At 64.8% G+C, this 108,795-nt stretch carries 126 protein-coding genes, 1 tRNA gene and 1 pseudogene (2 of these 128 running past the window's edge); 88 read left to right on the forward strand and 40 right to left on the reverse strand.

What is annotated here, in order from left to right:
* The 6 genes from EO156_RS10155 to EO156_RS10180 form a co-directional block, all read left to right on the forward strand.
* On the forward strand, positions 1–352 hold the 3' end of the coding sequence (locus tag EO156_RS10155) for a Wzz/FepE/Etk N-terminal domain-containing protein (protein ID WP_016851414.1). 500 nt of this gene lie to the left of the window's left edge; only the last 352 of its 852 coding nucleotides appear in the window; its start codon lies beyond the left edge, outside the window; the stop codon is at positions 350–352.
* Positions 353–635: 283 nt separating this feature from the next.
* The gene (locus tag EO156_RS10160; protein ID WP_003481783.1) at positions 636–1,478 is read left to right on the forward strand and encodes a class I SAM-dependent methyltransferase; all 843 of its coding nucleotides are present in this window, start codon (positions 636–638) and stop codon (positions 1,476–1,478) included.
* A 12-nt stretch (positions 1,479–1,490) separates the two neighbouring features.
* Positions 1,491–2,666: an amidohydrolase family protein gene (locus tag EO156_RS10165; protein WP_016851415.1), complete on the forward strand. Its 1,176-nt coding sequence runs from the start codon at positions 1,491–1,493 to the stop codon at positions 2,664–2,666.
* Positions 2,667–3,117: 451 nt separating this feature from the next.
* Positions 3,118–3,816: a class I SAM-dependent methyltransferase gene (locus tag EO156_RS10170; protein ID WP_005924265.1), complete on the forward strand. Its 699-nt coding sequence runs from the start codon at positions 3,118–3,120 to the stop codon at positions 3,814–3,816.
* A 124-nt stretch (positions 3,817–3,940) separates the two neighbouring features.
* Positions 3,941–5,071 carry a glycosyltransferase family 4 protein gene (locus EO156_RS10175; protein ID WP_005919599.1) on the forward strand — a complete coding sequence of 377 codons (1,131 nt, stop codon included), beginning with the start codon at positions 3,941–3,943 and terminating at the stop codon, positions 5,069–5,071.
* Positions 5,068–6,189, forward strand: coding sequence for a glycosyltransferase family 4 protein (locus tag EO156_RS10180; RefSeq protein ID WP_003481789.1), 1,122 nt, complete (start codon positions 5,068–5,070; stop codon positions 6,187–6,189). The genes EO156_RS10175 and EO156_RS10180 overlap by 4 nt, the downstream gene beginning before the upstream one ends.
* An 80-nt stretch (positions 6,190–6,269) precedes the next feature.
* Here EO156_RS10180 and EO156_RS10185 read toward each other — a convergent pair whose 3' ends face one another.
* Together EO156_RS10185 and EO156_RS10190 are read right to left on the reverse strand one after the other, a co-directional pair.
* Complete coding sequence (locus EO156_RS10185; RefSeq protein ID WP_026007312.1) at positions 6,270–7,496, reverse strand: nucleotidyltransferase family protein; 1,227 nt, start codon at positions 7,494–7,496, stop codon at positions 6,270–6,272.
* Between the two features lie 55 nt (positions 7,497–7,551).
* Positions 7,552–9,105: a radical SAM protein gene (locus EO156_RS10190; RefSeq protein ID WP_016851562.1), complete on the reverse strand. Its 1,554-nt coding sequence runs from the start codon at positions 9,103–9,105 to the stop codon at positions 7,552–7,554.
* A 131-nt stretch (positions 9,106–9,236) separates the two neighbouring features.
* On the opposite strand from EO156_RS10190, the gene EO156_RS10195 reads away from it, so the two are divergent.
* Complete coding sequence (locus tag EO156_RS10195) at positions 9,237–10,295, forward strand: Hpr(Ser) kinase/phosphatase (protein WP_016851561.1); 1,059 nt, start codon at positions 9,237–9,239, stop codon at positions 10,293–10,295.
* A 93-nt stretch (positions 10,296–10,388) separates the two neighbouring features.
* On the forward strand, positions 10,389–12,110 hold the full coding sequence (locus tag EO156_RS10200) for an ABC transporter ATP-binding protein (protein WP_016851560.1): 1,722 nt from the start codon (positions 10,389–10,391) through the stop codon (positions 12,108–12,110).
* A 213-nt stretch (positions 12,111–12,323) separates the two neighbouring features.
* On the opposite strand, the gene EO156_RS10205 is transcribed toward EO156_RS10200, so the two are convergent.
* Complete coding sequence (locus EO156_RS10205) at positions 12,324–13,748, reverse strand: MFS transporter (protein ID WP_029828722.1); 1,425 nt, start codon at positions 13,746–13,748, stop codon at positions 12,324–12,326.
* 346 nt (positions 13,749–14,094) lie between these two features.
* Here EO156_RS10205 and EO156_RS10210 point away from each other — a divergent pair, with 346 nt between their 5' ends.
* Positions 14,095–15,096 carry an LLM class flavin-dependent oxidoreductase gene (locus EO156_RS10210; RefSeq protein ID WP_033482669.1) on the forward strand — a complete coding sequence of 334 codons (1,002 nt, stop codon included), beginning with the start codon at positions 14,095–14,097 and terminating at the stop codon, positions 15,094–15,096.
* Positions 15,097–15,156: 60 nt separating this feature from the next.
* Entirely contained in the window at positions 15,157–15,657 is a 501-nt protein-coding gene (locus tag EO156_RS10215; protein ID WP_016851089.1) for a pyridoxamine 5'-phosphate oxidase family protein, read from the forward strand.
* Positions 15,658–15,691: 34 nt separating this feature from the next.
* Here the strand turns inward: EO156_RS10215 and EO156_RS10220 are convergent, their stop codons facing one another.
* On the reverse strand, positions 15,692–16,360 hold the full coding sequence (locus EO156_RS10220) for an exopolysaccharide biosynthesis protein (protein ID WP_003481805.1): 669 nt from the start codon (positions 16,358–16,360) through the stop codon (positions 15,692–15,694).
* A complete protein-coding gene (locus EO156_RS10225) occupies positions 16,344–17,684 on the reverse strand; it encodes a hemolysin family protein (protein WP_003481807.1) in 1,341 nt (446 codons plus the stop codon). The genes EO156_RS10220 and EO156_RS10225 overlap by 17 nt, the downstream gene beginning before the upstream one ends.
* 272 nt (positions 17,685–17,956) lie before the next feature.
* Here EO156_RS10225 and EO156_RS10235 point away from each other — a divergent pair, with 272 nt between their 5' ends.
* The 3 genes from EO156_RS10235 (at position 17,957) to EO156_RS10245 (ending at position 20,589) form a co-directional block, all read left to right on the forward strand.
* Positions 17,957–18,583: a DUF47 family protein gene (locus tag EO156_RS10235; RefSeq protein WP_003481809.1), complete on the forward strand. Its 627-nt coding sequence runs from the start codon at positions 17,957–17,959 to the stop codon at positions 18,581–18,583.
* Positions 18,584–18,592: 9 nt separating this feature from the next.
* Positions 18,593–19,720: an inorganic phosphate transporter gene (locus EO156_RS10240; protein WP_005919584.1), complete on the forward strand. Its 1,128-nt coding sequence runs from the start codon at positions 18,593–18,595 to the stop codon at positions 19,718–19,720.
* Positions 19,721–19,827: 107 nt separating this feature from the next.
* Positions 19,828–20,589 (forward strand): ElyC/SanA/YdcF family protein, encoded by a 762-nt coding sequence (locus tag EO156_RS10245; protein ID WP_003481813.1) that lies wholly within the window; start codon positions 19,828–19,830, stop codon positions 20,587–20,589.
* Positions 20,590–20,648: 59 nt separating this feature from the next.
* On the opposite strand, the pseudogene EO156_RS10250 reads toward EO156_RS10245, so the two are convergent.
* Both EO156_RS10250 and parE read right to left on the reverse strand, forming a co-directional pair.
* A pseudogene (locus tag EO156_RS10250) lies at positions 20,649–22,156 on the reverse strand (S10 family peptidase).
* Positions 22,157–22,604: 448 nt separating this feature from the next.
* Positions 22,605–24,494, reverse strand: a complete 1,890-nt coding sequence (gene parE, locus EO156_RS10255; RefSeq protein WP_016851088.1) for a DNA topoisomerase IV subunit B — start codon at positions 24,492–24,494, stop codon at positions 22,605–22,607.
* 164 nt (positions 24,495–24,658) lie between these two features.
* Here parE and EO156_RS10260 point away from each other — a divergent pair, with 164 nt between their 5' ends.
* The 9 genes from EO156_RS10260 to truD all read left to right on the forward strand — a co-directional run bounded on the left by EO156_RS10260 (position 24,659) and on the right by truD (position 32,722).
* Positions 24,659–24,901: a hypothetical protein gene (locus tag EO156_RS10260; RefSeq protein ID WP_003481819.1), complete on the forward strand. Its 243-nt coding sequence runs from the start codon at positions 24,659–24,661 to the stop codon at positions 24,899–24,901.
* A 309-nt stretch (positions 24,902–25,210) separates the two neighbouring features.
* Entirely contained in the window at positions 25,211–26,875 is a 1,665-nt protein-coding gene (locus tag EO156_RS10265) for a CTP synthase (RefSeq protein WP_016851087.1), read from the forward strand.
* Between the two features lie 351 nt (positions 26,876–27,226).
* A complete protein-coding gene (kdsA, locus tag EO156_RS10270) occupies positions 27,227–28,057 on the forward strand; it encodes a 3-deoxy-8-phosphooctulonate synthase (RefSeq protein WP_003481823.1) in 831 nt (276 codons plus the stop codon).
* 113 nt (positions 28,058–28,170) lie between these two features.
* Positions 28,171–28,413 carry a hypothetical protein gene (locus EO156_RS10275; RefSeq protein ID WP_026007218.1) on the forward strand — a complete coding sequence of 81 codons (243 nt, stop codon included), beginning with the start codon at positions 28,171–28,173 and terminating at the stop codon, positions 28,411–28,413.
* A 124-nt stretch (positions 28,414–28,537) separates the two neighbouring features.
* Positions 28,538–29,830, forward strand: coding sequence for a phosphopyruvate hydratase (gene eno, locus EO156_RS10280; RefSeq protein ID WP_016851085.1), 1,293 nt, complete (start codon positions 28,538–28,540; stop codon positions 29,828–29,830).
* Between the two features lie 3 nt (positions 29,831–29,833).
* On the forward strand, positions 29,834–30,199 hold the full coding sequence (gene ftsB / locus EO156_RS10285) for a cell division protein FtsB (protein WP_016851084.1): 366 nt from the start codon (positions 29,834–29,836) through the stop codon (positions 30,197–30,199).
* A complete protein-coding gene (gene ispD, locus EO156_RS10290; RefSeq protein ID WP_016851083.1) occupies positions 30,196–30,996 on the forward strand; it encodes a 2-C-methyl-D-erythritol 4-phosphate cytidylyltransferase in 801 nt (266 codons plus the stop codon). Before ftsB ends, ispD begins: the two co-directional genes overlap by 4 nt.
* 3 nt (positions 30,997–30,999) lie before the next feature.
* Positions 31,000–31,500 (forward strand): 2-C-methyl-D-erythritol 2,4-cyclodiphosphate synthase, encoded by a 501-nt coding sequence (gene ispF, locus EO156_RS10295; RefSeq protein WP_003481833.1) that lies wholly within the window; start codon positions 31,000–31,002, stop codon positions 31,498–31,500.
* Positions 31,501–31,612: 112 nt separating this feature from the next.
* Positions 31,613–32,722: a tRNA pseudouridine(13) synthase TruD gene (gene truD / locus EO156_RS10300; RefSeq protein WP_016851082.1), complete on the forward strand. Its 1,110-nt coding sequence runs from the start codon at positions 31,613–31,615 to the stop codon at positions 32,720–32,722.
* Positions 32,723–32,973: 251 nt separating this feature from the next.
* Here truD and EO156_RS10305 read toward each other — a convergent pair whose 3' ends face one another.
* A complete protein-coding gene (locus tag EO156_RS10305; RefSeq protein WP_003481836.1) occupies positions 32,974–33,513 on the reverse strand; it encodes a Smr/MutS family protein in 540 nt (179 codons plus the stop codon).
* A 99-nt stretch (positions 33,514–33,612) separates the two neighbouring features.
* Here EO156_RS10305 and surE point away from each other — a divergent pair, with 99 nt between their 5' ends.
* From surE to EO156_RS10325, 4 genes are read left to right on the forward strand one after another with little or no spacing between them, the layout of a single operon-like run.
* A complete protein-coding gene (surE, locus tag EO156_RS10310; RefSeq protein WP_005915011.1) occupies positions 33,613–34,392 on the forward strand; it encodes a 5'/3'-nucleotidase SurE in 780 nt (259 codons plus the stop codon).
* On the forward strand, positions 34,389–35,066 hold the full coding sequence (locus EO156_RS10315; protein WP_016851081.1) for a protein-L-isoaspartate(D-aspartate) O-methyltransferase: 678 nt from the start codon (positions 34,389–34,391) through the stop codon (positions 35,064–35,066). Before surE ends, EO156_RS10315 begins: the two co-directional genes overlap by 4 nt.
* Positions 35,067–35,084: 18 nt before the next feature.
* On the forward strand, positions 35,085–35,699 hold the full coding sequence (locus tag EO156_RS10320; protein ID WP_003481846.1) for a YqaA family protein: 615 nt from the start codon (positions 35,085–35,087) through the stop codon (positions 35,697–35,699).
* Entirely contained in the window at positions 35,696–36,475 is a 780-nt protein-coding gene (locus EO156_RS10325) for a peptidoglycan DD-metalloendopeptidase family protein (protein WP_005924316.1), read from the forward strand. Before EO156_RS10320 ends, EO156_RS10325 begins: the two co-directional genes overlap by 4 nt.
* Positions 36,476–36,650: 175 nt before the next feature.
* Here EO156_RS10325 and EO156_RS10330 read toward each other — a convergent pair whose 3' ends face one another.
* Positions 36,651–37,025, reverse strand: coding sequence for an Mth938-like domain-containing protein (locus tag EO156_RS10330; RefSeq protein ID WP_016851080.1), 375 nt, complete (start codon positions 37,023–37,025; stop codon positions 36,651–36,653).
* A gap of 15 nt (positions 37,026–37,040) precedes the next feature.
* The gene (gene yhbY / locus EO156_RS10335) at positions 37,041–37,346 is read right to left on the reverse strand and encodes a ribosome assembly RNA-binding protein YhbY (protein WP_016851079.1); all 306 of its coding nucleotides are present in this window, start codon (positions 37,344–37,346) and stop codon (positions 37,041–37,043) included.
* A 65-nt stretch (positions 37,347–37,411) separates the two neighbouring features.
* On the opposite strand from yhbY, the gene rlmE reads away from it, so the two are divergent.
* From rlmE to EO156_RS10410, 14 genes are all read left to right on the forward strand, one after another.
* Complete coding sequence (gene rlmE, locus EO156_RS10340; RefSeq protein ID WP_005915021.1) at positions 37,412–38,044, forward strand: 23S rRNA (uridine(2552)-2'-O)-methyltransferase RlmE; 633 nt, start codon at positions 37,412–37,414, stop codon at positions 38,042–38,044.
* Positions 38,045–38,104: 60 nt separating this feature from the next.
* Positions 38,105–40,045 carry an ATP-dependent zinc metalloprotease FtsH gene (ftsH, locus tag EO156_RS10345; RefSeq protein ID WP_016851078.1) on the forward strand — a complete coding sequence of 647 codons (1,941 nt, stop codon included), beginning with the start codon at positions 38,105–38,107 and terminating at the stop codon, positions 40,043–40,045.
* 126 nt (positions 40,046–40,171) lie between these two features.
* Positions 40,172–41,074 carry a dihydropteroate synthase gene (gene folP, locus EO156_RS10350; RefSeq protein WP_011051111.1) on the forward strand — a complete coding sequence of 301 codons (903 nt, stop codon included), beginning with the start codon at positions 40,172–40,174 and terminating at the stop codon, positions 41,072–41,074.
* A complete protein-coding gene (miaA, locus tag EO156_RS10355) occupies positions 41,074–42,057 on the forward strand; it encodes a tRNA (adenosine(37)-N6)-dimethylallyltransferase MiaA (RefSeq protein ID WP_005919559.1) in 984 nt (327 codons plus the stop codon). Before folP ends, miaA begins: the two co-directional genes overlap by 1 nt.
* Positions 42,058–42,134: 77 nt before the next feature.
* Complete coding sequence (gene hfq, locus EO156_RS10360; protein ID WP_005915027.1) at positions 42,135–42,413, forward strand: RNA chaperone Hfq; 279 nt, start codon at positions 42,135–42,137, stop codon at positions 42,411–42,413.
* A gap of 11 nt (positions 42,414–42,424) precedes the next feature.
* Positions 42,425–43,744 (forward strand): ribosome rescue GTPase HflX, encoded by a 1,320-nt coding sequence (hflX, locus tag EO156_RS10365; protein ID WP_016849899.1) that lies wholly within the window; start codon positions 42,425–42,427, stop codon positions 43,742–43,744.
* 429 nt (positions 43,745–44,173) lie between these two features.
* The gene (locus EO156_RS10370) at positions 44,174–44,668 is read left to right on the forward strand and encodes a CinA family protein (RefSeq protein ID WP_016849898.1); all 495 of its coding nucleotides are present in this window, start codon (positions 44,174–44,176) and stop codon (positions 44,666–44,668) included.
* 434 nt (positions 44,669–45,102) lie between these two features.
* The gene (gene ubiB, locus EO156_RS10375; protein ID WP_005915030.1) at positions 45,103–46,779 is read left to right on the forward strand and encodes a 2-polyprenylphenol 6-hydroxylase; all 1,677 of its coding nucleotides are present in this window, start codon (positions 45,103–45,105) and stop codon (positions 46,777–46,779) included.
* An 85-nt stretch (positions 46,780–46,864) separates the two neighbouring features.
* Entirely contained in the window at positions 46,865–47,506 is a 642-nt protein-coding gene (gene lexA, locus EO156_RS10380) for a transcriptional repressor LexA (RefSeq protein WP_005915033.1), read from the forward strand.
* Positions 47,507–47,678: 172 nt separating this feature from the next.
* Positions 47,679–48,713, forward strand: coding sequence for a recombinase RecA (gene recA / locus EO156_RS10385; protein WP_003481871.1), 1,035 nt, complete (start codon positions 47,679–47,681; stop codon positions 48,711–48,713).
* Positions 48,714–49,024: 311 nt separating this feature from the next.
* Positions 49,025–49,513 carry a recombination regulator RecX gene (recX, locus tag EO156_RS10395; protein ID WP_003481873.1) on the forward strand — a complete coding sequence of 163 codons (489 nt, stop codon included), beginning with the start codon at positions 49,025–49,027 and terminating at the stop codon, positions 49,511–49,513.
* Between the two features lie 101 nt (positions 49,514–49,614).
* On the forward strand, positions 49,615–52,263 hold the full coding sequence (alaS, locus tag EO156_RS10400) for an alanine--tRNA ligase (protein WP_016849897.1): 2,649 nt from the start codon (positions 49,615–49,617) through the stop codon (positions 52,261–52,263).
* 139 nt (positions 52,264–52,402) lie between these two features.
* Positions 52,403–52,615 carry a carbon storage regulator CsrA gene (gene csrA / locus EO156_RS10405; RefSeq protein ID WP_003481884.1) on the forward strand — a complete coding sequence of 71 codons (213 nt, stop codon included), beginning with the start codon at positions 52,403–52,405 and terminating at the stop codon, positions 52,613–52,615.
* An 83-nt stretch (positions 52,616–52,698) separates the two neighbouring features.
* Positions 52,699–52,791, forward strand: a tRNA-Ser gene (locus tag EO156_RS10410).
* Between the two features lie 44 nt (positions 52,792–52,835).
* Here EO156_RS10410 and EO156_RS10415 read toward each other — a convergent pair.
* Genes EO156_RS10415 through EO156_RS10500 form a run of 20 tightly spaced genes read right to left on the reverse strand, consistent with a single transcriptional unit; the run spans position 52,836 to position 64,499 of the window.
* Positions 52,836–53,060 (reverse strand): AlpA family phage regulatory protein, encoded by a 225-nt coding sequence (locus EO156_RS10415; protein ID WP_033482667.1) that lies wholly within the window; start codon positions 53,058–53,060, stop codon positions 52,836–52,838.
* On the reverse strand, positions 53,047–53,409 hold the full coding sequence (locus EO156_RS24365) for a hypothetical protein (RefSeq protein ID WP_230577954.1): 363 nt from the start codon (positions 53,407–53,409) through the stop codon (positions 53,047–53,049). Before EO156_RS24365 ends, EO156_RS10415 begins: the two co-directional genes overlap by 14 nt.
* Positions 53,402–53,620, reverse strand: a complete 219-nt coding sequence (locus EO156_RS10425; RefSeq protein ID WP_029828734.1) for a hypothetical protein — start codon at positions 53,618–53,620, stop codon at positions 53,402–53,404. Before EO156_RS10425 ends, EO156_RS24365 begins: the two co-directional genes overlap by 8 nt.
* The gene (locus EO156_RS10430) at positions 53,617–54,060 is read right to left on the reverse strand and encodes a hypothetical protein (RefSeq protein WP_029828735.1); all 444 of its coding nucleotides are present in this window, start codon (positions 54,058–54,060) and stop codon (positions 53,617–53,619) included. Before EO156_RS10430 ends, EO156_RS10425 begins: the two co-directional genes overlap by 4 nt.
* Positions 54,057–54,275: a hypothetical protein gene (locus EO156_RS10435; protein WP_029828737.1), complete on the reverse strand. Its 219-nt coding sequence runs from the start codon at positions 54,273–54,275 to the stop codon at positions 54,057–54,059. The genes EO156_RS10430 and EO156_RS10435 overlap by 4 nt, the downstream gene beginning before the upstream one ends.
* Positions 54,272–55,027 carry a hypothetical protein gene (locus tag EO156_RS10440; protein ID WP_033482666.1) on the reverse strand — a complete coding sequence of 252 codons (756 nt, stop codon included), beginning with the start codon at positions 55,025–55,027 and terminating at the stop codon, positions 54,272–54,274. The genes EO156_RS10435 and EO156_RS10440 overlap by 4 nt, the downstream gene beginning before the upstream one ends.
* A 3-nt stretch (positions 55,028–55,030) precedes the next feature.
* A complete protein-coding gene (locus EO156_RS10445) occupies positions 55,031–55,939 on the reverse strand; it encodes a recombination-associated protein RdgC (RefSeq protein ID WP_029828741.1) in 909 nt (302 codons plus the stop codon).
* 21 nt (positions 55,940–55,960) lie between these two features.
* Positions 55,961–57,313 (reverse strand): RNA-directed DNA polymerase, encoded by a 1,353-nt coding sequence (locus EO156_RS10450; RefSeq protein ID WP_029828742.1) that lies wholly within the window; start codon positions 57,311–57,313, stop codon positions 55,961–55,963.
* Positions 57,310–57,753: a four helix bundle protein gene (locus EO156_RS10455; RefSeq protein WP_029828744.1), complete on the reverse strand. Its 444-nt coding sequence runs from the start codon at positions 57,751–57,753 to the stop codon at positions 57,310–57,312. Before EO156_RS10455 ends, EO156_RS10450 begins: the two co-directional genes overlap by 4 nt.
* A 21-nt stretch (positions 57,754–57,774) precedes the next feature.
* A complete protein-coding gene (locus EO156_RS10460) occupies positions 57,775–58,326 on the reverse strand; it encodes a DUF1566 domain-containing protein (protein ID WP_050595544.1) in 552 nt (183 codons plus the stop codon).
* Positions 58,323–58,607, reverse strand: a complete 285-nt coding sequence (locus tag EO156_RS10465; protein WP_029828750.1) for a hypothetical protein — start codon at positions 58,605–58,607, stop codon at positions 58,323–58,325. The genes EO156_RS10460 and EO156_RS10465 overlap by 4 nt, the downstream gene beginning before the upstream one ends.
* Positions 58,604–61,120, reverse strand: coding sequence for a DNA methyltransferase (locus EO156_RS10470; protein WP_029828752.1), 2,517 nt, complete (start codon positions 61,118–61,120; stop codon positions 58,604–58,606). The genes EO156_RS10465 and EO156_RS10470 overlap by 4 nt, the downstream gene beginning before the upstream one ends.
* Positions 61,117–62,475: a DNA cytosine methyltransferase gene (locus EO156_RS10475; protein WP_050595543.1), complete on the reverse strand. Its 1,359-nt coding sequence runs from the start codon at positions 62,473–62,475 to the stop codon at positions 61,117–61,119. The genes EO156_RS10470 and EO156_RS10475 overlap by 4 nt, the downstream gene beginning before the upstream one ends.
* On the reverse strand, positions 62,472–62,627 hold the full coding sequence (locus EO156_RS23945) for a hypothetical protein (protein ID WP_154666339.1): 156 nt from the start codon (positions 62,625–62,627) through the stop codon (positions 62,472–62,474). The genes EO156_RS10475 and EO156_RS23945 overlap by 4 nt, the downstream gene beginning before the upstream one ends.
* Positions 62,624–62,788 carry a hypothetical protein gene (locus EO156_RS23950; protein ID WP_154666340.1) on the reverse strand — a complete coding sequence of 55 codons (165 nt, stop codon included), beginning with the start codon at positions 62,786–62,788 and terminating at the stop codon, positions 62,624–62,626. The genes EO156_RS23945 and EO156_RS23950 overlap by 4 nt, the downstream gene beginning before the upstream one ends.
* Positions 62,785–63,150 (reverse strand): hypothetical protein, encoded by a 366-nt coding sequence (locus EO156_RS10480; protein ID WP_050595542.1) that lies wholly within the window; start codon positions 63,148–63,150, stop codon positions 62,785–62,787. The genes EO156_RS23950 and EO156_RS10480 overlap by 4 nt, the downstream gene beginning before the upstream one ends.
* Positions 63,147–63,452, reverse strand: a complete 306-nt coding sequence (locus EO156_RS10485; protein ID WP_078585874.1) for a hypothetical protein — start codon at positions 63,450–63,452, stop codon at positions 63,147–63,149. The genes EO156_RS10480 and EO156_RS10485 overlap by 4 nt, the downstream gene beginning before the upstream one ends.
* Complete coding sequence (locus tag EO156_RS10490) at positions 63,449–63,715, reverse strand: hypothetical protein (protein ID WP_029828761.1); 267 nt, start codon at positions 63,713–63,715, stop codon at positions 63,449–63,451. Before EO156_RS10490 ends, EO156_RS10485 begins: the two co-directional genes overlap by 4 nt.
* Entirely contained in the window at positions 63,712–64,206 is a 495-nt protein-coding gene (locus EO156_RS10495) for a hypothetical protein (protein ID WP_029828763.1), read from the reverse strand. The genes EO156_RS10490 and EO156_RS10495 overlap by 4 nt, the downstream gene beginning before the upstream one ends.
* Complete coding sequence (locus tag EO156_RS10500) at positions 64,203–64,499, reverse strand: hypothetical protein (RefSeq protein WP_029828765.1); 297 nt, start codon at positions 64,497–64,499, stop codon at positions 64,203–64,205. The genes EO156_RS10495 and EO156_RS10500 overlap by 4 nt, the downstream gene beginning before the upstream one ends.
* A 172-nt stretch (positions 64,500–64,671) precedes the next feature.
* Between EO156_RS10500 and EO156_RS10505 the strand changes: the two genes are divergently transcribed.
* Positions 64,672–65,274 (forward strand): UDP-N-acetylglucosamine acyltransferase, encoded by a 603-nt coding sequence (locus tag EO156_RS10505; protein ID WP_236097236.1) that lies wholly within the window; start codon positions 64,672–64,674, stop codon positions 65,272–65,274.
* Positions 65,271–65,726, forward strand: coding sequence for a membrane protein (locus tag EO156_RS10510; protein ID WP_029828770.1), 456 nt, complete (start codon positions 65,271–65,273; stop codon positions 65,724–65,726). Before EO156_RS10505 ends, EO156_RS10510 begins: the two co-directional genes overlap by 4 nt.
* A gap of 68 nt (positions 65,727–65,794) precedes the next feature.
* On the opposite strand, the gene EO156_RS23955 is transcribed toward EO156_RS10510, so the two are convergent.
* The 3 genes from EO156_RS23955 to EO156_RS10520 all read right to left on the reverse strand — a co-directional run bounded on the left by EO156_RS23955 (position 65,795) and on the right by EO156_RS10520 (position 67,389).
* Entirely contained in the window at positions 65,795–65,953 is a 159-nt protein-coding gene (locus EO156_RS23955) for a hypothetical protein (protein WP_154666341.1), read from the reverse strand.
* Positions 65,954–66,021: 68 nt separating this feature from the next.
* On the reverse strand, positions 66,022–66,399 hold the full coding sequence (locus tag EO156_RS10515; RefSeq protein WP_029828772.1) for a hypothetical protein: 378 nt from the start codon (positions 66,397–66,399) through the stop codon (positions 66,022–66,024).
* Between the two features lie 240 nt (positions 66,400–66,639).
* Complete coding sequence (locus tag EO156_RS10520; RefSeq protein WP_230577953.1) at positions 66,640–67,389, reverse strand: XRE family transcriptional regulator; 750 nt, start codon at positions 67,387–67,389, stop codon at positions 66,640–66,642.
* 58 nt (positions 67,390–67,447) lie between these two features.
* Here EO156_RS10520 and EO156_RS10525 point away from each other — a divergent pair, with 58 nt between their 5' ends.
* The gene (locus EO156_RS10525) at positions 67,448–67,903 is read left to right on the forward strand and encodes a YdaS family helix-turn-helix protein (protein WP_078585875.1); all 456 of its coding nucleotides are present in this window, start codon (positions 67,448–67,450) and stop codon (positions 67,901–67,903) included.
* Between the two features lie 107 nt (positions 67,904–68,010).
* Here EO156_RS10525 and EO156_RS10530 read toward each other — a convergent pair whose 3' ends face one another.
* Positions 68,011–68,343, reverse strand: a complete 333-nt coding sequence (locus EO156_RS10530; protein WP_029828779.1) for a hypothetical protein — start codon at positions 68,341–68,343, stop codon at positions 68,011–68,013.
* A gap of 175 nt (positions 68,344–68,518) precedes the next feature.
* Here EO156_RS10530 and EO156_RS10535 point away from each other — a divergent pair, with 175 nt between their 5' ends.
* The 16 genes from EO156_RS10535 to EO156_RS10610 are packed head-to-tail and all read left to right on the forward strand — an operon-like array spanning position 68,519 to position 75,355.
* A complete protein-coding gene (locus tag EO156_RS10535; protein ID WP_029828781.1) occupies positions 68,519–68,992 on the forward strand; it encodes a phage regulatory CII family protein in 474 nt (157 codons plus the stop codon).
* A complete protein-coding gene (locus tag EO156_RS10540) occupies positions 68,992–69,279 on the forward strand; it encodes a hypothetical protein (RefSeq protein WP_029828782.1) in 288 nt (95 codons plus the stop codon). Before EO156_RS10535 ends, EO156_RS10540 begins: the two co-directional genes overlap by 1 nt.
* Positions 69,269–69,478: a hypothetical protein gene (locus tag EO156_RS10545; protein ID WP_029828786.1), complete on the forward strand. Its 210-nt coding sequence runs from the start codon at positions 69,269–69,271 to the stop codon at positions 69,476–69,478. Before EO156_RS10540 ends, EO156_RS10545 begins: the two co-directional genes overlap by 11 nt.
* Positions 69,475–70,395 carry a helix-turn-helix domain-containing protein gene (locus EO156_RS10550; RefSeq protein WP_050595541.1) on the forward strand — a complete coding sequence of 307 codons (921 nt, stop codon included), beginning with the start codon at positions 69,475–69,477 and terminating at the stop codon, positions 70,393–70,395. The genes EO156_RS10545 and EO156_RS10550 overlap by 4 nt, the downstream gene beginning before the upstream one ends.
* Positions 70,388–70,894 (forward strand): hypothetical protein, encoded by a 507-nt coding sequence (locus EO156_RS10555; RefSeq protein WP_029828790.1) that lies wholly within the window; start codon positions 70,388–70,390, stop codon positions 70,892–70,894. The genes EO156_RS10550 and EO156_RS10555 overlap by 8 nt, the downstream gene beginning before the upstream one ends.
* Entirely contained in the window at positions 70,891–71,511 is a 621-nt protein-coding gene (locus EO156_RS10560; RefSeq protein WP_029828792.1) for a hypothetical protein, read from the forward strand. Before EO156_RS10555 ends, EO156_RS10560 begins: the two co-directional genes overlap by 4 nt.
* Positions 71,508–71,882 (forward strand): hypothetical protein, encoded by a 375-nt coding sequence (locus EO156_RS10565; RefSeq protein WP_029828794.1) that lies wholly within the window; start codon positions 71,508–71,510, stop codon positions 71,880–71,882. The genes EO156_RS10560 and EO156_RS10565 overlap by 4 nt, the downstream gene beginning before the upstream one ends.
* Positions 71,879–72,592 carry a phage antirepressor KilAC domain-containing protein gene (locus tag EO156_RS10570; protein ID WP_029828796.1) on the forward strand — a complete coding sequence of 238 codons (714 nt, stop codon included), beginning with the start codon at positions 71,879–71,881 and terminating at the stop codon, positions 72,590–72,592. The genes EO156_RS10565 and EO156_RS10570 overlap by 4 nt, the downstream gene beginning before the upstream one ends.
* Before the next feature lie 7 nt (positions 72,593–72,599).
* Entirely contained in the window at positions 72,600–72,821 is a 222-nt protein-coding gene (locus EO156_RS10575; protein ID WP_029828798.1) for a hypothetical protein, read from the forward strand.
* Positions 72,818–73,015, forward strand: a complete 198-nt coding sequence (locus tag EO156_RS10580; RefSeq protein ID WP_029828799.1) for a hypothetical protein — start codon at positions 72,818–72,820, stop codon at positions 73,013–73,015. Before EO156_RS10575 ends, EO156_RS10580 begins: the two co-directional genes overlap by 4 nt.
* The gene (locus tag EO156_RS10585) at positions 73,015–73,194 is read left to right on the forward strand and encodes a hypothetical protein (protein ID WP_029828802.1); all 180 of its coding nucleotides are present in this window, start codon (positions 73,015–73,017) and stop codon (positions 73,192–73,194) included. The genes EO156_RS10580 and EO156_RS10585 overlap by 1 nt, the downstream gene beginning before the upstream one ends.
* A 2-nt stretch (positions 73,195–73,196) precedes the next feature.
* On the forward strand, positions 73,197–73,646 hold the full coding sequence (locus EO156_RS10590; RefSeq protein WP_050595540.1) for a hypothetical protein: 450 nt from the start codon (positions 73,197–73,199) through the stop codon (positions 73,644–73,646).
* Positions 73,643–73,942, forward strand: coding sequence for a hypothetical protein (locus EO156_RS10595; RefSeq protein ID WP_029828805.1), 300 nt, complete (start codon positions 73,643–73,645; stop codon positions 73,940–73,942). Before EO156_RS10590 ends, EO156_RS10595 begins: the two co-directional genes overlap by 4 nt.
* Positions 73,942–74,313, forward strand: coding sequence for a Ref family recombination enhancement nuclease (locus EO156_RS10600; protein WP_029828808.1), 372 nt, complete (start codon positions 73,942–73,944; stop codon positions 74,311–74,313). Before EO156_RS10595 ends, EO156_RS10600 begins: the two co-directional genes overlap by 1 nt.
* The gene (locus EO156_RS10605) at positions 74,310–74,984 is read left to right on the forward strand and encodes a hypothetical protein (protein WP_029828810.1); all 675 of its coding nucleotides are present in this window, start codon (positions 74,310–74,312) and stop codon (positions 74,982–74,984) included. The genes EO156_RS10600 and EO156_RS10605 overlap by 4 nt, the downstream gene beginning before the upstream one ends.
* Complete coding sequence (locus EO156_RS10610) at positions 74,981–75,355, forward strand: hypothetical protein (RefSeq protein WP_029828812.1); 375 nt, start codon at positions 74,981–74,983, stop codon at positions 75,353–75,355. The genes EO156_RS10605 and EO156_RS10610 overlap by 4 nt, the downstream gene beginning before the upstream one ends.
* A 231-nt stretch (positions 75,356–75,586) precedes the next feature.
* Here EO156_RS10610 and EO156_RS10615 read toward each other — a convergent pair whose 3' ends face one another.
* Entirely contained in the window at positions 75,587–76,141 is a 555-nt protein-coding gene (locus tag EO156_RS10615) for a hypothetical protein (protein ID WP_230577952.1), read from the reverse strand.
* Here EO156_RS10615 and EO156_RS10620 point away from each other — a divergent pair.
* From EO156_RS10620 to EO156_RS24570, 4 genes are read left to right on the forward strand one after another with little or no spacing between them, the layout of a single operon-like run.
* On the forward strand, positions 76,140–76,676 hold the full coding sequence (locus EO156_RS10620) for a glycoside hydrolase family 19 protein (protein WP_230577951.1): 537 nt from the start codon (positions 76,140–76,142) through the stop codon (positions 76,674–76,676). The genes EO156_RS10615 and EO156_RS10620 overlap by 2 nt on opposite strands.
* Entirely contained in the window at positions 76,673–77,176 is a 504-nt protein-coding gene (locus EO156_RS10625) for a hypothetical protein (protein ID WP_050595539.1), read from the forward strand. The genes EO156_RS10620 and EO156_RS10625 overlap by 4 nt, the downstream gene beginning before the upstream one ends.
* Positions 77,173–77,451, forward strand: a complete 279-nt coding sequence (locus tag EO156_RS10630) for a hypothetical protein (protein ID WP_029828821.1) — start codon at positions 77,173–77,175, stop codon at positions 77,449–77,451. The genes EO156_RS10625 and EO156_RS10630 overlap by 4 nt, the downstream gene beginning before the upstream one ends.
* Entirely contained in the window at positions 77,444–77,575 is a 132-nt protein-coding gene (locus EO156_RS24570) for a hypothetical protein (protein ID WP_256359390.1), read from the forward strand. Before EO156_RS10630 ends, EO156_RS24570 begins: the two co-directional genes overlap by 8 nt.
* Here the strand turns inward: EO156_RS24570 and EO156_RS23960 are convergent.
* Positions 77,550–78,185 carry a hypothetical protein gene (locus tag EO156_RS23960; RefSeq protein ID WP_154666342.1) on the reverse strand — a complete coding sequence of 212 codons (636 nt, stop codon included), beginning with the start codon at positions 78,183–78,185 and terminating at the stop codon, positions 77,550–77,552. The two genes, EO156_RS24570 and EO156_RS23960, sit on opposite strands and share 26 nt — an antisense overlap.
* Positions 78,186–78,481: 296 nt before the next feature.
* Between EO156_RS23960 and EO156_RS10640 the strand changes: the two genes are divergently transcribed.
* From EO156_RS10640 to EO156_RS10735, 20 genes are all read left to right on the forward strand, one after another.
* Positions 78,482–78,946 carry a DUF1441 family protein gene (locus EO156_RS10640; protein ID WP_230577950.1) on the forward strand — a complete coding sequence of 155 codons (465 nt, stop codon included), beginning with the start codon at positions 78,482–78,484 and terminating at the stop codon, positions 78,944–78,946.
* A gap of 11 nt (positions 78,947–78,957) precedes the next feature.
* The gene (locus tag EO156_RS10645) at positions 78,958–81,045 is read left to right on the forward strand and encodes a terminase gpA endonuclease subunit (protein WP_029828829.1); all 2,088 of its coding nucleotides are present in this window, start codon (positions 78,958–78,960) and stop codon (positions 81,043–81,045) included.
* Between the two features lies 1 nt (position 81,046).
* Entirely contained in the window at positions 81,047–81,262 is a 216-nt protein-coding gene (locus EO156_RS10650) for a hypothetical protein (protein ID WP_029828831.1), read from the forward strand.
* The gene (locus tag EO156_RS10655) at positions 81,255–82,757 is read left to right on the forward strand and encodes a phage portal protein (RefSeq protein WP_033482662.1); all 1,503 of its coding nucleotides are present in this window, start codon (positions 81,255–81,257) and stop codon (positions 82,755–82,757) included. The genes EO156_RS10650 and EO156_RS10655 overlap by 8 nt, the downstream gene beginning before the upstream one ends.
* A complete protein-coding gene (locus EO156_RS10660; protein WP_029828834.1) occupies positions 82,747–84,150 on the forward strand; it encodes a S49 family peptidase in 1,404 nt (467 codons plus the stop codon). Before EO156_RS10655 ends, EO156_RS10660 begins: the two co-directional genes overlap by 11 nt.
* A gap of 2 nt (positions 84,151–84,152) precedes the next feature.
* Positions 84,153–84,824, forward strand: coding sequence for a head decoration protein (locus EO156_RS10665; protein ID WP_033482660.1), 672 nt, complete (start codon positions 84,153–84,155; stop codon positions 84,822–84,824).
* A 71-nt stretch (positions 84,825–84,895) separates the two neighbouring features.
* Positions 84,896–85,900, forward strand: a complete 1,005-nt coding sequence (locus EO156_RS10670; protein ID WP_050595538.1) for a major capsid protein — start codon at positions 84,896–84,898, stop codon at positions 85,898–85,900.
* A 47-nt stretch (positions 85,901–85,947) separates the two neighbouring features.
* Positions 85,948–86,724 carry a hypothetical protein gene (locus EO156_RS10675; protein ID WP_029828838.1) on the forward strand — a complete coding sequence of 259 codons (777 nt, stop codon included), beginning with the start codon at positions 85,948–85,950 and terminating at the stop codon, positions 86,722–86,724.
* A complete protein-coding gene (locus EO156_RS10680) occupies positions 86,721–87,041 on the forward strand; it encodes a hypothetical protein (protein WP_029828840.1) in 321 nt (106 codons plus the stop codon). Before EO156_RS10675 ends, EO156_RS10680 begins: the two co-directional genes overlap by 4 nt.
* Positions 87,034–87,465, forward strand: a complete 432-nt coding sequence (locus tag EO156_RS10685; RefSeq protein ID WP_029828843.1) for a hypothetical protein — start codon at positions 87,034–87,036, stop codon at positions 87,463–87,465. The genes EO156_RS10680 and EO156_RS10685 overlap by 8 nt, the downstream gene beginning before the upstream one ends.
* 39 nt (positions 87,466–87,504) lie before the next feature.
* Positions 87,505–88,248 (forward strand): hypothetical protein, encoded by a 744-nt coding sequence (locus tag EO156_RS10690; protein ID WP_029828844.1) that lies wholly within the window; start codon positions 87,505–87,507, stop codon positions 88,246–88,248.
* Entirely contained in the window at positions 88,245–88,724 is a 480-nt protein-coding gene (locus EO156_RS10695; RefSeq protein WP_029828845.1) for a hypothetical protein, read from the forward strand. Before EO156_RS10690 ends, EO156_RS10695 begins: the two co-directional genes overlap by 4 nt.
* Before the next feature lie 161 nt (positions 88,725–88,885).
* A complete protein-coding gene (locus EO156_RS10700; RefSeq protein ID WP_029828847.1) occupies positions 88,886–91,603 on the forward strand; it encodes a phage tail tape measure protein in 2,718 nt (905 codons plus the stop codon).
* Positions 91,603–91,959, forward strand: a complete 357-nt coding sequence (locus EO156_RS10705; RefSeq protein WP_029828849.1) for a hypothetical protein — start codon at positions 91,603–91,605, stop codon at positions 91,957–91,959. The genes EO156_RS10700 and EO156_RS10705 overlap by 1 nt, the downstream gene beginning before the upstream one ends.
* Entirely contained in the window at positions 91,956–92,423 is a 468-nt protein-coding gene (locus tag EO156_RS10710; RefSeq protein WP_029828851.1) for a DUF1833 family protein, read from the forward strand. Before EO156_RS10705 ends, EO156_RS10710 begins: the two co-directional genes overlap by 4 nt.
* The gene (locus EO156_RS10715) at positions 92,423–92,815 is read left to right on the forward strand and encodes a hypothetical protein (protein WP_029828853.1); all 393 of its coding nucleotides are present in this window, start codon (positions 92,423–92,425) and stop codon (positions 92,813–92,815) included. The genes EO156_RS10710 and EO156_RS10715 overlap by 1 nt, the downstream gene beginning before the upstream one ends.
* Positions 92,815–97,206, forward strand: a complete 4,392-nt coding sequence (locus EO156_RS10720) for a host specificity factor TipJ family phage tail protein (protein WP_241239506.1) — start codon at positions 92,815–92,817, stop codon at positions 97,204–97,206. Before EO156_RS10715 ends, EO156_RS10720 begins: the two co-directional genes overlap by 1 nt.
* Complete coding sequence (locus EO156_RS10725) at positions 97,203–97,514, forward strand: hypothetical protein (RefSeq protein WP_016850928.1); 312 nt, start codon at positions 97,203–97,205, stop codon at positions 97,512–97,514. Before EO156_RS10720 ends, EO156_RS10725 begins: the two co-directional genes overlap by 4 nt.
* Before the next feature lies 1 nt (position 97,515).
* On the forward strand, positions 97,516–98,193 hold the full coding sequence (locus tag EO156_RS10730) for a hypothetical protein (protein WP_016850929.1): 678 nt from the start codon (positions 97,516–97,518) through the stop codon (positions 98,191–98,193).
* A 1-nt stretch (position 98,194) separates the two neighbouring features.
* On the forward strand, positions 98,195–98,845 hold the full coding sequence (locus tag EO156_RS10735; RefSeq protein ID WP_016850930.1) for a hypothetical protein: 651 nt from the start codon (positions 98,195–98,197) through the stop codon (positions 98,843–98,845).
* A 16-nt stretch (positions 98,846–98,861) separates the two neighbouring features.
* Here the strand turns inward: EO156_RS10735 and EO156_RS10740 are convergent, their stop codons facing one another.
* On the reverse strand, positions 98,862–99,308 hold the full coding sequence (locus EO156_RS10740) for a hypothetical protein (protein ID WP_016850931.1): 447 nt from the start codon (positions 99,306–99,308) through the stop codon (positions 98,862–98,864).
* 259 nt (positions 99,309–99,567) lie between these two features.
* Positions 99,568–99,771 carry a hypothetical protein gene (locus tag EO156_RS10745; RefSeq protein WP_026007188.1) on the reverse strand — a complete coding sequence of 68 codons (204 nt, stop codon included), beginning with the start codon at positions 99,769–99,771 and terminating at the stop codon, positions 99,568–99,570.
* 60 nt (positions 99,772–99,831) lie between these two features.
* On the opposite strand from EO156_RS10745, the gene EO156_RS10750 reads away from it, so the two are divergent.
* Both EO156_RS10750 and EO156_RS10755 read left to right on the forward strand, forming a co-directional pair.
* Positions 99,832–100,056 (forward strand): hypothetical protein, encoded by a 225-nt coding sequence (locus EO156_RS10750; protein ID WP_026007189.1) that lies wholly within the window; start codon positions 99,832–99,834, stop codon positions 100,054–100,056.
* Between the two features lie 9 nt (positions 100,057–100,065).
* Positions 100,066–101,001, forward strand: a complete 936-nt coding sequence (locus EO156_RS10755; RefSeq protein WP_033482656.1) for an SOS response-associated peptidase family protein — start codon at positions 100,066–100,068, stop codon at positions 100,999–101,001.
* A 315-nt stretch (positions 101,002–101,316) separates the two neighbouring features.
* On the opposite strand, the gene EO156_RS10765 is transcribed toward EO156_RS10755, so the two are convergent.
* On the reverse strand, positions 101,317–102,495 hold the full coding sequence (locus tag EO156_RS10765; protein WP_029828861.1) for a site-specific integrase: 1,179 nt from the start codon (positions 102,493–102,495) through the stop codon (positions 101,317–101,319).
* Between the two features lie 1,267 nt (positions 102,496–103,762).
* Here EO156_RS10765 and EO156_RS10775 point away from each other — a divergent pair.
* Positions 103,763–105,721 carry a PAS domain-containing protein gene (locus tag EO156_RS10775; RefSeq protein ID WP_016849896.1) on the forward strand — a complete coding sequence of 653 codons (1,959 nt, stop codon included), beginning with the start codon at positions 103,763–103,765 and terminating at the stop codon, positions 105,719–105,721.
* Positions 105,722–106,135: 414 nt separating this feature from the next.
* Here EO156_RS10775 and EO156_RS10780 read toward each other — a convergent pair whose 3' ends face one another.
* Positions 106,136–106,837, reverse strand: a complete 702-nt coding sequence (locus tag EO156_RS10780) for a pirin family protein (RefSeq protein WP_016849895.1) — start codon at positions 106,835–106,837, stop codon at positions 106,136–106,138.
* Positions 106,838–106,971: 134 nt separating this feature from the next.
* Here EO156_RS10780 and EO156_RS10785 point away from each other — a divergent pair, with 134 nt between their 5' ends.
* Positions 106,972–107,916 (forward strand): LysR substrate-binding domain-containing protein, encoded by a 945-nt coding sequence (locus tag EO156_RS10785; RefSeq protein ID WP_003481891.1) that lies wholly within the window; start codon positions 106,972–106,974, stop codon positions 107,914–107,916.
* A 44-nt stretch (positions 107,917–107,960) separates the two neighbouring features.
* Positions 107,961–108,795 carry the 5' portion of a DedA family protein/thiosulfate sulfurtransferase GlpE gene (locus tag EO156_RS10790; protein ID WP_016849894.1) on the forward strand. It continues 158 nt past the right edge of the window, so the window shows 835 of its 993 coding nt (coding positions 1–835); it begins with the start codon at positions 107,961–107,963; its stop codon lies beyond the right edge, outside the window.

Raw genomic sequence — 108,795 nt, forward strand, 5'->3', positions numbered from 1 at the left:
CGCGGCCACCACCAACCGCGAGCAGCTACAGCGGCAGTTGCAGGCCGGGCACGGGGCGTCTTCCGCCACGCCAACGCAGGTACTGGCGGGCGTGTTGCTCACCGACAGCAACACCACCATTCGCGCCTTGAAGAGCGAGCGCGACGACCTCGTTGCCCGCCTCACCGCGCGCTACACCTACCAGACCTCGCTGGCGTGGCCGCTGTACGTGCCTGACCGCCAGGCGTTTCCAAATGCGGTCACCGCCTGGGCGGCCGGCCTGCTGGCCGGGGCGGGACTGGGCGTACTGGTCGCGGTGCTGCGCAATGCGGTGCGTCGTCGCGCGCGGACTCCTGCACACGCTGGTGCATGACGGTTGCCGTGGGCAACGGCGCATGCAGGGGGGATTGAGTTTGCGCAAGCAGCAGGCCCCAGGCGATACGAGAGCGAACGCCGGGCCGTACATCGCATACGGCGTGTTGAGCCAATGCATGCCTGTTGGGCGTGATCGCCTGAGCCAGCTCGGCCAGCAGTCGCCACGCTGCAACCAAACCGGCAACACCGCGCACTCACGGGTCTATCAAGCGATGCCGCACTGGTGGCGTTGCGACCGGAGAGCGTGGTGAAAACAACAGGACGGGTCTGGAAGGCTGTGCATGTCGTCAATCAGTGAGCATGCGGCGCGGGGCGGCACGGTCGCGCCGGAGCAGCTGCTGGAAACGCAACGTGCGTTCGACAGCGTTGCTCCCGACTACGATGGTCCCCGCGGCAACAACGCGCTGATCCAGCGCATGCGCACCACGCTGTGGGACACGGTGGCGAGCGAGTTGCCGATAGGGTCGCGGCTGGTCGATCTGGGCTGCGGTACCGGCCTGGATGCTGGCGAATTCGCGCGCCGCGGATATTCCGTGCTGGCGACCGACTGGTCGCCGGCAATGGTCGAGCGTACTCGCCACCGCGCGGCCACGCACGGTCTGCAAGAACGCCTCACCACCGCGCATGTCGGCATCCAGCAACTCGATCGGCTGGAAGGCAGCTTCGATGGCATGTACTCCAACTTCGGCCCGCTCAATTGCGCGCCGGATCTGCCGGCCGTCGCCGCGCAATGCGCGCGCTTGCTGCGCCCGGACGGCTGCCTGGTGTTTTCGGTGATCGGGCGGATCTGTCCGTGGGAAATCGGCCATTACGCCTTGCGCGGGCGCTTCAGGCGCGCGGCGGTGCGTGCCGCCAAAGGGGCAATTGCGGTGGGCATGAACGGCCACACCATCTGGACCTGGTACCACCTGCCGCGCGAGTTCTACCGCGCATTCGAAGCGCATTTCGTGCTGGACAGCTACCGCGCCTTGAGCCTGTTCCTGCCGCCGCCGTATCTGGTGGAGTTTTGCGAACGCAATCCACGCCTGTCCGAGCGCCTGGGGCGCTGCGACGACCGGTGGGGCGGACTGCCGCTGCTGCGCGACATGGGCGATCACTTTTTGATCGTGATGCGCAAGCGCTGAGTGGAGCGGTCGATGGCCATGGCCGATGTCTGCCTGCAAGGCGCACGCGCGATCACCCCGGCGGGTCCGTCGCGTGCCGCAGTGACGATCCGCGCGGGGCGCTTCGGCGGCACGCTCGGCACCGGCACCGTGCGCCTGGATCTGCAAGGGCATGTACTGGCGCCGGGCCTGATCAATGCGCACGAACATCTGCAGGTCAACTGCGTGCCACCGCTGCCGCAGGCCACGCCGTTCGCCAACAGCTATGCGTGGATCGAGTCATTTCAGGCGCATTTTCAGCACCCGGACGTGGCCGCCGCACTACGCGTGCCCAAGGCGGTACGGCTGCGCCATGGCGGTTTGAAGAACCTGTTGGCCGGCGTCACCTGCGTGGCCCAGCACGACCCATGGCATGCCACGCTGGACGAGGCGAATTTCCCGGTGAGCCTGCTGCGCGACTTCGGCTGGAGCTACGCATTGGGGTGGGCAGGCTATGGCCCGCCCGTACAAGGCAGCTTTGCCGCAACCCTGCCAGCGCATCCGTGGATGATCCATCTGGCCGAAGGCACCGATGCGGTGGCGCGTGCCGAGCTCGACGAACTCGACCGGCTCGGCTGCCTGGCCGCCAACACGGTGTTGATCCACGGCGTAGGCATGGGTGAGCACGATATCGAGCGGGTGATCGCGCGTGGCGCGGCCGTGGTGTGGTGTCCTTCCAGCAATCAGGCGCTGCTGGGCCGCACGCTCGATCCGTGGCGCTTGTGCATGGCCGGCCGGCTGGCGCTGGGCAACGATTCGCGCATCAGCGGCGCGCGCGACCTGCTGGAAGAACTGCAGATCGCCAGCCAGAGCGGGTTGGCACCGGACCAACTGCTTGGCATGGTCACCGGTGACTGCGCGCGTATCCTGCGCATGGCAACGCGTGGGCGTATTGCGCCTGGAGCCACTGCAGATGTGTTGATCGTGCGCGACCTCGGTGGCGAGCCTGCCAGCAGCATCGTCGGTTGCAAGCGCAGCGACTTGCGTGCGGTGATTCGCGATGGCAGGCCGCGCATCGCCGATCTGGATTTTGCGCCGTGGTTCGACGCGGCCGGCATCCGGACCGTGCCGGTGTTGCTGGACGGACGGCCCAAATTGCTCGATGCCACGCTGGCCGATCCGGCGGTGCTGGCGCTCGAACCCGGTCTTAGAGCGTGTTATGTACGTTAAGGTGAGTGCGAAGCGTCCTGTGGCGCGTCGAGACAAGGCGTGCGCTGCGGCCCAGGCTGGCCGCCTGGGCAAGGCGCGCAACACGGTCTCGGCGCGCCACAGGGCTAGAGCGTGTTATGTACGTTAAGGTGAGTGCGAAGCGTCCTGTGGCGCGTCGAGACAAGGCGTGCGCTGCGGCCCAGGCTGGCCGCCTGGGCAAGGCGCGCAACACGGTCTCGGCGCGCCACAGGGCACCTCCCGGAGGGTTGGCCGTCAGCGGCACGGAGCGGGCGCCGCGCGGCTTGCCTTGGCGCCAGCCAAGCCGGCGCCACGCAGCACCCGCTCCGCACCGCCGGCGCCCAACGCATCTCATCTCAACGTGCATAACACGCTCTAAGCGTTTGGCGCCGGAGCAGCCGGCGCAGGCCACCGCGCAGGTGACCCATGCGCTGGCTGCCAACCGAGCGCTTTCGTGAGCGCAGTGCCGGTGCTCGAGCCCGCTGCTGCGTACGCACTGTGGGCGCAGGCGTATCCACCGCACGCGCACAACCCGGTGATGCTGGCCGAAGAGCGCGCCATGCTCGCATTGATGCCGTCCAGTCTGCAGGGCCAACACGTGCTGGACGCCGGCTGCGGCAGCGGCCGCTACATGCTGCACGCACTGCGCCGTGGCGCCCGGCAAGTGACCGGTGTCGACCTGTCGCCGCAGATGCTGCACCGTGCCGGTGCCGAGCTCGCACAGGACTGGCCGGCCGCACGCATCGTTTTGCAACAAGGCAGCCTGGATCAGTTGCCGTTGGCCGATACGGTGGCCGACCTGAGCGTGTGCGGTCTGGTGCTGGGGCACCTGCAACAGCTGTGGCCGGCGCTGGAAGAACTGCATCGCGTCACCCGCGTCGGCGGCATCGTGCTGTGCAGCGACGTCCACCCGATCGGCCACGCATTGGGCTGGCGGCGCGACTTCAAGGCCGATGGGCAGCACTACGCGGTCCGCCACACCCAGCATCTCTATAGCCACTGGCATTCGGCATGCACCGCACTCGGGTTCGCGATCCAAGCCGTGTCCGAGCCGATGCTGGACCCTGCGGATATCCCGGCCGGGGCGCGTTTCGACCAGATGGCGTTGCAGGTGCCGGTTGCGCTGGTGCTACGGCTGAGACGGATCGCGTGAGCAAGATCTTGCACACCGCAGCGGCTGTCTGTGCGTTGGGCGCTGCCGATCAGTGGCACGCTGCGGTCGCAGCGGCACACGGCAGCGACGTTGCGTCGATCGCCATCCAGGGGCTGCCGGCCCTATGAACCTGCACGTCGCACACCTGAATCTGGTTCCCACGCCCGATGGCCTGAACGTGGAGCAGGTATTCGCGCATTGGCCAACGTTGGCAGATATCGCCGAAGCTGTCGCCAGTGCTGGCGTGCAGGTATCGGTGATCCAGGCCTCCGCCTTGAATACCCGACTGCGCCGCCAGGGCGTGGACTATCGCTTCGCCGATCTGCACCAGCGTGGCAGCGCAGTCCGCGCCCGGACGCTTGCCGCCTTGCTGCACGAGATCGATGCCGATGTGCTGCATGTGCATGGTCTGGAATTCGCCGGCGATGCGCGGCGTCTGGCGCGCCTGCTGCCGCAGCTGCCGATCCTGCTGCAGGATCATGCCAACCGGCCGCCACGCTGGTGGGCCAGAAGCCTGTGGCGCGCACGCTACGCTGCGGCAGCCGGCATCGCGTTCACCTCGCTGGAACTGGCGCAGCCGTTCGTGCGCGCGCGCCTGTTTCGCCGCAGCACGCAGCTGTTTGCCATCCCCGAATCCAGCAGCCGCTTTACCCTTGGCGACCGATTGCAGGCGCGCGAGCAGACCCGCGTGCACGGCGACCCCTGTGTGGTGTGGATCGGCCATTTCAGTCCAGCCAAGGACCCGCTCTGTGTACTCGATGCGGTGGCCACCGCTGCGCGTCTGTTGCCCGGTCTGCGGTTATGGTGCGTGTTCGACCAGGCGCCACTGCTGGCGCAGGTGCAGCAGCGCCTGCGCGCCGACCCGCAGCTGGCCAGATGCGTGCACTTGCTCGGCAAGGTCGGGCACGCACACGTGCAGGAGCTGCTGCGTGCGGCGGACGTCTTCGTTTCTGCCAGCCATGCAGAAAGTTGCGGTTATGCCGCACTGGAAGCCTATGCCTGCGGGTGCCTGCCGCTGCTGACGGCCATTCCGTCGTTTCGTGCGCTCAGCGATGACGGCGCAGTGGGCGAGTTATGGCCGGTTGGCGATGCATCGGCACTGTCGGAACTGTTGTTGCGCGTCAGCCGGCAACGTCCCTCGCGTGCACAGGTGCGTGCCCATTTCGAGGCGCGCCTGTCGTTTGCCGCAGTGGGCCGGCGCTGGGCGCAGGCGTATACGCAACTACGCACGACCCCGCCGGAGCGCACCGCATGAAGCTAGCATTGGTGGTGCCGGGTGGTGTGGATCGTAGCGGGGAAGTGCGGGTGATTCCGGTATTCCTGACCTTGATCGAGTGGCTGGCACGCAACCATGACGTGCACGTGTTCGTGCTGCATCAAGAGCCGCAACCAGGCATCTGGCGCCTGCGCGGTGCCACGGTGCATAACATCGGCGCGCGTCGCACGCGGCTGCGCGCCATCGCCGCCATCTGCGATGAGCACAGACGCGCACCGTTCGCTGTGATTCAGGCGATTTTTTCCGGCTATTGCAGTTTGATCGCGGTGATCGCCGCCACGCTGTTGCGCCGTCCCAGCATGGTGCATATCGCCGGCGGCGAGCTGGTCGCCTTGCATCGCATCGATTATGGCGGCCGCCGCAAATGGCGCGGGCGTTTGCGCGAGGCGGTGATCCTGCGGCTTGCCGATCAGGTAACGGCTGCCAGCGCGCCCATTATCGATTCGCTGCAGGCGCTGGGCATCGCTGCGCAACGCGTGCCGCTAGGCGTGGATCTGCGCGCCTGGCCGCCTGCAGCGCCGCGCGCCCGCACCGGGCCGACCGCGCGCCTGCTGCATGTGGCAAGCCTCAATCCGGTCAAGGATCAGACCACCTTGTTGCAGGCAATGGGCGCACTCAAGCGCGCCGGCGTTGCCTTCACCCTGGACATGGTGGGCGTCGACACACTGGGCGGTGCCATGCAGCGCCTGGTGCAGCAGCTCGGCTTGCAGCGACAGGTACGTTTTCTCGGCTTCAAGACCCAGCGCGAGTTGCGGCCGATCATGCTGTCGGCCGATCTGCTGGTGCTGTCCTCGCTGCACGAAGCCGGGCCGCTCGTGCTGCTGGAAGCTGCCGTTGCAGGGGTTCCTACGGTGGGAACTGCGGTCGGGCATCTGGTCGAGTGGGCCCCCGTCTGCGCATTGGCGGTGCCGCCGGGCGACTGGGCCGGAATGGCAGAGGCCATCCGCCAGGTCCTCGGCGACGACGAACTGCGCTTGCGTCTTGCCTGGGCGGCGCAGTGCCGCGCCGTCCGCGAAGATGCTGCACTGACCACGCGCCTGTTCGAGCAGTCGTATCGCCAGTTGTGCGATCAGCGACCAATGCGCCGAGTGCGCTGACGCGCGTGGCAACGCAGCGAGTTGTTCGCAGCGCCCTTGCACTCACCGTTTGAAGGCTGCCGGTGGCGCCTGCGGAACCCTCACGTGCTGGCTCGCGCCGGCTGCAGATAGCCGTCCAGTGCCGCACGCACCACGTACAACATGTCCGTGCGCGGCACCGGTCTGGTCAGGCGCGTCACCAGGCGGCGCGCCTGGGTGTGGCGCACCCACGGCTGATCCTGCAGCCATAACTGTGTCTGCAGCATGTCCGCGCGCTCCTTGCGGCTTTCTGCCGAAGGCACCACACGGCTGTGCAGATACCGCCGCGCTTCGCCCAACGAGCGCGACCATTCGATGCCAGGCAGCGCCGACAGCCACAGGTTCGAGCACGATGCGGCGGTGAGCGTTTGCCGGGCTGCACGCATGCGCAGCAGCGCAGGACAGTCAGCATGCAGGCGCGCCATCACGGCAGGCGGCACCAGTGCGCGGTAATAGCGCTGCAGCAACAGCAGTGGCGGGAACGCCCACCATGGGGGCATGGCGCTGTCTTCCCACAATTGCTCCCAATCGCGCGGGCCCATGCGCGTTGCCAGCAAGGCAAGATCATGCAGATGCATCAGGCGAATGGTGCGGTGGCAGATGCCGCCGGCCGCATGCAGCAGCAAATGACACATCAACGCACCGATCGATGGATAAGGGTTCAAGCCCGGTTGCGGGCGCTCTGGCCGGATTCGTGCAGTGATCTCCACGCTGCTCACTGGCAGACGTTCCTGGATGTGCGTGTGTAGCTCGATATTGATCGGCGCATCGCGGTGTTCGCCCAGCCCGGCCACTGCCTCGCCCTGCTGCGGCTTGAATACCTGATGCTTCCACTGCTCGAAGGAGGCGACATAGCCCAGTTCGCACAACAGCGCCGCCGCTGCAGGTGCGTCGTCGGGTTCCACCAGCAAATCGATATCGGCCATTGGTCGGTCGCCAGGCAGATATACACCCAGCCGATGCAATGCGGTCCCTTTCAATCCCACCAGCGCGACGCCGGCACTGCGCGCAGCGGCATCGATGCGTGTCAGCAGCAGCGCGATACGCCGATGGCGGTCTTCGACATGGTTGCGCTGTTCGCTCAGGAAGGCATTCCATTCGGCGTTCTTCCACAACGAGCGGCGCTGCAACAATGGCGAAACGCCGTGCGCGGCCGCCGCCGCTGCCGCCAGCTGCCACTGCAGCCGGTCCCACTGCGGCAATGCATCGCCCGGCTGGGCCAGTTCCAGAGCCAGCCGTTCGGTCGCCGTCTGCAGGCGGTGCTTGATGGTGCGAAGGGAAGGCTGCATGCGCATGGTCCGGTCAGGCAAGGTGTCGAAGGGACGGTGTGGGAACGAGCGAGCGCTAGCCCACCAGGACGGCGCTCAGTTGCCGTGGCTGACGCGCAGCACTGGGGGGCATCGGCTCGCTGCGGTGCTGGGTTTCACTGGCGATCAAGGCAGACCAGCGTGCTTCCAGTTGGTCCGATGCCTGCGCGAACGCATCGGCTGTCATCGCAGCACGCGCCTGTTGCAGATCGACCTGCGTGTGCAGCAGATCGCGGACGGCGCGATAGAACCCGGAGTCGTACGCGCCACGGAACATCATCGCCAGGTCGTCGCTATCCTGCCAATGCGTCTTGCTGCCCAGCTGAGTCTTCACTTCTTCGTAGAACTTGGTGCCGGGCAGGGGATACGACACACTGACACCGATGATGTCCGGATTGGCCTGCGTCACCAGTGCGCGCGTGGCCAGGATGTCCTCGAGTTCCTCGCCCAGATAGCCCAGCTGGATGAAGAAGCCCACGCGAATGCCCTGCGTTCCCAGGCGCTCACGCGCGGCGATGACCTCGCCGACCTGGGTGCCCTTGGTCATCTTGTCGAGAATGCGCTGGCTGCCGCTTTCCGCACCGATCCAGGCCTCCACGCAACCGGCGCGCGCCAGCGCTGCGGCCATGCGTTCGCTGGCAAGGTCGGCGCGGGTCTGGATGCTGAATGGAACCGCGCCGTCGGCATCGCGCAATTGCTGCGCAAAGGTCTCCACCCAATCGATATGAAAGCCGAAGATGTCGTCGGCCATCCAGATATGGTCGGGCCGATACCTGCGTTTGAGGTGAATCATTTCTGCGGCCACCTCTTCGGCGCCACGACGCTTGTAGTGATTGCCCCAGATCGGCTTGGCGCACCAGTTGCAACGGAACGGGCAACCGCGCGAGGCGGCCATGTTCAAGCTGAAATGGCCATGCCGTTGTTGCCAGAAGCGCCGGTAGCGCGGCATGTCGACCAGGTCCCATGCCGGCAGGCCGCTCAGGCGTGCGTCCGGTGGTTGCGCGCCGGGATGTACGCGCATTGCCGCAGGCTGGCTGGTGGCGATTTGCGCAACCCCTGACAGCCAGTGTTCGGTGGTGACGTCCGGCTTCGCTTCGATGCGCTCGAGCAAGGAGATCAACGGGGCGATGCCTTCGCCGATCAACACCGCATGCGCGCCTGCGGCCAGGAATGCATCCGGATTGTCGGACGCATCCGAGCCGGCCACCAGCACGCGGCAGCCGGCGGCGCGGGCCTGCCCGATCATGCGGCAGGCGGCCTCGCGCATCCGGCTCAGGCACATCTTGGTGAGGAAGTTGAAGTTGTCTTCGTAGAACACCACTAGAGCCGGCTGCGCAGCGCACAGTGCAGCGGTGTAGTCCTCCACATCGTCGGCCAGCATTGCATCGAACAGGCTCACTGCATGCCCACGTTCGCGCAGCAGCGCTGCGACCTGCAGCGTCGCCAACGGTGGATAGGGCTTGCCGCGCTCCCATTGCTTGGGGTCGTAACGCAGGAAATACGAATGACTGACCTGGATCTTTACCATCTGCACAAGGCTCTCGTTCTCTCGCCAGGTGGGCGCAGCAGCGGCGTGCGCAGACACCGGCATTCGGCTCGGCAGTAGGTGCGCATGCAGGCGGCTTTGGTTGCGCCGCGTCGCATGCGGACACGGCTTGGGCGATGCAACCTTTCTGTGGAAAAGCAGCACACATCGACTGATTCAGCGCATCGGATGAAGGCATGCCGCAGTCGGCTGCATGGGTGGAAGACACGCCGCTGAGCGATGGCTCCGCCGCCATCGCAACAGGGGCCGCAGTGGCGGCAGATCCGTTCGGCGAGCATCGCCCGCGGTGCTGGGGCGTGCGCCGGCAGATTCTCGGTGCGCTGTTCCATTTCCAGAGCGATAGCCAAGCACTGCTGGCGCTTGTCGATGCCGCCTACGCTGGGTTGCCCGCGCATCGGTTGCCGGGCGCTCCGGAATTTCATGTCACGCTGGACCTGCTGCCGCGTGCGCCGGGTCGCACCGATGCAGAGCCGCCACCTGTGCGTACGCACGCCAGCGGCGGCCTGCTGTGCGGCATCATGGATGCCTGCAATTACCTGGTGCTCTCTGTGCCGCAGCGCCGCGCGATGCTGGTGGTGTCCGAGGACATGCTTGCCCACGCGTATCACGTGCGGTATGAACTGATCGAATTCGCAGTGTTCCTGCTGGCTGCGCGTGGGCTTGGGCTGGTGCCGTTGCATGGCGCGTGTGTGGGTCGACGCGGACGCAGCGTGTTACTGCTTGGCGCTAGCGGTGCGGGCAAATCGACCGTGGCCTTGCACAGCCTGTTGCATGGCCTGGACTTTGTCGCCGAAGACGGTGTCTTTGTGGCGCCCAATAGCCTGCTCACCACCGGCGTGGCCAATTTCCTGCACCTGCGTGCCGAAACGCTGGGCCTGGTCGACGCGCCCACACGCGCGTGGATCAGCGCATCGCCGGTGATCCGGCGCCGCAGCGGCGTGGAAAAATTCGAGGTCGATCTCCGCCATCGCCGCGCGCATCTCGCACCCAAGCCCATGCAGTTGCGTGCGGTCGTGATGGTGTCCAGGTCGCCGGCCATCGCATCGGCACCGCACCTGGTCGCGGTGCCTGGCGAGCAAATCGCCGCCTGCCTGGCTCGGGATCAACCGTACGCCGCCGGTCAGCCCGGCTGGCAGCGCTTTGTCGAACAGGTGCAGCGCATCGGCATGTTCACCTTGCACCGTGGCACGCATCCGCAGGCCTCGGTGGATGCGCTGCTGCAGCTGTTGCAATGAGGGGTTGTATGCAAGCGTCCTGGAACGCCACCGGCCCGCAGACCCTCGTCGCGCGCTGGCGCCTGCATGTTGCGCACGGATGAGCGGCCGGCGATGACAGCCGGCCAGCGCATGCGCACTGCATTGCACCGGTTCGCGAGCACTCTGGTGCCGACAGACATGCCGACGATTGCACTTTACGTCGGGTTATCGCTGGCTGCCGCGTTGGCCGGCAGCGTGGTGGCGGTGTGCCTGCTGCCGCTGGTGCAACCAGGCCACAGCGTGCAACTGGCGGGCTATCGTCTGGCCTTGCCGGGCGGGCTGGCGATGCAGGCGGGCGTGTTCATCGCAGTGAGCCTGCTGTTTGCCGCGCTGCGCTGGCAGAGCGCACGGCTGGCCGCGCAGCTGACCAGCCGCTATGCCATCGGTCTGCGCGGACGCGTGCATGCGGCGTTGATCGATGCGCCATTGCCGGCCTTGTCCGGGGCCAGCTCGGCAGAAATCGCCAACGTGCTCACGTATAACATCGAGATCGCCACGCAAGGCTTCAGCGCCGTGCTGCAGCTGCTGGTCGCGGCCATCACTGCGCTGGTGAGCGTGTGCATCGCGGGGCTGATCGCACCTGGGCTGTTGATCACCACCCCATTGCTGGCGGTGCTGGCATGGTTGGGCCTGCGCTTTTCCAGCAGTCACGCACACGCACGCATCAGCCGCGCGTATGTGGCGGACATGACGCGGCTGTTCTGGCTGAGCGAAGATTTCCCGCGTCGTTTGCGCCACGTACGCTCGTTTCAGCGCGAAGATCTCGAAACCCGCCGTTACGAGCGCATTTCGGCGCGACTGGGGCACGGGTATGCGCAGCAGCAAGCACTGGTTGCCGGCAGCCGCCTGCTGCTGGAACTCATCGCGATGGTCGCCATCGCCGGCATCCTGGTACTGGCCAATCGATGGCAGGGGGGCGATCGTGCTGCCCTGATCGCCGTCAGTCTGTTGCTCGGCCGTCTGTTGCCGTACCTGGTCACCACGCGGCAGAGCATTCAGCAATTGCGTTCGGCGTGGCCGGCGCTGCAGCTGTGGCGCCGCTATGTCGACCTGGGCGCTGCGCGTGTGCACGTTCCGGAAGAAATGGCCGAACCATTGCCGGCTGCGCTGCATATCGAACACATCGGGCTGGCGCTGCCGCTGCCCCAACTCGCGATCGAATCGATATTGCTGGTGCCAGGTCAGATGGCCCTGGTGGTCGGTGCCTCCGGCGTGGGCAAGAGCAGTCTGATGGATGTGCTCTCCGGTCAGGCGCCGCCGGCGCAGTTCGTGGCGCACATGGGCGGACGTCGGCTGACATTCTCGGCATATCGACATCTGGTGCGGCACAGCGCCTACATCGGCCAGGGCGTGCGGCCGTGGCAGCACACAGTGCGCGAATGCCTGCAGTGGGCGTTGCCGGGTGCCTCTGACGCTCGCATGTGGGAGGCGCTTGTAGATGTCGGCATGTGTGCACGGCTGCAGCGCGACGCGCAAGGTCTGGACACGCCGATTCATGCGCAGGGCGGGCGCCTGTCCGGCGGCGAGTTGCAACGCTTGCTGCTGGCGCAGGTATTGCTGCGTCGGCCGACGCTGGCCGTCCTGGATGAAGCAACCAGCGCCCTGGATGCCGATGCCGAACATCGGGTGCTGAGCACCCTGCGCGCGCGCCTACCGCAGAGCGCGCTGGTCGTGGTGTCGCATCGCACTAGCCTGGCCGCGGTGGCAGACCGCACGGTGACACTGGGCAGCGCACCTCTTGAACCGGGGCATGCCGGCACGGCGGAACTGGCGGCGAAGCTCGGCGCGCGATGACGCGTCGTCGGCTGGCAACCGGTCGGGGGATCAACCAGGGGCGGGGGCGGTGCAGCGGCCTGCGGCGATAGAGAGGTGGCGGATCAGATCCGCCGGCTGATCATTGATCCGCTATCGCTGACAGAACCGAGACCGTTGTCGGGCACGCACCGACGTGCGCTAAACCACACGCAGCACGATGGCTTACACGTCTGGCCTTCCGCAGGCGTTTCCTCATCCGTACTCACCTGCAATGTCTTCCAGTGCACGATTGCGCGTGCGTGGGCCGAACACCGCAATCACGCTCGCCACGATCGACATGCTGAGCGCGATGAAGGCCAGCACGCCATGGCTGCCAACCTGCGTCAGCAACCAGCCGATCAGCACGCTGCTCACTGCCGTGGAGAGGCGACTGAAGGAATAGCAAAAGCCCACTGCACGTGCACGTAAGCCGGTCGGGAACAGCTCCGCTTGATAGCCATGATAGGCAAAGCTCATCCACGCGTTGCAGAACGCGACCATCGCCCCGCACAGCACCATGCCGACGGCGTGATGCTGCACCGCGAACAGCCCACCGCACAGAACAGCGCCCAGCGCCGACGCGGTGATCTGCCATTTGTTTTCCCAGCGCTGCGCAAAACGCAGCAACAGCAATGGCGCCAGCGGGTAGGCCAACGAGATCGCAAACGAATACGCCAGGCTCTTGGTCACCCCGGCCCCGGTGCCCTGCGCCGAGATCAGCGCAGGCAACCAGTTGCCGAAGCCGAAGAAGCCGATCGCCTGAAACACATGGAAGACCACCAACATGCCGATGCGCCCGCGATACGGCGCACGCCACAGCGGCGCGCTCAGCATCACGCTGGCCTGCGTGGCTGTGGCCGCCTGCGGCGCGGGCAATGGCGCACCCACATCGCGCGTGCAGCGCGCCTCCAGTTCGGTCAGCACGGCATCGGCTTCTGCGTGCCGGCCGTGCGCGGCCAGCCAGCGCGCCGATTCCGGCAAGCGGCTGCGCAGCCACCAGATCGCCAGCGCAAACGCGCCGCTGAGCAACACCACCCAGCGCCAGCCGCTCACCCCCAGCGGCGCAGACGGCACCAACATCCATGCGGTCAGCGCGACCGTCGGTACCGCCAGAAATTGCACGAAAAATGCAAATGCAAACGCCGCACTGCGCATGTGCCGCGGTACCAGCTCGGATAGATACGTATCGATGGTGACCAGTTCGATTCCCAACCCGATGCCGACCACAAAGCGCAGCACGATCACACCGCTGGCAGTGCTCTGCAGACCCATCGCCACGGTCGCAGCGGTGTACCAGATCAAGGCGAAGGTAAACACCGGGCGACGCCCGAACCGGTCGGCAAACGGGCTCAATAGCGCGGCGCCGACAAACAACCCAAGGAAGGTGGCCGCCGCAAATGCGGCTTGATCGGACATGCCGAACGCGCCGTCGGTGCCGTTGGCAAAAATGCCGTCGCCAATCAGCCCGGGGCTGATGTATGCGGTCTGGAACAGGTCGTACAACTCGAAGAACCCGCCCAGCGCCAGCAACCCCACCAACCGCCACAGTGTGGCGCTGGCTGGCAACCGATCGATCCGGGCGGCGATCTGCGCAGAAGACGAGGGCTGTTCGGGGCGCGCTGAAGCACTCGCAGACATGGGAAGACAGGGGCAGACGGGACCGCGTCATCATAGCCAGCGTCCAGATGCCGCAGCGGGCACGCTTCGTCGCGCGGTCGATGCGTTCGTCTGTGATGAGCGGACACTGGGCATCCAAAGTGCGCCCAACTGAGCAAGGACCAGCGCTCTTCACCGCAGCCGCAACCGCACCGCCCTCGCCAACAGCAAGCGCAACAATACGGGTATCGCGAGTCGGTCAGCCCGTGCGCCCAATGCGTTGTCCGACTGCTGGAATGCTGTAATCCCTCACGGCACCCAACACGCCGCTGGCAATGCCGCCGGGCCAGCCCCATCTCTGGCATATCACTCTTCCCGGAGTCATCCGATGACCCCCATTTCCGTGCTCGACCTGGCGCCGGTCTGCGAAGGCAGCGACACCACCCATGCCTTCGCCAACATGCTCGATCTGGCCCAGCACGCCGAGCGTTGGGGCTATCAGCGCTACTGGCTGGCCGAACACCACAACATGCCAGGCATCGCCAGCGCTGCCACCGCCGTGCTGATCGGTCACGTCGCCGGCGGCACCAAGACCATTCGCGTGGGTGCCGGCGGCATCATGTTGCCCAACCACGCGCCGCTGCAGGTGGCCGAACAATTCGGCACGCTGGCATCGCTCTATCCGCAGCGTATCGACCTGGGCCTGGGCCGCGCGCCGGGCACCGATCAGCCCACCGCCCGCGCATTGCGCCGCTATTTCGACAGCGCCGATCACTTTCCGCAGGACGTGGCCGAATTGATGCGCTATTTCGCGCCGGCGGTGCCGGGGCAGCTGGTACAGGCCGTGCCCTGCGCCGGGCTGGAGGTGCCGGTGTGGCTGTTGGGATCGAGCCTGTTCAGCGCACGCCTTGCCGCCGCGATGGGCTTGTCGTTCGCGTTCGCCTCGCATTTCGCGCCGGACGCGATGGACGAAGCGGTGGCGATCTATCGCCGCGAATTCCGCCCGTCCGCACAGCTCGCCAAGCCGCACGTGATGCTGGCCCTGAATGTGGTGGCGGCCGAGACGCAAGCGCAGGCACGGCGTCTGTTCACCACCCAGCAGCAAAGCTTCGTCAATCTGCGTCGCGGCAAGCCGGGCAAGATCCCGCCGCCCATCGACGATATCGACAGCTTCTGGCAACCGCATGAGCGTGTCGGGGTGGAGCGTGCACTGGCCTGCACGGTGCTCGGCGATGCCGAGCAGATTGCGCGCGGCGTGGCCGAGTTCATCGAGCGCCACACGCCCGACGAGCTGTTGTTCACCGCCAACATCTACGACCACGCCGCGCGTCTGCGCTCCTTCGAAATCGCCGCTGCCGCGTGCCGCGAGCCGGACGTGACCTTGGTGTGATTCACGTCGCTTTGCGCAGCGATCCGCTGTGATGCGTGCACATCCATCAGGAAAACCAGCATGCAATTTCAAGAACGCAGCGAGAGCATCAAGCAGTTGGCCGAATTGATTCGCGGGGTGGACATCGCGATGTTCACCACCGTCTCGGCCGACGGCAAATTGGTGAGCCGCCCGCTGGGGACGCAGGAAGTCGAGTTCGATGGCGACCTGTGGTTCGCCACCGCCGCCGACAGCCCGAAAGTAGCCGAAATCGCCGCCGATCCGCGCGTCAACGTGGCTTATGCGTCGGCGTCGAAGAACACCTATGTCTCGGTGGCCGGCACTGCACGCGTGGTCGACGACCGGGCCAAGATCGACGAGCTGTGGTCGCCGGCGATGAAGGTGTTTTTCCCGGCCGGCAAGGACGATGCGAACCTGCGTTTGATCCACGTGCGTGCCGAATCGGCCGAATACTGGGACGGCCCCAGCGGGTTGCTCGGCAAGGCGCTGTATTTCGTGATGACGGCGGTCACCGACGATACCGGCAGCCTGTCGGACAACCGCGTGGTCGATCTGAAGTAACCGCGTCGCAAGCGACGCGCCGGACGCGCTGCGCTCAGCGCCAGGCGTCCGGCCACCAATCGCGAATCAGATCCACCAGCTGGTCGGAGGTGACGCCGAACACGGCCACCGAGATCAGCGCAGCTGCCCAGCCCACCAGCATCAGCGCGCCGTCGCGCTCGAGCAGGGCCAGCGCGAACAGCAGCAGGATCAAGCCGAAAATATAGTTGGTGAAGGGGATCGGCAGCGTCAGCAGGATGCCGACCAACACCAATAGCAAGCCGGTGAGTAGCTGCGCCGGCATTCCATCCAGCATGCCGTGCAACCGCGGTTTGAGCAGGCGATCCAGGCGTTGCAGCGTCGGTCCCAGTTTGGCCACGAAGCGCTGACTGGTCCGACGGCGCGGCCCACGTTCGCCGATGAAGCGCGGTACCCACGGCTTGCGCAGGCAGCACATCATCTGCAGCCCGATCAGTATCGTCAGTGGTCCGCTGATGCCACCGGCGACGCCGGGAATCGGAATGAACGAGGGCAGGATCGCAAGAAACAGGAACACGCCGAAGGCGCTTTGCTGCAGGTCGGCCAAGATCTCGCGAACGCGCAACACCTGGTCCGGATCACCTTCGCTGAAGGCTGCCAGCAAGCTGCGGATGCCTTCGTTGCGGTAGCGCATCTGCTCGTTGGCATCATCGCGCGGCGCACTGCCGTCACCCGACGATGTCATCGCTGTCCTCGTCGCCCACCCGGCTCAGCAGCAACTTGTCCACGCGCGCACCGTCCAGGTCGACGATCTCGATGCGCCAGCCGGCCCAATCGAAGAATTCGCCGGCCTGTGGAATGCGCCCGAAATAGTAAATGCACAGGCCCGCAAGCGTGTGGTAGTCGCCTTCGTCGGCGTCGGGCAATTCGGCACCGAGCACTTCGCGCAATTCTTCCACCGGCAGCGAACCGTCGATCAGCAGCGAACCGTCCGCGCGCGTGACCACCAACGCGTCTTCGTCGGTATTTTCCACCGCCTGCAGACGGCCGACCACCGCGCCCATCAGGTCGCTGATGGTCACCAAGCCACGGATTTCGCCGTATTCGTCGACAACCAGCGCCATCGACTGCTGTTCTTCGCGAAAGATTTCCAGCAGCTTCATCGCGTGCGTGGATTCGGATACGAACAAGGTGTCGCGCAGCGCCTGGAACAGGTGCGCGCCGTGGCCGTCCATGCGCGTGACCAGCGATTTGACTTCCAGCACGCCGGCAATGTCCTGGTCGCTGCCGCGGTATACCGGGTAGCGCGAAAATTCGTGCTCGCGCATGATCTGCAGATTGCGTTCCGGCTCGGCGTTGGCGTCCAGCCAGGCGATGCGGTTGCGCGGGGTCATCAGGCTGTCGGCGGTACGATCGCCCAGCCGCATCACCCGATTCATCATGTCGCGCTCGTGCGCGTCGATCACCCCGGCCTCGTGGCTTTCGGCCACCAGCATGCGGATCTCTTCTTCGGTGACCGAGGCCGACTCGTCCTTGCCCATGCCCAACATGCGCAGGACCAAGCGAGTGGAGCGCGCCAGCACCCACACCCCGGGCGCGGCGATCTTGGCCAGCCAGGCCATCGGCACCGCGACAACGCCTGCGATGTCTTCGGAATTGCGCAGCGCCAGCCGTTTGGGCACCAGCTCGCCGAAGATCAGCGTCAGGAACGTGATCAGCGCCACCGCCAGGGTGCTGCCGATGACCACCGAATACGGGCGCGGCTTGCCGACCAGTTCGAACGTGCCCGCTAGGGCCGGGAACACACTCTGCAGCCAGCTGGCAATGGCTTCGCCGATCGCTTCGCCGCCGAACACGCCAGTCAGGATGCCGATCAGGGTGATGCCGATCTGGACCGTGGACAGGAAGTTTTCCGGGCTTTCGGCCAAGGCCAGGGCCCGCGCGGCGCGCTTGCTGGAACCGGCCATCTGCTTAAGGCGGCTCTTGCGCGAGGTCATCAACGACATCTCAGACATGGCGAAGAAGCCGTTCAGCACGATCAGGGCGATGACGATCAAAAACTCAACCACGGGCGTCTTCCCCGGTCAGTGAAGGGGAGGGCGGGGGAGCACTGGGGCTACCGGCGGGCGCACGGGCCGGGCGGCAACACGGGGGGATAGGGTCGTCTTCCATAGGGTGCGCCCGAGGGCGCGGTGGCATGGTAGCAAACCACAGGGTGGTTCGAGCCGGGAAACGTCGATGTGAAGGCCGCTCCCGGCGCGAGATACCCAGAGAGGTCATGGAACGGTCATAATTCGCGTCTGGCGCCGTCTCTCCCTCGACGGCAGGAAGTTGTCCACCCATGTTCTCGTTGCAGACCATCTTCGGTTCCGGCAAGCAGTTCTATGCGCTTCTGAACGAAGCGGCGCAGGCCGCCTACGACAGCACCAAGGCGTTGCACGCCATGATGCGCGAGTCCGACCGCCAACCCGCGCTGGACGCCTTCAAGCTGGCCCGGCTGCGCGAACGCGCCGCCTCCGACAAGATCGGCCAGGCGCTGGTGGACAGCTTCATGACCCCGATCGAGCGCGAAGACATCGAAGCGCTGGGCTCGGCGCTGTACAAGATTCCCAAGCAGGTCGAGAAATTCGCCGACCGCTATTCGCTGGCCACCAAGCACCTCGAACACATCGACTTCGCCCCGCGCGCCGCGATGCTGGAGCAGGCCGCTGGTGTGGTCGTCGAGATGGTGGCCGACCTGCCGGACATGAACATCGACCGCATGACCGCGCTCAACGACAAGCTGCGCATGCTCGAAAACGAAGCCGACCGGCTGATGCTGGAGCTGTACCGCGACATCTATTCCGGCCGCCTGGACACGTTGCAGATGTTCCTGCTCAAGGAGTTCTTCGAGATTCTGGAAAAGGCCATCGACCGCTGCCGCGAGGCCGGTGTGGTGGTCTACCAGATCGTGCTGAAGAACAGCTGAGGTCGCCGCGTGCTTACCTTAGTTCTGGTGGTGATCCTGGCCGCGTTGGTGTTCGAGTTCATCAACGGCTTCCACGACACCGCCAACTCCATCGCCACCGTGGTTGCCACCAAGGTGCTCTCGCCCGGTTGGGCGGTGATGCTGGCAGCCGGCATGAACCTGATCGGCGCGCTGACCGGCACCGCCGTGGCGCTGACGATTGCTTCTGGCCTGCTCAACACCAACGTGGTCGAGGTCACCCCGCAGGTGATTTTGTGCGCGCTGCTGGGCGGCATCATCTGGAACCTGATCACCTGGTGGAAGGGCCTGCCGTCGTCGTCCTCGCATGCCTTGATCGGCGGCCTGTGCGGCGCCGGTCTGGCCGCGGCGCACAACGACTGGGACGCGCTGATCTGGTCGGAAAACATCGGCAACTGGGCCAAGAACAAGGGCCTGTTGTGGAAGGTGTTCGTCCCGATGATCACCTCGCCGATCGCCGGTTTCGTGCTCGGTATCGTGGTGATGGTGCTGCTGTGGGCGATCATTGCCGGCATGTCCAAGATAGGCGGCCCGATCGGGCGGCTGGCGCGGCCGCGCTGGGTCAATGCGTTCTTCGGCAAGGCGCAGATCGCCTCGGCCGCGTACATGGGCTACGCGCACGGCCACAACGACGCGCAGAAGACCATGGGCATCATCGCCATGACCCTGATCGGCGCGCAGTCGGCCGGCGCGCTGGACGACCTGCCGAGCTGGTTGTCGTTCCTGCATCCGGGCACCGGCCTTGCGGCCGGCGCCGGTATCCCGATGTGGATCGTGCTCACCTGCGCGGTGGTGATGGCTGCAGGTACCGCGTCGGGCGGTTGGAAGATCATCAAGACGCTCGGCCACAAGATGGTCAAGCTGCATCCCATCCACGGCTTTGCCGCAGAAACCAGCTCGGCGACGGTGCTCACCGTGGCGGCGCATTTCGGCATGCCGGTGTCCACCACGCACAGCATTTCCACCGCCATCATGGGGGTGGGTTTCGCCAAGAATCCGCGTTCGCTGCGGCTGGGTGTGATCGAGCGCATCGTCTGGGCCTGGATCCTGACCATCCCGGCTGCTGGCGGCGTGGCGTACCTGATCCTGACGCTGTTCGAGCTGTTGGGCTGGACCTGAGCGGTGCCGCGGTGCGGTCACGCACCGTTGGCAGACTGCGATGCCCTTGCCGTATGGACCTGCTTCCGGCAGGTTGCCCCGCATGCCATGAGTGAGACCCTTTCTCGATGATGCTTGCCCTGGTGTGCGTGTTGTTCGGGTTTGCCTGGTTGATCGACCGACGCGGATTGCGGCGGTTTTCCCGCGTGTTGGGCCTGGCCAGCTTGCTGCTGGTGTTCGCGGTGGGGTGCGGTCCGTTGCCCTCCTGGATGCTGCAACACCTGCAACGCACCGGGGTCAACGATTTCAACGCGTGGGGCGCGCGCAACGTCATCGTGCTGCTGGGTGCCGGCACCGTGCGCCCGGAAGGCCGCGACGCGGTGGCCGAAGCCAACCTGTTCGCCTATGGCCGCATCGTCGAATCGGCGCGGCTGTATTGGCAATGCCGGCACAGCGGTGGCGATTGCAAGATCGAGATCAGCGGCGGCGATGCACGCGGCCTGGGCCTGTCCGAAGCGGTGGTCTATCAGCGTGTGCTGCTGGGCCTGGGCATTCCGCGGGCAGATCTGATCATGGAGCCGTCGAGCATGAACACCTGGCAGAACGCGCAGTTCAGCCAGCCCTTGCTGCGCGACTACCGGCCCGATCGCATTGCGTTGGTGTCCTCGGCCACGCATCTGCGTCGGGCCGAACTGTATTTCCGCCACTTCGGCATCGATGCCACACCCGTGCGCGCCGACTGGCTGACTGCCACGTGGTCGATCCTGCCGCAGAGCTACAACTTCACCCTGGCCGATGTGGCCCTGCACGAATACCTGGGCATTGCCCGCTATCAGGTCTACCAGTGGTTGGGGTGGAACGTGCAGGCGACCGCCCCTGGCGCGGTCTGAGCGCGGCACGACGCGGCTGATCCATCGCCGAGCGTCCACACGCCCGGCGATGCGAGCAATCAGCGCGTTTCGTACATCGCCTCGACGTCGTTACGGAACGCGGCCTGGCTGTCGGCACGGTTGTAGAACATGTGGCCGCCCGGATATTCGCGCACCTGCACGCGTTTGCTGTCGCTGCCCATGGCCGGCATCTGGTCCACCGTCAGGACCGAACCCATGAACGGGCAGGAGAGGTCGTTCCAGCCGTGCGCGATCAACACGCGCAACTTCGGATCGATCGCCACCGATTGACGCAGCTGGGTCACTGCGCCCTTGCGAAGCTCGTCGTTCCAGTCCCAGAGCTTGTTGACGTCGTAGTTGAGCGCGCGATACTGCGCATCGATCTTCCAGCCGACCACGCGGGTCACGAAGTCCACCATTGCGGTGGTGGTGGGCGCAATGATGCTGTCCAGCAGCGGGTCGTTGGCGCGTTGTTCGGCATCGTTGGGAAAAGGGTCGAAGGCGGTCACGTTGGAGTCGTAACGGCTGCCCAATTCGCCCTTGTCGCGAAACACCTCGCGCAGATAGGCCTGGGTTTCCAGGCGCCCGCCGGAGCGTCGCACATACGCCGGGTCCAGCCCGGTCATGCGGGTGACCTGCTGCAGCATCGCTTCGGTAGCCTGCGGGTCGGTGCGTCCTTTCATCAGCGCCACCGCGTAATCGCTGCGGGTGTAGTCGATCACCTGGCGCATCGCGCTGTCGCTGAGCTGGCCCTGGCGCTCCAGGTGCGCAGCAGCGATCGAGGGAAGCGTCAGCATCCATGCCAGGGGCGACACATCGCCGTTGTCGTCCAGGGTCGGGTTGAGATACGGCGACACCAGCACCACGCCGTTCATCGCCACGCCCAGCTGCGTCTGCAGGTAATGGGTGATGCGCGGGCCGCGGAATCCGCCATAGCTTTCGCCGACCAGATATTTGCGCGCCTGCAGGCGGCGGTTTTTGAGCAGCCAGTCGTAGATCACCCGAGAGAGATATTCCACGTCCGCCTGCGGTTGTAGAACTGCTTCTTGGCATCGTCGTCGCCGATCAGCGCGCGGCTGAAGCCGGTGCCCACCGGGTCGATGAAGACCAGGTCGGTGAAGTCCAGCCACGTGCCCGGGTTGTCGCGCAGTTTGGCCGGTGCCGACGCACTGTCGCCTTCGGCGCCGAAACCGACGATCTTCGGCCCGATCGCGCCCATGTTGAGATACACCGATGCGGCGCCCGGCCCACCGTTCAATGCGAAGGTCACCGGGCGGTTCTTGCCATCGACGGTGTAGGCGGTGAATACCACCTCGCCCGTGGTCTTGCCCTGCGCATCGCGTACCGGCAGCGTGCCGACCGTGGCGGTATAGCTCAGGCTACGGCCGGCCACGCGGGTGTTCTGACGCACGCTGGCGTCGGCCGGCAATGGCGCCTGTTTGGCGGCGGCATCGGATTTGGCGTCGCTTTGCGCATCGCTTTTATCGGCTTTGTCTGGCGCTTCGGCCAGCGCCGTCCCGCTGAGTAGCACACAGGCCAGCAGGCCGGCGCGGAGAAAGAAGGGCATGGGCATCGATGTGGAAGCAGGGGAGTGCCGATGCTAGGCCCCGGCAGCACTCGGTGGATGTGCACAAAGGCATATGTGTCGCGTCGACCGATGTGGCTTGCCTGGCCTGGAGCAGTATGTGCCGCAGCAGGCAGCCGTCTGACTCAAGGGGAAAGGTTTGCGCAGTCCGCTGAAACAAGCATCGACGTCAAAGAAAATCGATAACACGCCCTTCTCCCATCGGGACATTGTCCTGCTTTATGGGGGGGGGGAGGTGCCCCCGCAGGGGCGGATGAGGGTACGGGCGAAGCTCTCGCAATGTTCGATTGCACGAGGCTTCGCCTGTACCCTCCCCCCAACCCCCGGCCCGCGCTCGCAGCGCGGGCGCTCCAAGGCACGCGCGCCAGTGGCGCGCAACCCGTGCCTTCTCGCCCCCGGCGGGAGGGGGGCTTTCAAAGCTTCCGGGTTTTTAAACTTCCAGCGACGCCAGATCGCCCTTGGTTTCCAGCCACTGCTTGCGGTCGCTTGCGCGTTTTTTGGCCAGCAGCATGTCCATCAACGAACGCGTCTGCTCGCCGTCGTCGATGGTCAGCTGCACCAGCCGACGCGTGTCCGGGTGGATGGTGGATTCGCGCAGCTGCTGCGGATTCATTTCGCCCAGGCCCTTGAAGCGGGTGACGCTGATCTGGCCCTTCATCTTCTCGCGCGCGATCTTGTCCAGCAGCGTGGTCTTTTCTTCTTCATCCAGCGCGTAGAACACCTGCTTGCCCACGTCCACGCGGAACAGCGGCGGCATCGCCACGAACACATGGCCGGCGGCCACCAACGCAGGGAAATGCTGCAGGAACAGCGCCGTCAGCAGCGTGGCGATATGCAGGCCGTCGGAGTCGGCGTCGGCCAGGATCACCACCTTGCCGTAGCGCAGCCCGGTGATGTCGTCCTTGCCCGGGTCGCAGCCGATCGCGATCGCCAGGTTATGCACTTCTTCGGAGGCCAGCACGCTGCCGGAAGCCACTTCCCAGGTATTGAGGATCTTGCCACGCAGCGGCAGGATCGCCTGGAAGTCCTTGTCGCGCGCCTGCTTGGCCGAGCCGCCGGCCGAATCGCCTTCGACCAGGAACAGTTCGGTGCGCGACAGATCCTGGCTGATGCAATCGGCCAACTTGCCGGGCAGGGCCGGGCCCTGGGTGACCTTCTTGCGGACGATCTGCTTCTCGGTCTTCAACCGTGCGCTGGCGCGATCAATGGCGATCTGCGCGATCTTCTCGCCGATCTCCACGTTCTGGTTGAGATACAGGCTGAAGGCATCGTGTGCGGCGCCTTCGATGAAACCGGCGGCCTGGCGCGAAGACAGGCGTTCCTTGGTCTGCCCGGAAAATTGCGGATCTGTCATCTTCAGGCTGAGCACGAAGGTGACCCGGTCCCACACGTCTTCCGGCGCCAGCTTGACGCCGCGCGGCAGCAGATTGCGGAAATCGCAGAACTCACGCAGCGCATCGGTCAGGCCCGAACGCAGGCCATTGACGTGGGTGCCGTGCTGCGCCGTGGGGATCAGGTTGACGTAGCTTTCCTGCACCAGCTCGCCTTCCGGCACCCAGGCCGCGGCCCAGTCGACGATTTCGGTGTCTTTTTTCAGGCTGCCGACGAACAGGTCGGCCGGCAGCAGTTCGTGCTCGGCCATCTCACCTTTCAGGTAATCGCGCAGGCCGTTCTCGAAATACCAGCTGTCCTGCTCGCCGGTTGCCTCGTCGTGCAATTTGACGGTCAGGCCGGGGCACAGCACCGCCTTGGCGCGCAGCAGGTGCCGCAACGCACGCACATTGAATTTGGGCGTATCGAAATACTTGGGGTCGGCCCAGAAGCGCAGCCGCGTGCCGGTATTTTTCTTGCCGACGGTGCCCACCACTTCCAGCTTGGACGCAGCGTTGCCATCGCGAAACTCCATGCGGTGCTCGCTGCCTTCGCGCTTGATGAGCAGCTCGACCTTGGTCGACAGCGCATTGACCACGCTCACGCCCACGCCGTGCAAGCCACCGGAGAAGGTGTAGTTGCGGTTGCTGAACTTGCCGCCGGCATGCAGCCGGGTCAGGATCAGTTCCACACCCGGAATCTTTTCTTCCGGATGGATGTCCACTGGCATGCCGCGGCCGTCGTCGGACACTTCGCAGCTACCGTCCTTGTACAGCGTGACTTCGACCTGCTTGGCGTAGCCGGCCAGCGCCTCGTCGACCGAGTTGTCGATCACTTCCTGCGCCAGATGGTTCGGGCGCGCAGTGTCGGTATACATGCCGGGGCGGCGTTTGACCGGGTCCAGGCCCGACAGCACTTCAATATCGGCGGCGTTATAACGGGTGTTCATGCATCTCGTTGGCACGTGAAACGACGCGCAAGTGTGGGGGCTGAGCCGATTTTTTGCACGCGACCGGCGTTCAGTGGGTGGCCGGGCAGCATTGGCTACCCTGGCGTTGGTTTCGAAATCAAACGTCCCCACCTGAGGATGTCACCGAAGCCAAAGAGGACGCCATGAAGTTCAAGCACATCCTGATGCTCACCCTCGGTGCGGCGGCAGTGGCAGCGCTTCCCGCCATGGCCCAGGCCGCTCCGCAGCAGACCGGACAGGGCGCCGCCGCTCAAAAGACCGACGACGCGAAGGCCAAGACCGAAGCCGAGCGCAAGGCCGAACGCCGCGCCGCCGCTGCCGCGCAGAAGCCCAAGGCCGATAGCGCCCCGCGCGAGGAAGAGGAAGAAGAAAAGCCTGCACGCTGATCGCGCGGCCTAGCCGCCGGATCCCACCGACGCCCCGGCATTGCCGGGGCGTTTACTTTTGGAACATGTCAGACCACTCAGCAGTCGCCCTGCCGGTGTAGCCGATGCCGGAAGTGGCACGTGACGCGCGTGCCTTCCGGTTCCTGCAGAGAGCCCGCAATCGCCTGGCGACTGCCCCTCATCTCTGTCGGTCGCTCAGGCCTGCGCGGCATGCACTGTTTCAACGTGTGATGACCTTGTCGTCACGCAACCCTTGGGCATTCGCCCGTCACCCGCTAAACTATGGCTTTCCGGGAGGCTTCAAGCCCCATGACCCCCCTGATTTTCGTTACCGGCGGCGTAGTGTCCTCGCTAGGCAAGGGCATTGCCGCCGCTTCGCTTGCGTCCATTCTTGAAGCGCGTGGCCTGAAGGTCACGATGATGAAGCTGGACCCGTATATCAACGTAGACCCGGGCACGATGAGCCCGTTCCAGCATGGCGAGGTCTACGTCACCGACGACGGTGCCGAAACCGACCTGGATTTGGGCCACTACGAGCGCTATGTGCGCACGCGCCTGTCGCGCAAGAACTCGGTGACCACCGGCCGCATCTACGAGAACGTCATCCGCAAGGAGCGTCGCGGCGATTATCTGGGCGCCACCGTGCAGGTGATTCCGCATATCACCGACGAAATCCGTCGCTGCATCGACGAGGCCACGGCCGGGTTCGATGTCGCGTTGATCGAAATCGGCGGCACCGTCGGCGACATCGAATCGCTGCCGTTCCTGGAGGCGATCCGCCAGGTGCGCACCGAGCGCGGCGCCGAAAAGGCCATGTTCATGCATCTGACGCTGGTGCCGTACATCGCGGCAGCCGGCGAGTTGAAGACCAAGCCGACCCAGCATTCGGTCAAGGAACTGCGCTCGATCGGCATCCAGCCGGACGTGCTGCTGTGCCGGTCCGAGCAGGCGGTGCCGGATTCGGAACGCCGCAAGATTGCGCTGTTCACCAATGTCTCCGAGCGTGCGGTGATCAGTTGCCCGGATATCGACGTGCTGTACGGCATGCCGCTGGAGTTGCTGCGCCAGGGACTGGACGAATTGGTCATCGACCAATTCAAGCTGCGCGACAAGGTGGCTGCAGCGGATCTGTCGGAGTGGACGGCCGTGGTGGACGCGGTCAAGCATCCGCTGGACGAGGTCAACATCGCCGTGGTCGGCAAGTACGTCGATCACCAGGATGCCTACAAGTCCGTGGCCGAAGCGCTGCGTCACGGCGGCCTGCGTCAGCGCACCAAGGTCAATCTGAAGTGGCTGGAAGCGCAGGATCTTGAGGGCAGCGACATGTCTGCGTTGCAGGACATCGACGGTATCCTGGTGCCAGGCGGTTTCGGCGATCGCGGTTTCGAAGGCAAGGTGCAGACCTCCAAGTTCGCGCGTGAGCAGAAGGTGCCGTATTTCGGTATCTGCTACGGCATGCAGGCGGCCGTGGTGGACTATGCCCGCCATGTTGCCGATCTGGATGCGGCCAACAGCACCGAGAACGATCGCCAGTCGCCGCACCCGGTGATCGGCCTGATCACCGAATGGCGCACCGCCACCGGTGAAGTGGAAAAGCGCGACGAAAAATCCGACCTGGGCGGCACCATGCGCCTGGGCCTGCAGGAGCAGCGCCTGAAGCCCGGCACGCTGGCGCGCGAGGTGTACGGCAAGGACGTGGTGGCCGAGCGGCATCGTCACCGTTACGAGTTCAACAACCGCTATCGCACCCAGCTGGAAGACGCCGGGCTGGTGATCTCCGGCAAGTCGATGGACGACACCCTGGTGGAAGTGGTGGAGCTGCCGCGCGACACGCACCCGTGGTTCTTGGCTTGCCAGGCGCATCCGGAATTCCTGTCCACCCCGCGCGACGGCCATCCGCTGTTCATCGGCTTCGTGCGTGCGGCGCGCGAGAAGAAGGCGGGCGGGAAGTTGTTGAAGGAAGCGCGCGCGTGAGCAGTCCCTTCTCCTGTCGGGAGAAGGTGGCGCGAAGCGCCGGATGAGGGGGCGCCGCAACGCACTGGAAGATGACAGCCATGACGAGCGCGTCACCACGCGCCAGCCAGGGCAAACCATGGGGCTTCACAAGCGCTTCGCCAACCGAACCCTCACCCGACCCCTCTCCCGATGGGAAAGGGGCTCAGATGACTGCCTTCTCCCACCGGGAGAGGGTGCCTCGTAGGGGCGGATGCGGGTACGGGCGAAGCCTCATGTGCCTAAATCATTCAACTATTACGTGCCAATCGTACCCTCACCCCAACCCCTCTCCCAACCGGAGAGGGGCGTCAATCGAAATAAGGTGACCTGATGAAACTGTGTGACTTTGAAGTGGGCCTGGATCAGCCGTTGTTCCTGATCGCCGGCCCCTGCGTGATCGAATCGATGCAGCTGCAGCTCGACGTGGCCGGCAAGCTCAAGGAGATCACCGGCAAGCTCGGGGTCAACTTCATCTTCAAGTCGAGTTTCGACAAGGCCAATCGCACCTCCGGCACCAGCTTCCGTGGCCCGGGCCTGGAAGAAGGCCTGAAGGTGCTGGATGCGGTAAAGAAGCAGATCGGCGTGCCGGTGCTCACCGACGTGCACGAATACACCCCGATGAACGAGGTCGCGGCCGTTGTCGACGTGCTGCAGACCCCGGCATTTTTGGTGCGCCAGACCGACTTCATCAAGAACGTCTGCGCCGCCGGCAAGCCGGTCAATATCAAGAAGGGCCAGTTCCTGGCGCCGTGGGACATGAAGCCGGTGGTGGACAAGGCCAAGTCCACCGGCAACGAGCAGATCATGGTCTGCGAGCGTGGCGCGTCCTTCGGCTACAACAATCTGGTCAGCGACATGCGCTCGCTGAGCGTGATGCGCGACACCGGGTGTCCGGTGGTGTTCGACGCCACCCATTCGGTGCAGTTGCCGGGCGGGCAGGGCAGCAGTTCCGGTGGTCAGCGCGAGTTTGTGCCGGTACTGGCGCGCGCTGCGGTGGCAGTCGGCATTTCCGGCCTGTTCGCTGAAACCCACCCGGATCCGTCCAAGGCGCTGTCCGATGGTCCCAATGCGTGGCCGCTGGATCGCATGGAAGAACTGCTCGAAACCCTGATGGAGTTGGACACCGTCACCAAGAAGCACGGGTTTGCGCGTTTTGCGTGAGTTCTGATCAGTGCGCGGCCGCTGCGACGCACCGCCAGGATCGGCGGTGCGCCAGTGGCCGGGGGGCGTGGACATTGGCCGCATCGATCGCGGCGTGGGCGTGCATGGCGGTGATGGCCGTTCTGCTTACCGCCAGCATCGGCATGCCGGGCGATGGCGACCTTGCCATGCAAGCCACGCGGCTGCCGATGCGCATCACGCTGGTGATGGCCATGATGGCCGCCGTCGGGAGCCTGGCCACCGGCTCGGCTGCGTTGCGGTTGGGTCGCCAGCCTGGTGTGGCGATCGCCGCGCTGACCTTGCTGCTGGTCGTGCTGTTGCTGTCTGGTCTGTCGCTGCTGGGCCTGATGGCGTAGCGGTCCGCCCGCGACGTGCTGCGTGTCGCGGCTGCATGCGATTTGGCAATGGACCGGTGTGCGGCGATAATCCGGCAGCTTGTTTCCGGTGTACTTCCCCCCTTACTGGTAACCGAACCGACCTATGACCACTATCGTCAAGATCCTCGCCCGCGAAATCCTCGACTCCCGCGGCAATCCCACGCTGGAGGCCGAAGTCACGCTGGACGACGGTTCGTTCGGCCGCGCGGCTGTGCCGTCGGGTGCCTCGACCGGTACCAAGGAGGCGGTGGAGCTGCGCGATGGCGACAAGACCCGCTACCTGGGCAAGGGCGTGCGCCATGCGGTGGACAACGTCAACGGCACCATCGCCGAGACGCTGAAGAACTTCGATGCGGCCGACCAGCAGGGCCTGGACCGTCGCCTGATCGATCTGGACGGCACCGAGAACAAGGGCCGCCTGGGCGCCAATGCGCTGCTGGGGGTTTCGCTGGCTGCCGCGCATGCCGTGGCAGCCTCGCGCAAGCAGCCGTTGTGGCAGTACCTGTCCACCATCACCGAGGCCGATGTGGCGCTGCCGGTGCCGATGATGAACATCATCAACGGCGGCGCGCATGCCGACAACAACGTCGACTTCCAGGAGTTCATGGTGCTGCCGGTCGGCTGCAGCTCGTTCTCCGAAGCGCTGCGCGCCGGTACCGAAATCTTCCATTCGCTCAAGTCGGTGCTCAAGGGCCACGGCCTGAGCACGGCGGTGGGCGACGAAGGCGGCTTTGCGCCGGACTTCCGCAGCAACGTCGAAGCGCTGGACACCATTCTCGAAGCGATCGGCAAGGCCGGTTACACCGCCGGCGAAGACATCCTGCTGGGTCTGGACGTGGCGTCCAGCGAGTTCTACGACAACGGCAAGTACAATTTGGTCGGCGAGAACAAGCGCCTGACCAGCGAGCAGTTCGTCGATTTCCTGGCCGACTGGGTCGCGCAGTACCCGATCATCAGCATCGAAGATGGCCTGGCCGAAGACGACTGGGCCGGCTGGAAGCTGCTGACCGATCGCGTCGGCAAGAAGGTGCAGCTGGTGGGCGACGACCTGTTCGTCACCAACCCGAAGATCTTCAAGCAGGGCATCGATTCGGGCACCGCCAACGCGATCCTGATCAAGGTCAACCAGATCGGCACGCTGACCGAAACGCTGGAAGCCATCGCGATGGCGCACGCGGCCAACTACGCTTCGATCGTGTCGCACCGTTCCGGCGAAACCGAGGACACCACCATCGCCGACATCGCCGTGGCCACCACCGCCACGCAGATCAAGACCGGCTCGCTGTGCCGCAGCGACCGCGTGGCCAAGTACAACCAGCTGCTGCGCATCGAGCAGGCGCTGGGCTCCGGCGCGCGTTACGCCGGCCGCGACGCGTTCGTTTCGATCAAGCGATAAGCCGTGCGCAACTGGCGCTGGCTACTGCTGGTGCTGGCGGTACTGCTGGCTTGGCTGCAGTACCGCTTCTGGTTCGGGCCTGGGAATTCCGGCGAAGTCATGATGCTGGAAGCCCAGGTCGCGCATCAGACACAGGACAACGAAGGTCTGCGCCAACGCAACCAGGCGTTGGCAGCAGAGGTGAAGGATTTGAAGGACGGCGAGGCGGCAATCGAGGAACGTGCGCGCAGCGAGCTGGGCATGATCAAACCGGGCGAGACGTTCTACCGCGTGGTCGAGGATGCGCCGCTGCCGGCACCTGCATCGGCTGAGGCACAGGCCCCCGCACAGCAAGCGCCTGAGCCTGTCGATCCGGTGGATCACCCATGACCGGGTCCATCTGGGCAATCGTGCCGGCCGCCGGGCGCGGCACCCGTTTTGGCGGGCCGCTCCCCAAACAATATTTACAGGCCGGCGGTCAGCCACTGATGGCGTACACGTTGGCGGCGCTGGCGGCGCATCCGGCGCTGGCCGGCATCATGGTGGCAATCGCCCCCGGCGATGCCGATTGGCCCGGCTGGACCGCGGTGCAGTCCAAGCCCGTGCTGACCTGTCTGGGGGGGGCGACCCGCGCAGCCTCGGTGCTGTCTGGCTTGCTGGCCTTGCCCGAGAGCGTGCGTGCCGACGATTTCGTGCTGGTGCACGATGCCGCACGGCCGAATCTGGCGCTAGCCGATCTGGATCGCCTGCTGGAAATCGGTCGCGGCGATCCGGTCGGCGCAATCCTGGCTGCACCGGTGCGCGACACGCTCAAGCGTGCCGGCGACGATGGCGGCATCGACGGCACCGAACCGCGCGAACGCCTGTGGCGCGCACTTACGCCGCAGTTGTTTCGTCGCCATCAACTGATCCGTGGACTCACCGAGGCCTCGGCGGCCGGTGTCGAGGTCACCGATGAAGCGATGGCGATGGAGCGGATGGGGCTACGCCCATTGCTGGTGGAAGGCGCCGAAGACAACTTCAAGGTGACGACCCCTGCGGATCTGGCGCGCTTCGAGTTTGAACTGGCCAACCGGGACTGTGGACCCGGGACCCGGGACCCGGAAAGCGCGCATCCCCAGTCGTCCGTTTCGGCCTCTGCTTTCTCCGGTCCCGGGTCCCGGGCCCCCGGTCCCGAAGAGATCTAATCCATGTCCTTCAATTTCAGAATCGGCCAAGGCTACGACGTGCATGCGTTCGGCCCTGGCGACCATGTGATGCTTGGCGGCGTGCGCGTGGCGCACAGCCATGGCGTGCTCGCCCATAGCGATGGCGATGTGGTGTTGCACGCCCTGTGCGATGCGATGCTGGGCGCGCTGGCGCTGGGCGATATCGGCCGGCATTTCCCGCCTTCCGATGCGCGCTGGAAAGATGCCGATAGCGCGCAGTTTCTGCAGCATTGCGATGGCTTGCTGCGCGAGCGCGGCTGGCGCGTCGGCAATGCCGACATCACCGTGATCTGCGAGCGCCCCAAGGTCGGTCCGCATGCGGTGGCCATGCGCGAGCGCATCGCCGACCTGTTGGCGATTGAACTCGATGCGGTCAGCGTCAAGGCCACCACCAGCGAACAATTGGGCTTCACCGGCCGCGGCGAAGGCATCGCTGCACAGGCCGCGGTGTTGCTGGGCAGGATCGCTGCGCCTCATCAATAGCGACACATGCAGCGCTTGGCGCCGGAGCGGCGCCGATGCTGCCCGATGCAATCACCGCGCCGAACCACCCGGCGCACAGCGCGCCACCTCCGGCGCGAAGGCGAACCACACCATGAGCGAGACCTCTTTGCTGCCGCGTGCGCATGGCGCCGCGGTGCTCAGCGCGGCGATGCGCAGCACCCCGGACGATTTTCAGGTCGACGAGCTGCCGGCATTCGAACCCTCCGGCGAAGGCGAGCATCTGCTGCTCACCGTGCGCAAGCGTGGCCAGAACACGGCCTATATCGCCAAAAAGCTCGCGCACTGGGCCGGCATCGCCGAGATGGGCGTCAGCTATGCGGGTCTGAAAGATCGCCATGCAGTGACCACCCAGCGCTTCAGCGTGCATCTGCCAAAGCGCATCGCGCCGGATATCGCCGCGCTGGATGATACGCAGATGCAGGTGGTCGAGAGCAGTTGGCACAATCGCAAGCTGCAGCGCGGTGCGCTGCATGGGAACCGCTTCGTGCTGACGCTGCGCCAGGTGCAGGGCGAGCGCGATGCGATCGAGCAGCGGCTGCAGGCGATTGCTGCGCGTGGCATCCCCAATTGGTTCGGCGAACAACGTTTCGGTCGCGATGGCGGAAATGTGGCGGCTGCGCTGGCGATGTTCGGTCATGTGCAAGCTGACGACGGAACCTTGCTGCCGGCGCCCACATCCAGGCGGCGGCTACGCCACGATCAGCGCTCGATGTTGCTGTCGGCAGCGCGCTCGGCCTTGTTCAATCGCGTGCTCGGCGCACGCGTGGCGCAGGGGAGTTGGGATGGCGCACTGGAGGGCGAGGCGTGGATGCTGGACGGCTCGCGCAGCGTCTTCGGCCCGGAGCCGTGGAGCGAGGCCTTGGCCGAGCGACTGGCGCGTTTCGATATCCATCCCAGTGGCCCGTTGTGGGGCGCTGGCCAGTTGCGCTCGACCGACCAAGCGGCAGCGGTGGAGCAGGGCGCATTGTCCGACCCGCCATCCATCGCATTGCGCCAAGGCCTGGAAGCTGCGGGATTGAAGCAGGAACGCCGCGCCCTGCGCTTGCGTCCGCACGGTCTGGAATATCAATGGCTGGAGCCGCAGACCCTGCAGCTCGCCTTCGCGCTGCCGCCCGGTTGCTATGCCACCGCAGTGCTGTGGGAATTGGGAGATGTCGCCGACGCCGGTCGCTTCAACGTCGACGTACGCGCCGACGCGTGATCGCGTGCGGATGCTGGTCGATCTGCGCGGGACAGCATGTGACGGCCCAATCTTGCTGTGCGCGCAGGAGCGGCCTTGGCGGTCGCTGAGGCGATAGTGGAGCAATCGTGGCGCGACGAAGCAGTGCCAGCTCCCTAGGGCGCAACAAGACTTGGTTCGCATCAGGCGAGCCATGCGCGAAAGACTTTCCAGACAACACGTCGCCGCGCGCAATCGCTGCCATTCCGAATCAATCGCGCGTCACTATCGGCCTATCGCCGCGCCAGCAACACCAGCAGCGCCCCGGTGCCGCCCTGCGTCGGCGGCGCGGAATGAAACGCCAGCACATCGTTGCGTTGACGCAGCAGCCGGTCCATGAGGTTCTTCAGCACAGGCGCGCCGTTGTCCGATTGCAGTCCCTTGCCGTGGATGATGCGTACGCAGCCATGTTCGTGCGCATGTGCTTCCAGCAGGAACTGGCGCAGCAACGATTCGGCCTGGGCTGCGGTGGCGCCGTGCAGGTCCAGTTCGTCCTGCACCGAGAATTGCCCGCGCTTGAGCCGTTGGAACACGCGGGTGGGAAGGTTCTCGCGCCGATAGCTGGCGGTGTCGCCCGCTTCCAGCGGCGCGCTGTCGCGCAGCAGGCGCGCAAATTCGGTGTGCGCTTCGGCGTCATCGCGCTCGGCCATGCGCGCGCGGGGCTTGGGCCGCGGCTTGGCATTGGCCGGTGGGGCGACTTCACGAATCGGCTTGACCGCGCCGATCGCTGCGCGGAACAACGCGCCGTCGTCTTCGTCTTCAGGATGCGACATTGGCACAGCGTACCCGGTCCAAGCGCAGACGCACGCGAAGATCAAGCGCGAAGGCGCGGGACGCATCCGGTATCATGGCCCGGTTTTCCGAGGAGTCCCATGCGCGTACTGGTTAGCAACGACGACGGTGTCGACGCCCCCGGCATCCAGGTTTTGGCCGAGGCGCTGCGCCATGCCGGTCATGAAGTGATGGTGGTCGCGCCCGACCGCGACCGCTCCGGCGCCAGCAATTCGCTCACGCTGGATGTGCCGATCCGCACCCGCCGCATCGACGCGCAGACCTGCGCAGTGGCCGGCACGCCCACCGACTGCGTGCATCTGGCGCTCACCGGCATGCTCGATTACGACCCGGACATCGTGGTCTCCGGCATCAACAACTCGGCCAATCTGGGCGACGACGTGATCTATTCGGGCACCGTGTCGGCCGCAATGGAAGGCCGCTTCCTCGGCTTGCCGGCGGTGGCGGTGTCGCTGGTCACGCATAACCACCAAGCGCACAACTACGACACCGCCGCGCGCGCTGCGGTGGAAATCGTGGCACGGCTGAAGGCCGACCCGTTGCCTGCCGACACCATCCTCAACGTCAACGTGCCGGATCTGGCATGGTCGGATGTGCTCGGTTTCGAAGTCACCCGGCTCGGCAATCGCCACCGGTCCGAGCCGTGCGTGCCGCAGCGCGATCCGCGCGGCCACACCGTGTACTGGATCGGCCCGGCCGGTCCCGAGCAGGATGCTGGCGCCGGTACCGATTTCCACGCCGTGCGTACCGGACATATCTCGATCACGCCGATCCACGTCGATCTCACCCGTTACCAGGCGCTCGACACCGTTGCCGGCTGGGTGGGTGGGCTGACCGCAGCGCTGGACGGCCCGGCATGACGCCGAGGCTGCGCCTGCAACCGGAATCGGTCGGGATCGGCATGACCTCGCAGCGCGTGCGCGACCGCCTGGTCGAGCGCCTGCGCGAGGCCGGCATCCAGGACGAGTCCACGCTCAACGCAATGCGCACCGTGCCGCGGCATCTGTTCATCGATGAAGCGCTGGCCTCGCGCGCCTACGAAGACACCGCGCTGCCAATCGGCCATGGCCAGACCATCTCCCAGCCCTGGGTGGTGGCGCGCATGACCGAAGCGGCGCTGCAGGTTGCCCCGACCAAGGTGCTCGAAGTGGGCACCGGCTCCGGCTACCAGGGCGCGATCCTGGCGGCGCTGGGGTTGGAGGTCTACACCGTCGAGCGCATCGGCGACCTGCTGCGGCAGGCGCGCAAGCGCTTCCGGCATCTGGGCATGAATGTGCGCAGCAAGCACGACGACGGCCGCATCGGCTGGCCCGAGCATGGTCCGTACGACGCCATCGTGGTGACCGCCGCGGCACCGGCGTTGGTCGATGCACTGATCGATCAGCTGGCGGTCGGCGGACGTCTGGTCGCGCCGGTCGGCGGTGCTTCCTCGCAATCGTTGGTGCAACTCACCCGCGGGGCCGATGGCGCGATCAAACAACAGGTTCTGGCGCCGGTCACGTTCGTCCCGCTGTTGTCGGGCATGCTGGATTGAATCCATGAGAGTCCTTCGATGAAGATTTTTGGGCCGTTGTACGACGTGGCCATCCGTTGGTCGCGCCATCGCCGCGCACCCGCGCTGCTGACCGGTCTCAGTTTCGTTGAGGGCTTCATCTTTCCGGTGCCGCCGGAAGTGATGTTGGCACCGATGTCGCTGGCCGAGCCCAAGCGCTCGCTCTGGTTTGCGACGTTGAGCCTGATCGGCTCGATCTGCGGCGCTCTGGTCGGTTATCTACTCGGCCATTTCGCCTTCGCCGCGCTGCAGCCGCTGATCGAATGGCTGGGCTGGAGCGCGAAGATCCAGCAGCAGATCGAAACCCTGCGCACGCTGGTCGCCGATTCGCCGTGGAAGGCGTTCTGGGCGCTGGTCCTGGTCGGTTTCACCCCGATCCCGCTGAAGATCTTTACCTGGGCCTCGGGCGTGGTCGGCGTGCCGATCCTGCCGTTCATCGCCAGCATGCTGGTCGGGCGCGGCAAGCGCGTGTATCTGGTGGCCGGCGCGATCCGCCTGGGCGGTGCGCGCGCCGAAGCGGCGCTGCATCGCTGGATCGAGCCACTGGGCTGGGTTGCAATGGCGGTGCTGGCGGTCGGTGCGGGGTGGTTGGTGTGGAAGACAACGAACGGATGAGCAAGACGCAGATGAATTCGGCACGCAAGACAGCAGTCATGCTCGCAATCGCCATCGGGCTGACCGCCTGTAGCAGCGCAACGGTGGTGCGTTCGCCCGGAGCGAGCGGTAGCGGGGCGTCGTCGCGTCCCAGTGCCGCGCCGCGCCCTTCGGTGCCGCGTCCGGGTGCCACCGTCACCGTGCAGCGCGGCGATACCCTGTACGCGATCTCGCGCCGTACCAATATCACCGCAGCGGATCTGGCCGCCTGGAATGGCCTGTCTTCGCCGAACACCATCTATCCCGGCCAGACGCTCAAGTTGTATCCGCCCGGTGCCAGCAAGCCGGGTGGCAGCGCGCCGGTGGCTGGCGGCACTGTGGCGCCGCCGCGCCCTGTTGTGCCGATCGCCGCACCGGTCAGTAGCGGATTCTCCTGGCGTTGGCCGGCCGATGGCGTCGTGGTGGGCACCTTCGTCACTGGCGAAACCACCAAGCAGGGCGTAGACATCGCCGGCACCAGCGGCCAGGCCGTACGTGCTGCCGCCGATGGGGTGGTGGTGTATTCGGGCGCCGGCCTGGTCGGCTACGGCGAACTGATCATCATCAAGCACAACGACCAGTGGCTATCCGCATACGGTCATAACCGCAAGCGCCTGCTCAACGAAGGCCAGAGCGTCAAGGCGGGGCAGCAAATTGCCGAAATGGGCCGCAGCGGCGCCTCCCGCGACATGTTGCACTTCGAGATCCGCTACAACGGCAAGCCGGTCGATCCGTTGCTGTATCTGCCTAAGAAGTGAATGGGGAGTAGAGAATAGGGAATGGGGGAAACGCGCGCCGCGGCAATCTGGGGGCGCGGGCAACGAGGTAAGTGCTTACTGATACCTGTTCGCGCAAGTTCTGCTTGACAGCGAAAGCGTGCTCCGCCTGCTCTCCCGATTCCCGATTCCCGATTCCCGATTCCCGATTCCCGATTCAGCCCGGCAACACCATCGCCAACGCCACCCGCCGGCCTTCGCTGGCCAGTACGTTGTAGGTGCGTGCGGCGGCGGAATTGGTCATCGCTTCCAGGCCGATGCCGCGGGTCAGGCAGGCCGCCAGCACGTCGGTCTTGGGGAATAACTGGCGCTCGCCGGTGCCGAGCAGGATGACGGCTGGGTTGAGTGCCAGCACCGCCTCCATATGACTGGCCTGGAGTTGCTCCAGCGCCTGGACCGGCCAGTAGTCCACCAGCTCATCCGGCATCAGGATAAAGCTCTGCAGCAGGATCTGGTCGTTCACCTTGGCGTGGCGGCCGTCGGCCGCGCGCAGCGCATAGGTGTAATCGGGGTGTTCCTGACTTAAAGGCATGACGAACTCGTTGGCTCAGCCGCGCGGCAGCACGATCTGGCGCTTTTCCTTGCTGGGGCGGTACAGGATGGCGACGTGGCCGATGCGCTGCACCAGCGCACTACCAGTCTGCTCGATCAGCTCGGCAATCATCGCATTACGGGTCTCGCGATCCTCCGATGCCACCTTCACCTTGACCAGTTCGTGGCGCTCGAGCACTTCCTCGAGTTCTGCCAGAAATGCCGGCGTCACCCCTTTGCCGCCGGTCTGCAGCAAGGCTTTGAGGTCGTGGGCCTGGCCGCGCAGGAAACGGTTCTGGGCGGAGGTGAGAACAATGGACATGCAGGATCGGAGGGAAGCAAAGGGTGTTCAGGGTATCATGGCGACCCGTTCGGACCCCTTTGCCAATGCCTTCCCGCAGTAAAAGCAGCCAGCGCTGGCTCAAGGAACACTTCGCCGACCCTTACGTGAAGAAGGCCCAGGCCGAGGGCATGCGCTCGCGCGCGGCCTACAAGCTGGAAGAGTTGCTGCAGCGCGACCGCCTGCTCAAGCCGGGCATGGTGGTGGTCGATCTGGGCGCGGCGCCGGGTGGCTGGTCGCAACAGGTACGCAAGTCAATGGGCGACAGCGGCCGGGTGGTGGCGCTGGATATCCTGGACATGCCGGCCCTGGCAGGCGTGGAGTTCCTTCACGGCGACTTCAGGGAGCAGGCCGTCCTATCCCAATTCGAAGCGATGCTGGGCGATGTGCCGGTGGACCTTGTGCTGTCGGATATGGCCCCCAATAAGAGTGGCATGGATGCGGTCGACCAACCGCGGATGATGCACCTGGCGGAACTGGCCATGGAATTTGCCGACACCCACCTCAAGCCGGGCGGGGCGTTCCTGATCAAGCTGTTCCAGGGTGTCGGGTCCGACGACTACATTCGCGAGCTTCGCCGCCGCTATGAAAAGGTGACGATTCGCAAGCCGGCGGCCTCGCGCAAGCGCTCCCCGGAAGTTTATGCGCTCGGTCAGGGCAAGCGTGTCCAGATCAAGTAAGCTGCCAATGACCGCCGTATTTCAAGCATTGAAGAGTAGAGGGCACCGGAGCCAATGAGGATGAACGACTTGACCAAGAATCTGCTGCTGTGGGTGGTCGTCGCAGTTGTGCTGATGGTTGTCTTCCAGAGCTTCTCGCCGCGGATGGCGGGCGGCGTCGGTGCCGACTCGATCACCTACACCCAGTTCCTGAAGGAAGTGGACTCCGGGCGCGTCAAATCGGTGGATTACACCGACGAGACCAACCTGGCCGTCAACGCGATCCGCTTCAAGCGCACCGACGGCAGCGAGGCCACCGTCTACGGTCCGCGCGACGACAAGCTGGTCGACGTGCTGTACAGCAAGAACATCGAAATGACCCGCCAGAAGCCCTCGACCGGCCCTGGCTTCTGGTCGCTGGTGCTCAATTTCCTTCCCGTCATCCTGATCATCGGCTTCTGGCTGTTCATCATGCGCCAGATGCAGGGCGGTGGTGGCGGCGCGAAGGGCGCGATGAGCTTCGGCAAGTCGCGCGCCAAATTGCAGGGCGAGGACCAGATCAAGATCACCTTCGCCGACGTCGCCGGTTGCGACGAGGCCAAGGAAGAAGTGGGCGAATTGGTGGACTTCCTGCGCGACCCGACCAAGTTCACCAAGCTGGGCGGCAAGATCCCGCGCGGCGTGTTGATGGTCGGCCCGCCGGGTACCGGCAAGACCCTGCTCGCCAAGGCGATCGCCGGCGAGGCCAAGGTGCCGTTCTTCAGCATCTCCGGTTCCGACTTCGTCGAAATGTTCGTCGGCGTGGGTGCCAGCCGCGTGCGCGACATGTTCGAGCAGGCCAAGAAGCACGCGCCATGCATCATCTTCATCGACGAAATCGATGCGGTGGGCCGTCATCGCGGTGCCGGCCTCGGCGGCGGGCACGACGAGCGCGAGCAGACCTTGAATCAGTTGCTGGTCGAAATGGACGGTTTCGAGGGTGGCGAAGGCGTGATCGTGATTGCGGCGACCAACCGTCCCGACGTGCTGGATCCGGCGCTGCTGCGTCCAGGCCGTTTTGACCGTCAGGTCGTGGTCGGCCTGCCGGACGTCAAGGGCCGCGAGCAGATCCTGCGCGTGCACATGCGCAAGCTGCCGCTGGCCGACGATGTCGTGCCGATGGTCATCGCCCGCGGTACCCCGGGTTTCTCGGGCGCCGACTTGGCCAACCTGTGCAACGAGGCAGCATTGTTCGCGGCGCGTGGCAGCGAGAAGGAAGTCCGCATGGACCACTTCGACCGTGCCCGCGACAAGATTCTGATGGGTGCCGAGCGCCGCTCGATGGCCATGAGCGAGGACGAGAAGACCCTTACCGCGTATCACGAGGCGGGCCACGCCATCGTCGGCCGTCTGGTGCCGGAGCACGACCCGGTCTACAAGGTGACCATCATTCCGCGTGGCCGCGCGCTCGGCGTGACGATGTATCTGCCGGAAGGCGACCGCTACTCGATGAACCGTGTCGCGATCGAGTCGCAGCTGTGCTCGCTGTACGGTGGTCGCGTTGCCGAAGAGCTGATCTTCGGCGGCGACAAGGTCACCACCGGTGCGTCCAACGACATCGAGCGGGCCACCAAGATGGCGCGCAACATGGTCACCAAGTGGGGCCTGTCCGATGAGCTTGGCCCGGTGGCCTATGGCGAGGAAGAGGACGAGGTGTTCCTGGGCCGTTCGGTGACCCAGCACAAGAACGTTTCCAACGAGACCGCGCGCAAGATCGACGAAGTGGTGCGTTCGATCCTGGACAAGGCCTACAGCAAGACCAAGACCATCCTCACCGAGAACCTGGACAAGCTGCACGCGATGTCGCAGTTGTTGCTCCAGTACGAAACCATCGACGTGCCGCAGATCGATGCCATCATGGAAGGCCGCGAGCCGCCGCCGCCGGCTGGCTGGGGCAAGTCCGACAAGGACGGTGGCAACAACAACGACAAGGGTAGTCCGCGTCCATTGCCGCCCATCGCCGGACCCGCCGAGCAACTCTAAGCCGGCCATGCACTGATCTGCGAGGCATCCATCAAGGCCGGGGAGCGATTCCCGGCCTTGATGCGTTATCGGACTACATCAATGCCCACGTATGGGCGACCATAATCATCCCAGGAGACACCGCCGATGTTCGAGACCGCCCTCACGCTGGATTGCGCCGGCCGCAGCCTGCGACTGGATGCGCCGCAGGTGATGGGGATCGTCAATGTCACGCCCGATTCGTTCTCCGACGGCGGCCAGCATGCGACCTGCGCAGCGGCGATCGCCCATGGGTTGGTACTGGTGGAGCAGGGCGCTGCGGTGCTGGATATCGGTGGTGAGTCCACCCGCCCGGGCGCTGCGGCGGTCTCGGTTGAAGAAGAATTGCAGCGGGTCATCCCGGTCATCGAAGCGCTGGCGCAACGTACCAGCGTGCCGATCAGCGTGGACACGTTCAAACCGGAGGTCATGCGCGCGGCGGTCGCAGCCGGCGCCGGCATGATCAACGACGTCTATGCCCTGCGTTCGCCCGGTGCGCTGGAAGCGGCGTCGGATCTGCGCGTGCCGGTGGTCTTGATGCATGCGCGCAGCGCGCCGCATGCCATGCAGGACGCGCCGCACTACGACGATGTCGTCGGCGAGGTGCACCGGTTTCTGGCCGAGCGCATCTTCGCCGCCGAGATGGCCGGCATCGACAAGCGCCGGCTGGTCCTGGACCCGGGCTTTGGCTTCGACAAAACCACCACGCACAACCTCACCCTGCTTGCGCAGCTGCAGCGACTGCAGGAGTTCGGTTTGCCCGTGCTGGCCGGGCTGTCGCGTAAGCGCAGCATCGGCGAGCTGACCGGGCGCGAGATCGCCGCCGATCGTGTGCACGGCTCGGTGGCCGCGCATCTGATCGCCGCGCAACATGGCGCGCTGCTGCTGCGCGTGCACGATGTGGCGGCAACCGTGGATGCGTTGAAGGTGTGGAAGGCGATGGCGGCCATTCCCGTCCCGCGTGTCAGCGCGCCCGCCACGCCCGCGATGCGTTGGCCGGACGAGGACTGATGGCTGTCGACCAACGCCCGCTGGCGATCGCCGTGATGGGCCCCACTGCCAGCGGCAAGACGGCGCTGGCGCTTGAGGCTGCAGAGCGCTGGAATGGAGAAATCGTCAGCGTCGATTCGGCGCTGGTGTACCGCGGCCTGGAAATTGGCGCAGCCAAGCCGGATGCGGCGATGCGCGCGGCGGTTCCGCATCATCTGCTCGACCTGCGCGATCCCTGGCAGGTGTATTCGGCAGCGGAGTTCGCCGCCGATGCACGCCAGGCGATCGCGCAGATCGTGGCGCGCGGCAGGTTGCCGATTCTGGTCGGCGGCACGGGGCTGTATTTTCGTGCGCTGCTGGAAGGTTTGTCGCAGCTGCCCGAGGCCGATCAAGCCGTGCGTGCATCCATCGCCGCCGAAGCTCAGCAGATCGGTTGGGCCGGCTTGCACGCACAACTGGCACGCGTGGACCCGGTTGCGGCAGCGCGCATCCATGCGACCGACCCGCAGCGCATCCAGCGGGCGCTGGAGGTCTACCGCATCAGCGGGCGGCCGATCAGCGCGTGGCAGGCGCTACCGCCAGGGCCGCGCCTGCCGGTGCGCGTGTTGAAGGTGGTATTGGCGCCACGCGAGCGCGAGGTGCTGCATGCACGTATCGCACACCGGCTGGATGCGATGCTGGCGCAGGATTTTCTGGCCGAAGTGCGGCGCCTGCGGGCGCTGCCGCAGCTCCAGGCGGTGGCAGCCCCGCTGGATCTGCCGGCCGTGCGCGCGGTCGGCTACCGCCAGGCCTGGCAGTATCTGGACGGGGCTGGCAGCCTGGCCGAGTTCCGCGACAAGGCGATCCAGGCGACCCGGCAACTGGCCAAACGCCAGCTCACCTGGCTGCGCGGCGAGCTCGACGCGCGCTGGTTCGACCCGGAGCGTGACCGCCATCAATTGGAGGACGCAATTGTCGGCTTCCTCGCTGATCGTCCCGCTGTACGGCAGGCTTCAGGCGTGTAACATCCCGTTTCCGGGACCGGCTGGGGATAGCAGGTGTCGACCGGAACAATAAGAACAATAATGAAGAGGATTTTTCGATGGCTAAGGGGCAATCTTTACAGGACCCATTCCTCAATGCGCTGCGGCGCGAGCGAGTGCCCGTGTCGGTGTATCTGGTCAATGGCATCAAGCTGCAGGGCACGATCGAGTCGTTCGACCAATTCGTGGTCCTGCTGCGCAATACCGTGAGTCAGATGGTGTACAAGCACGCCATTTCCACGGTGGTGCCGGCGCGCAACGTGCGCGTGGGGCCTGGTGGTGGGTATGTGCAATCCAATGAAGGCAATCAGGCGGAAGATGACGACGTCGAGCAGTAACGGAGTAGTGCGTGTTTGATCGGTCCCGCAAGGGTGAACACGCGTTGTTGATACAGACCCACTCCGGCGGGCCTGCCGAAGAGGATGTGCTGGAGGAGTTCGCCGACCTTGCCAAGTCGGCGGGCGCCACGGTGGCGGCCACGCTCACCGCGCGCATCGACAAACCGAACCCGTCGACCTTGATCGGCAGCGGCAAGCTGGAAGAGATCAAGGCCGCCGCCGAGGCCACCGGCGCCGATCTGGTGTTGGTCAATCACACCTTGTCGCCCGGCCAGGAGCGCAATCTGGAGCGCTATCTGGAGCGGCGCGTGATCGACCGCACCGGCCTGATCCTGGACATCTTCGCGCAACGGGCACGCAGCCACGAGGGCAAGCTGCAGGTGGAGCTGGCGCAGTTGCGGCATATGGCCACCCGGCTGGTCCGCGGCTGGACCCACCTGGAACGCCAGCGCGGCGGTTCGATCGGCCTGCGCGGCCCTGGCGAAACCCAGCTGGAAACCGACCGCCGCCTGCTGCAAAAGCGCGTCGAACAGTTGCAGCAGCGGCTGGAAAAGGTCGAGGTGCAGCGCACCCAGATGCGTCGCGCGCGGATGCGCAGCGAATTGCCACGGATTGCACTGGTCGGTTACACCAATGCCGGCAAGTCGACGCTGTTCAACGTGTTGACCGGTGCAGAGGCTTACGTGGCAGATCAATTGTTCGCCACGCTCGATCCCACCGTGCGACGCATTGCGTTGCCAGGCGGCAGCGCGATTCTTGCCGACACGGTCGGCTTCGTGCGTGATCTTCCGCACGAGCTGGTCGCCGCGTTCCGCTCGACGCTGTCGGAGGCGCGCGATGCCGATCTGTTGCTGCACGTTGTCGATGCGGCAGACCCGTTGCGCGAAGAACGCATCCTGCAGGTCGACGAAGTGTTGCAGGCCGTCGGTGCCGGCGATCTGCCGCAGCTGCTGGTATTCAACAAGATCGACAAGATCGCAGGCGCCGAAGTGCGCCGCGATGCGCAGGACGGCATTCCTGACCCGGCCCGCCGCGAACGTGTGTGGGTATCGGCGCGCGACGGGCGCGGGCTGGAAGAATTGCAGCATGCGCTCGGCCAGCGGCTGGACCTGCGCCACCTGACCGGCCAGCTACGGCTACCGCCGTCTGCCGGCCGCCTGCGGTCCAGGCTGCATCAGCTGGAAGTGGTGCGCAATGAGCAATCCGACGAAGAGGGTTGGTTGCTCGAGGTCGATCTGCCGATGGTCGAGGCAGAGCGGTTGGCTGCCGGCGAGGACGGTGCGCCACTGCGCGCAATGCTGCCGGATCGTCGCGAAGACTGGGAAGCGTGAAGAACGCAGCACGCTCGGTATGACGAGAGCGTGCTGCTGCTTCAAGGCGAATGGGGCAGGGTGTACCGCATCGCCGTGCGGCAGTTGCCAGGCCTCGTCCTGGCCAGCCGGAACTTACAGAAAACCCGTAGAGCAGTGGGTGCTGCGGAAGAGTGCAGTCGTGCGCTCATGCAGCGCATCACATCTGTCCTCAGTAATGCAGTGCCATCGTTGCGGTGCTTAGGTGGCTTGAAGGCGGCGCTGCACGTTGACCGCGTGCGGCCGGCACCTCGACGCACATGCAAGCCCGGCCAGACCCGGCGTACCGCATATTGGCCACACATCGCCACTGAACCTTGGCCGCCTGGCGCCCAGGCGGAATCGGCGCCAGCGGCAGACAGGCGCGACGAATTGGGCTAAAACGTCCGCTGCCCCCTCCTTGCCGTGCCCATGCCTTTTCCCGCCGATTCCGAACTGCAGCAGCTGGCCGAAGCCCTCGGGCAGCAATTGCTTGCCGCGCGCGAGCGCCTGGTCACTGCCGAGAGTTGCACCGGTGGCTGGATCGCCAAGGCAGTGACCGATGTCGCCGGCTCCTCGCATTGGTTCGATTGCGGGATGGCCGCCTATAGCTATGAGGCCAAGCAGGCGCTGCTCGGCGTCCGCCCACAGACCCTGGAAGTGCATGGGGCGGTCAGTCGCGAAACGGTGATCGAGATGGTCTCTGGGGCCCTGGTGAATTCCGGCGCAAGCATCGCAGTGGCGGTGACCGGCATTGCCGGGCCCGGCGGCGGCAGTGAGGACAAGCCGGTCGGCACGGTCTGGATCGGCTGGAAACGTCGCGGTGGTTACGCCACGGCGCAACTGTTCCAGTTCAATGGCGACCGCGATGCGGTGCGTCGTCAGACCGTCGCTGCAGCACTGCGCGGGTTGAGCGCGCTGCTTTAGCGCTCGTTGGGTCCACTGGATGGGGTTCGGTAGCAGATCCGCAACGCCCTATTGTCAACGCAATCTCGCCCAGCATGGAAACCCAAACGCTGTAGTTATGCACCTTCCCAAGAAACTGGCGGTGGCTCGTTGTCGACACGCCGCTGCAGCGCGCTGAGCGGACGCGTTATCTGGCACATGCAACGAGGCTGCGAGGTGGCAATGGCGCAACCGAGGTGCATGCGCTGCGCACGCGTTGCAACCTGCGCTGAGCTTGGATGGGGCGAGGGCGCGACAGCGGAGGGCAGATCGGCTACAAACAAGGTCTCCTCGCCGCCCAGCGTGCCAATGCATTCGTTTCTTGCTCCTGTCCCATCGGTCGCCGCGTTGCAGGCTGCTCTGTACTGCAGTGTCACGCAGCGCCTGAGCGCAACGCGCTCGCAGGCGGTGTGCTGATGTGGGAAGCGCTAGGCACGGTACGTGATCTTGGGCGTCTGCAGGAAATCGCCTCGGTCCTGATCCGCTACGGCTTCGGCGATGTGGTACGTCGTATCGGCCTGGCCGATGTGCTTGAGCGCGCCGGCAGGCTGTTGCATTGGCAGAATGCCGAGGGCCGGTTGCGCATGTCCGCAGCGATGCGCGTGCGGCGTGCACTGGAAGAGCTCGGGCCAACCTTCGTCAAACTGGGCCAGGTGTTGGCCACGCGCGTGGACCTGCTGCCGCCGGAGTGGATCGAAGAATTGAGCGAGCTGCAGAACGCGGTGCCGGCGCTGCCATTCGATCAGATCCGCCCGCAGCTGGTCGCTGCGCTGGGTATGGAGCCGGAAAGCGTCTTCGCGCGCCTGGACGAACAACCGCTGGCGGCCGCATCGCTGGCACAGACGCATCGCGCGTGGCTGGTCGATGGCACCCCGGTAGTGTTGAAGATCCGTCGTCCCGATATCGGTGACACCATCGATGCGGATCTGCGCCTGCTCGCCCGGCTTGCTGAAATCGTCGAAACCCGCGCACCGGATCTCAAGCGCTACCGTCCTTCCGAGGTGGTACAGCAATTTACCGTCTCGCTGCGACGCGAGCTGGACTTCGCTGCCGAGGGGCGCAACGCCGAACGCATCGCCGCCAACTTCGCGCACGATGCGCAGGTGGTGGTGCCGGCGGTGTACTGGGAGTGGACCTGCGAGTCGCTCAACGTGCAGGAATTCATCGATGGGATTCCGGGGCGCGATCTGCTCGCCGTCGATGCGGCCGGCCTGGATCGCAGGGCGCTCGCACGTGCCGGTGCCGGCATCGTGCTCAAGATGGTGCTGCAGGACGGCTGCTTCCACGCCGACCCGCATCCGGGGAACATTTTTTACCTGCGCGACGGGCGCATCGCGGTCATCGATTTCGGCATGGTCGGGCGCGTCTCCGAGCAGCGTCGGTTTCAGGTCGCACAGCTGCTGCACGGCATGGTCAGCTACGACGCCGAAGCGGTGATCGACGTCTTGCTGGAATGGGCGGGCACCAGCCTGGAGATCGACGAGGCGCGTTTGCAGCAAGACATCGGTGCGTTCGTCGACGAGTATCGCGGCGTGCCGCTGAAAGAATTGCGTATTGGCGCAATGCTTGGCGACGTCACCTCCATCCTGCGCGATCACGGGCTGACGCTGCCTTCGGATCTGGCACTGATGATCAAGGCCTTTCTCACCCTGGAAGGCATGGGGCGCCAGCTCGATCCGGATTTCGACATGGCCACCGAGGCGCGCCCGTACCTGGAGCGCGTGGTGCTGCAGCGCTATGCGCCGCGCGCCATCGTGCGGCGTGGCCGGCGGACCGTGACTGGCGCGATCGACCTGATCGGCGATCTGCCGCGCGACCTCAAGCGCCTGTTGCAAGCCGCACGCCGCGGCAAGCTGCAGCTGCAGGTCGAAACACGCGCATTGCGCGAGTTCGGCGAGCAGGTCGACCGCGCCGCCAATCGCCTCACGATGGGGATCGTGACAGCCGCCTTGGTGATCGGCTCCTCGATCGTCATGAACAGCGTCGGCGGTAGCGCCAGCCGCTGGTTGCTCGCGCTAGGCGTGGGCGGCTTCATCGGCGCGGCGCTGTGCGGCATCTGGATCTTGTTTTCGATCTGGCGAAGCCGGCGCTAGCGCGCGACGCGTCGTCCTGATGGCGTGCGGGCAAGACGCGGCGAAATACTTGCGCAGGCGATCGTTAGTAGTAATACTACTAAACATGGACCTGACCGATACCCAGCAAGCAATCCTGGCCCTGATCGCCGAGCGCATCGACGCCGATGGTGTTCCGCCTTCGCAGACCGAAATCGCGCGCGCGTTCGGCTTCAAGGGCATACGCGCGGCGCAATATCACCTGGAAGCGCTGGAGCATGCGGGTGCGATCCGGCGCGTCCCAGGCCAGGCGCGCGGGATACGGCTGGCCGGGCAGGGTGCGCAGACACGCACGGCTCCTGTGAGCGAGGTGGCCCGCGACGATGTGCTGCGTCTGCCGGTGCTGGGCCGCGTGGCCGCGGGTCTGCCGATTGGCGCCGATATCGGCTCGGACGACTTCGTCGTGCTGGATCGTGTGTTTTTCTCGCCGTCGCCGGATTATCTGCTCAAGGTGCAAGGCGATTCGATGCGCGACGAAGGCATCTTCAACGGCGATCTGATCGGCGTGCACCGTACCCGCGACGCGCGCTCGGGGCAGATCGTGGTGGCGCGGATCGATGAGGAAATCACGGTAAAGCTGCTGAAGATCGGCAAGGACCGCATCCGGCTGTTGCCGCGCAATCCAGACTACGCGCCCATTGAGGTGCTACCGGATCAGGATTTCGCGATTGAAGGCCTGTATTGCGGGCTGTTGAGGCCTAACCGCTGAGCTCTGTGCCGATGGCCGTGCTGGCGTTTCTCCGAGCCCGCACTGCAGGGTTTCCCGCTGCCACGGGACTTGCCGCCTTCTTAATCTGAGTGTGTCGCCTGCATTCTCAGCCTGTGCGATACACCGCCGCTACATTAGCCCCATACCGAAATCACTGACGAGGATCACCCAGATGGACGAGAACAAGAAGCGCGCCCTTTCCGCCGCACTGAGCCAGATCGAAAAGCAATTCGGCAAGGGCTCGGTCATGCGCATGGGCGACCGCGTCATTGAGGCGGTCGAAGTCATCCCGACCGGCTCGCTGATGCTGGATATCGCCCTGGGGATCGGCGGCCTGCCGAAGGGTCGCGTGGTCGAAATCTACGGCCCGGAATCCTCCGGCAAGACCACCTTGACCCTGCAAGCCATCGCTGAGTGCCAGAAGAACGGCGGCACCGCTGCCTTCATCGATGCCGAGCACGCACTGGACCCGATTTATGCGGCCAAGCTGGGCGTCAATGTCGACGACCTGCTGCTGTCGCAGCCGGATACCGGTGAGCAGGCACTGGAAATTGCCGACATGCTGGTGCGTTCGGGTTCGGTTGATATCGTGGTGGTCGACTCGGTCGCTGCACTGACGCCGAAGGCGGAAATCGAAGGCGAGATGGGTGACCAGCTGCCAGGTTTGCAGGCTCGCTTGATGAGCCAGGCGCTGCGCAAGCTCACCGGCAATATCAAGCGCTCCAACACGCTGGTGGTCTTCATCAATCAGCTGCGCATGAAGATCGGCGTCATGATGCCGGGCCAGAGCCCGGAAGTGACCACCGGCGGCAACGCGCTGAAGTTCTACGCCTCGGTGCGTCTGGATATCCGCCGTATCGGTGCGATCAAGAAGGGCGACGAGATCATCGGCAACCAGACCAAGATCAAGGTGGTCAAGAACAAGCTGGCGCCTCCGTTCAAGCAGGTCGTGACCGAAATCCTGTATGGCGAAGGCATCAGTCGCGAGGGCGAATTGATCGACATGGGCGTGGAAGCCAAGCTGGTCGACAAGGCCGGCGCCTGGTACAGCTATGGCGATGAGCGAATCGGGCAGGGCAAGGACAACGCGCGAACCTACCTGCGCGACAACCCGCAGGTTGCGACCCGGCTGGAAGCGGAGCTGCGTGAGAAGTTCCAACCTGCCGAAGCACCGCGTGAGGCCGGCGACGACGAAGACAAGGAGTAAGTTGCAGCTGCACAACATCACCATTCACCGGAGTTGGTTTGCCGGGAATTTGTTTGCCGTGAGTTGGTGACGGTGATGCTGTCGGTGAGCGGTTGGGGGAACCTCGCGCGATTCGTGGCCGCTCCATTGCCACCCACGTCAGCCCGGCGCTGGGCAACAGGTTCGAGCGTGTTTGAAGTTTTTCTATCGCGAGGACGGCGGAGTCAGTGCTGTCGCTTCTCGCGGTAGATCTATCGAAGGCCAGGAGGGCAGGCGCCATGGACGGCGCATTGATGTCGTAACTGATTTTGGCGATTCGGGACACCTCAACGATGGACGAGCAAGAGCCCGCACCAAAGCGGGGGCGCCGGTTCAAGGAACAGACGCCGGTCCAGCGCGCACTCGGCCTATTGGTGCGGCGCGAACATTCGCGCAAGGAATTGAACCGCAAGCTGCTGGCCCGCGGGATCGAGCCAGATGCGGCGCAAGCGGCTGTCGATCGGCTCACGGACGAGGGATGGCAGGACGACACCCGCTTCGCTGCTGCAGTCGTGCGCAATCGCGCCGGTTCGGGCTATGGCCCGCTGCATATTCGTGCCGAGCTCGGAACCCATGGCCTGGATAGCGAGGCTATCAGTGCCGCCTTGGCGGCCTTCGAAGGGGATTGGACCGAAAACGCGCGCGATCTGATCCGCCGTCGGTTTGGCGAACAAGGCCCAACCGACCTTCCGCAGCGGCGCAAGGCCGCCGATCTGCTGGCCCGGCGGGGTTTCGAAGGCAACAGCATTCGCGCCGCCACGCGCTTCGACCTTGAGGACTGAGGGCGTCAGGCCTGCTACCCTTCGTGGTTTCAGGTTGTTCCGCTCATCTGCGCCCACATTCCATTGGGTGACCGGGACTGCCGCCCGCCCAATGCCAGCACATGAACGCACCTGCCAAATTCAGCACTTCCCAGATCCGTAGTGACTTCCTCGCGTTCTTCGAGGGGAAGGGCCACACCATCGTGCCATCCGCGCCGCTGGTGCCGGGCAACGACCCCACCTTGCTCTTCACCAATTCCGGCATGGTCCAGTTCAAGGACGTCTTCCTCGGCGCGGAGAAGCGTAGCTACGTGCGTGCTGCGGACGTGCAGCGCTGCCTGCGTGCCGGTGGCAAGCACAACGATCTGGACTCGGTGGGCTACACCGCGCGCCACCATACCTTCTTCGAAATGCTCGGCAACTGGTCGTTTGGCGACTACTTCAAGAAGGACGCCATCGCCTGGGCATGGGAACTGTTGACCCAGGTCTGGAAGCTGCCGGCCGACCGTCTGCTGGTCACGGTCTACCACACCGACGAAGAAGCCTTTGCGTTGTGGCGCGACGTGATCGGCATCCCGGAAAGCCGCATCGTGCGCATCGGCGACAACAAGGGTGCGCCTTACGCCTCGGACAATTTCTGGCAGATGGCCGATACCGGCCCCTGCGGCCCGTGTACCGAAATCTTCTTCGACCACGGCGATCACATCGCCGGTGGCCCGCCGGGGTCGCCGGATGAAGATGGCGACCGCTTCATCGAGATCTGGAACCTGGTCTTCATGCAGTTCGATCGGCAGCCCGACGGCACCCTGGTGCCGCTGCCGGCGCCGTGCGTGGACACGGGCATGGGTCTTGAGCGTCTGGCTGCGATCCTGCAGCACGTCCATACCAACTATGAAATCGACCTGTTCCAGGCGTTGATCGGCAAGGCCGGTTCGCTGACCGGCATCACCGATCTGGAGAACAAGTCGCTGCGAGTGATCGCCGATCACATCCGCGCCTGCTCCTTCCTCATCGTCGATGGCGTGCTGCCCTCCAATGAAGGGCGCGGCTATGTGCTGCGTCGGATCATCCGGCGTGCGCTGCGCCATGGCTGGATGTTGGGCGTGCGCCAGCCGTTCTTCAGCAAGATGGTGCCTACGCTGGTCGAGCTGATGGGCGAGGCCTATCCCGAGCTGGTGGTGGCGAAAGACACGGTGGCGCGCGCGCTGTTGGCCGAAGAAGAGCGCTTTGCCGAGACACTGGACGCCGGCATGAAGATCTTCGACGAGGTCGCATCGCGCTCGCAGGACATCATCCCGGGCGCCGACGCGTTCCGGCTGTACGACACTTACGGCTTTCCGGTCGACCTGACTGCCGACATCGCGCGCGAGCGCGGCATGCGCGTGGACATGGAGGGCTTCGAGTTCGCGATGGAGCGTCAACGCGAGACCGCGCGTGCGGCTGGCAAGTTCGGCGGCGGCGTCGCATTGCCGGCGGACCTGGTCGCCAGCATGTCGCCGACCGTGTTTCTGGGTTACGAAGCGTACGATGCCGACGCCCTCAAGGTCGTGGCCATTCTCAGGCAGGGCCGCCCGGTCGAACGTGCGGAAGCGGGTGATGAGGTGATCGTGTTCACCGATCGCACGCCGTTCTACGCCGAGTCGGGTGGCCAGGTCGGCGACAGCGGCCAGCTGAGCGGCCCCGGCGTGTCGTTCGAAGTTGCCGATACGCAGAAGTTCGCCGGCCAGTTCCATGGGCATGTGGGTCGCATCAGCGAAGGTGCGCTCGCGCTTGGTGATGTGCTTGCCGGCGGGATCGATACGCAACGTCGCGGCAAAACCATCCTCAACCATTCGGCCACCCACTTGCTACACGCAGCCCTGCGCGAAGTACTGGGAACGCATGTGCAACAGAAGGGCTCGCTGGTCGCGCCTGATCGACTGCGCTTTGACTTCTCGCACTTCCAGCCGATCACTGCTGACGAGCTCGCTGTGATCGAGCGCAAGGTCAATGCTGAAGTCCGCACCAACCATGGCGTGGAAGTGCACAACATGGCCATGCAGGAGGCGCTGGATTTCGGCGCGATGGCGCTGTTCGGCGAGAAGTACGGAGAAAACGTCCGCGTGCTCAAGATGGGCGGCTATTCCACCGAATTGTGTGGCGGTACCCACGTCACCCGCACCGGCGACATCGGCTTGTTCAAGATCACCTCCGAAGGTGGCGTGTCGTCGGGTGTGCGCCGTATCGAAGCAGTGACCGGGCAGGGCGCGCTGGACTACGTGGCTGACGAGGAACGTCGCCTGCTCGAAGCAGCCAATCTGCTCGGCGGCAACACCACCGAGGTGGTGGATAAGGTGCGCGCGCTGACCGAGCGTCAGAAGCGGCTGGAGCGCGAGCTGGAATCGCTCAAGGCCAAGCTGGCGTCGGGTGCGACTGCGGATCTGGGCGCTCGTGCAATTGATGTTGCCGGAGTCAAGGTTGTCGCGGTGCGTCTGGAGGGATTCGATGCCAAGGCGCTGCGCGATGCGATGGATCGCCTGAAGCAACAGCTCGGCGATTCAGTGATCGTGCTGGCTGGTGCTTCGGGCGGCAAGGTGGCGCTTGTCGCTGGCGTGAACGGCAGCCCAACTGGCAAGGTGAAGGCAGGGGAACTCCTCGGCCACATCGCCAGTCAGATCGGCGGCAAGGGCGGTGGCCGTCCGGATCTCGCCCAGGGTGGTGGCGAGGACGGGCCCGCCCTTGCGACCGCACTCGACGGTGTCCCCTTCTGGGTCAAGCAACACTTGGGCTGAACACTTGTCCTGCTATGCCTTGCTGGCTAGCAGGATGTCCCGCTACCATTTCTGGTCTATTCCCTTTACGTAGGGCGCGTCTCACTCAGGAGGCCGTCGATGCTGGTGGGAAATCCACCGGTTCCAGGAGATTTGCAAAATGTTGATCCTCACTCGCCGGGTAGGCGAAACCTTGATGATCGGCGACTCGGTCACCGTGACCGTTCTCGGCGTCAAGGGCAATCAGGTGCGCATCGGTATCACCGCACCCAAGGATGTGGCTGTGCATCGCGAAGAAATCTATCAGCGCATCCAGCGTGGGGATGAGCCTGTCGCCTCCGGCGCACATCACGGCGACGATTCTTCGAATTGATCGTTGTCAAGGGTTTACGTTAGCCCCTCTTACCCGGTATTCTTCGCGGCCTGCCACGGACATCGCGGCAGGCAGCAAAAACTGGAGCGATGCCCGAGCGGCTGAAGGGGCTCCCCTGCTAAGGGAGTATAGGGTCAAAAGCTCTATCGAGGGTTCGAATCCCTCTCGCTCCGCCAGTGTCAAGAAGAAAGCCCCCGTAAAACGGGGCTTTTTTCATTTTCTAGGCCGCGTGCCCCATGTTCTGCCCCACACTTGGCGAAGTGGTCTGCTGCACGATCCACTCGTCCACCTGTGTGGATAGCCACAGCGATCGCGAGCAAACCTTGTGCGGCTTTGGAAATTTTCCGACCTGCACCTGACGGTAGATGGTCGCAGGGCTCAGCCCTACCTTCGCACGCACGTCCTTCATGGCGAGTAGGCGCAGGTCGCTATCAGTCTCGGGCATTGGGGTTTTCCTCCAGCAGGTATTTCGTATCGATGGCCCAGCCAGCTTCGCGCGCGCCGAGCAGTCGCAGCTCGGCGGCGTCGAACTCGTCCAGGCGCAGGAAAGTGATTGCCGCCTCAATATGGCCAGGAGCCAAGGCGCATGCGCTGCAGAACCGGTCATAGACGTTCTGCTTGCAGCACTGCCAGGGTTCGGCCGGGTCGTGCATGCGCTTGCCCTCTTCGCGAAGGTGGCGCTTCAGCAGCTGCCGCACGGTGGCTTTGCCGACCGGCACGCGGATCGGCCGACCGCCCACGGCGAGCCCGTTGTTGCGTGCCTGGCGGGGTAGGGGCCGGGAGCCGTCAGCCATTGCGCACCCCCTTCGCGATGCCGGCCAGCTCGTTGAGCATCTTGCGCAGCTCAGGCACCGACGATGGATCGATAACGATGTGCCGGCCCTCCTGCTCCAGCACGATGGTGCCGCCGGCATCGACAGGCGCGCCGATGGCGACCTCTGTCAAGCCATCTTCGGTGGCGGCTTGCCACAGGATGCGCGGCGAATTGAACATCGTGGTGATCACTGCTGCACCTCCGGCTTGGCCTGCTGGTCGATTAGGTTGCTCGCTGCCCACTGGCGCATTCGAGACCATCGTTGCTCTGGGGTTTCGTTGTAGAACCAGGCCTCGTCGTTCATGTAGACAACCTCTTTTGCCAGCGGCTCGGCAATGTCCAGGCGAGCAGCGGCCCGATCAGCCTCGAAATCGTAGTCCGTTCCTCCATTTACACCCTGATCCAGGTCTGTCCCGCGCAGATGCGCAACTGCACCGAGCGCGCAGAAGCACCCATCCTGCTCAACTGTGTGGGCGATCAGCTTCTTCTCTGGCAGCGCATCCAACGCGGTGATTAGATCCCGCAGCAAAGTCTGCCCACGCTTTCCGCGAATCGCTGATGCCACTCGCCCGCGCCAGCGCCCGAAGGCCAAGATGTCTTCCATATCGTCGCTGTATCCGGAGCGGCTCACGCATCACCTCCCGCCGCTGCCGGCTGGGGTGCCACCTTGATCCGGATTCCGGCCTCAGCCAGGTGGTTTGCGCACCCTTCGCTGTCTGAGCCTGCCTCGGCATTGGGGAAAATTGCGTCCCGATGCGCCGCTAGGCGGTAAGTCTGTGAGCGGTGCCAGGCCCATAGGCACTCATCGCGCGACACCTGCTGATCGTTGATGTAGTAGATGATCACAGGCGGTCCTCGCTCGCCGCTGCCGGCTGTTCGGATGTGTAGCGGGGTAGCACCACCCTCCTCAGGAAATCACCGTAATCGCCATCGCCACGATGATAAAAATTGATCCAATGCTGGTATTTGTCCGCCATACCTTTTTCGGAATTCGCCGGCGCTGCCGGCTGGGGGTGGGTGGCGCGAGCAGCGGTAATTCCGTCCCCGCATGCCTGCTTGCCGAGCGCGTCACGAAGAGCCACGCGCGCCCTGTGAGCCAGATCGGGACCGGTAAGGTTGGTCCCCATCCACAGCAACCCGTAGGCCAGTTTGGCTGCCTCAACTATCGCCACATGTTGGCGCTCATCAACCGGCACAGCAGCGGACGGTGCCAACTGCTTCAGCATCTCGGCCCAATTGCGGATGGCGACCGGCGCGTGCCCCTGTGTGATCTCGCAACTGTCGGCTACTCCCGCGTAGTTGAGCATTGAGCCGATGATGTCCTGCAGACCCGCCGGCAAAGCAGCAGGCGCGGGCGGTGCGGTGTAGAGGGCGCGACAGCGGCCCTGATCGGTGGGCTCTTCGGCGAAGTAGTGCCCGAGGCCTGGTTCTTCCGGCCAGTCAATGAGCCAAGCCACCGGCTCCCCCACCGGCTTGCGGGCGGCGAGGGCTTCGGGCTTATACAACCCGCGCCACGGGTCGGTAACGTCGATAGGCGCATCCCCACCGCTCCCCGCATCGGGCGGCAACTGTCCGGAATTTCCGGATTGTTCGTTCATGGCTCAGCCCTCCACCTTTGACAGGCGCAGCGCCTGTTCGAGCACCAGAAACAGGCGGCGCATTTCGGCCGACTGCAGCGCGAAGCGCGCATCCAGTTCCGCGCGCATGCCGTCGCCCTCAACGTCGTCGAGCTGATCCAGCGCGCCGTCCAGAAACTTGAGCTTGCGGAGCACCAGATCTTCGCCAAGGACGAACGACAGGTTGTCGTCCAGCACCAGCGCCAGCTTGGTGACCTGCTTGCCGGCCTCCAGGTGCTTGTCGATCTCGTCGCCGCGCAGCTCCTGGTGCTGGCACTTCACGATGGCGCCGCCCTCGATCGGGTCGCGCAGCTCGGCCTCCTCGCCGATGCTCAGCGATTCCGGCAGCGGCTCGCCGGCGATCCATCCGGTGAGCACGGCGCGCGGCGCCACCTCGGCGTTGAGGGGCAGGGCCGGGAAGCTGCCTAGCATGCCGCGAATCTCGCTCACCACGCTTTCGCCCACCTTGCGGCTGGAGGTGTCGACGATGGCCAGGCCGTTCGCCAGGTCGAGGATCACATCGGTGCGCGAGTTGCGCACGAAGGCCTTGGGCAGCAGCTCGTGGATGATGTCGTCCTTCAGGCGCTTGCGCGCCTTGCCGCCCGGGCGCCGGCCTTCGTTCATGGCGATGTAGTCGCACTTCTGCTCGAGCGCGTCGTTGATGACGGCGCCGGGCAGCATCTTGTCCTGGCCGCCGACGGCCAGCCAGAGGAAGTCGCCAATTCGGTGTGACAGCTGCTCCTTCTCTTCGCGTCCGAAGGGAGAGACGAAGCCGCGGGAGGCCATCTCCAGTGCGCCGACCGGCTTGAGCGCGCACTGGGACAGCAGCTCCTCGACGGCAGACAGGTCGAGGGAGGTGGGGAAGCGGAACATGGTGAGGTTGCGAAAGAACATGTGGTGATCCTTGTCGGGCGATCAGAATTTGAGAGATAGCCGCCGGCCTTCTTGGCGGGTGCTGAATCGGCGCGGGCGAGTGGCCGCCGGGAGCCATGCGAAGCGCTGGACAAGCCGCTGTCGGAGTCGGTAGCTGTTGGCGTGACCTAGGTGGCCGTCGTAGCTGGCCAGGCGGGCGCGGATGTCGCGTAGATCCTGCGGTGTTGCTTTGATCGTGCGGCCCTTGATGTGCTTGCCTTCCCATTCCGCCATGGCCGTACGCACGTGGCCGACGACACGCTGCCGGGCGAGGGTGTGCGTTGGGTGGATTACGTAACCCAGGAAGTCCAGGCCGTCCGTGAGCCGGCGCAGACGGATATCGGCCTTGAGCCGAAGGCGAAGCGTCTGGTGCAGAAACTCTTCGATCTGCATCTGCCAGGCCTGGAGCTGTGCGCGGTCATGGTGGAACAGCACGAAGTCGTCGACGTACCGCAAATACCGCTTTGCCTTCAGGGTGCGCTTGACGAACTGATCCAGCGCATCTAGATAGACGTTCGCGAAGAACTGTGACGACAGGTTGCCGATGGGCAGGCCGTGCCCGACCGGAGCATTCTCCAGTCGCTTGTGCATCGGAACCTGCGCCCTCTCTGCATCGGTCGCCCGGTACTGCACGCCGGCATGCAGAGGCGTGCGACGTAGCAAGGCGTGCGTTGTACGCATGACCTGGCGATCGGCACCGGCACGCTCCAGCCGCTTGCGCAGCATTGCCCACAGCGTTGGGCGGTGAATGCTGTTGAAGAAGTTGGCGATGTCCAGCTGCAGATACCAGCCGCCACTCTGGCCGCTGCGCACCTGTCGGATGAAGTCCTGCGCGCGTTGAACGGCTGCGTGGCTACCACGGCCGGTGCGGTTGGCATAGCTGTCGTGGATAAAGCTCGGCTCGTAGATCGCCTCTAGCTGCGGCACGAGCCAGTGATGCACCACACGGTCTGCAAAGTCAGGCGCGTGGATCTCGCGCGCCTTCGGCCGTGTGGCGATGAAGCATGTGGACGGACGCGGCGACCATTCCCCGCTTGTAATCTGCCGGTGCAACTGCAGCAGCTTGCACATCCAGTCCGCATCGAAGCGGAGCTGGTTGTGGCTTGGCACTTTCTGACGGCGGGCAAGCTGCCAAGCCTGATACAGATCCTGCAACTGGACTCCATTCCCCTGAAACTCACCGGCGCGGCGAACCGCCAACGCGAACCCGTTGTTGTTGCGGTTGTTGTTGTTGTTGTTGACGTTGCCGTTGTTGAAATTGACGAACCACGCGGACGCCGAAGACCAGGCGGCCGCATCCCCATACACTTGCGACCAGGTCGCGCAGCCCGGATGTGGGTGGCGGGACTTCGTCATGGATTGGCCCCCGCAGAGGCGGCATGGGTACTCAGTTTCTGATCACGCTGCGCGAAGCCCTCACGGGCGCGCGCATTCTGGACCTTGGGGGTTTGTTGCTGGCGGTGCCAACCACCAGCTTGTGCGCCTAGCTGTTCCGCCAGGCGCGCCAGCATTTCGAACTGCCGGAAGCTGCTGCATGCATTGAGCAGCTTTGCAGTCTGCAGGTGCTGCTTGAGCTCATCGATATCCCACACCAACTGCCGCACCCACCGTGCCTGGTTCTCGCGGTCACGCCACGCACGATTCGCGTTGCGATAGACCGTCATCGCCTGCTTACGCAAATCGGTGCCGATCGCGTAACGGTGGTAGCGCACAAAGCGACGCACGCACTGCTCAATCTCAACGAGGAGGCGTTCGCAAGCTTTGATGATCGGCGGCGGCTGGAATCGGGAATTCATTATCTAAGCCCAAAAATCAAATTACTGACCGGCGCGGCGAACCGCCAACGCGAACCCGCCGCTGTAGCGGTAGCCGTAGTAGTCGTTGACGTAGCCGTAGCTGAAACTGACGAACCACGCGGACGCCGAAGACCAGGCGGCCGGTGTGCTGGTCCAGTGCCAGCGCGACTTCACGCGCGGGAACGCATCGGTATCGATGGCTGGCTCGTGCTGGCAGTCATCCACCAGGCCCGCCAGTTCGGTGCGTGTGGGCAGGCGCCAATCGGAGAAGCCGAGCAGTCGCAATTCGCTGCAGCGCGCCTTGCATGCGTCCTGGTTAATGCCAGTGTCCGCTTCTTGGTGATCGCCGAGCGACTCCACGGACCACATCAGCCCGGTGGTGTTGTCGATAACGGCAACGTGGTCGGTTCGGCTGTCGCTGGCAGCAAGATGGGTGCCGTCGGCGAGCACTTTGGTGTAGCGCTGGCTCGCAGTTTCGAGTGGTGCAGCGAAGCTTTCGAGGGTTGCCAGTTGCGGCGACCTGGAGTGGACAGTGATCTCCGCGTCGGCGGTCTGGATGGTAATGAGGCTCATGCGTTGGTGACTCCTTTGGTGACGGCGTTGAGGGCGGCAAAGTGCCGGGGTAGTTCGGTGAGGTCTGGGCGCCGGCCGTTTCGCCAGGCGGTCTGGTAGTTGCGGCCGAACTGCTCGCGCAGCTGGTCGATCTCGCGGGCTTCGGGTGAGAGCTGGGCCCGGCGGAGCTGGCAGGCGCACTCGTAGCGCTGCAGGCGCGCGGCGTTGGTGATCTGGCGCTGCATGCCGGAGATGTCGTGCTGCAGGATGGCGTCGAGGCCGCGGCCGAGGATGGTGATCACGCTGCCTGCTCCTGCGGCTCCGCATCGAGGGTTGCGAACAGATCCGGCATGGACATCTCGCGCTCAGCCGCCTGCAGGTACTTCACCCCGTCCATGAAATAGGCGGTGGACAGCTCGACGGCGCGCCCCTCGCGACCTAGCTTCAGCGCCCGGTACGGCACGGTGAACAGGCCGCCGAATGGGTCGAACACCAGCTCGCCAGCGTTGCTGAAGCGCTGAATTAGCCTGTCGACGATGTCGAACTGCAGCGGGCAGATATGGTTTTCGAGGCCCCGCCGGGTCTGCTCGCCGTTGAGCGTCAGCATGCGGTTGACGTCGTGCCACACGTCCGGATCGTGGCTGCCCGGCGCAAGCGACATGAACGTGGACGGGAGCGCGCCACGCGCCTCCAGCTCCTCGCCGATACGCACGTGGGTCTCGTAGTCGTAGACCTCGCGCAGCGAGTACTCGGTAAACAGCTTTGCTAGCTTGTCCGGTCCCAGCTGCGTCAGCTCGTCGGCGGTTAGCTGCCGGCGTCCGCTCGAGCGCCAGAACGCATGCGCGTCCACCTGCCAGCGCGCCCGCGTGTAATCCGCCTTCTGCTTGCGCACCGGCTCGTCGGCATAGCCGCGGCTGCGATCGGTCTGCGGCTTGTGCAGCAGCACGATGTATTCCGGCGACCCGACGCCCATTTTCGTGCCGTCCTTGCACTGCTCCGACCAGCCCAGGCGATAGGTCTGATTGTTCTCGCGCACCACGTCGGTCACGACCGTGATGAGGCCCATGTAGTCGAAGCCATGCGATCGGTAGTGGAAGATCGCCTCAGCATGGAAGGGGCTGACGGTCGGCACGCCGGCACCGGTCACCGCGCCGAACTGGATACGGTCTTTCACGTGGATGGCGGCGATGCGACCAGGCTTGAGGATCCGCAGCAGCTGCGTGCTGAGGTGGTCCATCTGCGCCCAGAAGTGCGCGTTGTCGTCGGTGTGCCCGAAATCGTTGTAGCTCGGGCTGTACTCGTAGTGGTTGGCGAACGGAATCGAGGTCACGATCAGGTCGACGCTGTCGTCGGCCATGCCGCGCGTTTCCATCACGCAGTCGTTGTTCGCAACCGTCCAGCCGGTACCGCTGGCCTCGATACGCTCCACGCCGATCGAGCGCTGCAGCACCTGCGCCATCGCGGCCTTGCTTAAGCCGTATTCCCTGATGATCTCGCTCATTTTCTCTACCATCTCCTCGTGGCGCGTCCACTTCGCCTGCAGGCTGGCCAGCACCTCGCGCTCGCTCTCGGCGTAGACGATCCACACCTCCACCGGGTGCGCCTGCTGGTACCGCTGGATGCGGTGAATGGACTGGATGAAGTCGTTGAACTTGAAGCCGATGCCGGCATAGACCGACAGGTGGCAATGCCGCTGGAAGTTGCAGCCGCTGCCGGCGATGACTGGCTTCGCCGATAGGATCGGAATCACGCCTTCGCTGAAGTCGATGACCGCCTGTTCCCGCTCGTCGAGTTCCTGATCGCCATAGATGCTTACCGCTGACGGGATGGCCGCCTGCAGCGCATGCCGCTCGGCTTCCAGGTCGTGCCAGATCAGCCAGTGATCATTGGGTCGCGCGGCGATGACCTGCTGCACCGCCTGCACGCGCGCGGCCAGCGTGTCGCGCTTTTCCTTCGCGGCATCCTTCAGGCCCATCGCGGCATCTCGGAACAGCTTGCCCTGGCCGTCTCGCTCGGCACCGGCGCTGGCGTGGTCCACCGGCACCTCAACGTAGTGCACGGTCAGTTCCGGCAGGTCATAGCCCTCATCGCTGTATCCCAGGTCCGATGGCTTCTGCAGGAACAGCCCCCAGCTCGCGACCCATAGCCAGAACTCCCGCTCCTTGTGCGGGTACAGCGTCAGGTTGTTGGCCTGAGTGCTGTCGCGCTTGAACCAGCGGGTAAGGGCCTGGCCGGTGTCCATCACGCCCAGGAAGCCGGCGTAATGGATCAGCTCTTTGTACCGGTTCGGGCTGGGCGTAGCAGTCGCGACGAACCGGTATCGGACGTCATCGAACAGCGTCAGGAACTGCTGGTAGGTCTTCGATCCGAAGCTGCGCAGCACCGACGCCTCGTCCAGGCTCGCGGCGGTGAAGAGGTTGGGATCGATCTTGCCGTCTCGCACGCTCTCGTAATTGGTCAGGTGGATGCCGTCGAAGGCAGGATCCACCTCGGCGCTTGTGCGCACGAAGCGCGTCTCCAGGCCCAGCTTGCTGGCGTCGCGGCGGAACTCCTGCCGCACGCCAAGCGGCACCACAATGCCAACCGCGCCGCCGGCATGCGCGCGCGCCAGTCGCATGATCTCCAGTTGCTGCATGCTCTTGCCGAGGCCGAAACGCTGGAAGAGGGCGCGGCGCCCACCGGAGCATGCCCATACGACGCTATCGCGCTGGTGCGGCTTGAGGATCGGGTGCACGTCGTCTGGCGATACCTCAAAGCCCAGCGACGGCGCGACGCGCACCTTGCGCTCGAGGAAGTCGCGGTAGGGGTCAGTCATGCCGCGAGCTCCTGCTGGCCCCAGGTGTGCGCCCGATGGATGCTTTCGCCGATCCAGTGGATCACCGGGACAGCGAAGCTGTTGCCCAGCATCTTGTAGCGCGGGCCATCGGCCATCGGCTTGCCGGCGGCGTTTGGCACCAGCGTCCAGTCGTCCTCAGCGCCCTGCAGGCGTTCGCACTCGCGCGGGGTGAGCCTTCGGACCTGCATGCCAGTTAAGACATGCGGCTTGTCTCCCCCGCCCTGAGAGGCGCGCAGGCAATTCTGCACCTCGTCACCTAACTCTGCGGTCCCACCACCCTCGCGACCACGTAGCGATACCGCGATGGCAACCTGTCCACCAGCATTGGCATGGCTGCCGGCATGCCCCATGGCGCGCAGCGTCGGCGAAACATCGTCTGAGACGCTGCGCGCTGGGTCGCTATCTTTGCAGCCGAATGCCGTGACCGGAATCAGTGGCGTGCCTCTCCCGGTGCCGTCTTCGCTGGCATCAAAGCCTTCGGAGCGAAGCGTATGCGCCACCTCCTGCACGAGGAACGTCTCGCTTTCGAAGTCGAGCCGACCGCTGGCGCTGGCGCAAGCATTCAAGCACGTACCAATGTCGATAGGTCCAGACGTGTTGTTGCCGCCGAATGCAATCAGCTGGCCGCGCTCTGGGTCGTTGACGCCACCACGGCGGCCAGCGCTTGCCGTAAGGCTTCCGGCAACGCTTTGCCGCGCTTCCCGGCTCGGCGCAGAATCCCCTCGCAAGCTGTCGCGCTCAAGAAGTACTGGTGGCCGACCGGCCCAGTCTCCAGTATCGAGGACAGCGAACACGCGACGGCGCCGCTGCGCCACTCCGAACCACTGCGCATCAAGCACGGACCACTCGACGAGGCCGTTGTCGCCCAGCGCCACGCCTTCGTCGCTCCAGCCGTCGGCGGGGACAGCGAGCTCGGATCCTGCCAGCGCGCCAACCACGACAGCAAAGTCTCGGCCCTTGTTGCTGCTGAAGGCACCGGGGACGTTCTCCCAGACGAGCCAACGTGCGCCGCAAAGATGTCGAGCTGCATTGAAGATCCTGAGTTGATGGTGGAACAGGCCGGACCGGGCGCCGCCCAAGCCCGCACGCTTGCCGGCCACTGAAAGGTCCTGGCATGGGCTGCCGCCGATCACGACATCCAGTGGACCCAACGCGCGGATCTGTTCGTCGGTGATGTCGGTGACGCTGCCCAAGTTGGGAACGTGCGGCAGGCGGTGGCGCAGCAGTGCGCACGCAGCCGGATCAATCTCGGCGACACCCTTGCAGCGCCAGCCGAGCGGCGACCACGCGAGGTGCGCGGCCTCCATTCCCGAAAAGAGCGACAGGTAGTTCATCCGCCCCGAGCCTCCCGCTGGGCTTCGTCGCGCAGATCCTGCAGGGCGGGCACGTGTGTCAGCCGCACAAGCTCGTCGGACTTGCCTGCCTCGCGAGCGCGCGACAGTGCCCAATCCAGGGCGGCAAGCTTGTCGGTCGGGTGAATACTCATCGGGAGATCAACCTGGTGGTATAGGGAACGATGGTTTCGGCGCGGCGCGCGACGGCGCGCTCCTGGTTCGCGGTGCCTTGCCAGATGCGCCACGGGTGCGCGCCGGGCTTCTTGGCGCGGGCCAGCGCCGCGCGCTGTTCGGGTGTCTGCGTGGTGCTCATGCGTGCGCGCGCTGTACGTAGGGCGCCAGCGGCGGCGCGATGGGCGGCAGGTTGCGGGGCAGGTCTTCGACGGACGGCACCGGCGCGACGGCATCGGCGATCGCTTCGTACCAGGACTTGAGCTCGCGCCAGCTGCTTTCCGGCAGGTCGATGAAGGCGCCGCGCACGTAGATGTAGTGCCCTTTGGCGTCGGGTTCGGGCGCAACAAAGTTGATGCCTTCCCGCAGGCTGACCAGGATCGAGACCGCCGGCACGCCGCGCACAAGGGACTGCAGCAACCAGCTGTTGTTGGTGCCGTCCCAACTGATTTCTACGTCGTAGTGGAAGCCCGTGACCACGTGTCGATAGAACAGGCGGCTCATGCGGCAACCTCCACTGCGACTGCAGTCTCTTCGAACCAGGTTTTCAGCTGGTTCCAGGAGTTCTCGGAGAGTTCGAAGCAGGTGCTTTCCAGCCAGATGCAGTGCTGGCTATTGGATTCCGTCGGGCCGCAAAAGCGTGGGCATTTCCCATCGGATCCAATGGTCGCTACCAGTTGAATGAACTGCGCTTTCGCATTGTTTTTGTACAGCTCGATCATCCAATTCGAGCGATCAGGTTGCTTCGACAGCACAAGCTCAAGCCCGTAGCAAGGAACACTATGGCGATACAGATTGCGGCTCATTTGGCACCACCGGCGGCGCGCAGCGCCTCATCGAACTGGTCGAGCGCCACGCGGATGGGGTGGCGGACGTGCACGGTGTCGGGGCTGCCGACGTTGGCGATCGCGATGGCGTGCTCAAGGTGGGCGGAAAGCTGGCGGCCTTTATCGAACAGGTCGGCCACCGCTGCGTGTGCCGCCATCTGGGCGATGCTGGCCTGGCCGGCGTCCGCCTCGCGCTGGCCTGCCTGGACCAGCACCGACAGCACATCAACGCAGGCGCTCACGGCTGCACCTCGACGAATGCGAGGCCCTGCATCACGCACTGCGCTGCCACGGGCAGGGAGTTGGTGAGCGACGAAGGCGCGTCGATCGGGAACACTGCATTGGCGCGGGCGCAGGTGTCGGGCAGGGCGTAATCGCCTGAGTCCACCGCGTCCACGGCATCGAGCGCGTCCTGCCAGCGGCGGGCGCTGAACTCGTCGCGGGTCAGAACGGTGGCGACACCCTCGGCGCAGTCCGGCACGCGGCCGGCGGTGGCGAAACCGTTGAGCGCGGCGCGGGCGATGCCGGCGCGCAGCCCCCAATCGTCGACGGTGGCCAGCTCATAGACCGCCAGCGCAGCGCAGAAGCGCGGCGAGGTGATCGACAGCTGTTCGGGGATGCCCTCACCGGCAGCGGTGGTGGGCTCTGCGGCGGGCTGGCCGGTGACGGCGCAGCCTGCGGCCAGTGCGGCGGCGAGGGCCAGGCAGGTGAGGCGAGCGGTGACGGCGCTCATGCGGAAGGCTCCAGATCAACATTCGCCTTCAGCAGTTGTGGTTCATCGACGGCGACGCGCTCGTCGAACCACTGAAAAATGACCGTCACCGAGTCGCGGGCATGCTCACCGAGCACCTTGCTCGTGCAGCGACGCTGCCATCGCTGGCCGTCTCCCTTGATTAGGGTCAGGGTCGAGTCGGCTTTCCACTCATGCTGTGTTGCCGGCAAGCTGATGCGGTCGAACTCTTCCCGCGTTGCCGGGGATGCGTACACCAGCGTGGGGGCGGGCACCGCGCAGAAGGAGGTGGACATCTGAGTCTCCGTGCCCCGCGGCGGAATGCCGTGTTACTGGGGCGACGGAGTAAGATTAGTGGCGCTAATTATCGATGTCAATAGGGGCGCTAATATTTCCTGGGTGCTTTTTTATCAGCTCTGTTCGTCCATGTGATTGTTACAATGTCGTTAGCTGGAGGGATGCGGCCCCATGCCGCAATGGATGCAACTGGAACAGGGGAATGGAATGAAGAAGCTACTCGCCGCTGCGATCGTGATCGTGGCGCTCTCTGGCTGCGCGGCCAACCCGCCGCTCAACTTCTCAGTGCCTGGCGTGGGCGTGAGCAGCAAGAAGCTTGATGCTGAGCTGAAGTCGCTGACCGTAACGCTGGCGCGCCCGGACGAAGCGAAGGGTAAGGTGCCACCGGAAGCGCAGCACGAAGTCCCGCAAATGTGGCAGAACGCGCTGACGGAAGCGCTTAATCGGATGGCGATCTTTCGCGACGATGCGCCGCGCAAGCTGAGCTTGTCGGTCAAGATCCTGGCGATCGATATCCCGTCTTTCGGCGCATCAATGACCACCAAGACCATCGCGCGGTACGAGCTGATTGATCGTTCGAACGGCAGCATCGTCTATACCCAGGACGTGAGTGCTTCGGGCACGGTGCCAGCGACCTATGCGTTCGCCGGCGTCATCCGTGCACGTGAGTCCGTCAGCCGCTCCGCACAAAACAACATCGCGCAGTTCCTGCAGGCGTTGGAAACGGTAGACGTCAGCAAGCCGATGTTCCCGAGCAGCCAGGCGAAGCCGTGAAGCGGCTCCTTGTCGTGACGATGCTCGCGGCCGCAGTAGCTGGGTGCGCACCTAACGTGCGCACCGACAGCTACTCGGTAGGATCGGTTGGCCAGGTCAACCGGACCGTGGCCGGCACGGTCATCAGTGCGCGCGCTGTTTCGATCGATGGTACCCAGGGGGGCGGCGCAGCTGCGGGCGCGGCCGCTGGTGGCATTGCCGGCTCATCGGTGGGCGGCAGTGGCCGTGCCAACGCAGTCGGGGCGGTTGGGGGGCTGGTCGCCGGCGCCATTGTCGGTGCGGCTGCCGAGCGCTCGGCATCCCGAGCAGATGGTATGGAGTACGTGGTGCAAACAGAGAACGGCTCGCTAATGACCGTAGTGCAGGGCGCAACACCAGCCTTTGCAGCCGGCGCCCGCGTGCTCGTTCTGTACGGCTCGCCATCCAGGCTGATCGCGGATCCCCGCAACTGATCGGCGGCGCCAACCCCACAAAGCAAAAACCCCGCCGGAGCGGGGTTCCTTATGATTGCAAAGCGCCTTCAGGCTGCTTGACGTTGCGGCTCGCTCAATATTGCGCTCATGTAGTCATGGAGCTTGCCGAACTCAGCGTTCACCTCGCGCGCCATAGCAATGAGCTCGTCCAGGCTCTTAGGCGAGCCCAAGTCCTTCTGATTCATCATGGTGGGTTCGGTGTTCATCACGGTTCTCTTCTCTTCCTGGGTGTCTTAGGTGGGTGCTAGGTAGGAGCTGGGAATGGGCCTAGGTGCTACTTGCTCTGCTGTGTCAGCTTTGTGATTACGTCGTCGTACTCAGCTTGATTCTTGTACTTCAGCGCGATATGCACACGTCTAATCAAGTGGATGCTTTGCTGACAATTTGCAAGCTTGACCTCATGTTCGTGGTCTACAACACCCATCGCGCCGTCCAAGATTGAGTTCAGGAGTCCATCGATCTTGGTGATGCTTGCAACGATTTGCTCGATGCTAGGATCGGCCCATTCAGCAAAGTGCTGAAAACCAAATTTTGAGCCTGCGATTACATCTTCGATGTGGCGAATAGTGTTGAGCCACATCTGCCCAACTTCGGCTTCGAGAGCTTCGTTGCGCTTAACAGTCGCCTGACCAATCTGAGTTACTGCACTCATCCATGTTCCCTGTTGCACTGACAAGTGCTCTTATCCAACGCCGATAAGTGTAACCAAAGTTTACAACTTTTCCCACTTTTAGCCTTGCTTTTTTGGCCGGTCCGTGCAGTGTTTCGCCGTTTTAGATGGAAACGGTATATCGAACAACGAGTTAGAGATGAATGGTAAGACTCTCAACTGCGCTCGAAATCCCTCCATTCAACCAACATCGGCCGCCAATGGCTGAGCTTTAGACCGTGCTCAATCGCGCCAGCCGCCCACCCAGTGAACCCGGCCAATGATGGTGATCGGGTGCTTATTTGAGACCATGGGCTTGGGCTTGCGCCACTGGTGGTCGCCGGCGGGGTTGTCGCTCTGGAAGTAGACGCCGGCCTCGAGCACGAGGGCGCGTTTGACGTAGTACTCGGGGTTGGCCATGCCGTCGAGCTGGATGACGTAGAGGCTGCCGTCGACAGGGCGGGTGTCCGTGGTGTCGAACAGGATCGCGTCGCCGTCCTGGATGGTCGGCTCCATGCTGTCACCCTTGCCGTAGTAGACGGCCAGGTCGCGCCCGAGCAGGCCGCGGCGGCGGAGGCTGGTTTTCTTGAACTTGAGGCTGTGGGTCTCGGCGTACTCCTGCGCCTCGGCGCCAGCGCCCAGGCCTACCGCCTGGGACCAGCCCGTCACGTCTGCATAATCCGAATCTTCCACCGAGCTTGCGCCAGGCAGACTCTGCTCCGGTAGATCCGTCCTGATATCGGAGGCGGGGATTCCCAGGGCGCGACAGAACGCGAAAAGCGTCCTGTAATTCATTGGGATCTTGCCGTTGAGGTATTGACTCACGGCGCCTTGGGTGATGCCCAGCTCTTCGGCAATCTTGTCTTGTGTGATCCCACGCCCGCGAGCGTGTGCAGACCAAGCGCTCTTGAGGCGCTCGGCGGCCTTTACGTCGGCGGCAGTGGGCTTTGCACGTCTGTTGGATTCCATATTAGCAACGCTAATCGCAAGCATGGCTGAGTTCCATGAGCGCCACTATTGACATAGAGATTAGGGGCGCTAATATTGGTGCATGGACATCGCCACCTATCGCCGAGAATCTGGACTGTCGCAGACAGCCTTCGCAACTTGCCTGACCTTGGCCGGCTCGCCCGCCACCCAGGGTCTGGTGTCCCAGTGGGAAAGTGGAATCGTCAAGGTTCCTGCCGAGCGCTGCGCGCTCATCGAGGTCGTTTCCCACGGCCGTATCACGCGATCGGATCTGCGTCCTGACGTTTTTGGCGCGCCAACGCCTCTCCCTGGTCCAGTGACCAAGCGCGCGCTGCGCGAAAAGCTCGGCCTCGCGAACGACGCCGGCCTGGCGGTGGTGCTGAAGCTGCCGCGCGAACAGGTGGAAGCGTGGGGCGACGACGAGCAGCTGCCTGCGCTGCCCTCTGTACTGGCCTTGCTGGCTCCGCCCGCCGTCGAGGTGCGCAAAGCGCCGGCTGACTGCGACGCCGACCGCATCGTGCCGGTCGAGGTGGCCTGACATGGCGCGCTTCACGGAAGACGAGCTAAGGGCAGCAATAAAGAATCCCGCTCTCGTGACGTTTGCATACGAGAGCGGTGTCTGCACCGGCATGAAGGTGTTGGGCGCTACTTCATTCCGGGCAGACCGCGCTCGAGTGGTGGCTGCAGGCCAGAGTCCTTCTGCAGCTGCAGCCGAGCGTTGTTCAAAAAACCCACGATTTCGCGACAAACGCGCAAGTGCTCGTCTCTCGTTGCGTCCGATAGCGGTGATTGCAGCATGTCTGCTGCTGAGCGCTCTGCTGCGTCGTCGAGGTGCCGCATGAGCACTTCGGTCGGGTTCTCTCTGTCGAGTGCGAACTGCTGGACCACTTGGTGCAGGCCATTCAAGCGGCCCATCAGGATGTCGACCATCTCGCGCAGGTCCTTGAGTTCCGCGCGTAGCGCTTGCGTTTCGTCCATGTCGCCCTCCTTGCGGGCAGTCGTTGGGGCCGTGGGGGCACCAGCGTACCGCGCTGAGGGCGACGCCTTCTTGATGCGGCCCGGCTGAGGCCGGCGCAGTTCCCGTGCAGTTGTTCTCCATGGCCGTGATGTTGCCGGCCGCCGTCACTCGAAACCACGTTCAGGTCGAAACCCGATGAACATCACCGACGCCGCATACCACACCGTTCACGCATACCCAGGCGGCAGCGTGGCGCTTGCCACACGCCTGATCACCACGAAGGACGACGGCCGCGAGCGCGCCATGTCCGATGCGGTGCTGCGCAGCAAGGTCAATCCGAACACGACGACGCACCACCTGACGCTGGCCGAGGCCAGCCAGATCATGGGCGTGACCGGAGACGACCGCATCCTGCATGCGCTGGCAGCGGAGCACGGCTATACGCTCACCCGCACCGGCGCGCCAACCAGCGGCACGATGCTCACCGCGCTGCTGTCCGCTTCTTCGGCAAAGGGGAAGTTGTCGCAGATCATCAGCGAGGCGATCGACGACGGGCGCATCACTCAGAACGAGGCCGCTGAGATCGCGGTGGCATGCACCGATGCACAGGCACAGCTCGCGCAGGTCGCCCAGCATGCGCGTGCCGCTGCAGAAGCCGGGGTGCAGTGATGTCGTACGGAGCCAAGCATCCGCTGGTGCTGAAGTCGCTGCAGGCGACTCCGGCAGAACTGAAGGGTAAAGAGCTGACGTCGGTCGAGTTCGCGTGTTCGATGGCTGACTGCACGCGCTGCGTTCGCGAGTCCGTGAGTGGTCAGTTCGCTTCGACAGTGGGCTTCTTCAAGCGCGACCAGCTGGCTCTCCGCATCAAGCAGTTGGACAAACGCATTGCTTACTGGGAAGCCCGTGCCGAAGAGCTGGAGCGCGAAGCAGCGCAGGGTGGTGGTCATGAAGGTTGAAGACCAAGCGCTGCTCCTCGCTGCTGAGGGCTGCAGCCGGGCCGAGATTGTGGCCGCGACAGGCATCACCAGAAACCGCGCGAAGAAACTCAAGCAGCAGAGCGCCGCCGACGCGGCAGACCAGCTGCAGAAGCAGATCGCCTCTGCATTTCGGGCTTGGCCGGCGGCTGTTTCTCCCGAGCGAGTGATCAGCCTATGAGCGCCAAGGTCACCGGGATGGTGTTTGAACGATATGCCAATGGTGGCGGCGAAATGCTGCTCGCCCTTGCGCTTGCCGATCATGCTCACGACGACGGCACGCACATCTATCCATCGATCGCACTTCTTGCAGCGAAGACGCGGCAGTCAGAGCGCTCCGTTCAATACCAGCTGCGCCGCATGGAGGCTGCGGGTTGGCTGATCCTCATAAACGACGGGCTCGGCGGTCGAGGCAACGGATTCAAAGAAGGCGGCAAAACGCGCCAGTACCGCATCAATCCCGAATGGATGAAGGGTGCAGATATTGCACCCTTCCAAGAGGGGCAATGTTCCACGGAAAAGGGTGCAAATTCTGCACCCTTGAAGGGTGCAAATCGCGGCGCCAAAGGGTGCAAAACAGCATCGGAAAGGGTGCAAAAAGACGTCGGAAAGGGTGCAAAGCTTTTGCACCCGAACCAAGAGCAACCAAAAGCAACCAACAGCAATAACCACACACCACACATCGCGGAAGCTGCCACTGGCGCTGCGCAGGGTGTGTGTGGAACACCGGCAGGTTTCATCGCAGCAGCGTTGAACCGCGCCGCCCTGGCGCTGAACCGCCCCGGCCTGCGCATCACCAGCCACAACCCCGACCTGATCGCCGCGGCAGGCGAGGGCGTTACCGCCCAGCACCTGCTCGAGCTGTCCGACGTCTACCCGGACAAGCCAGCCGGCTACCTGATCGTCGCGGCTCGCCGTCAGCGCGCCGCCGGCGCCAACACCATCGCCTCCGGAGCATCTACCCATGCAATCCCTCGCGAAAGCGCTGCCGAGCGCACCCAACGCTTTGCCCGTGAAGCCATCCAGCGCCAAGCAGCCGGCCACGCCGGCGCCGATTTCGATCACGTCGATCGCCACGGTGTGGACGCGCATGGCTGAGATCTACGGGACGCGCTGGACCAGCGGCTTCGGCGCGGACCCGTCCACCGGCGCGGGCAGCACCTGGGCGAAGGGCTTGGCGGGCGTCACGGCGCAGCAGCTTGGCGCAGGCCTGACGGCCTGCATCGCCGCGGCGGACCCGTGGCCGCCCACGCTGCCGGAGTTCCGCGCGCGCTGCCTCGGCGTGCCGAGCCTGGCACGGGTGGCCAACGAGCTGCGCGGCGGCGGCGACCGCAGCGGCTTCACGGTGCTCGTCGGCATGAAGTTGGACGGCTATCGCTACCGCGGCGCCAGCGCCAGCGATGCCGATCGCATGGTGCGCGAAGCGTACGAACTGGCGCGCGACCACGTCATGCGCGGCGGCGAAGTGCCGGAGCCTGCTGCCACCGCACTGCCGCCGCCGGCGAAGGTGCCGGAAGTTGCAGACCGTGATGCCGCGCGCGCTGCGCTGGCGCGGGCGGCTGCAGAGCTGGGCGACGCCACGGCGGTGACGGCATGAAGAACTATCCGACCCGCGTGCGCGAATGGCTGAAGGCCAACCCCGGCGCACACACACCGCAGGTGATCTTGGACGGCATGGGAATTGAGGCAGGCGCGAAGGCACGGCGGCCGTACTACAGCGCCATGAAGGACAGCAGCGAGGGCGGCTACCTGAAGCGCTGCGGCACTGGCCGCCGCACGGCCTACGAATTCCTGTGTGACCCGCCGCCGCGCGCAGTAGGAACCAGTCAGCAACGGATCGAGAAGCACCGCGCTTACATGCGCCAGCGCCACGTCAACAACGGCGGACGGACGCTTGCCGAACGGCGGGAAGACGAGGCGCTGCGCAAGGCAGCACGTGCCGAACGGCTATTGCGAGAACAGGCCGAGCGCCGCGCTCTTCGCCAAGTGCAGCGCGACCTCACGGAGCGGGCACGCCCGGCGCGTAAGCCGCAGCCGAAGCGATTGCCCAACGGACACACCGTAATTGCCGTGCGCGCCTCAGTGGCTCGCCGCGCCGCTGCGGCGGCCGCATGCGCGCCGGCTCAGAGCGTCGCCGACTGGATCCGCGCAGGCGGGCAGGTGATGCGCCTGCCGGGGGTTGAGCAGTACATCCCTGATCGGTGCCGCGCTTGATCACTCTGACGCTCCCGTGGCCGAGCAAGGACCTGTCGCCGAACGCGCGCGTGCATTGGCGGGTCAAGGCCAAGGCTACGAAGGCGCACCGCACCCACGCTGTCCTGGCCGCGTTCGAAGCCGGCTGGAAGGGTATGCAGCTGCCGGAGGGCCGGCTGCACCTGTGGATCGACTTCTACCCGCCGACGAAGCAGATGCCAGACGACGACAACATGCTCGGCCGCTGCAAGGCATACCGCGACGGCTTGGCCCACGTGCTGGGCATCGACGACCAGCGATTCATTTCCCGCCCGCTGGTGCGCGCTGAGCCGCGCAAAGGCGGCGAGGTGGTTTTCATCATCACCGGCGCGAGCCAGGACGTACACCCATGAGCCAACTCACAATCGCCGGCGACGCGCCGGCGGTCACCAGCCGAGAAATTGCTGAACTGGTCGAATCGCGTCACGACAACGTGCGTGTGGCCATCGAGCGGCTCGCCGAGCGCGGCGTGATCGCTTTACCTGCGGCGCAGGAAAAGCCCACCGGTGGGCGCCCGAGCATCGCTTACGTCTTCGCCGGCGAGCAGGGCAAGCGCGACAGCATCGTGGTCGTCGCGCAGCTGTCGCCGGAGTTCACCGCGCGCTTGGTCGACCGCTGGCAGGAGCTGGAACGCCGCATCGCCGCGCCGGCCGACCCGCTTGCGCTGCTTTCTGATCCGGCTGCGCTGCGCGGGCTGCTGGCCAGCTATGCGGGCCGCGTTGAGGAGCTGACCCCCAAGGCCGACGCCCTGGACCGGATCGCCATTGCCGATGGCTCGCTCAACCTGCGCGAGGCGGCCAAGACCATGCAGATGCCGGAACGCAAGTTCCTTGCGCTGCTCGAGCAGAAGCGCTGGATCTACCGCCATCCGCTGGCCTCGACATGGCTGGCCTACGCCGGCCGCCTGCACAGCGGCTGCCTGGAACACAAGGTCACGACTGGCCAGAAGCCGGACGGCACCGAGTGGATCAACACGCAGGTGCGCGTCACCGCCAAGGGGCTCGCCAATCTGGCCAAGGCGCTGAGCGTGTCGGCCGCACTTTCCACCGTTACGCACCACTGAGGCCCCGATGAGCGAAGACCTGATTCCCGACCAGCCCGCGCCGCAGCCGCGCCGAATGAAGCAGCCGACCAAGGACGTGCTGCGCGCCAACCTGCGCAGCAACGCGCAACAGCTGATCGACCTGCGCGCCGAACATCAGCAGTTCCGTGCGAGCTGGTGCTGGCCGCTCTACGTCTGGACGCAGCGGCTGCGCACCGCGCTCGGCCGAACCGGCAAAGGCCAGGCATGACCGCGCTGGTCAAGCGCTCGGCCTGGGCGCGGAACCAAGCCAGCCAGATACGTGCGCGGCTCGAAGGCATCCACAGCAAACCCGCCATTGGCGAGCGCGAGCGTAAAAGCAAATGCGCCGCGATCCAGGCCAACGAGTACCAGGCTCGCAAGTTCGAACGCATCGCGGCAGCAGCAGAGAAGAGGGGAAATTGATGGACACGAACACCAACGCAGCCGACCCGCGCGCCGCGCGCCACGAGTTCCAGTCGCTGGACGACGCAACGCACTGGCTGCTGCTGCAGGGCGCCTCGTGGGCAAACGTGCGCGTTGACGGGCAGATGTGGTGTCTGGGCCGGGACGGCAGCGCAGAGCCGGTCCAGGGGAGGGCCTGACCATGGCCGAATTCGACAGTTTCACCGAGGCGACGCGCTCCGACCTGGAATGGTGGGGCTACGAATTCGCGCTGCACCGGGACATGGATTATCTGGGGATGGCCAGCAAGAACATGCTGCAGGTGTTGATCGAGCACCGCGGCGAAATGCCGCCGCCGAATGTGGGCTTCAAGCCGATGGAGGTGGACGCCCGCGCCCAGCGCGTGGAGGACGTGATCGGCGGCATCGCCCGGCAGGACGTGGTCATGGCCTGCGTGCTGCGCGGCTACTACTGCGGACGCGGTCGCAAGAACTTCGAGCGCATGGAGACGGCGAACAACCTGATCGCCAACGCCGGGCACGCGCCGCTGCGCCAGGGCGCCTACCTGACCCTGCGCGCGGCCGGGTTCGAGCTGGTCGGCCGGCGCCTGCGCCCGAACGCGGTGCGCCCGATGCTGCAGGTGGTCGCATGACGAACTTCGCCGACGTGGGGGCATGGCTGCACGGCGCAGACATGGGGGAGCTGATTCAGGCCAAAGAGGCGCTGGACAGAGCTCTCCAGGTAAAGAAAGACGAGGACCGGATCCCGGCGCTTCGTGTCGAGGCTTGCGGCCTGATCGTCGCCTATTTCCGCCATGGTGAGGAAGCGAAAGCGCTGGAGTATCTGCTCCAGCACCACGAGGAGATCGCCGGCGAAGCGATATGCATCCGCCCGGTGCGGCTCCTGCAGTCGGAGGCAGAGGCGGATCTAGCCCTGAGGTGGTGGTGATGCGCCACAGCACCGGCACGCCGACAGCCGAGGAGGTGGTGCGGTTCGAGCTGTCGAAGGAAGGGCCGTGCATGGCGTGCGTGGTCCGCATGGCGGCCGGCCTGCTGCCGCAGCAGCTGGTGGTTGTGGGCTGCGACTACAACCACTGCAAGAGCGGCAACCGCCGGCGCGGGCACCTGTTCGGCTACGCGCTGTGCGTGTGGCACCACCGTGCGCACCCGATGCCCAGGCAGACGACCAGCAGCACCCGCGATCGCTACGGCCCATCGCTGATGGACGGGAGCGCGCTGTTCCACGAGACCTACGGCAGCGACGACGAGCTGATCGCGCTGCAGACCGATTGGATTGAACGACAACTGGTGATGGCATGAACGAGATCGAGAAGCGGGCGCTTGCCGTGCAGGCGGCAATGAATCACAAGGTCGGCGGTACCACGCCCGCCAAGTATCTGCAGCTAAATGAGGCTCAGTGGGAGGAGGTGGTAGACGCCATCATCGCCGCGCTTTCGGCCGCGCCGCAGGGGTTGCCGGCCAGCTTGGAACAGGCGGCCCGAGACGCGCTCCCATTTGTCGCATACGCCTATTCGAAAGGCGTGGCTGGGGCCGAGGAGGCTGGGCGAGCTATTGAAACAGCCCTGGGCGACATGCCGGAGCAGCAGAGCGAAGGTGCTTACCACCAGGCTCTGCAGCAGATCGGCTATGCGCTCGGCCTGCCGGCGGGGAGTGACCTGACGACCCAGTGCATCCCGGCGATTGAGGCCATGCGCCGCGACGTTGAGCGGTTGGACTCTCGGTCCTTCATCCTCACGCATCGCCCCGACGAGTGGGGCAACACGCGCACGCACCACAATGGTGTCGACATGCGCTCTGCTATCGACGAAGCCATGGAGTACGCGGCAAAGTTGGGTCCGTGTGCGGGTTCCGATCAGGTCTGGGTCCTCAATTCTAGGCTGGGCAAGACGCTGGACGACGCCGTCCAACGCTACGACCAGATGCCGGAGTGGATGAAAAATATTGTCGCCAAGCCGGAATCCCAGGCATGAAGCGCGCGCTGAAACGGTGGTGGGTGTACCTGGCGGCGGTGCCGCTGGCTGACGGCAAGAGCGCGTTTCGCCTTGGACGGTCGGTGGACCTGGCCGCAACCCTGAAGCAGGTGCAGGAAGCAAGCCCGGCGCGCATCGCGAAGGTCTGGACCATGCCCACCTGCAGCGAACGTGCGGCGCACGCTGCTGTTGCCGGCATGGCGTCCGCTCTCGGCGAGTACTGGCAGCACGGATCGTGGCTGCACATGCGCACGGATCAGGATGCCGACAAGGGCGCAATGCGCAGCGCGATGGAGGCTGCTGGCGCGCACGCGGACTGGCCTGACGGAGCCGGCGGGAAGTGCTGGCGTGAGTTTCGATTGGACGGATGAAAAAAGATGCTTGACACCCAGGGGTAAATAAGTAAATTGAGCGCATTGGTGACAGAAGCCTCCGAAGCGAAAGCTCTCGGGGGCTTCGTCGTTTCAGGGTTCGAGTCGGTAGTCACAGTGGGTGCGAATCCAGGCAACCGGCCAGCCGTGAGGCTTCCCGCTGGAGTCGCATAGAAGGGGCGTTACGTGACGGAAGCGCCTCAGCGACGCACCTGCTGTGCCGGCTCAACTTCATTGGCCCAGTTGCAGCATCACTCCGGCAATCAATGCCTTGGCCCCATAAGCCACTGAGACGGTTACGGAGATTTGGATCGGTAGCGAAACCCAAAGGATCTCCTTGATCCTCGGAAATCTATGGCTCAGCTCGTTGTATGTAAGTAGACCAAGCCTGTTTCCGACGTAGGCGCCAAGGCAGAAGTTCATAAGTTGTGCGGCAATCCCTGCTACCGGGACGGAGTACTTCGTGGCCACGTACTGGAATAGGGCAGCCAAGGTGATGAGCTCAGCAAGCGTCTTAGTGAAATTTACGAAAGCCATGACGGAAACGTCGAATGGCGTTTCCTTAAAGCGATCAATGAACTCCTTGGTGTTGTCGTACATCCCGTAGCCCCCGCTTGTTTTATTAGAAACGGCGCCGAAGCGCCGACATTTTTCAAGGCCCATGATGCAACTGACCGCCCAACAACTGAAGCAGGCGGTGGGTTGCTCCGACCAGACTGCAGAGCGCTGGATCGAGCCGATCAGCGAAGCTTGCCGCCTGTACGGTATCAGCACGCCGCGCCGCATGGCTGCGTTTCTGGCGCAGGTCGGCCACGAATCGACGGGTCTCACGGCCGTGGTTGAAGGGCTGAGCTACAGCCTCGAAAACCTGATCAAGGCTTGCAAGCGCGCGAAGGAAAACAGCCGCTGGCGGTCGCTACTGCCACGGGCGAAGGAGCTGGCACGCAACTCGGTCGGCCTGGGGAATGCGGCATATGCGAACCGCCTGGGCAATGGCGATGAAGCGAGCGGTGACGGCTATCGCTACCGCGGACGTGGCCCGATCCAGAACACGGGCCGGGCCAACTACGCCGGCATGCGCGACACGCTGCGCGCCAAGGGCGTGCGGGACGTGCCGGACTTCGAGAAGCAGCCGGAGGCGCTGGAGCAACCCAAGTGGGGCGCGCTGGCCGCCGCGGCATTCTGGGACACGCGCAATTTGAATCCACTGGCCGATGCCGGTCGGTTCGACGACATCACCGAGCGGGTAAACGGCGCGCAGAACGGTGCCGCTGATCGGCGGGCGCGCTACGCCAAGGCGCTCAAGGCGCTGGGGGCATGATGGTGCCGGATCTTGACGACGCGACCCTGCTGGCGGCAGAGCGTCAATCGCTCACCGAGGCGGTGCAGCTGTTGCAGGAATGCTGGGGCCGTACCGCGCGGCCCCGCCGCGATTCGCGCAATGTGCTGCGCCTGGGCTATGGGCGCGCCATCGAAACGCGGGAGCAGAGCGAGCGGGTGGCCACCATGGAGCTGACCGAAGACGTGATGGAGGCGCAGGAGACTTTGCGCGGCCGCTTCTTCGAACTGCTCGCCGTGCATCCAGAGATGCGCCCATCGCTGCCGTACATCATCGCGATCGCGGACATCATCGGCGCCGAGCTGGTGCGCGACGCAACGGACCTGTGGGCGGCGGCACGCCGCGGCGACTGGCTGGAGTTCGGCTCAGTGATTCAGGAGTTCCGGTGGGAGCTCTTCAGCGATGCAACGGAGCGCGACAAACGGGCGGTGTCTCGCCTGGTGATGCGGTTGGCGATGGGCGCAGCGAGCCTGCAAGCATGATCCTGCGAAAGGTCATCAAGAGCGTTGGCCTTGAGCCGGTACCGGATCTGCACAACTGGCATAAGTGGTGGTCGGCCAAGCTGGACGCAGCTGCGCTGATGGTTGGCTCTGTGGCGGTTGCCTACAGCCAGTTGCCTGATGACTGGCGCGCCGCGCTGCCGCCGTGGTCCCTGACCGCCCTGGCTGGCGTCGGCCTGGTGATCAAGTCGGCGTCGCTGATCCTGCGCGGCGCCAAGCAGCCGTCGCTGGAGCCCAAGCGGCCGGCCGATGAGTGACAACTGGGACCGCGGCTTGCCGCCGCCGAACGACCCGCCCGGCTGGCTCATCACCGCGCTGTGCGGCCTGCTGCTGGCCGCGCTGGCCTGGATCTGGATCACCTACACCAACACAAGGATCTGAGCATGTACGGGAACTCATTCGACGGAATGATCGGATGCTTCGCGACCGCCTGTGCCTTGGCTGGTGGCGCCATTTTCGCAGTGGCCTTCTGGCTGATTCCATGGCTTTGGGAGCTGCTGAAGCCATGGCTGCACACGGTGACCGCATGAACCGCACGGCGATCGCCCTCATCGCCGCGCTCATCTGGTCGGGCGCCATGTTCGGTGCCGGCTGGGCCTGGCGCGGAGACCGCGCCGAGGGTGCCAACAGCGAGCAGAAGGCAGGGGCCGCCCTTGGCGCGCTGGCCAGTGAGCAGGCCGCCCGATCCTCCGAACACAAACAGGCCGAGGTGCTGGCCGGCATTGGAGCAAAGCATGAAAACGACCGGCAGGCGGCCCAGGCCGTCCCTGATGCTGTTGTGGCTGACCTGCGCAGTGGTGCTCTCAAGCTGCGCGACGGGTGGGCCAGCTGTGAAACCCAGCGCCTCGCCGAAGCTGCCGCCGGCACCCGCGAACGTGATGAGGCAACCCAGCGCCGAGACGAGTTTGCGGGCGCTGTTGTTCGAGTCGGGCGCGACGCCGACGACCAGCTCCGCGCCTGCCAAGCCGTAGTGCTGGCCGACCGCGGTCAAGTCCCCCAATCAACGCCCAGTGCTCCGCCTGGCGGCGCACGGGCGTGGAACAAATCGTGGAACACGAGCGGAGAGTCGAAGCTTAACGGCGAAACTGAACATGAACGAAGTCTGATCCGTTCAGAAATGTCCGGGGACCCTGGCGCATCGGCGGTCCTACCGGGGGGAATTCGGACCCCGGTGCGCGACAGTATTTCGGCCCCTAGGGATGCTCCACCGCAGGTAGGCCAAAAGTGACGAAATTCCCGGGAAAAACCCGCAATTCAGGGCAGGTCGCGCTGTACATCAGGTAAGACATGGCTGACATCCGGGACTTCTCGCCAGGTTGGTCGATTGCCAGGCTGGCGGACGAGTTCGGCATGGACCGGCGCACCGCTGCAAAGCGGCTCCGGGAGGCCGGGGTGCCGCCATCTGGCAAGCGCGGCACCAACGACATTTATCGGCTCGCCGACGCTGCGCCCGCATTGGTCAGCCCGAGTGGTGCCAGCGGATCCGAGCAAGTTCTCGATCCGCGCGACCTGCCTCCTATGGAGCGGCGCGCCTATTACCAGTCCGAAAACGAGCGGCTCAAGGTTGAGACAACCACCGGCCTGCTGGTGCCGGCGGCCGAGGTAGAGGCCGATTACGCCGAGCTGGTGCAAAAAAGTGGTGCAGTTCTTCGACACGTTGCCGGACGTGCTGGAGCGAAAACTATCGCTGAGCCCGGAGCAGGTGATCAAGGCCCAGGAGGAATGCGACCGCGTCCGACAGTCGATGTATGAGGCAATCAGCGATGAGCCAATACGCGACCGCGCGTGAGGTCAGACTCGGTGTAGCCGAGATGATCCGGCCTCCGCGCCGGGTGCGCGTAAGCGATGGGGCTAAGTCGCTCCACATCGCGAACGCGAGCGGCGCCGCCGGCCCCTGGGATCCGCGCGTCGCGCCGTACATGGTCGAGCCGTTGGACCTGACTGCGAGTCGACTTTACGAAGCTGTGGTGTTCGTAGGGCCAGCGCGTTCCGGCAAGACGATCGCTCTCATTGATGGCCGGCTGGCGTACACGATCACGTGCAATCCGGCCGACACGATGATCGTCCAGATGTCGAAGGACGCGGCGGAGGACTACAGCAAGACCCGGATATCGCGGGGCATCGCCGCAAGCCCCGATCTCCGCAAGAGGCTCAGCCCGCGGTCGCACGACGACAACATCCTGCTGAAGTTCTTTCGGTCGGGTATGTCGCTGCGCTTCGGCTGGCCATCGGTGTCGATCCTTTCCGGCAAGGACATCCACGACGTCCTGATGACGGACGTGGACAACTATACCGGTGATTTGTCGATCGACGAGGCTTTCGGCCTGGCGCTCAAGCGCACGCAGACGTTCATGTCGGCGGGCATTTGCGTAGCAGAGTCGAGTCCCGCGGCCGATTACACAGACGGCGCGTGGAGGGCGCCACACCCGCACCACGCCCCGCCAGCCGCCGGCATCGCCGCGCTTTACATGCGCGGCGATCGCCGGCGGTGGTACTGGCCGTGCCCGAGCTGCGGCGAACGGTTCCAGGCGGCGCCCGGATACGACGGCTTCGCACTGCCGCCGCTTGAGGAGTTGCTGGAGCGCGTGCAGGTCGATGATTTGCAGAAGATGGCCCGGCAGTACTCGCTGCTGCATTGCCCACACTGCGGAGACGGGCTGTCGCACCGGTGGAAAGCCGGCATGAATGAAGCTGGCCGATGGGTGGGAGAAGGGCAGGAAATTCACCCGGATGGCTCGATTGAAGGCGAGTCGATCGACACGCGCATCGCGAGTTACTGGCTTGGTGGTGTGGCTGCGGTGTATCAGTCCTGGGAATCGCTGATGGAGCGATACCTGCAGGCGCTGCGTACCTTTGCCACGACAGGTGAGGAGAAGCCGCTGAAGTCGACGCACAACGTCGATGGCGCGATCAACTACCTCCCGATGGCGGCGCGTTCGACATCGAACCCCAGCGATATGGAGGACCGCGCCGAGACCTGGCCCGCTGGAGTCGTGCCGCAAGGTGTCAGGTTCTTGCTCGCCACCGTCGACATCCAGGGCAACCGCTTTGTGGTGAAAGTCACCGGGTGGGGGCCGGGCGAAGGCGGCGGCTTGGAGCGCTGGGTGGTCGATTGGTTCGCCTTGCGCACGTCGCAGCGCGAGGATGGCGCCGGCGGCTTCCTCGGCTTGGAGCCAGCGAAGTACCTGGAAGACTGGGAGCGCCTGGTCGACAAGGTCATCCAGCGCCGGTATCAGCTGCAGGACGACACCGGCAGAAGCATGCCGATCCGTGCGGTGGGTATCGACTGGGGCGGCAAGTCGGGAACATCGGTGCGCGCGCTGGAGTTCTGGCGTTCGCTCAAGCTGCGCGGCCTGCATTGGCGCGTCCGCCTGGTGAAGGGCGACCCGAATCGCAACGGCGCGCTGTTCCGCGAGACCTATCCGGACAGCAGCAAGCGCAAGGATCGTAAGTCCGGCTCAGCCGGCGACGTGCCGCAGCTGCTGCTCAACGTCGACAGGCTCAAAGACACCGTCGCGGCCAACGTGAAGCGCGAGCAGCCGGGGCCTGGCTTCTACCACTTCCCGGACTGGCTGCCGACAAGCTACTTCGAGGAGCTGGTCGCGGAAACGCGCACCGCCAAGGGCTGGGAGAACCTGGCGAAGCGACGCAATGAGGCGTTCGACCTGGCGGTGTACGCAGAGGCGCTCGCGCAGTGGCTGAAGGTCCCGGCAATCCGCTGGGACGCCCCGCCGGCGTGGGCAGCAGAGTGGGATCGAAATCCGGAAGTGGTCGTGGGTGAGGTGGCGGAAACCCCGCGCCCGCGCGCTCCGCGTCGTCGGGTTGTACGCAGCAAATACTTGGGACGCTGAGATGGCATTCACGCAAGAACAAATTACCTCGCTGGAATCGGCAATCGCGAGCGGCACGCTGACCGTGCGCTATGGCGATCGGCAGGTCACCTATCACAGCCTGAAGGAGATGCGTAGCCTGCTGACCCAGATGCGCAGTGAGTTCGGCGCAAGCCTTGGTGTGCGGCCCCGCCGCCGCACGATGCGCCTGTTCCAATCCGGTACGGGCAATGGCTGACTTTGAAGGAAGCTACCGCGCAGGTGGAATGGGAAGGCGCTTGCGCCTCCTGCCGCCGGTGGTGCAGGGGCCGAATGCTTCTCTGGTCAATTTGCCAACGGTGCTGGCGCGCGCGCGGCACCTTGCACGCAACGATCCGTGGGCTGTCAGCGCGCTCAACAAGAGCGTGTCGAATGGCATTGCCACGGGCATCCAGGCGAAGCCCCTGTGGGGTACCAAGGCGTTCAAGGCTGCGACGTCCAAGCTGTGGAAGCGGTGGATCAAGTACAGCGATGCCGACGGTGTGTTGGATTTTTACGGACAGCAGGCACTGGCGTGGCGGGAGTGGAAGGAAGCTGGCGAGGTCTTCGCACGGATCCGCTTTCGTCGTCTGTCAGATGGGCTACCGGTGCCAGTGCAGGTGCAGCTTGTCGAATCCGAGCAGTGCCCGCGCGGGTACTACTCAGTGGCCAGCAACGGCAATGTGATCCGCGAAGGCATCGAGTTCGATGCGATCGGCCGCCGCGTGGCGTACTGGATGTATCGCGAGCACCCGGGCGACCAGGCGATGGTGCCGAACGGCCACGAGCTCGTGCGGGTTCCCGCAGAGCAGGTGATCCACCTCTACCGTCCGCCCCGGGCCGGAGCGCTGCGCGGTGTGCCCGCATCGGCGGCGGTGCTGCTGCGCATGTTCAATCTCGACCGGCTCGATGACGCTGTGCTTGAGCGTCAGGCCATCGCCAACTTGTTCGCAGGGTTCTACAAGGTTCCCGAGGCACAAGAGGGTGAGCCTGGCGGCGCCACGCCCATGACGGATGACATGCAGACGGGCATGGATGCCGATGGCACGCCGCTCGCTGGCCTGGAGCCGGCGACGATGCAAGAGCTGCCACCGGGCTACGAGGTCCAGTTCTCGACGCCTCCCGGCGCTGGCACCGACTACGCCGAGTTCCTGCGCGGCCACCTGATGGCGATCGCCGCAGGGCACGACATTCCGTACGAGGTGCTCACCGGCGATCTGCGCAATGTCTCCGACCGCGCGCTGCGGCTGATCCTCAACGAGTTCCGCAGGGTGATCGAGTCGGACCAATGGCTTTACATGATCCCGATGTTCTGCCAGCGCGTCCGTGACGCATGGTTTGACCAGGCGGTGCTGGCCGGCCTGCTTGCCGTGCCCGGCTATGCGGACCAGCGCGACGAGGTCACGGAAACGCTATGGGTGCCCGAGGGCTGGCCCTGGAGCCATCCGGTGCAGGACGTGGGCGCAGAAAAGGCCGCCGTGCGCGCCGGCTTCAAATCGCGCGACAAGGTGATCTTGGGCGCCGGCGAGGACCCCGAGCAGGTGGACACCGAAATCAAGGCGAGCAACGACCGCGCCGACGCGCTCGGGCTGGTGCTCGATAGCGATCCACGCCGCACAAACACATCCGGCGCCGAGCAGCCGCACGGCGAAGACAACGGCAACTCAGGCGCCCCGCAGGGTGCTACCGATGAAGGAAACCCCGATGAGCAATAAGCCTGGCCTCCTCGCGCGGCTGTTCGGCCGCAGCAAGCACCCGGTTGTCGCCTCGCTCGCAACCGCCGCCCTCAACCGGCCATTGCTGGTGCACGCAGGCATGGGCGAGGCACTGATCGGCGCCTATCTCGAAGGCGCGGTGACGAGCGACGACACCCTGCTGAGCTGCGACCGTGTGGTCGTGGGGGCCGACACCAGCGTGGACAACGTACCGGCCAGCCCGGCGCCTGCCGAGAGCGTTGGGCGCGTCATCGCGGTGATCAACGTGAGTGGCGGCCTGGTCAATCGGCCGATGCCTGGCCCGAGCGGCGGCGGCCCGGTGAGCTACGCAGCTCTCCGCGACGTCTTTGACGAGGCCCTTGCAGACGACAAGGTCGACGCGATCGTCCTGCGCCTGGATTCGCCTGGCGGCATGGCCGCCGGCTGCTTCGACCTCGCCGACCACATCTACGCATCGCGCGGCGTCAAGCCGATCCATGCGCTCGTGGACGACTATGCGTACTCGGCCGCCTACGCGCTGGCCAGTGCGTGCAACCAGATCTGGGTCAGCCGCACCGGTGGCGTCGGTTCGATTGGCGTGGTCGGTTTCCATTACGACTGGAGTGCGAACAACGCGCAGATGGGGCTCAAGGTCACGGCGATCTATGGCGGCGCACGTAAGGTCGACTTCAACCCGAATTTCCCGCTGAGCGAAGAAGCGCAGGCCGACGCCCAGGCCGATATCGACATGCTCTACGGCCTGTTTGTCAGCACCGTGGCGCGCAACCTAGGTATGGACGAAGCGGCCGTGCGCGCGACGGAGGCGGGAACCTTTCGAGGCACCGCGGCCGTCGCTGCCGGCTTTGCCACTCGCCTGGGTACGTGGGACGACATGGTCGCCGAGTTGGGTACTCCCGACGCTGAGGCGCCACCGCAGCCGGGCGACGACGAAGATGCCGATGCAGCCGCTGCCGTGGCTGCTACGGGCCGCGTCGAGTTAGGCGCACCGCGACTTACGGCCTTGGCTACCGCCAGCGATGAAACCGCAGCAGATCGTGCTGCAATCGAGAGTCGCGTGGTTGCCGCGAGCACACTGCCGGCCGATCTGCAGATGGCACTTATCCGGCGCGGCCCGGTCACCGGCCAGGCGCCGGAGGATGCCGTGGCCTACGCGTCGAGCGTGCGCGATGCCTGCGCAGCGGCAATGCGCGGCGGCGAATCCCTGGCGGCGGACTACGTCGAGAAAAACACCGATTTGAGCGCCGTGCGTTCCCAACTCCTGGCTCTGAAGGCCGAGGAAGGGCGCGCTGCGCAGATCGTCACCACTCTTCCGGCGTCGGACGCCGCGAAGCGGGAGGCTGAAGTGAAGGCCTCCCTCAATCCCGCAACCATCTACCAAAAACGAGGTAACTGAAGATGGAGCTTTACATCAATGGCGTCCGTAACGCCGAGTTTCTGCTGTCCGAAAGCAACGGCCAGCGCAGCCGCGAGCTGATCGTCATTCCCGCTGGCCAGGGCAACCTGGTCGCCGGAACGCTGCTCAAGGCCGACAACACGAAGGCCGCCGACGGCGCCGACGCGGTCAAGGTCCTGTATGGCGCGGTCGACGCGTCGACCGAGGCCGTCAAGGCCACGGCGATTGCTCGCGACGCGGAGGTGCACGGGGAGCTGTTGAGCTGGGCCAGCGACACCACTGCAGATGAAAAGCTGCTGGCCGTGCAGAGCCTGGAGCAGGCGGGAATTTCGGTCCGCTGGACGTTCGTGCCGATCAAGTCGGGTGCCGCGCACCACATCGAATTCGTCCAGGTGCCCGTCGGCGGTGCCGCTGGCGCGCCCATCGGACCGGTGGTCGCGCACATCAAGGATGTGTTCGGTGCATTGGTGAACGGCAGCGCTGCATCGGTCACTCTGACCAAGACCGCCGGCGGTGGTGCGCTTACCGGTGGTGGCGCCAAGGCCGCTGTCGACGGTGTGGTGACCTGGCCGACCGTGTCCTTCAGCGTGGCCGGCACCTTCACCCTGACCGCTGCATCGGCCGGGCTGACCTCCGACGTCAGCGACGAGATCGTGATCACCGCCGCGGCCTGATCAACCCGCATTCGGCACCACTCCAGCCCCGCGAAAGCGGGGCTTTCTATTTTGCCTCAAGGAAACCAATCATGGATCTGCAAACCCTCCTGGCACTTGGTGTGCTGAGCCCTGGCGCTCTAAACGCCTATGTCAACAATCTGCCGGCGACGCCCACGCGCATCGCGCAGCTCGGGCTGTTCACCGAAGCGGGCCTGGTCGGCACCAACATCGTCAAGGTCGGCATCAACGGCGCGAAGCTGGTGCTGGTGCCGAATGTTCCGCGCGGCGCCCCGGCGCAGCCCAAGGCGCTCACCCGTGGCAACGTCCGGATCTTCGAGACCGCGCATCTTCCGCAGCGCTCGACGGTCATGGCCGACGAGCTGCTGAATGTGGTGCGTGACGATGATCCCGCGGGCGAGAGTGTTGCCGCGGTCATCAATGCACTGCAGGTCATTCACCGCCGCGACGTCGACTACACCATCGAGTACCACCGCATCGGTGCCATCCGCGGCCAGGTGCTGGATGCCGACGGTTCAGTGATCTGGGACATGTACGACGAGTTCGGCGTCGAGCAGGTCACCATCCCGTTCGGCTTGGGGACCGATGCCACCAAGGTGCGCAGCAAGTCGCTGGCGGTCAAGCGCGCCATCGAGCTCGAACTGGGCGGCGTTCCCTACAGCGGCGTACGTGTCCTGTGCAGCCCGGAGTTCTTCGATGCGCTGATCGAGCACAAGGACGTGCGCGACGCCTATGCGCGTTGGCAGGATGGTGCCGCGTTGCGTAACGATCCCCGTGCCGGCTTCGAACTGGGTGGGGTGGTTTACGAGGAGATGATCGGCGGCCTGGGCAATCAGCCGTTCATTCCGGCCGGCGAAGCGCTGGCGTTCCCGCTCGGTGTGCCCGACATGTTCATCACCCGGTTCGCGCCGGCGGACTACATGGAGACGGTCAAGGGCATCGGCCTGCCGTACTACACCAAGCTCGAGCCGTTGCGGATGAACAAGGGTGTGGACATGGAGAGCCAGTCCAACCCGATCAACCTCAACACCCGCCCGCGCGCGGTGATCCGCCTGAAGGCCAGCGGCAACGCCTGATCAAGTAGCCCGGCGCGTGATGCGCGCCGGGCTGCGCTGAGGGACGCATGAGCCAGATCAAGATCGATGTCGACGCCGACAACATGCTCGGCCGGCAGTTCACCGCGCTCGAGCGTGATCAATTGCCCTTCGCAATCGTCCAGGCATGCAATGCCACTGCATTCGAAATTCGTGAGACGTGGAAACGCACCGCGCCCCGTGTCTTCGATAACCCCGCGCCGCTGACCATCAATGCGGCGATGTACCGCAAGGCGACGAAGCAGCGTCTCTTTGCCGAGATTTTCCTGCGCGACGAGGCCTTCAAGGGCACGCCGCCGGCGAAGTACTTGCTGGCCGAGGTGGAAGGCGGTAGCCGTCGAAAGAAGGGTATCGAAGTACTGCTGCAGGCCAAGGGGCTCATGCCGGCGGGACAGTTCGCAGTGATCGGCCGCGGCGCCACTCCAGACCAATACGGCAACGTGCGCGGCAGCCAGGTGACGGCGATCCTGTCGCAGCTGCAGGCGCAACGCGACCGCTACCAGAACGAAAACCGGGAGAGCAGCGTCAGTGTGCGGCGCCGGCAATCGCGGAAAAAGCGTGGAGGCCAGTACTTCGCCATTACGAAGCAACGAGGCCGCCTCAAACCTGGCATCTACGAGCGGATCAATACCGGATTCGGCAGCGCCGTCCGAAGCATCTTCATTTTCACCAAACAGGCGACCTACAGGCCGCGCTACGACATCTTCGGGCTCGCCCAGCGCACCTGGGACAAGCTGATGCCGTTCTATTTCAACCGCGAGCTGGAGAAAGCCATCCAGACCGCAATCACCAAGGTGCAACGATGAGTCAGCGCGATTTTCTGCGCCGCTTCGATGCCACAGCGTTTGCCGTACTCAACGGCGCCGGCCTCGCGGACAGGGCTGTCTACACAGCCCCTGGCGGCGCCCAACTGCCGTGCACGGTCACCATCGATCGCGATGTCGCCAACTTCGGCGACGACGAAGCGCCGGTGAGCGCGCCACAAACGCTCGTCACTTTCCAGCGGTCAGAGGTGGAGCCTGTTCGATTTGCACGCCTGACCCTGGACGGTGACGTGTTCGTGCTCGACCAGCGGATCCGGCAGGACGAGTCAATCAGCCAGTGGGTGGTCACCAATGGATAGCCCTCGGCAGCAGCTGCGCGCCGCCATGGGCACGTGCGTGCAACGCATCACCAAGGCAAACGGCTTCTCAACCGACATCGGGCTTGCCTTCACCCTCGAGCCGGGCCAGGTGGATGCTGACGCGGCCGCCGTTTTGACGGCGCTTGTGACCAAGCAGCAGCGAGCGAGCCAGGCCGCGCTGGTGCGCACGCACCGGCTGACAACGGTGGTGGTGGTGGTCAAGGTGCCAGCCGCGCTGGACGCCGCACAGGCCGCGCTGGACGCCGCTATCTCAGACGTAGAAGAGGCGATGGCTGATCAGCAGGGGCGATACCCGGTTGGCATCGAATTCCCGCAGTACCTATCGATGGAACCCGTGAAGCCCGATGCCGGTGCCGGCTGGGTGGGTGCCGTCGTGTCCTACCAATCCCACATTCCCAAGTAACCCGCCGCCCAAGCGGCATCACCACAGAGGCAATACACGATGGACGATTACAGCTACCTGGGCAGCGGCAAGGTTCTCATTCGCGAGTTTGGCGCGGCCGCTCCCTTCGAGGAAGTTGGTAACGTCAGCGCGCTGAACTTCAGCCCGCAGACCAATACCATCACCTTGGCGGACAGCACCAAGCCGGGCGGCGGCACGCGCAACCGTGTCGACCGTGTGACCGAGGTGCAGATGGCCTACACCTTCCACGACTTCGCACCTGCGAACTTCGCCCGGGCGCTGCGTGGCACGGTGACCACTGTTGCTGCTGGCAACGTCGTTGCCGAGCCGGTGATGGCATATCCGGGCGGCTTCATTCCCCTGGCACGCCGTGCGACCGCGATCACCTCGGTGAAGAACCCTGCCGGCACGACCACCTACGACGCAGGCGCCGATTACGAACTTCGCGACGGTGGACTCTTCATTCCGGCCGATAGCGATATCCCGGCACCCGTGAACGGCGCCGCCAACCTGACCATTGCCTACTCGCATGGCGCGGCCAAACGCGTGGAGGCATTGACCACCAGCCAGAAGCAGTACGAGGTGCTGTTCCTGGGCCTCAACGAGGCGCGCAGCGGCAAGGAAGTGCGCGTGCATGCGCACAAGGTGAGTGGCGGCGTGATGGCGCAGCTGGGCTTGATCGGCGAAGAGTACGGCTCCGGCGAAGTGACCGGCGCTCTGCTGGCCGACACCAGCAAGGCTGCAGGGCTGTCGCAGTACTTCACCGTGGACATCCAGGAATGAGCGGCGACGACATCGACGTGATCACGCCGCCCAGCCGCGTGATCGCCTTTCGTGGTGAGAAGTTGGAAGTGACGCCGCTGACGCTGGCGCAGATCGGCCCTTTCATCAAAGCAACCCGGCCGATCATCGGCCGGGTCATCGTCGCTGCAAGCCTGGCCGGCGCAGGCGCCACCATTGAGGTGGCCGCGCTGATGATGGATGTGCTCGAGCAGAACGCTGATGCATTCGCAAAGGGCGGCGCCATCGTGGCAGGCAAGCAAGAAGCGTGGATCGCCGGCGCGTCGCTGGCAGATGCCGCTGCCCTGGTCGAAGCGGTGGTGGAGCTCAATGAAGATTTTTTCGGCCAGCGCCTGCCGAGCCTGATGCAGATGGCCGGAAAGGCCATTCCCGCAGTGGTGGCGACGCAGGCGGAACCGGATGGGCCGACCTCATCCACTTTCTCGTCGCCCGTGGACACCAGCGACCAGATGTCCTGACGTACACCCTGGCCCAAGCCAGGGCATTTGCGGCAGCTGCTGTACGCGATGACCAACAGCAGCTGCGGCAGCGCGAAGCATCCACGGCGCATGCCGTGCGTATGGCGATGGGTCTAGAGCCCGCCGCTTTCTCGAAGTACCTCAAAGACCTGACACCCTAAATGGCCGACCAATCCGCAAACCTGCGTGTCCGTATCAGCGCGGACGTGAACGACATCAAGCAAGGCCTTGCGTTGCTGCGCGGCCAGCTTGCCGCTGTGCAGAAGCAGGCTAATCAGCCGCTGCCCGCAAATAACCCCATTTCTCAACTGGGCATCTCCGCAGGTCAGACTGCAGCGGCCATGCGACAGCTGCCCGCACAGTTCACTGACATTTTTACTAGCTTGCAGGGCGGCATGCCGTTCTTCACCGTGCTTGTGCAGCAAGGTGGGCAGATCAAGGACAGCTTCGGCGGTATCGGACCTGCGCTTTCTGGCGTTTCCTCCGCGCTCGTTGGAATGGTCAACCCGCTGACCATCACGGCTGCCGCTGCGGCGGCGCTGGGCCTTGCGTGGAAGCAGGGCAGCGACGAGCAGACCGCCTATCAGCAAGCGTTGATTCTGACCGGCAATCAGTCGGGTCAGACGGCTGAGCGACTTGCCGAAGTGGCGGCGCAGATGGACGGCATGGCGGGCGTGACCACTTCCAGCGCCGCCGCTGCGCTGACGCAAGTTGCAGCCACCGGCAAGTTCACCGCCGAGCAGCTGGAGACGGTCGCCATCGCAGCGGAAACGATGCGCGCGGGCACTGGCAAGGCGGTGGAGGAGACCGTCGCTGAGTTCGCCAAGATCAAGGCGGATCCAGTGGCCGCTTTGCTCGAGCTCAACGAGACGATGCACTTCCTCGACCAGACGCAGCTGGACAACATCAAGACGCTGATCGAGCAGGGAAATCAGGTCCAGGCTGTCGCATCGGCCTTCAAAATCTACTCCGACACGCTCAAGGATAGGGCGGGCGATGTGCAGGAGAATCTAGGCTACATGGAGCGAGCGTGGCGTGCAGTGAAAGGGGCCGCCGCGGAAGCTTGGGACACCATGCTGGGCGTTGGCCGGCAAGAGACTGCCACCAGCAAGATCAAGCAGCTGCTGTCGAACATCGAGGGGGTCAACAGCGGTCGCGGCGTTTATCAGGGTCTGAGTGCCGATGATCGCGCGAAGATGGTCGCGCAGTTCCAGGGACAGATCGCTGACCTGCAGAAGGAGGCGAACAAGAAGCCGGTCAAGGTGATCATGGCCGGCATTTACTCCGAGCCTGAGATCAAGGCGGAGGAAGCACGCAGCAAGTTCCAGGCGGAAACCAATCGGCTTCTGGGGACAACCCTCGACCTTGAGGGCCGCATCAAGCAGATGCGGCAGGACGCCGCCAAAGAGGGCGTGACCGACGCGAAGCTGCTTGCCCAGCGGGAGCAGGTGCTGCGCACCGCAGAGGCAGCAAAGGGAGCCAGGGGCGCCAGGGGCGCCGCAAGTCTGGCCACCGCCGGCCGCTCCGCAGGCCTGCAGGTTATCAAGGATGCTTTCACCGCCGAGCAGGCTCAGGTCACCACCAGCACCAAGGTGCTGCAGGCGCAGTACCAGGCGCGCGAGGTTACGGCCGAAACCTACTACCAGCGCATGCGTGAGCTAGCCGAGCGGGGCACTGCCGCAGAAGCGCAGTCGCTGCAGAAGCAGATCGACTACCTCAACAGCCGCAACGTCGGCGGCAAGCAGTCGATCGACGTCAGCAAGCAGGTTGGCGAATTGGAGGCGCAGCTGGCCAAGGTACGCACCGAGGGCGCCGCGGCCCTGCAGGTGTTGTCCACCGAAGAGAGCAAGCTGAAGAAGCAGCGCGAGGACGCGCTCGCCTCCTACAAGGCGGCACTCAACGCCAGCACCGATGCGCTGCAGGAGGACATGGATGCAATGGTCGCCCGGGTTGGTTCGAGCGATCGCGAGTTCGAGATCCAGCAGCGCCTCAACGGCGTCTACAAGGAACAGGCGCAGCGTCTGAATGAGCTGGCCCTGCAGAAGAACGCCGGCCGCATCGACGAGGCCACGGCAGCTGCCGAAGAGCAGGCCGTGCGCGATGCAACTGAGCGCCGCGTGCAGGTAATCCGCGATGGTTACGTTCGTATGTCCGAAGCACAGGCCGACTGGGGTAGGGGCGCATCGGCTGCCTGGGCGAACTACCGAGATGAGGCTAGCAACGCCGCCGGCATGGTGGAGAGCGCGACCACCTCGGCACTCACCTCATTTGAGGACATGGTGGTCAAAGCTACCAAGACCGGGAAGCTCAGTTTTTCCGACATGGCGGATTCGATCATCGCTGACTTCACGCGTATCTCGGTTCGGCAAGGGATCAGCGCATTACTTGGCGGATTTCTCGGGAGTGGAGGTTCGGCCGGTGCGTTATCTGGATCAACGGGGACCTTTGGGAACAACGTGAACCAGTTTGTCCGCGGCTGGGATACAGGCGGCTACACCGGGCGGGGCGGGAAGTTCGAGCCCGCCGGCATTGTGCACAAAGGCGAAGGGGTGCTGAGCCAACGGGATATCGCATCAATCGGGGGCCCGGCCGCGTTCCTTTCGATGATCAGTGCAATCCGCAGCGGGCGCGGTTATGCCGCCGGCGGCCTAGTTGGCAGCACGGCAGCTCTGCCAGCTACGCGTGGGGGCGACAAGACGAGTGTCGAGATCAACAACTACTCCGGCCAACAGGTGCAGCAACGCGAAGAACGCAGCCGCGCGCCCGATGGCAGCGAATTGCGCAAACTCATCGTGGATATCGGCGCGGCAGATATCGCTAGCGGTGGTCGGATGGCTGGCGCGATTGAAAGCCGCTTCGACACCAGGACGCGCCGCTGATGGCCGCTTTCCCTCTGTACGCAGGTGTGCTGTACGACACGGTGCGCAGTTCTTTCGATCCGGCGGTGATGCGTACCGAGATGGAGCGCGGTGTGCCCAAGCAACGCGTTCTCAACACGCGTGTGCTGACGAAGCTCGCCATGACGTTGGACTTCGCCACGCCGGTTGACGCGGTGTCTTTCGAGCGCTGGTACTTCGACGACATCCGGCGCATCGGTTGGTTCGACTTCCGGCACCCGCTGACGGGCCTAATCGTACAGGCGCGCTTCGAGGGCGGCGGCATCGGCGAACTGCGCCCAGCTGATGGGGCCGATCGGCCATGGCAGCGCGATGTGGTCGTGGAGTTCTTGCGATGAGCACCTTCCTTGAGCGCCGCCAGCGCGTGACAGACGATGCCACCACCGGCCCGCTGGAGCTGCTGGAGATGACGGCGCCATCGTTCGGCGCGGTGTTGCGCATCGCCAACGACACGCAAGACTGGGTGAGCAATGGCAATACGTATCTCGGGTATCCGTTCCGCTTCACGCCTCCTACCGATTCGGCTGGACAGACGCCGCGCGCACAGCTGGAAGTGGACAACGTTGGCCGCGGCATCACCGATGACCTGGAGCATGTGCAGCCCAACGAAACGGTGATGTGCCGGGTCCTGATTACGGACCGCGCGCAGCCAGACGTGATCGCGCGGCGGTTCTATCTGCCGGTGACGCAGGTACGCGCCGCCGGCCCGCTGATCACCGCACAGATCGGCGTGGATTTCTTCATGCGGCAGCAGGCAGTGAAGCTGCGCGCCAACCCGCACACGCTGCCGGGGATCTTCTGATGCGGGCGAGTGAGGTTGAGCGGTTCCTCAACATTCCATACGACGCCGACACCTACGACTGCGCCGACCTGGTGGTGCAGGTGCAGGGGGAGCTGTTCGGTCGCCAGGTGCAGATGCCAGCACGGCGCCCGCGCGGTGCTGCCGGGCAGGTGGCCCTGGGTGAGCTGTCCCAGGCGTACGCCGTGCCAACCGAGACGCCGGTGGACGGCGATCTGGTGCTGATGTTCGACAAGGGCCAGAGACGGCCCGGGCACGTCGGGGTCTTCTTCTACCTGGCCCACGAGGGTTGGGTACTGCACACAACCAGCGCGCTAGGCAGCAGCTGGCTACACCGCGTCCGCGAGTTGCCGGATTACGGCGCACGGATCGAGGAGTACTACACATGGGTCTGATGACCACGCTCGCTAGCGATGGGCAGCTGGTGCTGACGCCGCACCCGGTCACGCTCGAAGGGCAGCGCCACATTGCGATGGACCTGCATCCGGGTGAGCGCCTGTGCGACTTCCTGCACCGGCACGTAATCGACTTGGACGAGGGTGAGTGGACGGTGTCCATCGGTGGCCGGGTCGTGCCTCGGCATCTGTGGGCCTACGTCTTTCCGAAGGATGGCCAAGTCATCGAGGTGCGTGGCGCGGTCGGCAGGAACGCGCTGTACATCGTGGCGATGGCGGCGCTGATCTACTTCACCGGCGGCGCAGGCGCAACGTGGGCCGCAGGGCTGGGTACCACGGGCGCGGTGGTCGCATACACGGCAGCCTTTGTGGCTGGCTCGGTCCTGATCAACAAGACCCTCGGGCCAAAGGTTGAAAGCCCAGCCGCCCAGAGCGCAGCGGGCACCGTCTACAGCCTGGGGGCGCCGCGCAACCGCATGCGCCCCTATGAGCCCCTGGGCTTGCTGTTTGGTCGCACGACCATCGCGGCAGACATTGCGAGTAAGCCTTACACCTTTTACGAGGGCGATGATCAGTACCTCGCCATGGTGCTCACGCCTGGTATTGGCGTAGGCCGCGTGGAGGCGTACCGCAACGGCGACACACCGCTCTCCAGCTATGAGGGCGTGAGCGTCTTCCATTCCGGCTACAACGAGATGCCGGAGCAGACTATCCCGCTCTACAGCAACGTGGACACCGTTGACGGTGGTGAGCTGCCGGACACGGCTGACTTCGTGACCCGGACCACCAGCGCCGACACCGTGCGCATCCAGATCAACCTGGAGTACGTGCTCGGCGGTGTGGGCACATCCGGCAAGAAATACAACGTGTCGGAGACCGTGCAGGTGCAATACGCGCCAGCCGGCACAGGGATCTGGACCGCTCTGGCCACGCAGATGTTCACCGGCGACAAGCTGGACGTCAGCAAGCGCGCAACGGTGTCGGCAGATGTGGCCAAGGGCCAATACGACGTGCGCGTGCGCATCCTCGGCCTGGGCAACTACAGCGGCGATAACACCCAGCGCAATGACTTCCAGTGGTCGACGATGGGCAGCGTGCAGGCGGACACCGCCACCTATGCCGGCCTGGCGCGCACCGGCATCCTGATGAAGGCCACCGGCCAGCTCAACGGCCAGCCCGACGAGTTGCGCGCCGAGCACATCGCCGCGCCGGTCCCGGTGTGGCGCAATGGCAACTGGGTGACCGAGGAAACCAGTAACCCGGGCGGCCACATCCTCAAATATGTCCGCGGCTACTTCGACAAGGATGGCCGCCTCATCGGCGGCATGGGCAAGAGCGACGAAGAGATCGACATCGCGTCGCTGCAGGGCTTCATGGCGCACTGCGAAGCGAACGGCTACACCTACGACTATTGGCTGACCGAAGAGCGCAGCCACGACGAGGTACTGCAGGCGATTGCCCTTGCTGGCATGGGGCAGACCACCTGGGCAGGTGGCCGGCTGTCGGTGGTGTGGGCCGCCGACGAGCAGCCGCTCTCGGGCGTGGTCAACATGGCCGAGATGAAGAAGGGCAGCTTCAGCGTGGACTACACGCTGGCCAGCGCAGCCGACGGCATCGAATACAGCTATTTCGACAGCACCACCAAGAAGGTCGAGACCCTACGCGTGCCGGCGCCGGGCGTGGAAACCATGCTCAACCCGGCGCGTCTCACCGGTGAGGGCATCGGCCGCGAGGCGCATGCGGCCGAGATGGCGCGCTACCACCTCGCCCAGAGCCTGTTTCAGTACAAGGACATCGGCTTTGCGCAAGATCTGCAGTACCTGTCCTACCGTCGCATGTCGATGCTGTCGATCTCGCACGACCTCACGCAGTGGGGCTTCGGCGGGCGCATCGTCGCGGCCGAGCGCAGTCCGCTGCTGGGCACGGTCACGCTGACACTGGACGAGCCTGTGCCGCCGCCAGATGCGCGCAGCGCCTTTATCGGCCTGCGCATCCCGGGTGAGGCGGTCTATCGCACGTTCCGTGTGCGCAACTTCACGGAGGCGACCGACACCATCCAGCTGGTCGAGGAATGGCCGGATGACGCGCCGCTGCCGGGCGAGCGCTATGCGGACTCAATGGTGCAGGGCGGGTGGCAGGACAACCCAGCTCACGACACGGTGTGGATCTACGACTTCAAGGCCACGCCCGGCCTGCGCGTGCGCGTGGTGGCAATCGAGCCGGAAAGCGATCTGAAGGGCGCGAGCATCAGTGTGGTGCCGGAGTCACCGGAGTTCTGGACCTACGTCAAGACCGGCCAGTACATCCCGCCGGAGAGCGGTTCCTCGCTGGCCACACGCCCGATCGTCAGCAACCTTGCGATCAGCGAAGACCAGGTCACTACCGGCGATGTCACCGCGACGGATCTGGCGGCCACCTTCGACATCACCGGCCCGTTCGATCACGCGGTGGTGTACGCCTCGGCGTCGGACGGCAATGGCGAGTTGGTGGAAGTAGCGCAGACGCGCACCCGCAGCGCACGGTGGCGCATCCCGCGCGCCGGCACCTACACCATCAACGTGCGTCCGTTCGGCCCGGAGGGGCAGCTGGGCGTGGGCGCTTCGCTGATCTACACGACGATCGGCGCCGACGCACCGCCGGTGAACTACGACCTGTTCGACGTGGAGGAGGTCGGCGGCGGCATCCGGCGCTACACCTGGGGCTTCTGGACCGACACCATCCAGTCGGCCAACTTGGCCGGCGCGGAGATCCGCTACACCCAGGCATCGGAGCAGGGTGCGCCGATGCCGTCGTGGGATGCCATGACGCCCGTGGGCGATAGCGGATACCACACCGGTGCGTTCGACTCGCCCATCCCGGCCTCAGGCACGTGGGTCTTCGCGATCCGCGCGCGCAACACCAACGGCACGTTGTCGGTGGCGGCGAAGTACATCACCAAGAACCTCGGCAAGAATCTGGCGGAGCTGCAGGAGGAGATGCAGCAGGCGATCGATCAGACCACCGAAGAGATCCGGCAGGGTTTTCTCGAAGCGGCGGCGCGGGATCAAGAGCTCGCTGACAAGCTCATTCAACAGGCGCAGGACTTGGCAAACCTGCAGGCGCTTGTCGAGGCGCCGGAGTGGATGGACCAAGCGTGGCCGGCCGGCTCGATCGTCAAGCACGCCGGCAGCCTTTATGTGGCCAAGCAGGACGTGCCGGTGGGCACGGCGATCACCGACACAGCGTATTGGTCGTTCATCGGGCAGTACGCGAGCTTGGCCGAAGCGGTAGGCGCCATCGGCGTGGCAATGCAGCAGGTCACCACCGACGTGCAGCAGGTGGATCAAGAGCTGCAGATCCTCGCGCAGGATGTGAGCGGGGTGCGGTCCAGCCTCGCGGGCAAGGCAGATGCGTCGGCGGTGCAAGCGATGAACACGCGCCTGACGCAGGCCGAGAACAATATCTCGTCCCTGTCGCAGCTGATCAGCACCGTGCAATCCACGCTGTCTGGTAAGGCAGACACCAGCGCGCTACAGGCCTTGCAATCTCAGGTGAGCCAGCAGGGCAACGAGATCAATGCGCAGAGCACAGCCATCACCTCGGTAACGTCAAAGCTCGGTGGTCGGCCGAACATCCTGCCGAATGGCGGGTTTGAGAGCGGCATTTGGACCAATGGCTCTGCGAGCGGCTTTATCGTCTCCGATGGAGCATGGGGACGCATCATGACCCACACTTCGCCGTGGAGCATTGGCATTGGTGGGCAGGCAGTTGCCTCAAGCCGCTTTCCAATCAACGCGGGCGAGACCCTGACCGTCTCCTGGGACAGCGTGCTGTTCGCCCAGGCCGGGCAAGTCAGCATGGACATTGAATGGTTCCGCGCGGATGGCACCTACATCAGCAGTTCGACGCGTAGCCCAATCATCAGGGCGACGCACAACTTCATGGATGGCGATGCACGGCGTCAGGAGCGTGCCTTTACGCGGACTCCGCCGACGGGATGCACGCAGGCCCAGGTGCGTCTCATCTGGGAAAGCATCAGTGGGTGCACCGCACTTGGCTTTCGTCGGGTCAAGATCGAATACGGCGCACTCCCCGCAACGCCCTACAGCGCAGACGCAACCGTCGTTGGTCAGGCTTCGGCCACTCAGTCGCTGACCACCCGTGTCACGCGGGCCGAAAATGGCGTCGCCAGCTACGAGGCTGCTGCGACGCTGGCGCTAGACGTGAACGGTCGTGTGGCCGGCGTTCGCTCGGTCAACAACGGGACAACTGCAACGATCGATTTTGCTTTCGACAAGGTGCGGTTCATCGGGGTGGACGCTGGGCAGGGCCGGAGCGAGATCGTCAACGGCAAGATCTACTGCTACGCGCCCAACGGCGTGCAGGTGGTGGCCATCGGAGCGGGCGTATGACGACGTTCTTACGGGTCACAGATGAGGCAACCAATGTCGTGCTGCTGCAGGTTACCGATCAGTCTGATTCGGATTTGCTCACGCAGCACATGGGTGCGATCGGGATCGCCAGCGGGGCTAACGGCTCAGTTGCGGTGCCCATCACCGGCAGCGCCAACCAGCTGTATTACTGGTTTGTCGCCGATAGCGGGGCAGGCAATGCGCTGCTGCCGTACATCACTGACGACGGCAACACGATCACCTGGAGCGCGCCGTCTGCCACCTTGACTGCCCGGGCCGGCGGCACGTTGTTCTACGGGAGGTTTTGACGTGGCATTCGTTCGCATCAATGCCGGTCCCAATCGGGTGGTGATCTCGGAGGACTGGAAGAATCTAGCTCTCGCATCCAAGCAGACCATCACGCCCAGTGGCAGCGGCGTGCTGAAGACGTGGAGCCTGACCGTGGCCGGGACCAACCCGGCGCTGGCGTTTCTGGGCGAGAGTAATGCTGTGCTCGCCCAGCGTACTCAGAGCGGCAACAGCTTCACCTTTACGGGCTGGACGACGGGTGGCAGCTTCACCGCGTACGTGTTCGATGAACCCAACTTCGGGCGCATGAAGTACTTCTGGGTCCGCAATCCTACAAACAATCAGGTCGTGTTCGACGCAACCCTCAAGTACATGAAGGTGCGAGGACTGCTGCAGGGCAATGCCAACCAGGGCGGATCTATCACGCTGCCCGCCGGCCGGACCTACGCCGCGCTCGCCGGCTCCACTGGCAACATCATGCTCGCAATCGGTGGCTTGATAGGGGGCGGGCCGCAGTGGCAGGTGCAGGTGCTCTGGCGTAAGGGTGTGGTCAACATCAACGGCAATGTCGCATCAATCTCCGCCATCGACACCGCCCAGGATCTGCGCACCGGTACCGACCGAAATCCTCAGCCACCCCCTGGCAACTACGGCCAGGCCTGGGTGCGCGCTCCCATCCTCGACGTTACAGGCTACTGACATGCTCATCAGCGAAAACCCAACCTTCGGCACGCAGACGAAAATCGTGTCCCCTCGCATCGAGATCCGATGGAACCCGGCCACCAACGATGGGCCGGTTGAGTTCCACCTCGAGCAGATGACCACCAAGCCGCACCCCGACGGCTGGACGCAGACGCTGGAGCGGTCATTCCTGCGCGTGCTCACCGTGCAGATCAGCGACCTGATCGGCCGCAGCTACGACATCACCGCTCCGGCAACGCAGGGAGTTGACCCGGCAACCGGTCAGTCTGTGGAAATGCCGGGCGAGACAGTCACTGAACTTGGCGTGCATCTGCTGCTGGGCATCAAGGCGGCCACGCGCGCGGCCTACGATGCGAACGTGGCGACACTTGACCCGGATGCAGACCCGCTGGCGCAGCAGATCACGATCATCTGGAACCCGATCAACGACACCGGCACTGTCACGTTCCAAGTCGAGGACCGGGGCACCGCCCTTGGCGTGCTGGCAGCGCCGATCGCCGACCTGATCACGCCGACATACGCCATCCGCTACCCGGGGGCTGAGGCGACGCAGGAGCTCGCAGGCTGGAAGCTCCAGGCGCTGATAAAGGCGGCAACTGACAGCGCCATCGCTGCCAGCTTGGCGACCGCCGAACCGCAGGCGGCGTGACGGTTGTGCCAGCAGGTTAGCGGCCGCCCTCGGCGATCTTGCGGACGCTGCTGCGGTCCTGAAACTTAATGCTCCAGGGCGTGATCAGATAGCCCGGCCGGCGGTAGTAGATGGCCGGGATGTGATCTTCGCGCGCGTCCTTCGCGATGCCGTTGACGAGCAGATAGGGTGCCGCGGTCTTCGGCACCTCGCACCAATCCTGGCGCCCATCGGTCTTGAGCGCCAGGGTGTATGGGCCGGAGCCCATGATTTCGCCACACACGACGGAGCGGGTGCTCACCGACGCTGCGCGGGCGCGCGGCGCGATCCGAACCACGAAGGCGTCAAGGCTCTCACCGGCAGCGGACGTTTCGCGGTGCAGTTCCGTTGCATGGCCGGATTTCATCGGCGATCGATCGGCGGCGAAGGCTGAAAGGGTGGCGCCAAGCAGCACCAGAGTGGCGGTGGCAAAAACTGGATGCATTACGTTCTCCTGATCGGCTACACCGGGCAATGCCGGCGGCGCGAGATCGTCTCGGCGCGCTACCAAGATGCTTTGCGCCTGCTCAGGAAAAAACGTTCACTTGCACTGGCGGCGCACAACCCCAGTGAGGAAAAATCCGACCCCACTTTGCGGTCCCGCCCGATATGTGCAACCCCATGCCGGTGGCAATCTACACATGCCGGACGCGGGGCCACAGGCCGCTCACCCGCGTGGCGCCTGAGCAGCGTCGGCCCGGCTCTTATACGAAACCGTCGAGGTCTTCACGCGTCAGCACGCCTAGGCGGTAGCCCCATGACGCCACCAGCTCAACGATGGTTGGCGCCTCCGCTGGGAATGCATACAGCAGTTCCGCTTCGAACTGGTTGAGCACTTCCAGTGGCTCTGAAGCACAGGCAAGCCGCTGCTGCAGTTGTTCGAAGAGGCTGGGCTGGCTGGTGTCCATGAAAAGCAGTCTACGGCGCCGCGTCTCAAGCGCTGAGACGGCCCGGCCGATACTGGTCGCATGGATAGAGCCGAACTCCGAACCCATCTGGAAAACCTCGATGCCGCGGTGCAGCCGCTGCTGAAGAGCAGCCCCGACCTTTGTCACTTCTGGCAGGCCTTTGCCGGCATGGCCGACGTCATCGAGGACGGCGCCATCACGGGCGACGATGCCAAATTCGTGTCCCGGCGGCTCGACGAGATCCTGGCCTGGCATGGCCTCGAAGATCGCGACCGCGACTGCTGAGGGACCGCGATGTGCTACTCCGCCGAGATCCAGGCCGATTACCGCAAGCTCGTGCGGCACTACGGCGCCACCATGTCGCTGAAGGAATTCGCGAAGCTGTGGTTACGCGAGAACGACGTGAAGCGGCCCAAGACCCCGAAGGCGATGGACGATGCCTTTCGCGCCGGCGGAGACGGTGGCCTGGCCGACATTGCCGCTGAGCTGGCTGCCTGGGACGCTGAGGACATGCAGAGCCTGGAGCAGGAGCTGTTCAAGCAGGCCCGGCGATTGGCCGATGCCGAGCGGGTGCTGGCCAGCGGCAAGCCGACCAAGAAGGCAGCCACCGACCAGCGCATCGCCACCACCAAGATCGAGCAGATCAAGGGGCGCATCGCGGACCTGCAGCGGACTGAGCCCAAGGCGCGGGATTACCGCATCTTCCCCGGCTACTACGCGCCAGTGATGATCTCCGAGAGCGGGCAGCGCGTCATCAAACCGATGCGCTATCAGTGCCGACCCGCCGGCAAGCCGCCGATCTACGATACGAAGTACCCCGGCACCTATAACGCCCGCCGGGACAACCTGCAGGGCTTCTGGCGCGAGCAATTCGGATACACGCACGGCCTGCTGGTCGTCGGCAGGTTCTACGAGAACGTGGAAGGGCCAGACGGCAAGAACCGCGTGGTGCAGTTCCAGCCCAGCGACCGCGAGCCCATGCTGGTGGCTTGCCTGTGGTCGCGCTGGACGGACCCGGCCGGCGAGCAGCCGGACCTGCTGAGCTTCGCCGCGATCACCGACGAGCCGGAGCCGGAGGTTGCGGCTGTCGGACACGACCGGACGATCATCAACATCAAGCCCGAGCACATCGACGCTTGGCTGAACCCAGATCCGGCGGACCTCCAGGCGCTGCAGGCGATCTTCGACGATAAGCGCCACCCGTTCTATGAGCACCGGCTCGCCGCGTGATCAACCAACTTCCCTACGCGAGCTAGCCAACATGCCTTCACGATCCGCCCACCGTGCTGCGCTCCAGCGCTCCAAAGAGCCCGGCGTCATTGCTCCCGAAGGCCTGGCGTTGCCGGGTCTGCCTGCCGCTATGAACTGGCACAACCCCGTCGTCGGCGAGAACATCAACCGGGGCGAATGGCAAATATTGCGTGTCGGTCCAGGAGGCGCAGATGTCCTCGCGAGCGTCAGGCGTAACGGTACGGGCGACGCCGATGTGGCGCTGAATAAGGTGGAAAGCCCTTTGATACCACCGCATGTAACGTTGCCGATCGCTCAGGCTTTCGAGTTGGCGGCCGAGTTCGCCCGTAAGTCGTCAAGGTAGTCGGCCCAGGCCTGCATCAGTAGCCGCCTCTTCTCGATCAGCGCACCGCGCCGATAAGCGGCCTCTGCCTTGTTGCGGATCGCATGCGCCAGAGCCATCTCCACTACCTCGCCCGGCGTGTCCTGCGTCTCGGCGGCCCAATCGCGGAAGCACGACCGGAACCCATGCACCGTGAAGGGTAGGCCAAAGCCCTTGGGTGCCGGCTTCTGGACCAAATACAGCATGGTGTTCTCGGACATCGCGAACGGAGGTAGCTTGCGATCCAGGCCACGCAGGATGGTCAGTGCGGCCGTCGACAGTGGCACGAAGTGATCACGGCCGCCCTTCATGCGCTCCGCCGGGATAGACCAGATACCGGCAGCGAGGTCGAACTCATCCCAGCTGGAACCGGTCACCTCCTCAGTCCGCGCCGCGGTGAGGATGGTGAACTGGAGTGCCCGTCGGCTACGGGCGTCGCGCTCACGTAGCCTGGCCATGAAGGCGGGCGCATCGCCGTACGGCATCGCGGCGTGGTGCTGGGGCTTGCGCACCTTGCTCGGCCTGGGCAGAAGATTGTCCAGATGGCCACGCCAGCGCGCCGGGTTGTCGCCCTGGCGGTGGCCATGGACCTTCGCCCAGTCGAGCACGCGCTCGATGCGCGCGCGCAGGCGCGACGCGGTCTCTGTCTTGGTGGTCCAAATCTGCCTCAGGCACGCCATCACGTGAGCCGTGTCGATATCTGCCACGGGCATGTCCCGCGCCGGCCCGTGGTCTCGCAGCGACTGCGTCCATTGCTCCGCCTGGGCATCGTTCTTCCAGCCGGCCTTCTGGCTTTCGATGAGCGCATCGGCGCACGCGCCAAACGTCAGGCCGACCGACCTGGCCTGCACACGCGCGGTAATGGGGTCACGGCCTTCCAGCAGCGTGCGCCGGTGCTCGACGACAGCGCGCCGAGCCTCCTGCAGGCTGACCAGCGTGGTCGAGCCCAGTCCCATCTCCCGCCGGCGGCCGCGCAGTTGGAATCTGAAGACCCAGGACTTGGCTCCGGTTGGTCCCACGAGCAGATATAGACCGCCGCCGTCAGCGTGGTAGCCTTGCGCTGTGATGGTTTGGGCCGCCCTGGCGCTCAATCGATTGGTGGGCCTAGCCATGCTGCCCCATGCTTTGCCCCATGTTTCTACGTGCGATTGCGTGATCCAGCATGATCTGAATAGAGCGTCGCATGGCTTGCGACGCAAGCATCTTGAGTCCTGCTGAGACTGCGTGAGAGGGCAATATCGGCCTCTCGCTCCGCCAGTGTTCTAAACGCCCGCAAATCACTGATTTGCGGGCGTTTTTATTTGTGCTACGCGTTCGTCGATAAGGCCATATTGGTTGAAAGCGTTCGTCTGGGCGCTGCAACGCTGAGCGTCGTCGGATTCTGGGATCCGTGGGTGCTCGCTGACGCTAGTTCAACTCTGCAGGCGCGTCCGAGCGCACTCAGGCCAGCAGTGAGTACGGCGAAAGGGTCGCGCTGTGCGCGTGTCGTCAGTACCCACAGTACTTCAAGAAGGTCGGCTCTGAGCTCGGCTGCTAGCCGGAGGCTTGCAACTAGCCTTTGCGTCTCTCACCAGCTCACATCTGAAGCATGAGATGTGCTGGCTAGCGAAGGCCCTTGTCTTGCTCGCATCGCTCGACGGTCGATAGCGACGCGTCAGGCGCCTGCAGCGCGATCGCGAGCTGCGTTGTCGCATTACGAAGAGGTCGCGCCCTGTTTGCTTGGTGCCAGTCCGCCAGATTTCGGCGCAGCTCTGCGACATGTCATTCCATCCGCATGGTTGTGGGCATGCGCTTGTAGGCATTGCGCGAGACACAGGGCGAGGCAGCACTCCATTGCCGTGTGCGCCAGCGTGCCGTATGAGGCATGGAGCGGGGTGCATCGACGTGAGCGATAAAGCCTCGTATCGATGGTGTCTTGAGCACTCCGGTTTTTGCCATCTTGCGCATGCAGGCGGGTGGCATACGAAGACACTGCTTCTGCGCGCGAGATTGCAGCGTTTGGATCTGTTGCTGCTGCAAATAGACCGGTGCACCAATCCACTCCTGTGGACCATCAAGGAGTAAGGATCAAGACCAAAACCAAAACCAGGGTCGAAGGCCCAGAGCGAAAGGCCTATCGATGTTCGGCGTTCGAGGTTGGCGGCGCAGCGATCGAGGTCTTACACCCCATTCGCTCGCCTGCCCGGGCTGCCATGAATGGCACTCAGGACGGGCGTCATTGCCGCTTCGCGAGCACGCGTCGCCTCTGTCCTACACATCTGAACCGCCCTGTCGATGCGGCATGTGGTGGGGGGTCAAGTAACCGGCACCTGGGTCGCTAAGGACGTAGACCATATCTCGGATGTTGACGTGATGCGCCTATCGAACCTGCTTGGACGCGTGTTCTCCTTCTGGGGTCGCGGGCTGCGCCACAAGGTCGCAGCGGTGGACCGGGTGATGGCGGTCATCGAGTTCGACCTGGACGGCCGCATTCTGGATGCGAACCCGAACTTCCTGGCCCTGATGGGGTATCGACTGGACGAGGTGATCGGCCAGCACCACCGCATGTTCGTGACGGCCGCAGATCGCGACAGCGAAAGCTATCGGCACTTCTGGGAGGGGCTGCGGCGCGGAGACTTCAATGCCGGGCGCTTTTGCCGGCTGGATAAACGCGGGCACGAGGTGTGGATCAATGCCTCCTACAACCCGTTGCTGGATCGATCCGGCAAGGCGTATCGCGTGGTGAAGTACGCCACCGACATCACTGCGCAGGTACGCCAGACAGCCGATTTCGAGGGGCGCATCGACGCCATCGACAAGGTGATGGCGGTCATCGAGTTCTCGCTGGACGGCACGGTGCTCGCGGCCAACCAGAATTTCCTGCAAGTGATGGGCTACCGGCTCGAGGAGATTGTCGGCAAGCATCACCGTATGTTCGTCGATGCCGGCACGCGCCAGTCGGCGGAGTACCGCGCGTTCTGGGATTCGCTCGGGCGCGGTGCCTTCGATGCAGGCCGCTATCGGCGCATCGGCAAGGACGGCAGGGAGGTATGGATCCAGGCGTCCTACAACCCGGTGCTCGACGAGCATGGGCGCCCGTACAAGGTGGTCAAGTACGCCACCGACGTGACCCGCCAGGTGATCGATTCGGCCGATGCGGATGGGCGCATCCGGGCGATCGACAAGGTCATGGGCGTGGTCGAGTTCGACCTGCAAGGGAACGTGCTCGGTGCGAACGAAAACTTCCTGACCATCATGGGGTATCCGGCTGCCGAGGCGATCGGCCAACACCACAGCGTGTTCGTGGATGCGGCCTACCGCGCGTCCGAGGAGTACCGGCAGTTCTGGGCGAAGCTGGCGAGCGGCCAGTTCGATGCGGAACGTTATCGCCGATTGCGCAAGGATGGCAGTGCGGTGTGGATCCAGGCTTCCTACAACCCGATCCTGGATGTCTCCGGGCGGCCGTACAAGGTGGTCAAATACGCAACCGACGTCACCGATCAGGTGCGTTCGGCCGAGCGGATGCGCGATTTGATGCTGCAGACCATGAGCATTGCGCAGAACGTGCAGCGCGAGGCGCATCATATTTCAGTGAGCAACCAGGAGCTGGTCAGTCGCGTGTCTACGCAGTCTGCCGCGGTGGCGCAGACCTCGAGCACGATCGATCAGCTGGCCGCAACGGTGCGGGCCAATTCCGAGAATGCCGGTTCGGCGCGGCGCATGGCCGAAGACTCGGCCACGGTGGCGCGGCGCGGTGCCGACGTCATTGCCGATGTGGTCAAGACCACCGCCGGCATTCGCTCGGCGACCGACCGCATCGGTCAGATCATCGAGGTGATCGACGGCATCGCGTTTCAGACCAACATTCTGGCCCTGAACGCTGCGGTCGAGGCGGCGCGTGCGGGCGAGCAGGGGCGCGGTTTTGCGGTGGTGGCGACCGAAGTGCGTAGCCTTGCGCAGCGCTGCAGCGTGTCGGCCAGGGAGATCCGGTCCTTGATCGACCACGCGACCGATCAGGTCGGCGATGGCTCGCGCCTGGCCGAGCAGGCCGGTGTAGTGATGCAGGAGATGGTGTCTTCGGTCCTGCGGGTCACTGCGACCGTGGAGCAGATCGCCGCCGCCAGCCATGATCAGGCGCTGGACATTTCCAGCGCCAATACCGCGTTGCAGTCGATCGGCGTGCAGGCGCGCGACCAGGCGCAGATGGTGGGCGACTTGGCGCGTTCGGCGCGCGTGCTGGAAGACGATGCGGATGCGCTGTTCGCCTTGGTCAACGGCGATGCGGATGGCGGGGCGGATCGTGCGCCAGTGCAGGTCGATGCGCAGGCTGCGCGGCGCGCGACAGCGAAGGTGGCGTGATGATGGTTCACTGCGTCCCGCACCCGACGTCGTGATGTTCCCTTAGATCCTGCACTTCCTTGTAGTGGATCTCGGCGCAAGTGGCCGAACCTGCGGTGCTGGGGCGTTCGCTGCCATCAGCGCCGCTGCGATGACATACAGACCGTCGCGATGATGGAGCGAGCTGCAATTGGCAACTCACACATCGCAGAGCGCGCAACTCGCAGCGCGAGTGGCATTTTGCGTCTCGCGGCTATTGGCTGCCAAGCTGCAGGATGCAAGTCGCCTGCCATGAGCTGCCACGTCACGGCTGGCCAGCTCCACGAGACTGCGCACAAGACAAAGCCCGCGTACGCGGGCTTTGTTTGCTTCGGCACTGGCCAGCGCATCGCACGCCAATCTTGGCAGGTACGCCATCCAGCCCGCCCTGGACGCTTACTTGGGCAGGTCGAACACCAGTACTTCGGCATCGCGTGCATCGGCCAGCACGATTTCCGGCTCGCCGACGATCTGCACCGCGTCGCCAGCCGACAGCGCCTGCCCATTGACGCTCAGGCTGCCACGCGCCACCTGCACGTAGCCGATGCGGCCTTCGGCCAGCGGCTGCTGCAGACGCGCCTGGCCATCCATGATCGAGGCATACAGGCGTGCGTCCTGGTGCAGGCGCAGGGAGCCGTTGTCGCCGCCTGGCGAGGCGATCAGGCGCAGTTGATTGCGCTTGCTGTCGGCATCGAAGTGCTTTTCTTCGTAGCTCGGCTCGATGCCGGCACGCTCGGGCATTACCCAGATCTGCAGGAAGTGCACGGGCTCGCTGGCCGAGTGATTGAACTCGCTGTGAGTCACGCCGCTGCCGGCGCTCATGCGCTGCACGTCGCCGTAATGCAGGACCGAGCCGGTGCCCATGCTGTCCTTGTGCTCCAGCGCGCCGCCCAGCACGTAGGAAATGATCTCCATGTCGCGGTGTGCGTGGGTGCCGAAGCCTTCGCCTGGCTGCACCTTGTCCTCGTTGATCACCCGCAGCGGGCCAACGCCCATGTGGCGCGGGTCGTGATAGCTGGTAAAGGAGAAGGTGTGGCGTGAGGACAGCCAGCCATGTTCGGCGCGGCCACGGGTTTCGCTCTTGCGGACATTCAACATGCTGCTTCTCCTTGAAAGGTTCGAAATTGGCGCTGGAAGGAATCGGGGTCCAGCGGCTTGATGCGTAGTCTCCGCCTCTATCTTCGCCACAAAAAGCGAGTAGATTTGGCCATTACCATCGAAAATTTCGAACAATGAAAATCAGCCTGGAAGCGTTGCAGATCCTGGATGCCATCGACCGGCGTGGCTCGTTCGCTGCCGCGGCCAAGGTGCTGTTCAAGGTGCCTTCGACGATTTCCTACACGGTGTCCAAACTCGAAGAGGATCTGGGCGTGCAGCTGTTCGAGCGGGTGGGGCCGAAGGCCACGCCTACCCAGGCTGGCCGCGAGCTGTTGCGCGAGGGACGCCACTTGCTGCGTGCCGCGCAAGAGCTGGAGGTGCGGGTGCGGCGCGTGGCTTCCGGCTGGGAGTCGGAGTTTGCGATCGGGCTGGATGCGGTGCTGCCTGCGGCCTTGCTGCAGTCGCAGATCCTGGACTTCTACACCGTGGCCGACAGTACGCGGCTGCGTGTGCTGAGCGAGTCGTTGTCGGGCAGTTGGGAGGCGCTGCTGGACAGGCGCGTGGACCTGATCGTGGCGGCGGGCGAGGGGCCCAGCGGTGGCGGCTATGTGGCCGAGCCGATCGGCACGTTGCGGTTCGTGTTTGCCGTGGCATCCACCTCTCCGCTGGCGAATGCCGGCCTGCTGGGCGCGGCCGAGTTGGCCGAACACCGTGCGATCGCAGTGGCGGACTCGGCGCGGCGCCTGCTGCCGCGCACGGTCGGGCTGCTCTCCGGACGCGATGTGCTCACCGTGCCCGACATGCGCACCAAGCTGCTGCTGCAATTGGCCGGCGTCGGCTACGGCTTTCTGCCCGAGCCGTATGCGCGCGGGGCGCTGCAGGAAGGCCGGCTACGCGAGGTGCAGGTGGAAACCCGCAAGCCCGACGAAACCTTTTATCTGGCATGGCGGCCGGGCGAGGAGGGGGAGGCATTGAGCTGGTGGCGACGCGCCTTGCGCAGCGAGGGCCTGTTCGAGCGCTGGTTGCACGCCTTGGCCGCAACGTATCGTTCCGTCGCTGCCGGGCAGTCGCCGCTGTGAGGGAAGACGGATAATGGTCGCCCGCCATCGCGCAGGGTCGTCGCATGCAAGGCTTGATCGAACAGTACGGATTGGCGCTGGTGTTCGCCAACGTGCTGGCGTTGTCGCTCGGGCTGCCGGTGCCAGCGTTGCCGACCCTGGTGCTGGTCGGCGCCAGCTATGCGTTGCAAGGTGGCAGCGATGCCTGGCTGGCCGGGCTTGCAGCGTTGGCGGTCTCTGTCGCGGCAAGTCTCTTGGGCGATCTGGTCTGGTATCTGGCCGGTCGCCGCTTCGGTAACCGCACCTTGCAGTCGCTGTGTCGGCTGTCGTTGTCGCGCGACAGCTGCATGAAACAGACCGAGCGCTTTTTTTCGCGCTGGGGCGTGCGCGTGCTGGCGGTCGCCAAGTTCGTGCCGGGCCTGTCGATGGTCTCGGTGCCGATGGCCGGGGCAATGCGGGTACGTCCTGCGGCGTTCCTGCGATACGACGCCGTCGGTGCATCGTTGTGGGCATTGGTCGGCTTGAGTGTGGGTGCTGCGTTCGCGCCTCAGGTGCAGGACGTGCTTGCCTTGCTGTCCGAACTCGGCGCGGGCGCAATCGTGGTCTTGGCCGCGTTGCTGGCCGGCTATGTCGGTTGGCGCTGGTGGCGACGGCAGAGCCTGTTGCGATCGCTGGAGCATGCGCGCATCGCGGTAGACGAGTTGGTGCCGTTGCTGGCCGGCGAAGAAAGCCTGCGGCCGACCGTGCTGGATATCCGTGCCCCGGGCTATCGCCAGTTGCAGCCATACGCCATTCCTGGCGCCGTGTTCGCCGACGAGCGTCAGCTGGCGCAGATCCTTGCCAGCGTGCCGCGCGATCGCAGCGTGGTGATCTACTGTGCGTGTCCGGACGAGGTGTCTG

Origin of the sequence: Xanthomonas sp. DAR33341, assembly GCF_003992815.1 — a bacterium.
Classification (GTDB): Bacteria; Pseudomonadota; Gammaproteobacteria; order Xanthomonadales; family Xanthomonadaceae; genus Xanthomonas; species Xanthomonas cissicola.

Coding starts and splice junctions, on each gene's coding strand:
- EO156_RS10160 (WP_003481783.1), top strand. CDS start 636: ATGTCGTCAATCAGTGAGCATGCGGCGCGGGGCGGCACGGTCGCGCCG.
- EO156_RS10165 (WP_016851415.1), top strand. CDS start 1,491: ATGGCCATGGCCGATGTCTGCCTGCAAGGCGCACGCGCGATCACCCCG.
- EO156_RS10175 (WP_005919599.1), top strand. CDS start 3,941: ATGAACCTGCACGTCGCACACCTGAATCTGGTTCCCACGCCCGATGGC.
- EO156_RS10180 (WP_003481789.1), top strand. CDS start 5,068: ATGAAGCTAGCATTGGTGGTGCCGGGTGGTGTGGATCGTAGCGGGGAA.
- EO156_RS10185 (WP_026007312.1), bottom strand. CDS start 7,496: ATGCAGCCTTCCCTTCGCACCATCAAGCACCGCCTGCAGACGGCGACC.
- EO156_RS10190 (WP_016851562.1), bottom strand. CDS start 9,105: ATGCCGGTGTCTGCGCACGCCGCTGCTGCGCCCACCTGGCGAGAGAAC.
- EO156_RS10195 (WP_016851561.1), top strand. CDS start 9,237: ATGCCGCAGTCGGCTGCATGGGTGGAAGACACGCCGCTGAGCGATGGC.
- EO156_RS10200 (WP_016851560.1), top strand. CDS start 10,389: ATGACAGCCGGCCAGCGCATGCGCACTGCATTGCACCGGTTCGCGAGC.
- EO156_RS10205 (WP_029828722.1), bottom strand. CDS start 13,748: ATGTCTGCGAGTGCTTCAGCGCGCCCCGAACAGCCCTCGTCTTCTGCG.
- EO156_RS10210 (WP_033482669.1), top strand. CDS start 14,095: ATGACCCCCATTTCCGTGCTCGACCTGGCGCCGGTCTGCGAAGGCAGC.
- EO156_RS10215 (WP_016851089.1), top strand. CDS start 15,157: ATGCAATTTCAAGAACGCAGCGAGAGCATCAAGCAGTTGGCCGAATTG.
- EO156_RS10220 (WP_003481805.1), bottom strand. CDS start 16,360: ATGACATCGTCGGGTGACGGCAGTGCGCCGCGCGATGATGCCAACGAG.
- EO156_RS10235 (WP_003481809.1), top strand. CDS start 17,957: ATGTTCTCGTTGCAGACCATCTTCGGTTCCGGCAAGCAGTTCTATGCG.
- EO156_RS10245 (WP_003481813.1), top strand. CDS start 19,828: ATGATGCTTGCCCTGGTGTGCGTGTTGTTCGGGTTTGCCTGGTTGATC.
- parE (WP_016851088.1), bottom strand. CDS start 24,494: ATGAACACCCGTTATAACGCCGCCGATATTGAAGTGCTGTCGGGCCTG.
- EO156_RS10260 (WP_003481819.1), top strand. CDS start 24,659: ATGAAGTTCAAGCACATCCTGATGCTCACCCTCGGTGCGGCGGCAGTG.
- EO156_RS10265 (WP_016851087.1), top strand. CDS start 25,211: ATGACCCCCCTGATTTTCGTTACCGGCGGCGTAGTGTCCTCGCTAGGC.
- kdsA (WP_003481823.1), top strand. CDS start 27,227: ATGAAACTGTGTGACTTTGAAGTGGGCCTGGATCAGCCGTTGTTCCTG.
- EO156_RS10275 (WP_026007218.1), top strand. CDS start 28,171: ATGGCCGTTCTGCTTACCGCCAGCATCGGCATGCCGGGCGATGGCGAC.
- eno (WP_016851085.1), top strand. CDS start 28,538: ATGACCACTATCGTCAAGATCCTCGCCCGCGAAATCCTCGACTCCCGC.
- ispD (WP_016851083.1), top strand. CDS start 30,196: ATGACCGGGTCCATCTGGGCAATCGTGCCGGCCGCCGGGCGCGGCACC.
- ispF (WP_003481833.1), top strand. CDS start 31,000: ATGTCCTTCAATTTCAGAATCGGCCAAGGCTACGACGTGCATGCGTTC.
- truD (WP_016851082.1), top strand. CDS start 31,613: ATGAGCGAGACCTCTTTGCTGCCGCGTGCGCATGGCGCCGCGGTGCTC.
- EO156_RS10305 (WP_003481836.1), bottom strand. CDS start 33,513: ATGTCGCATCCTGAAGACGAAGACGACGGCGCGTTGTTCCGCGCAGCG.
- surE (WP_005915011.1), top strand. CDS start 33,613: ATGCGCGTACTGGTTAGCAACGACGACGGTGTCGACGCCCCCGGCATC.
- EO156_RS10315 (WP_016851081.1), top strand. CDS start 34,389: ATGACGCCGAGGCTGCGCCTGCAACCGGAATCGGTCGGGATCGGCATG.
- EO156_RS10320 (WP_003481846.1), top strand. CDS start 35,085: ATGAAGATTTTTGGGCCGTTGTACGACGTGGCCATCCGTTGGTCGCGC.
- EO156_RS10325 (WP_005924316.1), top strand. CDS start 35,696: ATGAGCAAGACGCAGATGAATTCGGCACGCAAGACAGCAGTCATGCTC.
- EO156_RS10330 (WP_016851080.1), bottom strand. CDS start 37,025: ATGCCTTTAAGTCAGGAACACCCCGATTACACCTATGCGCTGCGCGCG.
- yhbY (WP_016851079.1), bottom strand. CDS start 37,346: ATGTCCATTGTTCTCACCTCCGCCCAGAACCGTTTCCTGCGCGGCCAG.
- rlmE (WP_005915021.1), top strand. CDS start 37,412: ATGCCTTCCCGCAGTAAAAGCAGCCAGCGCTGGCTCAAGGAACACTTC.
- ftsH (WP_016851078.1), top strand. CDS start 38,105: ATGAACGACTTGACCAAGAATCTGCTGCTGTGGGTGGTCGTCGCAGTT.
- folP (WP_011051111.1), top strand. CDS start 40,172: ATGTTCGAGACCGCCCTCACGCTGGATTGCGCCGGCCGCAGCCTGCGA.
- miaA (WP_005919559.1), top strand. CDS start 41,074: ATGGCTGTCGACCAACGCCCGCTGGCGATCGCCGTGATGGGCCCCACT.
- hfq (WP_005915027.1), top strand. CDS start 42,135: ATGGCTAAGGGGCAATCTTTACAGGACCCATTCCTCAATGCGCTGCGG.
- EO156_RS10370 (WP_016849898.1), top strand. CDS start 44,174: ATGCCTTTTCCCGCCGATTCCGAACTGCAGCAGCTGGCCGAAGCCCTC.
- ubiB (WP_005915030.1), top strand. CDS start 45,103: ATGTGGGAAGCGCTAGGCACGGTACGTGATCTTGGGCGTCTGCAGGAA.
- lexA (WP_005915033.1), top strand. CDS start 46,865: ATGGACCTGACCGATACCCAGCAAGCAATCCTGGCCCTGATCGCCGAG.
- recA (WP_003481871.1), top strand. CDS start 47,679: ATGGACGAGAACAAGAAGCGCGCCCTTTCCGCCGCACTGAGCCAGATC.
- recX (WP_003481873.1), top strand. CDS start 49,025: ATGGACGAGCAAGAGCCCGCACCAAAGCGGGGGCGCCGGTTCAAGGAA.
- alaS (WP_016849897.1), top strand. CDS start 49,615: ATGAACGCACCTGCCAAATTCAGCACTTCCCAGATCCGTAGTGACTTC.
- csrA (WP_003481884.1), top strand. CDS start 52,403: ATGTTGATCCTCACTCGCCGGGTAGGCGAAACCTTGATGATCGGCGAC.
- EO156_RS10415 (WP_033482667.1), bottom strand. CDS start 53,060: ATGCCCGAGACTGATAGCGACCTGCGCCTACTCGCCATGAAGGACGTG.
- EO156_RS24365 (WP_230577954.1), bottom strand. CDS start 53,409: ATGGCTGACGGCTCCCGGCCCCTACCCCGCCAGGCACGCAACAACGGG.
- EO156_RS10440 (WP_033482666.1), bottom strand. CDS start 55,027: ATGAACGAACAATCCGGAAATTCCGGACAGTTGCCGCCCGATGCGGGG.
- EO156_RS10445 (WP_029828741.1), bottom strand. CDS start 55,939: ATGTTCTTTCGCAACCTCACCATGTTCCGCTTCCCCACCTCCCTCGAC.
- EO156_RS10450 (WP_029828742.1), bottom strand. CDS start 57,313: ATGACGAAGTCCCGCCACCCACATCCGGGCTGCGCGACCTGGTCGCAA.
- EO156_RS10455 (WP_029828744.1), bottom strand. CDS start 57,753: ATGAATTCCCGATTCCAGCCGCCGCCGATCATCAAAGCTTGCGAACGC.
- EO156_RS10460 (WP_050595544.1), bottom strand. CDS start 58,326: ATGAGCCTCATTACCATCCAGACCGCCGACGCGGAGATCACTGTCCAC.
- EO156_RS10470 (WP_029828752.1), bottom strand. CDS start 61,120: ATGACTGACCCCTACCGCGACTTCCTCGAGCGCAAGGTGCGCGTCGCG.
- EO156_RS10475 (WP_050595543.1), bottom strand. CDS start 62,475: ATGAACTACCTGTCGCTCTTTTCGGGAATGGAGGCCGCGCACCTCGCG.
- EO156_RS23945 (WP_154666339.1), bottom strand. CDS start 62,627: ATGAGTATTCACCCGACCGACAAGCTTGCCGCCCTGGATTGGGCACTG.
- EO156_RS23950 (WP_154666340.1), bottom strand. CDS start 62,788: ATGAGCACCACGCAGACACCCGAACAGCGCGCGGCGCTGGCCCGCGCC.
- EO156_RS10480 (WP_050595542.1), bottom strand. CDS start 63,150: ATGAGCCGCCTGTTCTATCGACACGTGGTCACGGGCTTCCACTACGAC.
- EO156_RS10485 (WP_078585874.1), bottom strand. CDS start 63,452: ATGAGCCGCAATCTGTATCGCCATAGTGTTCCTTGCTACGGGCTTGAG.
- EO156_RS10495 (WP_029828763.1), bottom strand. CDS start 64,206: ATGAGCGCCGTCACCGCTCGCCTCACCTGCCTGGCCCTCGCCGCCGCA.
- EO156_RS10500 (WP_029828765.1), bottom strand. CDS start 64,499: ATGTCCACCTCCTTCTGCGCGGTGCCCGCCCCCACGCTGGTGTACGCA.
- EO156_RS10505 (WP_236097236.1), top strand. CDS start 64,672: ATGCCGCAATGGATGCAACTGGAACAGGGGAATGGAATGAAGAAGCTA.
- EO156_RS23955 (WP_154666341.1), bottom strand. CDS start 65,953: ATGAACACCGAACCCACCATGATGAATCAGAAGGACTTGGGCTCGCCT.
- EO156_RS10515 (WP_029828772.1), bottom strand. CDS start 66,399: ATGAGTGCAGTAACTCAGATTGGTCAGGCGACTGTTAAGCGCAACGAA.
- EO156_RS10520 (WP_230577953.1), bottom strand. CDS start 67,389: ATGCTTGCGATTAGCGTTGCTAATATGGAATCCAACAGACGTGCAAAG.
- EO156_RS10525 (WP_078585875.1), top strand. CDS start 67,448: ATGGACATCGCCACCTATCGCCGAGAATCTGGACTGTCGCAGACAGCC.
- EO156_RS10530 (WP_029828779.1), bottom strand. CDS start 68,343: ATGGACGAAACGCAAGCGCTACGCGCGGAACTCAAGGACCTGCGCGAG.
- EO156_RS10535 (WP_029828781.1), top strand. CDS start 68,519: ATGAACATCACCGACGCCGCATACCACACCGTTCACGCATACCCAGGC.
- EO156_RS10540 (WP_029828782.1), top strand. CDS start 68,992: ATGTCGTACGGAGCCAAGCATCCGCTGGTGCTGAAGTCGCTGCAGGCG.
- EO156_RS10545 (WP_029828786.1), top strand. CDS start 69,269: ATGAAGGTTGAAGACCAAGCGCTGCTCCTCGCTGCTGAGGGCTGCAGC.
- EO156_RS10550 (WP_050595541.1), top strand. CDS start 69,475: ATGAGCGCCAAGGTCACCGGGATGGTGTTTGAACGATATGCCAATGGT.
- EO156_RS10555 (WP_029828790.1), top strand. CDS start 70,388: ATGGCTGAGATCTACGGGACGCGCTGGACCAGCGGCTTCGGCGCGGAC.
- EO156_RS10560 (WP_029828792.1), top strand. CDS start 70,891: ATGAAGAACTATCCGACCCGCGTGCGCGAATGGCTGAAGGCCAACCCC.
- EO156_RS10570 (WP_029828796.1), top strand. CDS start 71,879: ATGAGCCAACTCACAATCGCCGGCGACGCGCCGGCGGTCACCAGCCGA.
- EO156_RS10575 (WP_029828798.1), top strand. CDS start 72,600: ATGAGCGAAGACCTGATTCCCGACCAGCCCGCGCCGCAGCCGCGCCGA.
- EO156_RS10580 (WP_029828799.1), top strand. CDS start 72,818: ATGACCGCGCTGGTCAAGCGCTCGGCCTGGGCGCGGAACCAAGCCAGC.
- EO156_RS10585 (WP_029828802.1), top strand. CDS start 73,015: ATGGACACGAACACCAACGCAGCCGACCCGCGCGCCGCGCGCCACGAG.
- EO156_RS10590 (WP_050595540.1), top strand. CDS start 73,197: ATGGCCGAATTCGACAGTTTCACCGAGGCGACGCGCTCCGACCTGGAA.
- EO156_RS10595 (WP_029828805.1), top strand. CDS start 73,643: ATGACGAACTTCGCCGACGTGGGGGCATGGCTGCACGGCGCAGACATG.
- EO156_RS10600 (WP_029828808.1), top strand. CDS start 73,942: ATGCGCCACAGCACCGGCACGCCGACAGCCGAGGAGGTGGTGCGGTTC.
- EO156_RS10605 (WP_029828810.1), top strand. CDS start 74,310: ATGAACGAGATCGAGAAGCGGGCGCTTGCCGTGCAGGCGGCAATGAAT.
- EO156_RS10610 (WP_029828812.1), top strand. CDS start 74,981: ATGAAGCGCGCGCTGAAACGGTGGTGGGTGTACCTGGCGGCGGTGCCG.
- EO156_RS10620 (WP_230577951.1), top strand. CDS start 76,140: ATGGCTGCGTTTCTGGCGCAGGTCGGCCACGAATCGACGGGTCTCACG.
- EO156_RS10615 (WP_230577952.1), bottom strand. CDS start 76,141: ATGCGGCGCGGCGTGCTGATACCGTACAGGCGGCAAGCTTCGCTGATC.
- EO156_RS10625 (WP_050595539.1), top strand. CDS start 76,673: ATGATGGTGCCGGATCTTGACGACGCGACCCTGCTGGCGGCAGAGCGT.
- EO156_RS10630 (WP_029828821.1), top strand. CDS start 77,173: ATGATCCTGCGAAAGGTCATCAAGAGCGTTGGCCTTGAGCCGGTACCG.
- EO156_RS24570 (WP_256359390.1), top strand. CDS start 77,444: ATGAGTGACAACTGGGACCGCGGCTTGCCGCCGCCGAACGACCCGCCC.
- EO156_RS10640 (WP_230577950.1), top strand. CDS start 78,482: ATGGCTGACATCCGGGACTTCTCGCCAGGTTGGTCGATTGCCAGGCTG.
- EO156_RS10645 (WP_029828829.1), top strand. CDS start 78,958: ATGAGCCAATACGCGACCGCGCGTGAGGTCAGACTCGGTGTAGCCGAG.
- EO156_RS10650 (WP_029828831.1), top strand. CDS start 81,047: ATGGCATTCACGCAAGAACAAATTACCTCGCTGGAATCGGCAATCGCG.
- EO156_RS10655 (WP_033482662.1), top strand. CDS start 81,255: ATGGCTGACTTTGAAGGAAGCTACCGCGCAGGTGGAATGGGAAGGCGC.
- EO156_RS10660 (WP_029828834.1), top strand. CDS start 82,747: ATGAGCAATAAGCCTGGCCTCCTCGCGCGGCTGTTCGGCCGCAGCAAG.
- EO156_RS10665 (WP_033482660.1), top strand. CDS start 84,153: ATGGAGCTTTACATCAATGGCGTCCGTAACGCCGAGTTTCTGCTGTCC.
- EO156_RS10670 (WP_050595538.1), top strand. CDS start 84,896: ATGGATCTGCAAACCCTCCTGGCACTTGGTGTGCTGAGCCCTGGCGCT.
- EO156_RS10675 (WP_029828838.1), top strand. CDS start 85,948: ATGAGCCAGATCAAGATCGATGTCGACGCCGACAACATGCTCGGCCGG.
- EO156_RS10680 (WP_029828840.1), top strand. CDS start 86,721: ATGAGTCAGCGCGATTTTCTGCGCCGCTTCGATGCCACAGCGTTTGCC.
- EO156_RS10685 (WP_029828843.1), top strand. CDS start 87,034: ATGGATAGCCCTCGGCAGCAGCTGCGCGCCGCCATGGGCACGTGCGTG.
- EO156_RS10690 (WP_029828844.1), top strand. CDS start 87,505: ATGGACGATTACAGCTACCTGGGCAGCGGCAAGGTTCTCATTCGCGAG.
- EO156_RS10695 (WP_029828845.1), top strand. CDS start 88,245: ATGAGCGGCGACGACATCGACGTGATCACGCCGCCCAGCCGCGTGATC.
- EO156_RS10700 (WP_029828847.1), top strand. CDS start 88,886: ATGGCCGACCAATCCGCAAACCTGCGTGTCCGTATCAGCGCGGACGTG.
- EO156_RS10705 (WP_029828849.1), top strand. CDS start 91,603: ATGGCCGCTTTCCCTCTGTACGCAGGTGTGCTGTACGACACGGTGCGC.
- EO156_RS10710 (WP_029828851.1), top strand. CDS start 91,956: ATGAGCACCTTCCTTGAGCGCCGCCAGCGCGTGACAGACGATGCCACC.
- EO156_RS10715 (WP_029828853.1), top strand. CDS start 92,423: ATGCGGGCGAGTGAGGTTGAGCGGTTCCTCAACATTCCATACGACGCC.
- EO156_RS10720 (WP_241239506.1), top strand. CDS start 92,815: ATGACCACGCTCGCTAGCGATGGGCAGCTGGTGCTGACGCCGCACCCG.
- EO156_RS10725 (WP_016850928.1), top strand. CDS start 97,203: ATGACGACGTTCTTACGGGTCACAGATGAGGCAACCAATGTCGTGCTG.
- EO156_RS10735 (WP_016850930.1), top strand. CDS start 98,195: ATGCTCATCAGCGAAAACCCAACCTTCGGCACGCAGACGAAAATCGTG.
- EO156_RS10740 (WP_016850931.1), bottom strand. CDS start 99,308: ATGCATCCAGTTTTTGCCACCGCCACTCTGGTGCTGCTTGGCGCCACC.
- EO156_RS10745 (WP_026007188.1), bottom strand. CDS start 99,771: ATGGACACCAGCCAGCCCAGCCTCTTCGAACAACTGCAGCAGCGGCTT.
- EO156_RS10750 (WP_026007189.1), top strand. CDS start 99,832: ATGGATAGAGCCGAACTCCGAACCCATCTGGAAAACCTCGATGCCGCG.
- EO156_RS10755 (WP_033482656.1), top strand. CDS start 100,066: ATGTGCTACTCCGCCGAGATCCAGGCCGATTACCGCAAGCTCGTGCGG.
- EO156_RS10765 (WP_029828861.1), bottom strand. CDS start 102,495: ATGGCTAGGCCCACCAATCGATTGAGCGCCAGGGCGGCCCAAACCATC.
- EO156_RS10780 (WP_016849895.1), bottom strand. CDS start 106,837: ATGTTGAATGTCCGCAAGAGCGAAACCCGTGGCCGCGCCGAACATGGC.
- EO156_RS10785 (WP_003481891.1), top strand. CDS start 106,972: ATGAAAATCAGCCTGGAAGCGTTGCAGATCCTGGATGCCATCGACCGG.